The sequence below is a fragment of the Microbacterium ureisolvens genome, assembly GCF_015278315.1.
GTDB classification, from domain to species: Bacteria; Actinomycetota; Actinomycetes; order Actinomycetales; family Microbacteriaceae; genus Microbacterium; species Microbacterium ureisolvens.
Genome location: NZ_JADIJE010000009.1, coordinates 56094 through 169599 on the forward strand (window position 1 = coordinate 56094; position 113506 = coordinate 169599).

The following is a 113506-nucleotide window of genomic DNA, read 5'->3' on the forward strand; positions in this document are numbered from 1 at the left end:
GCACCCACTGCGACGGGCCGAACCGTCCATCGCCCTCGCGCGCGTGCAGCATCGCCTCGGCCGCAGCGTGGCCGGCGGCGACACCCTGCCGCTCGAACGATCCGTCGTCGACGCCGTCGAGAGCGGCCGCGTAGTGGTCATCCAGCGCGGTCAGCAGTCCGTCGCGCCCGGGGAACGGGACGATGGCGGGTGCCGTCGAGACGAGCGATGTGAGCACCTCGTAGGCGGCGGTCGCGACGGCGGCCTCGACGGACGCCTTCGTGCCGAAGCGCTGGCCCAGCAGGTAGGGCTGGTAGCGCTTGGGGCCGATGGCGTTGACCGCGTCGTACACGGCCCCCTGCGTCATCGCCATGTTGATCTGATAGGCCGGGGGTGCGCCGCCGTCAGGTCCGGGGATGACCGACAGTGTGGCGACCGCGACCTGGTTCCAGTGACTGACCGCTGTGGCGTCGGTCTCCGTCGGCGGTGCCGCCGAGGCGCCGGCGCCGCCCACGGTCACCGAAGCGATGAGGGCGACTGCCACGATGCTGAGGGATCGACGAGTGTTCATGACAACCTCACAAGCCGTGATCCGAGGCGATGACCCGGGTGCTCTCACTGTGGCATCGGGGCGACCTCCCGTCGATTGGAGATAGCACCTAGGGAAACCCCGCCACAGTCGGGGGGCGAGTCCCTACAGCGGCCGACGACTGGTGGTGCGCTGACCGGTGCGGCAGGTGTAGCCTGCGGCTGTCCGCGTCCCGACATCGGGGAACGGGATGGCGGGCCGGCGAACTGGGGAGAACGAACATGGCCACCCGACTGCCCTCGTCCGGTGCGCTGCCCGAGGGGCAGCACGCTGGCTGTGATACGTCCGGTCTGATCCTGGTGCACCGGATCTTCCGCTGGCTCTATCGGGAGTTGCCGCTGCTCATCCGCGACGTCCGTCCCGGTGATCTCGAGCGTGCCGCGATCGTCGGTCGCTACGCCCACCTCGACTTCTACGCGCTGCACATGCACCACGAGACGGAGGATGCGGCGCTGTGGGATCGACTCACCGCCCGCGATCCGGCGTGCACGCTGCACGTGGACCAGATGCGCGCACAGCACGCCGAAGTGGCGGCTCAGCTCGGGATCATCGAGCCGCAGCTGGACCCGTGGGTGGCGACGGCCGACCCGATGCTCGGCGACGGCTTCGCGGCCGACATCGAAACGCTCCGCGACACCCTGCGAGCGCACCTCCACCAGGAGGAGGAAGATATCATGCCGGTCGCGGGCGCCGTGCTTTCGCAGCAGGAGTGGGATTGGATGGAGGAGCACACCCGCGCGACGCTGGCGTCGCAGCGCAAGGAGCTCGGAAAGGACATCCTGTCGCTGCAGCTCGGACTGCTGATCGCCAGTGTGCCCGAGGCGGAACGCGACGAGTGGATGCACAGGAACATCCCGGCGCCCATCCGCCTCCTGTACCTCCTGCTGATGAAGCGCCAGTACGACCGGGCGATGCGCGAGCTCTACCCCGACCGCCCGGTGCCGGCGATGGAGTGACACATGTGGCGCCGCGTGAGTCTGGATGTGCATCTGGCGCATCCGCCGGCGCGCGTGTTCCCCTACCTCGCCGACCCCGGCAGGTGGCCGCTGTTCGCTCCCGCGGTGGAGTTCCGTCAGCGGATCGGCGACGGGCCGTCCGAGGTGGGGAGCCGATGGTGGGCCGTCGACCGCATCATCGGGCCGTTCAGAGTGCGGTTCGCCGACGAGCTCGAGAGCATCGAGGCGCCGCGAAGGGTCGTGTGGCACTCCAGCGCGCCATGGAACTCGCGCGTCGAGTACCTCTGCCTCGAGGATGGCGACGGAACACGGGTGCTCGCCGACTATGCCGGCGACGTCGCGGGCTGGCTGCGGATCGTCGCGCTGCTGCCGACGTTCGTCCTGTCGCGCATCCTCGTGCGCGATTTCCGCGGCCTCACGCGAGTGCTCGAGGCCGAGGATCTCCGCGCGTCCCGCGCGCCGCTCGCGCGGTGACGCGAAGGAGCGGGACGGACGGATGCCGCGGCCCGGTGCGGCCGCGGCATCCGTCGAGCTGCGAGGCAGGCGCGGCGTTCAGGCGCCCGAGATCCACACGGTCGCCTCACCCGGCAGCTCGTGCCCCTCGAAGTGGTGACTCGACAGCGAAGCGGCTCCGCGGTCGGGGAGCGCGTACGGCTCCGTCCCGAAGTTGGTGAAGACCGTCCAGCCGTTCGGGCGACGGTAGCCGAGCACGTCCTCGCGGCCCGTGTCGATCCATTTCAGCGACTCGGCGGTCTGCAGCAGCCGCCGCAGCGCCAGCGCCTGGCGGTAGAGGGCGAGCGTCGAGGTGGGGTCGCCGTCCTCGGTCGCCACCGCGCAGTCGGCGAACCACTCCGGCTGCGGCAGGTGGGATCCTCCCTCGCCGAAGCCGAACGACGGCCCCGAAGCCGACCACGGCAGCGGCACGCGGCATCCGTCCCGCCCGATGTCTTCACCGGGACTGCGGAAGAAGGTGGGATCCTGACGCGCGGCATCGGGGATCGATGCGACCTCGTGCAGGCCCAGCTCCTCGCCCTGGTAGATGTACGCCGAGCCGGGCAGGCCCAGGACGAACAGCGACGCCGCGCGGGCGCGCCGAAGCCCGCGGTCCTTGTCGAGCACCGGCGTCGTGCCGCCCGACAGCAGCCACTCGTTGCCGTGCTTGCGCGTCGGGCGTCCCTTCTCGTCGCGGTCCGCATCGGGAAGGCCGTACCGCGTCGCGTGGCGCACCACGTCGTGATTGGACAGCACCCACGTCGTGGACGAGCCCGACTTCTCGGCGAGCGCGAGGTTGTCGCCGACGATGCGGCGGAACTGGGCCGCGTCGAAGTCGGCCTCGAGCAGGTCGAAGTTGAACGCCTGGCCGAGGCTCTCTGCGCGTGCGTACAGCGGGATGCGCGAGGGCTCGACCCACGCCTCGGCGACGGCGGTGCGGGGCGGGTCGTACGAATCGAACACCGCTCGCCATTCGGCGTAGACCTCGTGCACGTCGTCGCGGTCGATCATCGGGTGGTTGCCGTCCCGAGGCATGGCGTCGAGCTCTGCCTGCGAGGGCAGCGGGTCGACGAAGTCCTTCGTGAGCATGTGCGCGACGTCGATGCGGAAGCCGTCGACGCCGCGGTCCGACCAGAAGCGCAGGGTCTTCACGAAGTCGGCGCGCACCTCGGGGTTCGACCAGTCGAGGTCGGGCTGCTCCACTGCGAAGTTGTGGAAGTACCACTGCCCGTCGGCGACGCGCTCCCACGCCGAGCCGCCGAACACCGACACCCAGTCCGCGGGCGGCCGGCTGCCGTCCGGTCCCGAACCGTCCCGGAAGATGTAGCGCGCGCGGGCAGCCGAGCCGGGGCCTGCCGCCAGCGCCTCCTGGAACCACGCGTGCTGGTCCGAGGTGTGGTTCGGCACGATGTCGACGACGACCTTGATGCCCGTCGCGTGCAGTGCGGCCAGCATCTCGTCGAAGTCGTCGAGGGTGCCCAGGCGCGGATCGACGTTGCGGTAGTCGGCGACGTCGTAGCCGCCGTCCGCCAGGGCGGACGGGTAGAACGGGCTCAGCCAGACCGCGTCGACGCCGAGTTCCTTCAGGTATGGCACGCGCGAGGTCACGCCGCGGATGTCGCCGATGCCGTCGCCGTCGGCGTCCGCGAAGCTGCGCGGATACACCTGGTAGACCACGGCCTGCCGCCACCAGGCCGGCAGTTCGAGGTCGTTGAGCTGGGAGGTCAGGGGTGCGGAGTGCACAGTCGTCACGGGGACGCGCTTCCTTTCGAGGTGTGGTGTTCGGTGTGGGAACGGGATGCCGCGGCCTCAGCCCTTGACGGCTCCCTGGGTGACGCCGTCCACGACCCATCGCTGGGTGAAGAGGTAGACGATGATGGCGGGTGCCATCGCCATGAGGTACGAGGCGAACGACACGTTGTAGTTGTTGCTGAACTGCGTCTGGAAGATGTTCTGCACCACCGGCAGCGTCTGCAGTGCGGGGTCGGAGATGATCAGCGACGGCATCATGAAGTCGTTCCACGATGCCAGGAAGGCGAAGATGCCGACAGTGGCGCTCATCGGTGCGAGAAGCGGGAAGATGAGCCGCCAGAACGTCTGATTGGTGCTGGCGCCGTCGATCCGCGCGCTCTCCTCCAGCTCGGCGGGAATCGAGCGCAGGAAAGCCGTGAAGAGCAGGATGCTGAAGCTCAGCTGGAACATGATCTTCAGGATGATCACGCCTGCCGGGTTGTCGAGCCCGGTGAGGCCCGTCAGCTGGATCTGGGGGAGCGCGACCACCGGGAACGGCAGGAACATCGCCGCGAGCAGGTAGTAGAACGAGTAGCGGAAGAGCTTGTGGTCCCAGTTGCGCGAGATCGCGAACGATGCCAGCGCCGCGAGGACGATCGTCCCGGCCACGGTGAAGACGGTGATCAGAAGCGAGATCGTGAACGCCCGCGGGAAGTTGGTCAGCTCCCATGCGGTGACGAATCCCTCGATGCTCCACGGCGCCGGCCACGTGAAGGCGTTGCCGTCGACCGCCTGAGACGTCGTCTTGAACGCCATCATGACGGTGACGTACAGCGGAACCAGCACCGTGATCGTGCAGAGCGCGAGCATGATGGTCCCGGGCCAGTTGACGCGCTCCATCGCGAAGCGGGAGCGGGCGGGCTTTCGGGCCTCGTCGCCGGCGAGCACGCGCTCGGCGGTCATGTCCTCGACAGCGAGGGCGGGCTGCGTGGTCATCAGAACACGTTCCTTCCGCGAGTGAGACGGAGTTGGAGGAGGGCGAGGCTGATCGCGATGAGGAAGAAGATCGTCGCGTTCGCCATCTGGTAGGCGTAGTCGCCGCCCGAGAATCCGGTGAAGATCGTCATGGCGATGCTGCGCGTCGCGGTGCCGGGGCCGCCGTTGGTGAGGCCGACGATGATGTCGTAGGCGTTCAGGAAGTCCTTGAAGCCGATGATGATGTTGATCACCACGTAGCCGGCGACCAGCGGCAGCGTGATCCGCGTCAGCTGCTGGAGCTTGCCGGCGCCGTCGATGTCAGCGGCCTCGTAGACGTCACCGGGGATGGACAGGAGCCCGGCGATGTAGATGAGCAGGGTTCCGGGGATCGCCTGCCATGAGGTGACGATCACGATCGCGATCCACGCGAGGTCGGGGTTGGCCAGGATGCTCTCGCTCATCCACGCGATGCCCCATGACTGCCCGAGCGCCGGCACCGAGTTCGAGAAGAGGAAGTTGAAGACGTAGGCGATGATGATGCCCGAGATCACCATGGGGATCACGAAGATCGTCCGCAGCCCCGTCTTCAGCCGCACCCGCGAGACGAGCCCGACCGCGAGCAGGAACGCGATGAGGTTGACCACGATGACGGTGACGAACGCGAACCAGAACGTGAACAGATAGCTCTGCAGGATCGCCGGGTCGGAGAACAGCGCGATGTAGTTGATGATGCCGACGAATTCCCAGTCGCCGAAGCCGATGGAGTTCGTGAAGCTGAAGAAGATGCCGATGACCGCGGGGATGGTGATCGCCAGCGTGAACAGGATCAGGGCGGGCAGGAGGAAGAGGTAGTAGACCCCTTCGACCTTGCGGCGCGTGCGCGGCATCGTCGCCGCGCCTGTGCGCCGGTCGGTCTTCGGCGCCGTGACGGCTGCCGTGGTGGTTGCCATGTGTGCGTTCCTCTCGTTTCGCGCTATTGGCGCAGCGCCAGGCGGGCCCAGTCGGCATCGAGTCGCGCGAGTGTGCGCTCGGGGTCTTCGCCGGTCACGATGCCCTGCATGTAGTTGTCGGTGGGGATGGTCAGCGGGATCGCCTTCGAGGCGCCCTGGTAGAACTGCGCGGAGTCGTAGTACTCCTTCATGCCCACGATCCGCTCGTCGGTCACCGGTGCCGAGTCCGTCGTGGTGCCGTACCCGAGGAAGGCGGCGTTGTACTCGTCCATCACCTCCTTCTGGAAGAGGTAGCTGAGGAAGTCACGCGCCCCCTCCTTCTGGTCGGAGGCCTCGGGGATCCACGCGGCGAGGTCGATGTTGACCCGGACCTTGTTGTCGCCGGGGTCGTCGGTCATCGGCAGCGGGAACGTGCCGAGATCGAGGTCGGGATTGGTCTTGTCGATCTCGCCGAACGCCCAGGGCCCCTGCACGTACATCGCCGCCTCTTCCTTGGCGAAGGCGAGATTGCCGTCGCCGTAGCCTCGGCTCGCGGCATCCGGATTCGTGTAGTTCTCCGTCAGCTCGACCATGCGGTCGACCGGCTCGGCCATCGTCTTCTGGAACGACACGGGGGAGTTCGGACCCACCTCGGTGCCGAGCTCGTTCATCTGGTCGTAGAAATCGGCGACGTCGACTTCGCCGCCCACGGCGTAGTCGAACCAGCCCTGGCCGACGGTCCACGGGTCTTTGAAGGTCGCGTAGAACGGCGTGATGCCCGCCGCCTTGAGGGCGTCGCAGACGGCGATGAGCTCATCCCACGTCGTGGGCACCTCCAGGCCCTGCTCCTCGAAGATCCGCTTGTTGTAGATGACGGATGCCGCCATCACCGAATACGGCAGCACGCTGGTGCGTCCGGGGTAGGTGGCGTACTGGTCGACGAGGTCCTGCACCTCCGGAAGGATGCGCTCGGCCTCGGGCATGTCGCTCAGGTCGCTGAGGGCGCCACGCTCCATGAAGCGGGCCATCTCCATGTTGTAGTTGAGGAGGCCGAGGTCCGGCGGATTCCCGCGCAGGAAGCCGGCCTGCAGGTTCGACGAGGTGTCGAAGACGACTTCGACCTCGTCCTGGCTCGCGTTGTACTCGGCGATGAGATCGCGGAAGTAGGGGATCGCCTCGGGCTTGCTGAGGTGGAACCTCACCTCCGCGGGCCCGGTTGATGTGCCCGCGCACGCGGCGAGCGAGCTGCCGGCGATCGCGAGGGCGGCCGCGGCTGCGCAGGCGCGGCGGACGGTGACGGATGCTGCAGGCACGACGTTGTCCTTTTCCGTTGGTCGATGAAGACTCATTGCTTCGAAGAGTAGATTTACGCACCGAATCAATGTGTCGTAGACCATAATGCAGGAGTGATCCGCAACAGGCAAGGGGCTTGATGTCGCAACCGCTGCTCACTCCGACAGCGCTCCGTCGCGCCAGCCTCGACGCTGTCCTGGCCTTCGCGTGGGACGCGGAGGCCTTCACCGCTTCCGACGTCATCGAAGAGGTGGGACTGACTCGGTCGACCACCATCGACGTGATCGACGAGCTCGTCGGTCGTGGCCTGCTCGCCGAGCTTCCGAACGCGCGAGCCGCGGGGGACTATCGCAAAGGGCGCCCTGCGCGACGCTTCGCATTCCGCCCCGAGTCGGCGTACGTGGTCGGCGTCGACGCCGGCCGAGCGCATCTGACGGCGACGGTGGCGGATCTGCGGGGCGACGCACGCGCGGTGCGGCACCTGGACGTCGACCCGGAGCAGGATTCGCCCGGCGCGCGGCGGCGTGACGCCGGACGCGTCGTCGACGATGCGCTGGCGGCTGCCGGCGTCGATCGGTCGGGCGTCGCCGCGCTCTGCATCGGGGTACCGGCGCCGGTGGACGGGGACGGGCTCTCGCCGAGCCACCGCGACGACTTCTGGCGCCGCATGAATCCAGGATTCGCCGAGCTGTTCAGCCGGTGGGCGCCCATCGTGCGCGTCGAGAACGATGCGTCTCTGGCTGCGGTCGCAGAGCGGTCGGTCGGCGCGGCCGTCGGCTACGACGATTTCGTCGCGCTGCTGGCGGGTGAGCGACTGGGTGCCGGGGTCTGGGTCGATGGGCGGCTGCTGCGCGGTGCCCACGGCGGAGCCGCCGAGATGGTGGCTTTCGACCACGTGAGCGGCGTGCGGGGTGCGTGGGGGCTCGGGTACCGGGCCGGCGACCTCGCGCGCAAGGCCCTCGAGGAGGAGTCTCTTCCTTCATCGAGCGCGTTGCGCGAGCTCGGGGCAGCCGAGATCGACGGGAGGACGGTCCTGACGCTCGCCTCGCAGGGCGATGCGGGGGCGCTGGCCATCGCGCAGCAGGTGGGGGAGACGCTCGCGGTCGTGGCGGGCGTGCTCGGGAGCCTCTTCGACTCCCGGCGGATCATCGTCTCCGGGGCCGTGGCCGAAGGCGCCGGCCCGGTCATCGATGCCGCGGTCGCGGCGCTGCCGCGGGAGCTCGATCTCCCGGCGCCCGACATCGTCGCATCCACACTGGGCGCCGACATCGTCTCGATCGGAGCGGTGTGCGCCGCGGTCGGGGCCGCGCGCGAAGGCGTGCTCGACCTGCCGGCGTTCGCGACCTCCGCCTGACCCCAGCCGAGGGACCCCCGCGGCGTCTCGATCGGGACTTGACGCTAGGGACGGTCTCCGAGAGTCTCGGTGTACCCCGTCCCCCAGGAGGTTCCGATGGCGAAGGCCGTCTGGTTCGACATTCCCGTCACCGACATGACGCGTGCGATCGCGTTCTACGAAGCGCTGACCGGGGAGGAGCTCACCCGCCTCCCTGTCGGGCCCGGGAAGGAGACCGCGCTGTTCGCCATGGAGAACGGCGGAGCGGGCGGATGCCTCTTCGCGGCGCCCGAGGACGAGCCTTCGCATTTCGGGTCCCGCGTGTACTTCGACGCGAACCCGTCGATCGATGACTGGCTCGCGCGAGTGGAGCCGGCCGGCGGGCGCATCCTGGTTCCGAAGACCGACATCGCCGGTGGTCGTGGGGTCTACGCGTACATCGAGGACTCCGAAGGCAACCGGGTCGGACTCAACGCATCTGCGTGACACACGCGCCGGTGGGCGACCCTTCGAGAGTCACGCGCCGAAGCGGGTCACCAGCCGGATGAGCGTGGGCAATCCGCGCGATGTGGCCCGTTCGCCCGTGAGCCGCTCCAGCACCGGAGTCGCGTGACCCTCGCCGGGGACGTCGTTGCGGACGAGCGCCCAGCCGCGGCCGGCGTCGACGATGGCGCAGCGGTGCTCCGCAGCGACCGCCGTCGCATCGGCGTCGTGGGCATCGATCGCGGCTCCCCGGTGCAGTGTGAACTCGAATCGTCGCGGTTCGGGTGTGGCGCCGTGCTTGTGCACGACCTCGGTGGCGCTGTGCATCGAGGTCCAGAGGATCTCCCGTGCGTGACCGGACCTTGCCGCGATCGCCTCCTCCGCCGTGGCGACCACCTCGGCGGGTCGATCGGAGTCGAAGACGACGGTGCCGTTGCTCTGGAACGTGCGGGCATCGGGGCATCCGGCATCGGCGAAGCCCGCCAGGATGTCGGCGGTCGAGGGATGACCGCGCTGACCCTGGTTGACGTTCCGCATGAAGGCGACGCAGTGCATGCCTTGAGCGTAGAGGCGTGCGCCGACAACTACTCGACCAGCTTGCCGACCACCGACACCTCGTCACGCATGAGCGCCAGGATCTCGTCCGGGATCGGGGGGATCGGCTCGCGCACGACGCCGGTGGACGGCGACCACACCAGATTCGCCTGGAGTTCGGGATCGGTCTCGGGGAAGTCGCTGCGGTTGTGGCATCCCCGCGTCTCCCGGCGCTCCAACGCGGCCTCGAGCGTCGCACGTGCGGCCAGCGCCGCGGACTTGAGGTCGAACGCGTGGGCGAGGTCGTGGTAGCCGGCGATGTCGGGGTGCACGCCGACGTCCGCCATCCGGCGCTCGATCGCTTCGAGCTCCGCCAGCCCGGCCCGCAGACCGTCCTCTGAGCGCACCACGCCCGCGTGCTCGGTCATGGTGTCGCGGATCGCGCGCTGCAGCGCCCTCACGTTCTCCGGACCGTCGGATGCCAGGAGCTCGGCGATCTCGGCGCGCGCCTGGTCGACCGCGGCCGCGGACCGCACCTGCGCCGGCAGCGCCGCGGAGTATCCCGCTGCCGCCTGCCCGACGATCCGCCCGAAGACGAGCAGCTCGATGAGCGAGTTGCCGCCCAGGCGGTTGGCGCCGTGCAGGCCCGAGGAGGCCTCGCCGATCGCGTACAGGCCCGGCACGTCGGTGCCGTGATCCGACGAGCGCACCCAGACGCCGCCCATCGAGTAGTGAGCGGTGGGGGCGATCTCGATCGGGTCCTTCGTGATGTCGAGCATCTGCAGCTCCAGCATCGTCTGGTAGACGCGCGGAAGGCGGGTCATGATCGTTTCCCGAGGCAGGTGCGAGACGTCCAGCCATACTCCGCCGTTGGGCGTGCCTCGCCCCTCCTTGATCTCGGTGTAGCAGGCCAGGGCCACGCGGTCGCGCGTCGAGAGTTCGAGACGCTCGGGGTCGTACTTGTGCATGAAGCGCTCGCCGAGCCCGTTGCGAAGGATCCCGCCCTCGCCGCGCGCGGCCTCGGAGATGAGCGTGCCGGCGGCGCTCTCGGGCTCGATGATGCCGCTCGGGTGGAATTGCACCAGTTCGGGATCCCGCAGTCGTCCACCGGCCTCGACGGCGAGGCGGAAGGAGTCGCCGGTGTTCTCGTCCCGTCGCGACGAGGTGCGTCGCCAGATGCGGTTGTGGCCGCCCGCTGCCAGGATGACGGCGTCGGCGTGGATCAGGTACCGCGTCCCGTCCTCGAGGTCGAAGCCGTATGCACCGAAGACGGCGCCGTCGTCGTTGACGAGGACGCGCGTGATGTAGACGGTGTCGAGGATCGGGACCTTCAGCTGGACCGCGCGGTTGATCAGCGTGCGCTGGATCTCGAGGCCGGTGTAATCGCCGGCGAAGGCCGTTCGACGGTAGGTGTGCGCGCCGAAGAAGCGCTGCGAGATGCGCCCGTCCTCCTCGCGGGCGAACGGCATGCCGTAGCGCTCGAGGTCGTCGATGCCCCGCGCGGCTCCCTTGGTGACGATCTCGACCGTCTCGGGGTTGGCGAGCAGGTAGCTCTCTTTGAGGGTGTCGGCGGCGTGCTGCTGCCAGCTGTCGTCTTCGTCCATCGTGCCCAGCGCGGCGTTGATGCCGCCCGCGGCGAGCGACGTGTGCGCGTCGCTCTTCGGTCGCTTGCCGAGCGCGAGGACGTCGACGCCCGCCTCGGCCAGCTCGATCGCGGCGCGCAGGCCCGATCCTCCGGTGCCGATGACGAGGACGGTGGTGGACAGCTGACGCTCAGAGGTGCTCACGATTCCACCGTACGAACGGGTCATCGATATATCCAATGCATCTTTTTGTGAGCAGCGATAGCCGTACGCTATGACGATGAATCTCGAGCAGCTCCGCAGCTTCGTCGCCGTCGCTCAGCTGGGGAACTTCACGCGGGCGGCCGATCAGCTGCATCTCGCGCAGCCGTCGCTCAGCCGCCAGATCGCGGTGCTCGAGCAGGAGCTGGGCGCAGAGCTGTTCCACCGCTCACGCGCCGGCAGCACGCTGACGGCGGCCGGTGAGTCGCTGCTTCCGCTGGCGCGCCGGATGCTCGCCGATGCCTCGTCCATCCGCCGCGAGATGGACGAGCTCGCGGGGCTCCGCCGCGGACGCGTTCGACTCGGGGCGACCCCCACCCTGTGCGTCAGCCTCGTCGCCGAGGCGCTCGCCGCCTTCCACGCCCGGCACCCCGGCATCGAGCTGCACATCTCCGAGCACGGCTCGCGGCGTCTGCTCAACGAGCTGGCTGCCGGTGAGCTCGATCTCGCGCTGGTGACGACGTCGGATGCGGCATCCGCCGATCGATTCACCTCGACACCGCTCCTCGTCGAAGAGCTCGTGGTCATCTCATCGGGCGGGGAGCCGCCCGTGTCATCGCACGACTCCATCACCCTCGCCGAGGTCGCCGAGCTGCCCCAGGTGGTGTTCGCCTCTTCGTACGACCTGCGCACCACGACGGATGCGGCCTTCCGCGCCGCGGGCCTCGTACCCCGCGCGGCCATCGACGGGGCGGAGATGGACGCCGTGATCCGATTCGTCGAGCGCGGTCTGGGTGTGGCGATCGTCCCGGCGATGGTGCTGGTCGATCGCCCGGGTCTGCGCGCCGTGCGGCTGGCCTCGCCGACGCTCACCCGCACGATCAGCATCGCCCGCGCGGCGGACATGGCACCCGCCGCCGCCGTCGAGGTGATGCGCACGACGATCATCAGCACCGCCGCGGAACTGGCTGCGCAGCAGTCGGCCACGATGCGTGTCGCGACAAGCGCCTGACCCGACGACGCCGGCGAGGCGACCTGCGGTCGGGAACGGCAGGGCGACGTGGCGGGCGGATTTCGCAGAATCCGTCACACCAGCGACCGCCGTCCGGTCAGAGCTGGAAACGCGCGCGTTTCCGCGGGCGCGGGAGCGGAGAGGAACCGTCATGAGGATCGCTGTCATCGGAGGAACGGGACTGATCGGATCGAGGGTCGTGACGACGCTCGAAGCCGCCGGGCACGACGTGGTCGTGGTCGCGCGGGCGGTCGGAGTGAACTCGTTCACCGGCGAAGGGCTCGCGGACGCGCTGGAAGGCGTGGAGACGATCGTCGACGTGTCGAACTCGTCGTACACCGACGAGGCCGGCGCCCGCGAGTTCTTCTCCGGGTCGACGCTGAACCTGCTCACGCACGGCGCTGTGGCCGGGGTGCGCCACCACGTCGCACTGTCGGTGGTCGGCACCGATCGCCTGGCGCGATCGGAGGGCGGCTACTTCCAGGCGAAGGCAGAGCAGGAACGCCTCCTCGCGGCATCCGCGCGGCCGTACTCGATCGTCCACGCGACGCAGTTCTTCGAGTTCATCCGCAGCATCACGGACGCCGCCACCCGCAGCGGGATCGCGCGCGTGGCCGACGCGCTCATCCAGCCGATGGCCGCCGACGACGTGGCGACGGCCGTCGCCCGCTCGGCGCTCGGACGGCCGACGGGCGGGATCGCCGAGCACGCCGGGCCGGAGGTCTTCGAGCTCGGGTATCTGGCCCAGCGCGAACTTCGGTTCCGCCGCGACGACCGCGAGGTCGTCGCCGACCCGCTCGCGACCTACTTCGGCGCGCAGCTCGATCGCTTCGAGCTGCTCCCCGGCGCCGGCGCGGTCATCGCACCGACCAGGTTCCACGATTGGCAGATCGCACCGCGCGATTCGGACGCGGAACTGCTGCCCCCGGTCGCGGGCGTACGCTGAGCGCGACGATGGGAGCGGCAGACTCGATGGGTGACACGTACGCACGCGGTGCCGAGCAGGACGACATCGACCTCGCCGTGAAGGTGTTCGGCGAACATCGGCGGCGCATCTTCGGCATCGCCTATCGGATGCTCGGGACCGTGGCCGATGCCGAGGACATCGTGCAGGAGACCTGGATCCGCTGGCAGAACGCCGACCGCACCGACATCCGGGAGCCCGCGGCGTTCCTCGCGACTGTCGCCACGCGCCTTTCGATCAACGCGACCCAATCCGCGCATGCGCGACGCGAGACCTACATCGGCCCGTGGCTCCCCGAGCCGGTCAACACCGACGCCGACCCCTCCCTCGGAGCCGAGCGCGGCGAGGCCCTCCAGTTCGCCATCCTGCTCATGCTCGAGAAGCTGACGCCGACCGAGCGCGCGGCGTACATCCTGCGTGAGGCGCTCGATTATCCCTACGAGCGCATCGCCGATGTCGTGGGTGCGACGGTGGCGAGCGCACGTCAGCTCGTCAGCCGTGCACGCAAGCATCTCGCATCCGCGCGCAGAGCCGAAGTCGCTGCGGCCGAGCAGCGGCGGCTGCTCGAGGCGTTCCTGGTCGCTGCGCAGAAGGGTGACGTCAGCAGTCTGGAGCGGCTGTTCGCCGAAGATGTCGTCAGCTACACCGACGGCAACGGGGTCAAACTCGCCGCACGCATCCCCGTCGCGGGCAGAAGCCGGGTCGCCAAGTTCGTCGCCGCCTTCTCCGGCCACTTCTGGACCGGGAAGACCATCGACTGGGTCGAGGTCAACGGCCAGCCGGCGGCGACCCTGTCGGAGGGCGGGACGGTCACGACCATCGTGACGGTGACGGCAGCGGAGGACGGCATCCGTCAGCTCCTCTGGGTGATGAGCCCGGACAAGCTCGGGCACGTCGCCCAGGTCGGGGCGTGAGCAGGCCGTCCGGCGGCTCGTGGCTGCACCGCTCCGCTCGAGGAGCGGTCTCAGGGTCGGCCGGGCACGGGCGCGCCGTCGGCGAGCTCGCGGCGGCGGCGCGAGCGGGAGATGCGGCGGGCGTCGCGCAGTTGCTGCGCCCCGGCGTCATGCTCACGGTCGACGGTGGTGGCGTCGTGGCGGCCCCCGATGTCGCGGTGGAGGGCGTGATGCCGGTGGCATCGTTCCTCGTCGACCTTCTCACGCAGCCGCGGGCGGCGGTCCGGGTCGAGTCGGTCAACGGCGTGCCGGGCATCGTCGTGTGCCGCGACGGGCGGGTGGTCGGCGTGCTCAGCGTGCGCGTCCGCGGCCGCCGGATCCTCGAGGCGTGGCTGGTCGCGAACCCCGACAAGCTGACGCGCTGGACGTGCTGACAGCCGTTCTGTCACAGATCAGGTGCGGATCCGGTCATAGCTCGTGAGCGCCGCCCCACGCGCTCCCGAACGAAAGGCACATCATGGCAAGGATCGTCGTCATCGGAGGCTCCGGGCTCATCGGCTCGAAGGTCGTCGCGAAGCTCACCGCACACGGGCACGAGGCTGTTCCGGCATCGCCGAACTCCGGCGTCAACACCATCACCGGCGAAGGTCTGGCCGAGGTGCTGACCGGGGCCGACGTCGTCGTGGACGTGTCGAACTCCCCGTCGTTCGCCCCCGACGACGTGATGGAGTTCTTCACGACGTCGACCCGCAACCTGATCAGCGCGGCGCGCGAGGCGGGCGTCGGTCACTATGTCGCCCTGACGGTGGTCGGCACCGACCGTCCGAACACGATCTCGTACTTCGCGGCGAAGACCGCACAGGAAGACTTGATCCGCGCGTCGGGCATCCCGTACTCGATCGTGCACGCGACGCAGTTCTTCGAGTTCATCACCGGCATCGCCGCGGTCTCGGCGAACGGCGATGCGCTGCACCTGCCGGGGAACCTCGTCCAGCCGATCGCGGCGGAGGACGTCGCCACCGCGGTCGCTCGGACGGCGGCGGGTGAGCCGCTCGGCGCCGACATCGAGATCGCCGGCCCGGAGGTGATGGGGCTCGACGAGATGGTGCGGCGCGGCCTGGTGTTCCGCGGCGACGCGCGCGAGGTCGTCACCGATCCCGACGCTCCGTACTTCGGTGCGCGGATGGAGGAGCGCACGCTCATGCCCGTCGAGGGAGTGCGGCTGTTCGACACGACGCTGGAGGAGTGGCTGCCGGCGAACCCGCCGCGCGCCTGACGCGCGATCACACGGGCCCGGATCGCCGATCGCGCTCCGGGCCCGCGGTGTCTGCGGCGGCCCGCGCTCGTGAGCGTCGGCGAAGCCTGGGGAATGCCGCCTGCGCGGTGCCCGCTATAGGTTCGAGTGGCCGCGCACCCGCGGCCCGCAAGACATCACAAGGAGCACCACCGTGCGCGCACTCATCCACCCCACCTTCGGCGAGGCATCCGAGGTCCTCGAGGTCGCGGAGCGACCGCTGCCCGGGCCGGGAGCCGGCCAGGTGCGGGTGCGGACGGTGCTCTCGCCGATCCACAACCACGATCTCTGGACGATCCGCGGCACCTACGGGTTCAAACCGGAGCTGCCGGCGCCGGCCGGCACCGAGGCGGTCGGGGTCATCGATGCGCTCGGCGAGGGCGTCGACACGCTGCAGATCGGCCAGCGCGTCGTGACCGGCGGCACGTTCGGGGTCTGGAGCGAGTATTTCGTGGCGAAGGCGGCGGGACTCATCCCGGTGCCCGACGGGATGAGCGACGAGACGGCCGCCCAGCTTGTCGCCATGCCGTTCAGCGCGCTCAGCCTCCTGGACTTCCTCGCGGTGCAGCCGGGCGACTGGATCGTCCAGAACACCGCCAACGGCGCCGTCGGCAAGCTCGTCGCGCAGTTCGCCGCGGCCCGCGGCGTGCGCGTGCTCGGCCTGGTGCGCCGCGACGCCGGGGTCGAGGAGCTGGCCGGGCTCGGCATCCGCGATGTCGTCTCGACCGCGTCGGACGGCTGGCGTGCGCGCGCCGCGGCGATCCTCGGCGAGGATGCGCCGCGCGCGGCGGTGGACTCGGTCGGGGGCACGGCGGCGGGCGACCTCCTGTCCCTCCTCGGCGAGGGCGGCACGCTTGTGTCGTTCGGCGCGATGGGCTCCGACACTCTGCAGCTCTCGTCGGGCGACCTCATCTTCAAGCAGGCGACGGTGAAGGGCTTCTGGGGCAGCACGGTGAGCCGGACGATGGATGCCGCGAAGCGAGGTGCCCTGTTCGCCGAGCTGATCCAGCGCATCGGGTCGGGCGAGGTCGCGCTGCCCGTGGACGCGGTCTTCCCCTTCGAGCAGGCGCGCGAGGCCGCAGCCGCGAGTGCGGTGCCCGGACGCGCGGGCAAGGTGCTCCTGCGCTTCTGATCCCGCGAGGGCCGGCCGGCGGGCTACGGGGCCGACGGGCGCCGCGGAGCCCGCGGCGCGGGGGGCGGCGGCACTTCCTTCGCGGCGATGATCGCGCCGCGCGGGATGCGCTCGACGCCGCGCTTGCCGTCGACGACGACGTCTGCGGCATCCGCGCTCAGCAGCTCTCCGAGCGCGTCGGTCGCCTGGCCGGTCGGCAGGATGTAGCGGACCACGACCCGTCGGCCCGGTTCGGGGAGGTTCACCATGCGCCGGGAGAGTAGTCCTTGAGGAAGACGCCGAAGAGGTCCTCGCCGGCCTCGCCGCGGACGATGGGGTCATACACCCGGGCCGCGCCGTCGACGAGGTCCAGCGGGGCGTGGAAGCCCTCCTCGGCGAGGCGCACCTTCGTCGGATGAGGTCGCTCGTCGGTGATCCAGCCGGTGTCGACGCTCGTCATGAGGATGCGGTCGGTCTCGAAGAGCTCGCGTGCGCTCGTGCGCGTCAGCATGTTGACCGCAGCCTTGGCCATGTTGGTGTGCGGGTGCCCCGGCCCCTTGTAGCCGCGGTTGAAGACACCCTCCATCGCGCTCACGTTCACGACGTAGGTGCGCCGCGCTGGGCTCGCCGCGAGGGACGAGCGCAGCTTCGACACCAGCAGGAACGGCGCCGTCGTGTTGGCGAGCTGGACCTCGAGCATTTCGAGCGGATCGACCTCGTCGACGCCCTGCACCCACGAATTGGTGTGATCGAGGTCGGGGATCAAGCCTCCGGCGTCGATCGCCGTGCCGGCGGCGAGACGCTCGAGCGAACTCGAGCCGGCCGCCATCGCCTGCTCGGTCAGCTCCTCGGCGCGAGCGGCGGCCGCGGCGAGGATCGGGTGGGCGGTGACCGAACGCTCCAGTGCCTGCGGGTGGCGGTCGTTCGTGTGGCCGAAGGTGACGAGCTCGGGCAGCGGGCCGTCGGGCAGCGGCGCGAGCTCGGCGTCGACGAGCGGCTGATAGGCGCCCGGCGAGCGCCGCACGGTCTGCGTGGCGTTGTTGATCAGGATGTCGAGCGGCCCGGCGGCCGCGACATCCTCCGCGAGCCCGATCACCTGAGCGGGATCGCGCAGATCGATGCCCACGACCTTGAGCCGGTCGATCCACTCCGGTGCGTCAGGGAGGCTGCTGAACCGTCGCACGGCATCGCGCGGGAACCGCGTCGTGATCGTCGTGTGCGCGCCGTCGCGCAGCAGGCGCAGGGCGATGTACATGCCGATCTTCGCGCGGCCGCCGGTGAGGAGCGCGCGCCTGCCCGTGAGGTCGGTGCGGGCCTCCCGCTTCGCGTGGCTCATCGCCGCGCACGTCGGGCACAGCTGGTGGTAGAACGCGTCCACCACCGTGTAGGGCTGCTTGCAGATGTAGCACGCACGCGGCTTCAAGAGGGTGCCGGCGGTGGGCGCGGTGGTGGAGCTGGAGATCGGGATGCCGCGCGTCTCGTCGTCGATCCGGTCGGGCGCTCCCGTGGCCGTGGCCGCCACGACGGCGCGGTCTGCGGCGGCGATCGCCTCGCGGATCTCGCGGCGGCGTTCCTTCTTCACGGCCTTGAACATCGCCGCCGTCGCGCGGCGCACCGCGATGTAGTCCGGATGCTTCTCATCCACGCCCGCCATGCTCGCGAGTACGCGAAGGGTGGTCGCCAGGTCGTCCGGGTCGATGCCGCTCGGCGGCAGGTCGGAGGGAGCGGGGGAATCGGGAAGCACACGTGATTCTACGCCGGACCGGTTCAGGGTCTGCTGTTAGCGTGCCTTCGTGACCACCTCGAACCCGGCCCCCGCGACAGCCCGCAGCATTCGTGTGTCGGCCGCGGTCATCCTGAACGACCGCGACGAGCTGCTGCTGGTGCGCAAGGCCGGTACGACGGCCTTCATGCAGCCGGGCGGCAAGCCCGAGCCGGGGGAGAGCCCGAGCGAGACGCTGAGCCGCGAGCTTCTGGAAGAGCTGGGTCTCGCGGTCGATCCCGCCGAGCTGCGCCCGCTGGGGCTGTACACCGCCGCGGCGGCGAACGAGCCGGGCTTCTCGGTCGTGGCGGATGTCTTCGAGGTCGCGATCGGCGACCAGGTTCCGGTCATCGCCGCGGAGATCGAGGAGCTGCGCTGGGTCGTGCGGGCCGATGCCGCCGAACTCGAGATCGCGCCCCTGGCCCGCGAGAACTTCCTGCCCGGCTGACCGCGGACGCCGGCTATCCCGCGGATACCTCGTGGATGTCGGACTCGAACGACGAGCCGTTGAGGTCGAGGTACAGGCGGCGCTCGGTGATCGAGACCGTCATGGTGTTGCGGCGCTCGATGGGCGCCGTCGCGGCGTCGAAGAACCCCGGATCGAAGCTGTAGAGCGGGATCTCGTCCGCGCGGTGGATGCGCTTGCCGGCCCACGGCGGGGCGACCTTCGCGGGATCGCGCTGCGTGTACACCGCCACGCGTGAGGCCTGCAGGCTCCCGGTGTGCAGGCGCGCGGCATCCGGTGCGCCCACCTCGATCCATGCCACCAGCGCGCCCGTCAGATCGCGCACCAGCACCGCAGGTTCGTCTGTCGCCGAGATGCCCTCGCTGAAGGCGATGCCCTCCTCGTACTCGAGGCAGTAGGCGAGCACCCGGGTGAGCATGAAGGCGTCGGTCTCGGACGGATGCCGCGCCACTCGCACGGAGAGATCCTCGTAGACACCCCGATCGACGTCGGCCAGCTGGATATCGAAGGTGTGCATCGTCGCGCCGATCGCCATGAGGTCCGAGCCTACGCGGTGCGCAGCCGCGGCAAGGACGCGTCATGCTGGACGCCCGTCGACGCGCTGCAGAATGCCGGTGGGCCGGTGTTACAGTCGGCGGATGCCGGACTGGGTGCTCGTGGTGCTCTCGGTGATCGCCGGACTCGTCCTCGTGTGGCTGGTGCTGTTGCTCGTGCTGTGGGCGCAGGCGCGTCGGACGGGCGGTGCGGTCGACTGGCGGCAGATCGTGCGACTCGTCGCGGACGTAGTGGTGCTGCTCAAGCGGCTCGTCGCCGACCCGGCGGTGCCGCGAGGCACCCGATGGTGGCTCGGCGGGCTCCTGGTGTACCTGCTGCTGCCCATCGACCTCGTGCCGGACTTCATCCCCGTGCTCGGCTACGCCGACGACGCGATCATCGTCGCCGTCGCGTTGCGGTACGCCATGCGCACGGCCGGACGCCCGGCGATCGAGCGGCACTGGCCGGGAACGCCCGAGGGGCTCAGGAGCCTGCTCTCCCTCACCGGCGCGGACTGAGCCCGACGCCCGGCAGGCGTCAGTCTTGAAAGCGCCGCCCGGCGCGAGGACAATGTGGCCTGTCATTGCGGCGGACGCGCGGTCTCACTGGGAGGAGGCCATCGTGGAGCGTTCGGGTGAGGCCGACGAGGGGAAGCTCGAAACCCTCCGACGGGGCTACACCGACGCCACCGAACAGTTCGCGGCGATGAACGAGGTGCTGCTCGCGCTCGGGCGGTCGGCGTCGGACCCCGATGCGGCCCTCGACACCATCGTGGAGAGCGCGCGGCGGCTGTGCCGCTCCGATGCCGCCCACGTGTACCTCATCGAAGGAGACCAGTTCGTGCTCTCCTCGTGGGTGGGCGCGCCGGACGAGATGGTGGCCTACATCGCCGCGCACCCGTTCCGCGTCGATCGGGCGAGCCTGGTCGGACGCGTGGCCGCAGATCGGCAGCTTCAGCAGATCGACGACGTCCTCGACGATGCGGAGTACGGACGCCAGGACATCCAGAAGATGGGGCGCTACCGCAGCGCGATCTCGGCGCCGATGCTGCTGGACAACGAAGTGGTCGGTGTGCTCGCCCTCTCGCGCACCGAGGTGTCGCCTTTCGACGAGCAGGCGCGCGCGGCGCTCGAGGCCTTCGCCACGCAGGCCGCCGTCGTCGTGCGGCAGGTCAACCTCGTGCGCGCGCTCGAAGACCGCAGCGTGGAGCTCGCGCGCAAGGTGAACCAGCTCGAAGCGCTCAGCGAGGTGGGCGAGGCGGTGAGCTCGAGCCTCGTGCTGGACGAGGTGCTGACGACGATCATCATGAACGCCGTGCGCTTCGCCGGTTGCGACGGCGGCTCGATCATGGAGTACATCGAGCGCGAGCGCGCGTTCACGGTGCGCAGCGCCTACGCGAGCGACCGCCTGCTGGATCGGCTGAGGACCATCAAGGTCGGCCTCGACACCACCCTGGTGGGACGCGCCGCCAAGGAGAGGCATCCGATCGCCGTCGCCGACCTGGACGAGGTCGAGCTGGACACCCACCTGCGGCTGCTGCACGAGGACGGCTGGAGGTCGATGGTCGCGGTGCCGGTGCTGCGCGGCGAGCGCATCGTCGGAGCGCTCGTGGTGCGCCGGCGCAGGCCCGGGGAGTTCTCACCCGAGACCATCGAGTTCCTCGAGACCTTCGCGAGCCAGTCGGCCCTGGCCGTCTGGAACGCCCAGTTGTTCCGCGAGCTCGAGACGAAGTCCGCTGAGCTGGAGATCGCGAGCCGCCACAAGTCCGAGTTCCTCGCGAGCATGTCGCACGAGCTGCGCACTCCGCTGAACGCCGTGATCGGCTTCTCGGAAGTGCTGCTGGAGCGCATGTTCGGCGAACTCAACGACCGGCAGGACGAGTACCTGCGTGACATCCTCGGCTCCGGCCGCCATCTGCTGCAGCTGCTCAACGACATCCTCGACCTGTCCAAGGTGGAGGCCGGGCGCATGGAGCTCGAGCCGTCGACGTTCTCGCTGCGCTCCGCCCTCGAGTACGGCGCGTCGATGGTGCGCGAGCGGGCCGCGAGGCACGGCATCCGTCTGACCGTCGATGTCGACGACGATCTCGACGGCGTCGAGTCCGACGAGCTGCGCGTGAAGCAGGTCGTGGTCAACCTGCTGAGCAACGCGGTGAAGTTCACCCCCGACGGCGGCCGTGTCACCGTGAGCGCCCGGGGGAGCGAGCACGAGATCGCGGTGGCGGTGGCCGACAGCGGGATCGGCATCGCGCCCGCCGACCGCGAGCGCATCTTCGAGTCGTTCCAGCAGGGCCGTCGCGGACTGCAGAGCGAGGAAGGCACGGGCCTCGGGCTGACGCTCTGCCGGCGGATCGTGTCGCTGCTCGGCGGCACCATGTGGCTCGAGAGCGAGGTGGGGGTGGGCAGCACCTTCGGGTTCACCATCCCGCGACGCGTGCCGATCGCCCGGCAGGTCTCGGTCGACGAGGGGGAGCGCCCGACGGTCGTGGTGGTGGAGGACGACCGCGCCTCGCTCGACCTCATCTCGGCGTATCTCGACGGGCTCGGGGTCGACGTCGTGATAACGCGAGACGGTGAGGAGGGCCTGGCGGCGATCCGCGAGCACCTTCCCGCGGCGGTGCTCCTCGACATCCGCCTGCCGCGCACGGATGGCTGGCAGGTGCTGGAGCGCATGCGGGCGGATGCTGCGACCGCCGCGGTTCCCGTCATCGTGGTCTCGATCGTCGATGAGCGGGCGCGCGGCCTCGCGTTGGGCGCGTCGGCGTATCTCGTCAAACCCGTCCACCGCGACGCGCTCGTCGGAGCGCTGCGCGACGTCGGTGCCATCCCCGGCGCGGTGGCGACGGGCGCGGCGGGAGGGCAGTTCTCATGAACGGGCGGAACCGGGTGCTCGTGGTCGAGGACAACCCGCTCAACCTGAAGCTCGTCCGCGATGTGCTCACCGCGTCGGGTTATGAGGTGCTGCCGGCGGAGACCGGCGAGGAGGGCGTCACCCTCGCGACGACCTGCGAACCCGACCTCGTGCTGATGGACCTCCAGCTGCCCGACATCGACGGGTTCGAAGCCCTGCGGCGCTTGCGGGAGGATCCTGCGCTGGCGACGGTGCCCGTGGTCGCGGTGACCGCGTTCGCGATGCGGGAGGACCGGGAGCGAGCCAGCAGATCGGGCTTCGACGGCTACCTCGAGAAGCCGATCAGCATCCGCGACCTGCCGGGGCAGGTGGGTGCCTTCATCGGGAGGGGGCGCACCGATGCCTGGTGAACCGATCGTCGTGCTCGCCGTGGACGACCTCGAGCAGAATCTGCGACTGCTCGACGCGGTGCTGAGCCCGAGAGGCTATGCCGTGGTGACCGCGGCCTCCGGGGAGGAGGCCCTCGACCTGCTCGACCGGCACGACGTCGATCTGGTGCTGCTCGACATCATGATGCCGGGCATCGACGGCTACGAAGTGTGTCGCCGCATCCGTGCGGTGCCGCGGTGGAGATTCCTGCCGGTCGTGATGATCACGGCGAGCGGCGACCAGGAGAAGCGCCACGCGCTCGAGGCCGGCGCCGACGACTTCGTGAGCAAGCCGTTCGACCAGGCGGAGCTCATCGCGCGCGTCGCGTCGCTGGCGCGACTCAAGCGCTATCACGACACGATCGAACGTCAGGCGGCCGAGCTCGCCCGCTGGAACGTCGAGCTCGAGGCGCGGGTCGCGAGCCAGGTCGACGAGCTCGACCGCGTGAACCGGCTGCGGCGGTTCCTGTCGCCGCAGGTCGTCGACCTCGTGCTCGACAGCGGAGACGAGAGCGTGCTGTCGAGCCATCGGCGCGACATCGTGGTCGTATTCTGCGACCTGCGCGGCTTCACGCCGTTCGCCGAGTCGAGCGAGCCGGAAGAGGTCATGAGCGTGCTCTCGGAGTACCACGCGGTGCTCGGCGAGCTCATCGACCGCTACCAGGGCACGCTCGAGCGCTTCACGGGCGACGGCGTCATGGTGTTCTTCAACGACCCGATCCCGCTCGACGACCCCGCGCGCCGCGCCGTCGAGATGGCGATCCAGATCCGCGAGCGCGTCGGCGAGCTGACGAGGCAGTGGCATGGTCGTGCGATCGATCTGGACATCGGCATCGGCGTGGCCCAGGGCTACGCGACGCTCGGCCGGATCGGCTTCGAGGGTCGCTTCGACTATGCCGCCATCGGCAGTGTCACCAACCTCGCCGCCCGGCTCTGCGCGGCGGCCGCGGGCGGGCAGATCCTGGTGGCGCAGCGCGCGTACACCGCTGTCGAAGACCACGTCGCCGCGAATCCCGTGGGCGAACTGGATGTGCGCGGATTCAGCAGGGCGGTCCGCGCCTACGCCGTGGACGGCATCCGACAACCCGAGAATCGAGTCGCACCATGACCCTCACAGCCACCGCACCGGTGACGCTCTCGTCGCTCACCGAGGCCGAGCGCGACGAGCGTTTCGACAGATTGCAGGAACGGATGCCGCCGGTCTGGGCGTCGATGCAGCAGAACCTGGAGGACGAGTCGGTCGTCGTCGTCCCGTCGCTCACGGTCGGGAGCCGGGCGACATCGGCGGCGATGGTCCAGGCCTACGAGGAGCGCTTCCTGTTCCTGCTCCTGCTGCTGCGCCAGCCGATGCTGCGCATGACCTACGTCACCTCGCAGCCGATCGATCCGCGCATCATCGAGTACTACCTCGCGCTCCTGCCGGGAGTGATCCCGAGCCACGCGCTCGCCCGCCTCACCCTGATCTCGGTCGGCGACGGCACACACCGCACCCTGAGCGAGAAGATCCTGGAGCGGCCGCATGTGCTGGCCCGCATCGCACGCAGCATCCCGGATCGCGAGCGCTGCCACCTGATCCCGTACAACACCACGCCGAGCGAGCGCGACCTGGCGCTCGAGCTCGGCATCCCCATGTTCGGCGCCGACCATCGCCTTGCGGCGCTGGGCACCAAGACCGGCTGCCGGAGGCTCTTCCGCGACGTGGGGGTGCAGCATCCGCTCGGCATCGAGGACCTGCGCAGTCGCGATGATGCCGTGCGCGCGATCGAGACCGTGCTGGACCAGAAGCCCGGCGTGCAGCAGATGATCTTCAAGCTCGACGAGGGAGTGTCGGGGTCGGGGAACGCGCTTGTCGACCTCGCGGGCGTCGGCGCGCTCTCGGGCGAGGCCCGCCGGGCGGCGATCGCCGACCGGCTCGACCGGATGCAGCCGGAGGTCGAGGCGCTCAGCCCCGCCGACATGCTGGAGGCACTGGCGACCAGGCACGGGATCATCGAAGAGCGCATCGTCGGCGAGGAGATCCTCAGCCCGAGCGTCCAGCTGCGCGTGCTGCCCGATCGGACCATCGAGCTGCTCTCCACCCACGACCAGCTGCTCGGCGGTCGGAGCGGACAGAGTTACCTCGGATGCGTCTTCCCCGCAGATCCCGCGTACTCTCGGCTCATCAGCGAGCCCGCGCTCGCCGTCGCACGGCGTCTTGCGGATCTCGGGGTGCGAGGTCGTTTCGCGCTGGACTTCGTGGTCGTGCGGGATGCCGCGGGCCAGTGGTCGCCGTGGGCGATCGAGCTGAATCTCCGCAAGGGCGGCACAACCCACCCGTTCCTCACGCTGCAGTTCCTCACCGGTGGGCGGTACGACGGCGAGGAGGGTGCGTTCCTCACGCCCGAGGGCGCGCGCAAGCACCTCGTGGCGACGGACCACCTCGAGGACGACGACCTGCGGGCGCTCTCGGTCGGCGACCTGTTCGACGCGGTGGCGCGCCACGACCTGCACTTCGACCGCTCGCGGCAGGAGGGGATCGTGTTCCACATGATCAGCTCGATCACCGAACGCGGCCGCATCGGCATGACAGCGGTCGGCGACACGCCGGAGCGCGCGATGGAGCTCTACGAGCGCGGCGGTCGCATCCTCCTCGAGGAGGCCCGGCGGGCGCGCGCCGAGCATCCGCTGCCGGACTGAGGCTTCGGCCGGATCAGGCCGGAGCCAGCACGGAGTGCTCGGCCTGCGCCGCCCACTCGGTGCGCAGCACGCCCATCACGACCGAGTCGTAACGCCGTCCGCGCACCTCGCGGGCGTCACGGAACCGCGCCTCTTCCAGGAAGCCCAGCTTGCGCCCGACGCCCAGCATCGCGTCGTTGCCCGACCAGGTCGAGTAGTCCAGGCGCACGACCGCGGTGCGGGCGAAGAGGTAGTCCGTCCAGATGCGCATGGCCTCGGTCCCGACGCCTCTGCCGCGTACGGTCGGGTCGTACACGGTGATCCCCATGCGGCGCCAGTCGGACTCCTCCGACTCCCAGTGCCACGAGACGGTGCCGAGCATGCGGTCGGGGGCGTCGGCGGCCGCGATCACGGCCCGGCGCACCGGACTCTCCTCGGCGTACGAGCCGTCGGCGAGGGCGGCGCGCAGTCGCCCCACGGCCTCTTCGACCCCTGCCTCGTCGAGCTTGGGGAAGTACGGGCCGTCCCACAGATGCCAGTCCTGGTGGGGGAGCAGCCACTCCCGGTACGCGGGCAGGTCGGCGATGCCGAACAGGCGCAGAGCGATGCCGCGGCTCTCGCCGATCAGGATCGCGGTGCCGCGTCCGTCACCCACGGTGTCAGCTCTTCGGCCACTCGATCAGCAGAAGGTTCTGCTTCGTGTCGGCCACCTTCACGTCGCCCTCGCCGAACAGGTACGTGATGCCGTATCCCTCGGCATCGGGGGCGATGACGGTCTCGGCGCTCTCGGTGATGTAGACGCCGGCGGCGTCTTCCTCCCGCTGCCAGCCCTGGGCGATCAGCTCGTCCTGGGCGTCGGTCGCCTCGGCCTCGGTGACCGGCGCCCAGCCGTACATCTGGCCGTGGTCGCCGGCTGGGCCCTCGAAGTCCGCCCACATGCACTGCAGGCCATCGGTGATCTCGGTGCTGCCGATGTACAAGGGCGACTCCTGAGCGCTCCAGCCGAGGCTCTCGAAGTCTGCGACGACCGACTCGCTGATGATCGTCTCGCAGGTCGGCTTCTCCGTCGATGCCGGCTCGGGTTCGGGGGTCGTGGTGGGCTCGGGAGCGGCTGCGGTCGGAGTCTGGGCGTTGCCCGTCACCTCCGGTGCGGCTTCTTCCGGCGTGCCGGCGCACGCCGACAGGATCACCGCGGACAGGACGAGGACGGCAGCAGCGCCGAGGATGCGAGGGGCGGGCATCGAGGGTCTCCGTTGGGGGATGGGAGGCGGTCGGGGTGTCAGGCGGAGTGGAGCAGGTCGAGGTAGGCGTCGTGGAGGATGCGGTTGGTGGCGAGCGACGAGCGCTCCGACAGCGAGTCGGCGCCGTCGAACGAGGTGAATCGGCCGCCGGCCTCCAGGACGATCGGCACGTGTGCGGCGATGTCGTACTCCTTGACGTCGAACTCGGCGACGAACTCCAGGCGCCCTTCGGCGAGCAGCATGTAGGGCCACGCGTCGCCGTAGCCGCGGTCACGCCACACCGACGAGGTCAGGCGCTCCAGCGCGTCGAGCTTGCCCGCACTGCGCCACTGGCCGATGCTCTGGAAGCTCACGCTCGAGTCGGCGATCGCGTCGACGTTCGACACTGCGAGGCGCCGGGGTTCGCCGCCGGGAGTGTTCGTCCATGCCCCGTGCCCGCTCGCTGCCCACCAGCGGCGTCCGATCGCGGGCTGGCTCACCACGCCGACGCGCGGAACCCCGTCGATGGCGAGGGCGATGAGGGTCGACCACATCGGGATGCCCTTGAGGTAGTTCGCGGTGCCGTCGATCGGGTCGACGATCCACTGCCGCGCCACGTCGCCGGTGATCCCGAACTCCTCGCCGAAGACGCCGTCACCCGGTCGTTCGGTCTCGAGCACCGCGCGGATCGCGCGTTCGGTGGCCAGATCCGCCTCGGTCACGTGGCTCGCGTCGTCCTTCAGCCGGACGTCGAGGTCGTCGGCGTCGAAGCGGGACATGGATGCCGCATCCGCGGCATCCGCGAGGCGCAGAGCCAGTTCGAGGTCGGCCCCGAGGTCTCCCTCGAACGGCGTGTCGAACGTCGACGAGGGGAGAGGGGCGGTCACAGGATCAAGGATAACCGGGGCGCTCCCGCCTCGATTTCATGAGACGCGATCGTGATGCTAATGTTGATCCTCGTTCGCCTCACCGTGAACAACGCACCTCTAGCTCAATCGGCAGAGCAACTGACTCTTAATCAGTGGGTTCTGGGTTCGAGTCCCAGGGGGTGCACCGCACAGAAGGGCGGCCCGGAACGGGCCGCCCTTCTGCTGTCTGCGGCGTGGCTGCGCAGCGCGGCGCGCACGGAGGTGGCGAGTGGTCTCGATCACCGCTGCGGTCGCCTCAGGATCGCCTGGACGCCCCACGCGATGAGGCCGCCGATGGCGCCCATCATCGCGCCCGTGAACAGGCCGCTGAGGATCGCGGCGAAGCGGGGGATGAGGGTCGCGCCCGGGCCGTCGCCGATGGACGGCGGGCTGCCGGCGAAGGCGACGTCCCACAGCAGCTGATGGGTGATGACGAGCATCGCGCCGAAGATGGCGCCGATCACGAGCACCGTGAGGAAAGGATTCGGCACTCGCTTGACGACGGCGACCGCGATCCACAGCACGACCGGGCCCACCGCGAGCAGCCACGCGACCGCGCTCCCTTCATCGATGAGGTGCAGGTCGTGGAGGAGCACTCGGGGCAAGGCGACGGCGGCGAGGCCGATGAGCGACCACGTCGACAGGCCCAGGGGGCGTCGTCGGGTGGCGGGGCGGACGGAGGTGGGTATCTCGGACATGCGCCAAAGGTAGGCAGGTCGCCCGCGGCATCTCATCCGTCGCGGAGCGACAAAGCGCGTCGCGTGAAGGCGACACCGGCGGTCGCAGGCGAGGGGACACGAGGCGGTGCGCATCGCCCGGAAGCGACGTGAGAAGTCGACCCGCGGCGGCATCGCACAGCGCGCGGACGGAGGAAGGTCTGATCACTCCCGCGTGATGAAAGGACCATCGCGATGAACCGACACGCACCGTACCTCCACATCCGCCCCCTCGAGCCCTCCGAAGCGGGCGCGGCCGCCGCACTGCTCGGACGAGGAATGGCCGACAACCCGATCAACATCGCCGTCTACGGCGGCGAGGAAGCGCATCGCGCGCGGACTCACGAACGACTCATGAGGGTGCTGCTCTCCGGTTCCCCTTCGATGAGGGTCGAGGTCGCGGAGCAGAACGGCCTCCTCGTCGCCGTCGCCGTGTCGACTCCGCCTGGAGGCTGTCAGCCGCGTGACGCCGACCGCATCCGGCTCCTCGGCCGGGCGATGACGTTCGGGCCGCGGGTCGCAACGCGACTCCTGTCGTGGAGCGGGGCCTGGGCCGCCCAGGACATCCCCGAACCTCACGTCCACCTCGGTCCGGTTTCGGTGGACCGGCATCTTCGCGGGCAGGGGATCGGCACGGTGCTCATGCTCCGCCACGTCGCCGGACTCGATTCGGTGGGCGTGGCCGGCTACCTGGAGACCGATCGGCCGGAGGCGGTCGCCTTCTACCGGCGGCACGGATATGCGGTCATCGATCGACGGCAGATCCTGGGCGTGCCCAACTGGTTTCTGCGGCGCCCTCCCGGGTGAGGCTCAGGAGGTGACGAGACCGGACCTGTGGGCGATCACCACGAGCTCCGGGCGATCGCGCGCGCCGACCTTCGCGAGGATCCGGCTGACGTAGGTGCGCGCGGTCGCAGGGCTCAGGTGCAGGACGGCTGCGATCTCGTCGTTCGTGTCGCCGTGGCCGATCCGCGCCAGCACCTCGATCTCCCGCGTGCTGAGGAAGGCGAGCCTCGGATCCGGGGAGGAGGCCGCACGGCCGGAGGCGACCAGTGCCATCAGCCTTTCGGTGATCGCGGGCGACAGGAGCCTCTCGCCTCTGCCGGCTCGCGTCACCGCGTCCCGAAGGCCGTCTCGGGAGGTGTTCTTGAGCAGGTATCCGATGGCTCCGGCTCGGATCGCCTGGACGATGTCCGCGTCGTCGTCGAAGGTCGTCAGCACGACGACATTCGTCCGGCTGGTCGCATCGTCGGCGCAGATGAGCGCGGTCGCCTCGATGCCGTCCATCACCGGCATCCGCAGGTCCATCAGGACGACGTCCGGCCGGTACTTGCGCACGGCTTCGACGCCGCTGCGCCCGTCGGTGGCCTCCGCGACCACCTGGATCGATTCGTCGCGGGTGAGGAGCGTGCGCAGGCCCGCGCGAACGAGGTCCTGGTCGTCCACGAGCACCACGGACGTCATGCCGGCACCTCCAGTGGGAACGAGGCTCGCACCGCGAACCCCGACTCCTGCCGCGCCGCCGAGAATGTGCCGCCCAGCAGCTGGGTTCGCTCCCGCATGCCTGCCAGACCCGAGCCGCCGGGGACGTGGGCGCGATCGGTCTCTCCCGACCTGCCGTCGTCGATGACGCTGACCTCCACGGCGTCCCGTCCCTGGCGGATCGCCACGTCGACGCGATCGGCGTCGGCATGGCGGACGACGTTCGTGATCGACTCCTGCACGATGCGGAAGACCGCAGCCTCGATGGTCGCGGGCAGGGGGGATCCGACCTCCACCTGCAGGTCCACGTCGAGCCCGGCCCTCGTAGCAGGGAGGATCGCCGTCTGGAGGTCGTCGATGCGAAGGGCGGGCCGCGTCGCACCGTCCTCCCGCCGAAGACCGGCGACGGTGCGTCTGAGATCCTCGAACGTCGCCGACGTCGTATTCCCGATCACGGCGAGCGCTTCACGTGCAGCAATGCGGTCCGCAGCGCCGGGGTCCTCGGAGTCCAGCGCTTCCTGGGCGATCTGCGTATGCAGCGCGACGACGGTGAGGGCGTGCCCCACGGAGTCGTGCAGCTCACGGGCGATCGACAGCCGTTCGGACATGGCGCGCTTCTCGGTCTCGCGTGCGTAGCGCTCCACGGTGAGCGCCGCGATCTCGGACGACTTCTCGCGCAGTTCGCGGCGCGAGCGAACGCTGTCGCCGAAGGCGATGGCGCCGGCGAGGAGGAGCGCGTGCCCCGCCAGCTCGTAGCCCAGGACCACCGCCGGATCCTGTCCGATCGCGAGCCGATAGGCGATCGAGATGATCAGGACGACCGACGATGCGACGACGGATGCCGTGACCCGGCCGAATTCGGCAGCGGAGAAGACCGCTGCCGCCAAAGGGACCGCGACGCCGATCGCGGGGTAGCCCGACGCGTAATACGCCACGACCGCGGCCGCGGACAACGCCACCACCAGCACCGGATACCGACGGCGGACCAGCATGAGAGCGCCGAGCCCCACCGCCCACAGATAAGCCCAGCCATCGGGGTCCGTGCCGTCGATATCGGCCGCGATCGACACCGACACGACGAGTGTCACGCCGACGCCCAGCAGCGCGTCGACGAGCCACGGTGCGCGACGGGATGTCGTCTGCCGACGCGGTGAGGTCTCGGTCACGTTGTCATGGTAGGTCGCGACCTCAGCGCGGGGGAGTCGTCCCGGAGCGACATCTCTCAGCCGGTCCGCCCGCCGGTCGTCTGCCGCATCGACGCGTGTCGCCCTGGAGCGACGCGACTGTCGATGCAGAGCGGACGGCTTCTCGCGCGCGGGTTCCTACGGTCCTGGTATGACGCGCACGAACCGTTCGACACCCCAGGACCTACGCGCGCGGCGCAGTACGAGGAGGTTCCTCGGTCCGGTCCTCCTGCTGGGGGCGGTCCTGGTGACAACCGCCGTCACGTTCGCCGCGTGCGCGTTCGACTCGGGGTTCGGCCAGGACGCTTCGCCGTTCGTTCCGCGGCAGCCGGCGGTGTTCGAAACGGCGCTGCCGATCCCTCCGCTGGCCGAGTCGGAGGTCGTCGACGGTGTGCGGGTGTTCTCTCTCACGGCCCAGGAGGGCCGGACGCAGTTCATCGACGGGATGACGACGCCCACCTGGGGCTTCAACGGCGCCTACCTGGGACCGACGCTGCGGGCGCACCGCGATGAGAAGGTCGCCGTCGAGGTGACCAACGCGCTTGCGGAGACGACCACCGTGCACTGGCACGGCATGCATCTGCCCGCGGCGATGGACGGAGGTCCGCATCAGCCGATCGAGCCCGGCGGGCGGTGGCGGCCGGAGTGGAGGGTCGACCAGCCTGCCGCGACGCTGTGGTACCACCCTCACCCGCACGGCGACACCGAGGAGCACGTGATGCGGGGGCTCGCGGGGATGTTCATCCTTGACGACGATCAGAGCCAGACCTACGGGCTTCCGCAGGACTACGGCGTCGACGACATCCCGCTGATCGTTCAGGACAAGAAGTTCCTCGCCGACGGCCGGTTCCAGCTCGATTCCCAGGGCAACGAGGTGGGCCTGCTGGGCGACGTCGTGTTGACGAACGGAGCGTGGGGCGCCGTGTTCGACGTGACGACCGAGCTGGTCAGGCTCAGGATCCTCAACGGTTCCAGTGCGCGGACCTACGACTTCGCGTTCGACGATGGTCGGGATTTCTCACTCGTCGGCACGGACGGCGGGGTGCTGGAGACGCCGCACTCGACGGATCACGTGCGGTTGTCACCCGGCGAGCGAGCCGAGGTCGTCGTCGGACTCGCTCCCGGTTCGCAGGCGATGCTGCGCTCGCTCCCGCCGGATCTCGGCGCCGTCGCGGTGCCCTCCGCATATGGAGGCCTCGATGATTTCGACGTCCTGCTGCTCCGTGCCGCTGATCAGCTGCAGCCGTCCGCTCCTTTTGCGGACCGCTTCGCGGCCATCCCGAGATTCGTCGCGGACGATGCTGACACCTCGCGGACCTTCGAGGTGCAGAACCGCGAGATCAACGGTCGCCGAATGGACATGGACCGCATCGACGAGGTCATGCAGGTGGACAGCACCGAGCTGTGGGAGGTCACCAACCTCGACCTGTTCCCGCACAACTGGCATGTGCACGACGTCCAGTTCCAAGTCGTCGACATCGACGGCTCCACGCCGGGGCCGGAGCTTCGGGGATGGAAGGACACGATCTACCTCGAGCCCCGACGGATCTACCGCATCATGATGCGGTTCGAGGACTACGTCGACGACGAGAAGCCCTACATGATCCATTGCCACCTGCTGCTGCACGAGGACGAGGGGCTGATGTCGCAGTTCGTCGTCAGCCGCGATGATGCCCGCCGCAACGTCGGCGACACCGACGGGAGCGGAGGCCACGGACATTGACCGGGCACGAAAGCCGACACGCCGGCCGGGCCGGCCTGTGATGCTGGACCGATGCAGACCGTGGACGCAGCGCAGTGATCCCCGCCGTCACCCCGGAGGAGAGCGCACTCCTGTCCGAGCTGGGGCGTCGGCACGGTCTGTGGTCGACCGCCGACGTGCCGGGCCTTGTATCGCGGGGGACTGAGAACGTCACGTTCGCCGTGGGCGACTACATGGTGCGGCGCTCAGAGGACCTCGAGGCGGTCGTGCGCGAGGTCGAGGTGCTGGCGGGCCTGGCGACGGCGACGTCGGTCCCGACGCCGACGCCGGCGTTCCACGAGCCTGCGCTCGGGCTCTTCGCCTATCGCCGCCTGGACGGCGCGCCCCTCCTGTCCACCGCGCAGCGCCCGCCGCGCGATCTCGACCGGGCCGTGATCGACGCGCTCGCCGCCTTGCGCAGCCTCGATGCGTCGACGCGGCTGCCGCTGGATCACCATCCGAACGCGAGGTGGCACGACGATGCGGTGCAGGCCTTCCGGGCGGTGCGCGAGCACCTCACCGCGGATCAGCGGCGGCTGGTGCAGGCGTTCCTCGACGAGCCGCCGCCGGCGACAAGGCCCGACGTGGTAGCCCAGCACAACGACCTCGGTGCCGAGCACATCCTCGTCGGTGACGACGGGCAGGTGACCGGCATCATCGACTGGACGGATGCCGCGCTCGCGGATCCGGCGCGCGACATCGGGTCGATCTATCGCGACCTCGGCCCTGACACGGCCTTCCGCATCGGCGCGGCGCTCAACGGACCGGTGGGCGCCGACGAGGCGAGGCGGATCCGCTTCCACGCTCGATGCCGCTGGCTCGAGGACGTCGCGTTCGGCGTTGCGGAGCCGCCCCACGGCGCGGCCTACCTCGCCAACGCGTGGAGCACGTTCGGCCACACCTTCGCCGGGGGATGAGCGTCAGGCCGCGTCCCCCACGAGCACAGCGGCTGCCTCGTCCGCGGCATCCGCCTCGCGCTCGTCGATCCGCGCCAGTGCGCGCCGGCCGAAGAGGACCGTCGCCGTGGCGATGAGGATGGACGCCGCGGCGAACATGTACGGGACGGTGGGGCCGTACGCGTGCCACAGCCACGCGGCGAGCGGCGGCGCGGCGGCGCCGCCGAGGAAGCGGACCGCGGAGTACGACGAGGACGCGACCGAGCGGGGAAGGTCGGTGGCCTCCATGACCGATTCGGTCAGGACGGTGTTCATGATGCCGAGCAGCAGGCCTCCGACGATGATGCAGACGACGAGCGCCGCAGCGTTGTGGACCACGATCCCCGCGACGACGAGGTCGATCGCGAGCAGGGGCAGGGTCAGCAGCATCACGGTGGTGCGCGCCAGGAAGCGCATCAGGAGCGGCGCGACCCAGACGCTCGTGATCGCCAGGGCGACGCCCCACCCGAAGAAGGTGAGCCCGATGCCCATCGCCCCGAAGCCGAGGGGGAACGGCGAGAAGGCGAGCAGCACGAAGAAGCCGATGTTGTAGAACAGCGCCGCGACGGCGAGGACCGCCAGCGCCGGGATGCGCAGCGCCGTGAAGGGCGCGGAGAGCTTGACCGGCACCGGCTTGGGGCCGGCTCCGCGCAGCAGCACGAGCACGGCGACGAAGGCGATCGCCATGAGGGCGACGACGCCGAAGAACGGTCCCCGCCAGCTCACCTCGCCGAGCAGGCCGCCCAGGAGCGGGCCGACGGCGATGCCGAGGCCGAGTGCGGCCTCGTACAGAACGATGGCCGCGCCGCTGCCTCCCGACGCCGCGCCGACGATCGTCGCGAGAGCCGTCGAGATGAAGAGCGCGTTGCCGAGGCCCCAGCCGGCACGGAAGCCGATGATCGCGTCGACACTGCCGCTGAGCGCGCAGAGCAGGGCGAACACCACGATCAGGCCGAGACCGATCAGCAGTGTCGCCTTGGCGCCGATCCGGCTCGAGATCCAGCTCGTGATCAGCATCGCGAGACCGGTCACCAGCAGGTAGCTCGTGAAGAGCAGCTCGGTCTGGACGGGACTGGCCTGGAGCGAATCGGCGATCGCCGGGAGGATCGGGTCGACCAGGCCGATGCCCATGAAGGCCACCACGCAGGCGAAGGCGACCGCCCACACCTGGGCAGGCTGCCGCCACACGGATCCCGTCACGTGCCCGTGCCCCCTCATCGAGCCGCCTCCACGGTCGTCGATGGTGCGGCGGGGCGCGCGTGATCGAGCTTGCGCATGAGGACGGATGCCGTCGTCCGCAGCGCGTCCCACTCCTCCGGCTCCAGGTCGTCGAAGTGGGGCGCGAGAGCCGCGGTGAGCTGGAGGAGCCAGGTGTTGAGCGCTTCGAGGCCGAGCGCGGTGACCTCGACGACCGTCGCGCGAGAGTCCGCGGCATCCGTCGCCCTCTCCACGAGTCCGTGGTCGGCCATCTGCCCGACCAGTCGCGTCATCCCCGGCTGCGTCACGCGGCTCAGGCGCGCCAGCTCGCCGATGCGGAGCGGTCCGTGGTCGCGGAGGATCGTCAGCGTCCGCCACTGGGCCGCAGGGGTCTCGTTCGCTGTCTCGAGCGCCGCGACGCGCGTGAGCGCGTGGGCGGCGACGATGAGGGTCTCGATGTCCTGATCGTGGGTCACGACATAAGCATACCGCCGATATATATCGCCGGTATTGAAACTGCCCGACGTTCCGATTCGGTAACGGCGCACTCGTGCCGCCCCCGCCGACTTGACCCCGACCGCCTCTGTTTCCTAGATTGCAAGAACCTGAATCGGATCTCATGTTTGAGAGCGAAGCGCCGGTTCATGCACCAGATCCTTCCAATGGGGAAAGGCACGCACATGCGGGTTACGAAGAAGTTGCTCCTGGGCTCCGTGGTCGTCACGGCAGCGCTCGCCCTGGCGGCGTGCGCGCCGACAGCCGAGACGCCGTCCGGCGACCCGGCCGACGGCGAAGGCCCCGCCGAGGTCACCGTGGGCATCGTCACGAGCGAGTCCGGTCCGCTCGCCGGCTACGGCAAGCAGTACCTCGACGCGTTCGAGGCAGGACTCGACTACGCCACCGACGGCACCGGCGAGATCGACGGCACGGCCATCACGATCGAGAACCGCGACGACGCCGGCGACCCCGACAAGGCCGTCACCGCCGTCAAAGAGCTCATCGGCGAAGGCGTCAACATCATCGCCGGCACCGCGTCGTCGGGAGTCGCGCTCGCTGTTGCCGAGCAGGCGGCTCAGAACAAGGTCCTCTACATCTCCGGTCCCGCTGCCGCCGACGCCGTCACCGGCATCAACGAGTACACGTTCCGCTCGGGCCGCCAGAGCGCCCAGGACGTCGCCACCGCGGGCACGTTCCTCGACGACATCGAGGGCAAGAAGGTGACCGTGTTCGCGCAGGACAACGCGTTCGGCCAGGGCAACGTGGCGGCCGTCGAGGCGATCCTGGGGGGCAAGGGCGCGACCGTCGAGCCGGTCCTCGTCGCCGAGGACGCGACGGAGTTCACTCCCTTCGCGCAGCAGGTCCTCGCGGGCGCCCCCGACCTCGTGTTCGTCGCATGGGCGGGCGCCACGTCCGGCGCGATGTGGCAGGCGATGAGCCAGCAGGGTGTGCTCGACGAGATCCCCGTCGTCACCGGTCTCGGCGATGCAGCGACGTTCGGCGCCTACGGCGAGGCATCCGAGAAGATCAACTTCCTGAACCACTACTTCCCCGGCGCTCCCGACAACGACGTCAACACCGCGATGGTCGAGGCGATCGAGGAAGCAGGCGGCACCCCCGACCTCTTCAGCCCCGACGGCTTCAACGCGGCGATCATGATCGTGCACGCCATCCAGGAGGGCAAGGGCGACGTCGACGCGATGGTCGCCGCTCTCGAGGGCTTCGAGTTCGAGGGACCCAAGGGCACGATGACGGTGCGCGAGAGCGACCACGCGCTCCTCCAGGAGATGTACCAGGCCAAGCTCGTCGCCAAGGACGGCTCGTTCGTGCCCGAACTGGTCGACACGGTCGCGGCCGACGAGGTCGCGCCGGCCGAGGCCGAGTGATCCGGGGTCTCGCGAGCAGATGAACACCACAGTCCCGTCCGCGCCCGCCGCGGAGACCGCGCGCCGCGGCTCCGCACTAGAGATCGAGGGCCTCGGCCTGCAGATCGGCGGCGCGACGATCCTCAAGGACGTCGAGCTCGACGTCGCCGCCGGCTCCCTCGTGGGTGTCATCGGTCCCAACGGCGCCGGCAAGACCACGCTCTTCAACGTGATCTCGGGGCTTCTGAAGCCCACCGCCGGCCGCGTCGTGCTGGACGACCGCGACATCACGACGGCGTCGGTGCCGGCGCGGGCGCGGGCGGGACTGGGTCGCACCTTCCAGACCTCGAGCCTCTTCCCGAAGCTGTCGGTGCTCGAGAACGTGCGCCTGGCCGCCCAGGTGTCGCTCGGTGGCTCCGGGTCGCTGCTGCGATTCCCGCGCCGGACGGATGCCGCCACCGAGCTGGCGCTGGCCAAGCTCGACGCCGTCGGGCTCACGCACATGCAGGACGCACTCGCGGGCGACATCTCGCACGGCGACAAGCGCAAGCTCGAGATCGCGGTGCTGCTGGCCACGGAGGCGAGCATCGTGCTGCTGGATGAGCCGATGGCAGGCGTCGCCTCCGGCGATGTGCCGGGCCTCGTCGAGAACATCCGCGAGATGCAGCGCGAGAAGGGGTGCACGCTCCTGATGGTCGAGCACCACATCGATGTCCTGATGGGGCTCGTCGAGAAGGTCGCCGTCATGTACTTCGGCACGATCATCGCGTACGACACGCCGCAGCGGATCATGGAGAACCCGCTGGTGCAGAGCGCCTACCTCGGCACCGGGTCGGCGGGGACGGAGGCCGCATGAGCACCGCAGACACCGCGGCCGCGGCATCCGCCATCCTCAGCGTGCGGCATCTCCGCTGCACCATCGCGGGCCAGCAGGTCGTCGAGGACGTCTCGTTCGACGTCCCGGCCACCGGGATCACCGCCGTCCTCGGCCGCAACGGCGTCGGCAAGACGTCGACGCTCCGGGGCATTCTGGGGCTCATCACCCGCCGCGGCGAGGTGCGGCTGGCGGGCGAGCGCATCGACGGACTCGCCACGCATCGCATCGTGCGGCGCGGGGTCGGCTACGTCCCGGAAGACCGCGAGGTCTTCTCGAAGCTCACCGTGGCCGAGAACCTCGCCCTCGCCGAGCGGCAGCGCAACCCGCGGCGCGAGTTCGTCGCCGACCTCTTCCCCGACCTCGTCGCGCGTCGGGATCAGCAGGCCGGCACGCTGTCGGGCGGCCAGCAGCAGATGGTGTCGGTCGCCCGCGCCCTGCTCAACGACAACCAGCTGCTCCTCGTCGACGAGCCGACCAAGGGTCTGGCCCCGAAGATCGTGAGCGAGGTGGCGGACGCGCTGCAGGAGGCGTCGAAGACCGTCCCGATCCTCCTCGTCGAGCAGAACCTCGAGGTCGTCCGGCGCCTCGCCGACGATGCCGTCGTCATCGCCGGTGGCCGCGTCGCGCACGTCGGCAAGGCGCGCGACATCCTCGACGACGAAGACCTCACCCGGCGCCTGTTGGGCGTCCACGTGGAGCATGAGGACGCTGGCGACGCACTGAGCGAGCGGAGCGAGTCGAAGTGAGCACCCTCGTCCTCACCCTCATCACCGGCGTCGGCCTCGGCGCCCTCTACTTCCTCGTGGCGAGCGGCCTCAGCCTCATCTACGGCCTCATGCACGTGCTGAACTTCGCGCACGGCGCGTTCCTGACCCTGAGCGCCTTCATGGGCTTCATGGTGGCGCAGGCGCTCGGCACCGACTCGTGGGGCTCCTTCCTGCTGTCGGTCCTCGTCGGAGCGGCCGTCGGCGCCGTCTTCGCGACCCTCACCGAGCTCGTGCTCATCCGCCCGCTGTACGAGCGGCACATCGAGCAGGTGCTCGTGACGGTGGGTCTCTCGTTCGCCGCGGTCGCACTGTTCGAAGGCATCTGGGGCACCGACCCGATCCACATCTCGGGGCCGTCGTGGCTGAAGCAGACCACCGAGGTGCTCGGCGCCCGCATCCCCAACACGTACTGGGTGCTGATGATCGCCGCCGTGCTCGTGCTCGCGGCGCTCGTCCTCTTCCTGCAGAAGACCCGCTACGGCATGATCATCCGGGCCGGCGTCGAGAACCGCTCGATGGTGACCGCACTCGGCATCGACGTGCGCCGCTCCTTCACGCTCGTCTTCGCGATCGGCGGTGCGGCCGCCGGCATCGGCGGCGTGCTGGCCATGCACTACTCGACGTTCGTCTCGGCCCACCTCGGGCAGACGCTCCTCATCTTCGCGTTCATCGTCACCGTCGTCGGAGGCCTCGGTTCGCTCACGGGCGCGGCGGTCGCGTCGGTCCTCGTCGCGGTGCTCCAGCAGTTCGCGAACTTCTACCTGGGCGGCACCGGCGACTTCATCGTCGTGATCCTGCTGGCGCTCGTGCTGCTGGTGCGGCCGACCGGACTCCTCGGGAGGAAGGCATGACCCTTCGACAGGCTCAGGGACCGGGGGAGCGAGCTCAGGGACCGGGGGAGCAGGCTCAGGGGGCCGGCGCCGCCGCGGGCTCCGGCATCCGTCGATTCGTCCCCGCCGTGATCGGCGTGGTGCTGGTGGCGTTCATGGCGATGCTGCCGCTGCTCAACCTCTCGCTGCCCGGGATCCTCCCCACGCCGACGTACATGCCGGGCACGCTCGCCCTGCTGTCGCTGTGCATGGTGTTCGCCGCGCTCGCGCTGTCGTACAACCTGCTGCTCGGATCGGGCGGGATGCTGTCATTCGGGCACGCGCTGTACTTCGGTGCGGGCGCGTACGGACTCGGCATCGCGCTCGAGCACTTCGGGGTTCCGCTGTGGCCCGGCGTGTTCGTCGCCCTGATCGGCGGCATGATCATCGCGCTGGTCACCGGGGCGGTCTCGATGCGGGTGTCGGGCATCCCGTTCGCGATGGTGACGCTGGCGTTCGCGCAGGCGGGCTCGGTGCTCGTGCGCCGCAACTCGCAGGTCACCGGGGGTGAGGAGGGACTCAGCCTCAACACCGAGCAGGTGCCGGACTTCCTCATCGGCGTCATCAACACGCGCAACCTCTACTGGTTCACGCTCGCCGTGCTCGTGGTCGTCTACCTGGTCACGCTGTGGGTCGACACGTCGCGACTCGGCCACCTGGCCCGGGCGACCCGCGAGAACGAGCAGCGCGTGCGCGTGCTCGGCCTCTCGCCCTACCGGGTGAGACTCATCGTGTTCGTGATCGCCGCAGGGCTCGCGAGCCTCGCCGGCGTGGCCTACATGCTCCTGCAGTCGGGCACGGTGCCGCGCGCCGTCTCGGCCGACCTCACGATCACCGTGCTGGTGATGGTCGTGCTGGGTGGCGTCGGATTCCGCTGGGGTGCGATCGTGGGCGGTGTGCTCTACACGCTGCTGGATCAGCGACTGACGGTGCTCGCAGGTTCCGAGGCCATCGCCGGCCTCCCCGACGTGCTGCGGATCCCGCTGTCGGAGCCGCTGTTCCTCCTGGGCGTGCTGTTCATCATCGTCGTGATGTTCCTCCCGGGCGGCATCGCCGGCACGATCGACGCGGCCGTCCGCCGCCGTCGCGGGGAGAAGGTGCGCGGCTCGCTGCGCGGGTTGGACGACGCCGAGCACACCGCCGAGACCGCTGACGCGCCCGTCGAGGTGCGCGCGTGACCTGGACCGACGACCCCGCCCTCGACGACGGGCCCCACACCATCGGGCGCTGGATCGTCGACCGCGCCGCGCACTCGCCGGAGCGCGTGGCGATCGACGACCGCGGCGTGAGGACCGACTACGCGACGCTCGCGACACGCGCGACGGCGCTCGCCGACGGCCTCCGCCGTGCCGGCTACGGTCCGGGCGACCGGATCGCAACGGTGTCGGGCAATTCGACGGATCACGTCGTCGCGTTCTTCGCCTGCGCCATCGCCGGCGTCGCGTTCGTGCCGCTGTCGTGGCGACTCACGCCGCGGGAGCTGGCCGACGTGCTCGGCCGCTCCGCGCCGGCGCTGTTGCTGATCGAGGATGAGCACGCATCCCTCGCCGGCGAGGCGCTGCGCGTCGCTGACGCGATGCCGCCTGTCGCGGTGCTGGGCACGACCGGGGTCGAGGCATCCGTGCCCCCCGCGGCGCATCCGCGCGCGCGCCGGCCGGTGTACGACGACGACGCGCTCCTGATCATCTTCACCTCGGGCAGCGAGGCGGCGCCGAAGGGCGTCGTGCTGACGCACGCCAACTGCTTCTGGAACAACCTCGCTCTCGCGCGGGCGCTGCCGCTCACGCAGGACGATGTGGTGCTCGCGATGCTGCCGCAGTTCCACGTCGCCGCGTGGAACTGCCAGCCGCTCCTGGCCTGGTGGGTGGGGGCGACGGTGGTGCTCGAGCGCTCGTTCCAGCCCGCGCGCGTGCTCCAGCTGATCGCCGAGCGCGGTGTCACCGCGATGATGGGCGTGCCGACGCAGTACGCGCTCCTCGCTGACGACCGCGACTGGCTGGCGACGGATGCCTCGTCCCTCCGCCTGGCGCTGGTCGGGGGCGCGACGATGCCCGTCTCGCTGCAGGAGCCGTGGACGGCCCGCGGCATCGCGCTGACCCAGGGCTACGGTCTCACCGAGGCGGCGCCGAACGTCCTCCACCTCCCCGCTGCGGAGGCGGCCGCCGCCCCCGGCGCGGTCGGACGGCCCTATCCGCACGTCTCGGTGCGCGTCGTCGATCCGGTGTCGGAGCTGCCCCTGGACGGTGAGGCCACGGGCGAACTGTGGGTGCGCGGGCCCAGCGTGTTCGCCGGGTATCTCGGCGACGACGAGGCCACGGCACGGGCGATGCGCGGCGACTGGCTGCGCACGGGAGATCTCGTCTCGCGTGACGCCGACGGCGTCTTCCGGGTGGTGGACCGGCTCAAAGACATCTTCATCTCCGGCGGCGAGAACGTCGCCCCCGCCGAGGTCGAGTTCGCGCTCTGCCTTCACCCGCTCGTCGAGGCGGCCGCCGTCGTGGGCGTGCCCGACGCCGTCTGGGGGGAGCGCGGCGTCGCGTTCGTCGTACCGGCCGCCGGAGCGGCCCTTTCGGTCGACGAGGTGCTGGCCCACGCACGGCGCAACCTCGCGGCCTTCAAGATCCCGGTGCACGTGGAGTTCGTCGACGCGCTGCCGCGTTCGACGATCGAGAAGCTGGCCCGGTCTCGACTGCGCGCGCAGGCGCGGATGCTGATGGATCGCTCGGGGGAGAGCGACGATGCGGACGGCGCACCCGTCGACGGCGACGTGCGCACGAAGGGGGAGTCCCGATGAGCATGTCCGACGAACTGGTCGAGCACGAGGAGGAGCTGGTCTCCTCCGCGACCGGGAGGCCGCTCACCAAGCGCGGCGAGGCGACGCGACGCCGGCTGCTGGAGGCGGCGGAGCAGGTGTTCGCCGACCAGGGGTATCACGAGGCATCCATCGTCAAGATCACCGAGCGGGCCGGCATCGGCCTCGGCACCTTCTACCTCTACTTCGACAGCAAGCAGTCGATCTTCGAGGCGCTCGTGCTCGACCTCAACCGCCGCGTGCGCCACTCCATGTCGGAGGCGATGGAGGGCGCGTCCGGCCGCCTCGAAGCCGAGCGCGCGGGGTTCGCGGGCTTCTTCCGCTTCACCGCCGAGCATCCGGCGCTGTACCGCGTGGTGCGCGAGGCCGAGTTCGTCTCGCCCGAAGTGCTGCGCACGCACTACACCCGCATCGTCGAGGGCTACGAGGCCGGCCTGCGCGCCGCGCAGACCACGGGCGACGTCGATCCGCATCTCGACCCGGCGGTCGCTGCCTGGGCGCTGATGGGCATGGGCGAGCTGATCGGCATGCGCTTCCTGCTGTGGGAGCGCGACGCCGACGGCAAGCCCCCGGCGCAGCTCGATCCCGACGTCTTCGCCGGCATGACCCGGTTCATCGACAACGCCCTCGCACCGCGAGCCGGCGGAAAGGACGCCTGATGACGGAGCACGATCTGACGGGCAGGCGCGCGCTGGTCACCGGCGGCGCGAGCGGCATCGGCCTGGCCTGCGCGCACGAGTTCGCCGCCCGCGGCGCGCATGTGATCATCGCGGATCTGAACGTCGATGCCGCGACGGATGCCGCAGCCTCGGTGGGCGGCGAGGCCTGGGCTGTCGATCTCAGTGACACCGCCGCCCTGGACGACCTGACGCTCGATGTCGACATCCTGGTGAACAACGCGGGGATCCAGCGGGTCTCACCGATCCCGGAGTTCGATCCCGATGCGTTCCGGCTCATCCTGCGGCTCATGCTGGAGTCGCCGTTCCTCCTGATCCGTGCCGCGCTGCCGGCGATGTACGAGCGGGGCTGGGGGCGTGTGGTCAACATCTCGAGCGCCCATGGCCTGCGCGCCAGCGCCTTCAAATCCGCCTACGTCGCGGCCAAGCACGGCCTGGAAGGGCTCTCGAAGGTGACGGCGCTCGAGGGGGCCGCGCACGGCGTCACGAGCAACTGCATCAACCCCGCCTATGTGAGGACGCCTCTCGTCGAGAAGCAGATCGCCGATCAGGCGAAGGTGCACGGCATCCCCGAGAGCGAGGTCGTGGAGAAGATCATGCTCACCGAGAGCGCGGTCAAGCGTCTCGTCGAGGCTGACGAGGTCGCCTCCCTTGCGGGCTGGCTCGTGTCGGACAAGGCGGGCATGGTCACCGGCGCCTCGTACACGATGGACGGCGGGTGGACGGCTCGATGAGCGGCACCGAGGAGAGGGCGGCGACGGCCGGCCACGAGTATCGCGCGATCGACGTCCCCGTGGATGGCGGGTCGCTGCACGCGGGCGTGTGGGAGCCGACGGATGCCGCACCCGACGCGCCGACCGTGCTGGCGGTGCACGGCGTGACGGCGTCGCACCTCGCCTGGCCCTTCGTCGTCGAGCGGCTGCCCGGCGTGCGAGTGGTCGCGCCCGACCTCCGGGGTCGTGGCCGCAGCAACGGCATCACGGGATCGGCGGGCATGGCCGCGCACGCGGCGGATCTCGCGGCCTTGCTGGATGCTCTCGACATCTCACGCGTCGTCGTGGTGGGGCACTCGATGGGCGGGTTCGTCTCCGTCGTGTTCGCGCACCAGCACCCCGACCGCGTGGCGCGGCTGCTGCTCGTCGACGGCGGGCTTCCGCTCGACGTTCCGGCGGGGCTGACGACGGACCAGCTGGTGGTGGGCATCCTCGGGCCGACCGCCGCGCGACTGTCGATGCGGTTCCCGGATGCGGGGGAGTACCTCGACTTCTGGCGGAAGCATCCCGCATTCGCGTCGGACTGGACGCCCGAGCTCGAGCGCTACCTCTCGTACGACCTCGTCGACGACGGCGAGGGGGCGTTCCGGCCGGCCACGAGCTACGCCACGACCGCCGACGACACGGTCGACATGAACACGGGCACGGCGCTGCCGGCGGCGCTGGCCGGGCTGCGGCATCCGTCCCGGCTCCTCACGGTGCCGCGCGGACTGCAGGACGAGCCGCCCGGCCTGTACGCGCCGGACCACCTCGAGAGACTGCTGGCGGCCTACCCCGGTGTGGAGCACGAGCGGGTGGACGGCTTCAACCACTACACGATCGTCATGTCGCCCGCCGGCGCCGATGTCGTCGCGGCGGCGGTCCGCGAGGAGCTCGCCGTCGCGGCCGTCTGAGGCCCCGGCGCGGTCGGACCCGCTCCCTCAGCGAGAGGCCGCAATGCGCGTCGTGAGCTGGTGCGCGTGGGCCAGAAGTGTGCGGCCGAGCTCGGGGAGCCGGTCGGGGCCGAAGCGGAACTCGACGCCGGTGAGGCTGAGCGCCCACTGCGGATGCCCCTCGCGCGTGAAGACGGCGGCGCCGATGCCGTACGAGCCCTCGACGATCAGGCCGGGGTTGACCGCGTAGCCGCGCTCCTGGGTCTCGCGCAGGCGTGCGCGCATCCGAGGCTCCCCGTGGGCGGCTCCCCACTCGCGGGGCAGCTCCGGATGCCGCTCGAAGTAGGCGTCCACATCGTGGGGCGGCAGGAAGGCGAGGATGGCCAGGCCTGCCGACGCGACGCCGAGGGGGAATCGCACTCCCTCCGACAGCACGAACGACCGGATCGGGAAGCTGCCTTCCTCCCGCAGCAGGCACACCGTCTCGTCGCCCCGGCGGACCGAGAGGAACGCGCTCTCCTCGGTGCGCACGGCCAGCGAGCGCACGATGTCGCGTGCGACGGCGGTGATGTCGTAGCGGGATGCCGCGACCGTGCCCATCAGGAAGAGCTCGGGTCCGGGCATCCAGCGTCCGGTGCGCTCGTCCTGGTCGACCAGGCCCTCCTGGCGCAGGGCGGTCAGCAGGCGGTGCGTCGTCGGGCGGGTGAGCTCCGCACGGCGGGCCAGCTCGGCCACCGGCATCCCGTCGTCTCCACCGGAGGTGACCAGTCGCAGAAGGTGCGCCGCCCGCGCGATCGACTGGGCGCCCGGAACGCTGCGCTTCGCGGTGTTGTCCACGATATGGACGCTACGACGCGGGGACTCCACATCGCAAGCGCCGCCTGGCGTACGCGTGGGTCGGCGGTGGAGCATGGTGTGCAGAACTCCTTCGATTCGTCAGAAACAGCGCGCGAAACCGGCATCCGCCCCTGTGCGCGGCGCGGAGAAGAGGAGTTCTGCAGACGTGGTCGATGCAAAGGAGCAGAATGATCGACAAGACGTGGGGCTCGGCGGCGGAGGCCGTCGCCGACATCCCCGACGGCGCTTCGCTCGCGGTGGGAGGGTTCGGCCTGTCGGGCAATCCGATCGCGCTGATCGAGGCTCTCCTCGCGCAGGGGACCGGCGATCTCAGCATCGTCAGCAACAACTGCGGAGTCGACGACTGGGGCCTCGGCATCCTGCTGAATGCCAAGCGCATCCGCAAGATGACGTCGTCGTACGTGGGCGAGAACAAGGAGTTCGAGCGGCAGTTCCTCTCGGGCGAGCTCGAGCTCGAGCTGACGCCGCAGGGAACACTCGCCGAGAAGCTGCGCGCCGGCGGCTCGGGCATCGCCGCGTTCTACACGCAGACCGGCGTCGGCACGCAGGTCGCCGAAGGCGGGCTGCCGCGCCGCTACGCCGCGGACGGCAGCATCGCGGTGGCGTCGCCGGTCAAGGATGTGCGCAGCTTCGACGTGTCGGGCATCGCGCGCGACTACGTGCTCGAGGAGGCGATCGTCACCGATTTCGCGCTCGTGCACGCACTCAAGGGCGATCGGCACGGCAACCTGGTGTTCAACAAGGCTGCGCGCAACTTCAACCCGCTCGCGGCGATGGCCGGTCGCGTGTGCATCGCCCAGGTGGAGGAGCTGGTCGAGCCGGGCGAGCTCGACCCCGACACCATCCATCTTCCCGGCATCTACGTGCACCGCATCGTGGAGGTCGGATCCGACATCGAGAAGCGCATCGAACGTCGCACGGTCTCGGTCGCACAGGCCGCGTCGCGCGAGATGCCCGAAGGAGCCTGACATGCCGCTCACCCGCAACGAGATGGCCGCGCGCGCGGCCCAGGAGCTCGCCGATGGCGCCTACGTCAATCTCGGCATCGGGCTGCCGACGCTCGTGCCGAACTTCGTGCCCGACGGCGTCACCGTGGTGCTGCAGTCCGAGAACGGCATCCTCGGGGTCGGGCCTTATCCGACCGAGGACCGCGTCGACCCCGACCTGATCAACGCCGGCAAGGAGACCGTGACGACGCTGCCCGGTGCGGCGTTCTTCGATTCCGCGACGAGCTTCGGCATGATCCGCGGTGGCAAGATCGACGCCGCGATCCTCGGCGCCATGCAGGTGTCGGCCGCGGGTGACCTCGCGAACTGGATGATCCCCGGCAAGATGGTCAAGGGCCCGGGCGGCGCGATGGACCTGGTGCACGGAGCCGCGAAGGTGATCGTGCTCATGGAGCACGTCGCCAAGGATGGGTCGGCCAAGATCGTGAACGACTGCTCGCTGCCGCTCACCGGCAAAGGCGTGGTGGACCGGATCATCACGGACCTCGCGGTCATCGATGTGACGGATGCCGGACTCGTGCTCGTCGAGGTGGCTCCCGGCGTCACGGCCGACGAGGTGATCGCGGCGACCGAACCGGAGCTCCAGCTCAGTCCCGCCCAGCGAGCAGCGCGGGACGAGCGCGTCGAGATGAAGGTGGAGGCATGAACAACATCAACGACGACGTCGTCATCGTCGCGGCGGCGCGGACGCCGCAGGGTCGATTGAAGGGCCAGCTGGCTCCGCTGACGGCGGTGCAGCTGGGCAGCGCCGCGATCAAGGGCGCACTGGCGCAGGGCGGCATCCCCGCGGATGCGGTCGACGCGGTGCTCGTGGGTCAGGTGCTTCCCGCCGGCAGCGGGCAGAACCCCGCGCGTCAGGCGGCCGTGGGTGCCGGCATCCCTTGGGATGTCCACTCCAGCTCCGTCAACAAGGTGTGCCTGTCGGGCCTCACGGCGATCATCGACGGCGCGCGCATGATCAAGGTCGGCGACGCGACCGTCGTGGTCGCCGCCGGCATGGAGTCGATGACGCGGTCTCCGCACCTGATGATGGGGTCGCGGGACGGCTGGGCGTACGGCTCGATCGAGGTGCTCGACCACATGGCGTTCGACGGCCTCACCGACGCGTACGACCGAGAGAGCATGGGCGCCTCGACCGAGCGGCACAACGGCCGGCTCGAGATCACGCGCGAAGCGCAGGACGCCGTCGCGGCGCGCTCGCACCAGCGGGCCGCGGCCGCGCAGTCGGGCGGCGTCTTCGACGCAGAGATCGTGCCGGTCGAGATCCCGCAGCGCAAGGGCGATCCCGTGGTCGTGACCAAGGACGAGGGCGTGCGGCCCGACACCACCGTCGAGACGCTGGCGGGGCTCCGCCCCGCGTTCGCCGAAGGCGGGTCGATCACCGCCGGCAACTCGTCGCAGATCTCAGACGGCGCTTCCGCGGTCGTGCTCACGACCCGCTCCCACGCCGACGAGAGCGGCTGGCCCGTGCTCGCAGTGGTCGGCGCGTCCGGGCAGGTCGCCGGCCCCGACAACTCCCTGCACTCGCAGCCCGCGCGCGCGATCGACCAGGCGCTCGCCAAGCAGGGGATCGCGGCATCCGATCTCGACATCGTCGAGATCAACGAGGCGTTCGGCGCCGTCGTCGCCCGCTGCCAGGCCGAGCTCGGACTGTCGGACGACGTCGTCAACCCGCACGGCGGCGGCATCGCGATCGGGCACCCGATCGGGGCCTCCGGCAACAGGCTGGTCGTCCACGCGGTGCATGAACTCGTGCGCCGGGGAGGCGGAACGGCCGCGGTCGCCCTCTGCGGCGGCGGCGGTCAGGGCGACGCGCTCATCCTCACGCGCTGAGGTGAGATCGAGAGGGTACGTCTTCGCACGCTGCTCGTGCGGAGACGTACCCTTTCGCGGTCCCGGCGGCGCCGAGCGGTTCCGGCGGCGCCGGTCGCGGCGGTGGCGCGGGGCTCAGTCTGCTTGGAGGCGGCGCGCGAGGCGCTGCCGGCGCAGCTTCGACTCGCTGCCGTGAATGGGCGAGTCGTCGGCGATGGACTCACCGCGCGACGCGCGCCGGATGTCGACGATCGCCCCGATGGCGAGCGCGAGCGAGATGCCCCAGCTGATCCACGCGAGAGCCTGCCGCCACGTGAACGGCTCGTGCTCGCGGAGTGCCCTCAGGAGCGTCGCGCCTCCCGTGATGGCGGTGAGCAGCCCGGTGCCGAAGAGGTACTTGCGCATGGGGCCACGTTAGCGCGGCAGGTGCGACGCATGCGCCCCTTGACATGGGGTCGCGTGCTCGTCAAGGCCGGACGGGCGGTTGGCCGCGCTGTTAGCCTGAGCCTGCCGAGTCCACGAACCGTCTGGAGCCCGCGTGACAGAGCCCGCCCCCACCGCAGATCTCGTCGTCGTCGCCAACCGGCTGCCCGTTGATCGGGTCGTCGACGACGACGGCGAGCCGGGGTGGCGTCGCTCGCCGGGCGGGCTGGTCACCGCACTCGAGCCGGTGATGCGGCGCGCCGACGGCGCCTGGGTCGGCTGGCCCGGTCAGCCCGACATCGACGTCGATCCCTTCGAATTCGAGGGGACGCACCTGGTGCCCGTCTCGCTGAGCGCGGACGAGGTCGAGAAGTACTACGAGGGCATGTCGAACGACACGTTCTGGCCGCTGTATCACGACGTGATCGCCGAGCCGCGGTACCGCCGCGTCTGGTGGGACACCTACGTGCGGGTCAACCGACGATTCGCCGAGGCGGCCGCGGCCGTCGCCGCCGAGGGCGGCACCGTCTGGGTGCAGGACTACCAGCTGCAGCTCGTGCCGCAGATGCTCCGCGACGCCCGGCCCGACCTCACGATCGGATACTTCCACCACATTCCCTTCCCGGCATACGGTCTCTACTCCCAGCTGCCCTGGCGGCGCCAGGTGCTCGAGGGGCTGCTCGGCGCGGACGTCATCGGATTCCAGCGGGTGGCGGATGCCGGCAACTTCGCCCGCGCGGTCCGGCGCCAGTTCCGCTACCAGACGAAGGCCACCGGCATCACGGTGCCGAACCCCGACGGAACGACGCGGCGGGCTCTCGCCAAGGCGTTCCCGATCTCGATCGACGCGACGTCGTACATCGAGCTCGCCCGCCGGGACGACGTCCGGGCCCGCGCCCGCGAGATCCGCGAGAGCCTCGGCAACCCCAAGAAGATCCTCCTCGGCGTCGACCGCCTCGACTACACCAAAGGCATCCGCCATCGGATGAAGGCGTTCGGCGAGCTCCTCCAGGACGGCCGCATCTCGGTCGAGGACGTGACCCTCGTGCAGGTCGCCAGTCCCAGCCGCGAGCGTGTCGAGGCGTATATGCAGCTGCGTGACGAGATCGAGCTCACCGTCGGCCGCATCAACGGCGACTTCGACACCATGGACCACACCGCCATCCGGTATCTGCATCAGGCGTACCCGCGCGAGGAGATGGTGGCACTTTTCCTCGCCGCCGACGTCATGCTCGTGACGGCGCTGCGCGACGGCATGAACCTCGTCGCCAAGGAGTACGTGGCGTCACGGATCGACAACAAGGGCGTGCTGGTGCTCAGCGAGTTCGCCGGCGCGGCCGACGAGCTGCCCAGCGCCATCCGTATCAACCCGCACGACATCGACGGCATGAAGGACTCGATCATGCGCGCCATCGAGATGCCCACGGCCGAGCAGGGGCGCCGCATGCGGGCCCTGCGCAAGAAGGTGATCGAGAGCGACGTCGCACGGTGGTCGCGCTCGTTCCTCGACGCCCTCGAAGAGGCACGACAGCTGCGCCGCAGCGGCGAGAAGGTGGACGCGTGACCTCGACGCTCACTCATCAAGCACGCGAGGGCGTCGCCCGGGTCGCGGCATCCGATCTCCTCCTCGTCGCCCTGGATTTCGACGGCACGCTGTCGCCGCTCGCGGACGACCCGATGAGCGCACGGATGCTGCCTGCCGCACGGGATGCCGTCGACGCGCTCGTCGCCGCGCCCGACACGGTCGTGGCGTTCGTGTCGGGCCGCAGCCTTGTCGATCTGCGCGTGATCGCGGACCACGACGACAGCTCGCGGGTGCTGCTCGCGGGTTCGCACGGCGCGGAGTTCTGGTCGCCCGGAGAAGGGATCCTGAGCCACGGCGAGGACGACGCCGACGTCGCCCTGCGCGACGCCCTGCGCACGCACGCCGAGCGGGACACCGCCGGCCTCGAAGGCGTGTGGATCGAACCCAAGACCTTCGGGTTCGGCGTCCACACGCGCCGGGCGACGCCCGAGGCGGCGGCAGAGGCGAACCGCATCGTCGACGCGATCGTCGCCGCTGAGGCGCCCCAGTGGCGCCGGCGGACAGGCCACAACATCGTGGAGTTCGCATTCCGCCACGAGGGCAAGGACTCCGCCATCGCCGAGCTGCGAGAGCGCCTGGGCGCCGACGCGGTGCTCTTCGCAGGCGACGACATCACGGACGAAGACGCGCTGGCCAGCCTCGGCGACGACGATCTGGGCGTCCGCGTGGGCGACGGCGAAACGGCCGCGGCGGTGCGTGTGCCCGACATCGCGGCGCTCGCGGAGCTGCTGCAGCAGCTCGCCGCCGAGCGCACCCGGCTGCGCAGCTGAGACCCTCGCGCGGCACCGTCACACGGACCAGGAGCCCGTTGTCACGGGAATCCGCCACCTCGCGGGAGCGGTCCGCCGCGCGGCAATAGAATCAGACAATGGCCCAGCCCGATTCGCTCGCTGACAACTCCATCGACATCAAGCCCCGCAGTCGCGTCGTCACCGACGGCATCGAGGCCACGACCTCGCGGGGGATGCTCCGCGCCGTCGGCATGGGCGACGCGGACTGGGACAAGCCGCAGATCGGCATCGCGTCGAGCTGGAACGAGATCACACCCTGCAACCTGAGCCTCGACCGGCTCGCGCAGGGCGCCAAGGAGGGCGTGCACGCCGGCGGCGGGTACCCGCTGCAGTTCGGCACGATCTCGGTCTCGGACGGCATCTCGATGGGCCACGAGGGGATGCACTTCTCGCTCGTGTCGCGCGAGGTCATCGCGGACTCGGTCGAGACGGTGATCATGGCCGAGCGGCTCGACGGCTCGGTGCTCCTCGCCGGCTGCGACAAGTCGATCCCCGGCATGCTGATGGCCTCGGCGCGCCTCGATCTCTCCAGCGTCTTCCTCTACGCCGGCTCGATCGCCCCCGGCTGGGTCAAGCTGTCGGACGGCACCGAGAAGGACGTCACGATCATCGACTCGTTCGAGGCCGTGGGCGCGTGCCTCGCGGGCAAGATGAGCGAGGCCGACCTCAAGCGCATCGAGTGCGCGATCGCCCCGGGCGAGGGCGCGTGCGGCGGCATGTACACCGCCAACACGATGGCCTCGGTCGCCGAGGCGCTCGGCCTCTCCCTTCCCGGATCGGCCGCGCCGCCCTCGGCCGACCGTCGCCGCGACTACTTCGCCCACCGTTCGGGCGAGGCCGTGGTCAACCTGCTCCGCCAGGGCATCACCACGCGCGACATCCTCACCAAGGAGGCGTTCGAGAACGCGATCGCCCTCGCGATGGCGCTCGGCGGCTCGACGAACGTGGTGCTCCACCTCCTCGCCATCGCACGCGAGGCCGAGGTCGACCTGAGCCTGCACGACTTCAACCGCATCGGCGACAAGGTGCCGCACGTGGCCGACATGAAGCCGTTCGGCAAGTACGTCATGAACGACGTCGACCGTCACGGCGGCATCCCCGTCATCATGAAGGCGATGCTCGACGAGGGGCTGCTCCACGGCGACGCTCTCACGGTGACCGGCAAGACGCTCGCCGAGAACCTCTCCGAGCTCGACCCCGACCCGATCGACGGCACGGTCATCCACACGTTCGACAACCCGATCCACGCGACCGGCGGCATCACCATCCTCCACGGCTCGATGGCGCCCGAGGGCGCCGTCGTGAAGACGGCCGGCTTCGACGCCGCCGTGTTCGAAGGACCTGCCCGCGTGTTCGAGCGCGAGCGCGCCGCCATGGATGCGCTGGAGGCCGGCCGGATCGACAAGGGCGACGTCGTCGTGATCCGCTACGAGGGTCCCAAGGGCGGTCCGGGCATGCGCGAGATGCTCGCGATCACCGCCGCCATCAAGGGCGCGGGGCTCGGAAAAGATGTACTACTCTTGACGGACGGACGATTCTCAGGCGGCACAACCGGCCTGTGCATCGGCCACATAGCACCCGAGGCGGTGGACGCAGGTCCCATCGCGTTCGTGCGCGATGGTGATCTGATACGGGTCGATATCGCGGCTCGCACTCTCGACCTACTCGTCGACGAGGCTGAGCTTGATTCCCGCCGCTCTGGCTGGGAGCCGCTTCCCCCGCGCTATACCCGTGGCGTCCTTGCCAAGTACTCCCGACTCGTGCGCTCCGCTGCGGAGGGCGCGACCACCGGTTGAGCCTGGCTTCCGACATCCCCTCCGACCCACTTCAGAGGAACATCACCATGTCAGCCGACACCGCCGCGGCCGTTCCCCGGCCGCCAGCCCGCACCGCCTCGACGCCCGTGCTCACGGGCGCGGAAGCGGTCGTCCGCTCGCTCGACCTGCTGGGCGTGACCGACGTGTTCGGTCTTCCCGGCGGCGCGATCATGCCCGTCTACGACCCGCTCATGGACGACGAGTCGGTGCGCCACATCCTCGTCCGCCACGAGCAGGGCGCCGGCCACGCGGCCGAGGGCTACGCCGCGGCGTCCGGCCGCGTGGGCGTCGCCATCGCCACCTCGGGCCCGGGCGCGACGAACCTCGTCACCGCGATCGCCGACGCCTATATGGATTCGGTGCCGATCGTGTGCATCACCGGTCAGGTCTTCTCCACCCTCATGGGGACGGATGCCTTCCAGGAGGCCGACATCGTGGGCATCACGATGCCGATCACCAAGCACTCGTTCCTGGTCAAGCGCGCCGAAGACATCCCCGGCGCCATCGCGGCCGCGTTCGAGATCGCCTCGACCGGCCGCCCCGGGCCCGTGCTCGTCGACATCACCAAGGACGCGCAGCAGGCCGAGGCGCCGTTCGTGTGGCCGCCGAAGATCGACCTCCCCGGCTACCGCCCGGTGACCAAGGCGCACGGCAAGCAGATCCAGGCCGCGGCGCACCTCATCGCCGAGGCCAAGAAGCCGGTGCTCTACGTCGGCGGCGGGGTGGTGCGCGCGCAGGCCTCCGAAGAGCTGCGCACCCTGGCGGAGTCCACCGGCGCACCGGTTGTCACGACGCTCATGGCCCGCGGCGCGTTCCCCGACTCGCACGAGCAGCACCTGGGCATGCCCGGCATGCACGGCACGGTGCCCGCCGTGCTCGCGCTGCAGGAGTCCGACCTGATCGTGGCGCTCGGCGCGCGGTTCGACGACCGCGTCACCGGCAAGGCGGCGCAGTTCGCGCCGTACGCCAAAGTCGTGCACGTCGACATCGACCCGGCCGAGATCTCGAAGATCCGCACGGCCGACGTGCCGATCGTCGGCGACCTCAAGGATGTGCTGGTCGACCTCGACGCGGCCTACCGCGCGACCAGTCCGGGCGGCAAGCTCGACATCGCCGAGTGGTGGTCGTTCCTGGACGGGCTGCGCGACGAGTTCCCCCTCGGCTACACGCAGCCGACCGACGGACTCATGTCGCCGCAGTACGTGATCCAGCGCATCGGCGAGCTCACCGGGCCGGAGGGCGTCTACGCCGCGGGTGTCGGTCAGCACCAGATGTGGGCCGCGCAGTTCATCAAGTACGAGCGCCCGAACGCGTGGCTCAACTCCGGCGGCGCCGGCACGATGGGCTATTCGGTGCCCGCGGCCATGGGCGCCAAGGTCGCCGAGCCCGAGCGTGTGGTGTGGGCGATCGACGGCGACGGCTGCTTCCAGATGACCAATCAGGAACTCGCCACCTGCGCGATCAACAACATCCCGATCAAGGTCGCGATCATCAACAACTCTTCGCTGGGCATGGTGCGCCAGTGGCAGACGCTGTTCTACGACGGCCGCCACTCCAACACCGACCTCAACACCGGTCACGGCACCGTCCGCATCCCCGACTTCGTGAAGCTGTCGGAGGCGTACGGGTGCCTCGCGATCCGCGTCGAGAAGGAGGAGGACGTGGATGCCGCGATCAAGACGGCGCTGGAGACCAACGACCGTCCGGTGGTCATCGACTTCGTCGTGAGCGCCGACGCGATGGTGTGGCCGATGGTGCCGCAGGGCGTCAGCAACAGCTATGTCCAGTACGCGCGCGATCACTCGCCCGCCTTCGCCGAGCAGGAGGACTGACCCCATGTCGAGTCACGTGCTGAGCCTCCTGGTGGAGGACAAGCCTGGTCTGCTCACCCGCGTCGCCGGGCTGTTCGCGCGCCGCGGCTTCAACATCGAGTCGCTCGCGGTGGGTGTCACCGAGGTCCCCGGCCTCTCCCGCATCACCGTGGTCGTGGATGTGGACGAGCTGCCCCTCGAGCAGGTCACCAAGCAGCTGAACAAGCTCATCAACGTCATCAAGATCGTCGAGCTCGACCCCGCGGCATCCGTGCAGCGCGAGCACATGCTCATCAAGGTGCGCGCCGACAATCAGAACCGCTCGAACGTGCTGGAGGTCGTCAGCCTCTTCCGCGCGCAGATCGTCGACTACGCGCCGGACGCGCTCGTGGTCGAGGTGACCGGCGACAAGGGCAAGGTCGAGGCCTTCCTGCGCGCGCTGGAGCCGTTCGGCATCAAGGAGCTGGCGCAGTCCGGCCTCGTCGCCATCGGCCGCGGCGGCAAGAGCATCACCGAGCGCGTGCTGCGCGGCTGACAACAATTCCGGTCCCTGAGCTTGTCGAAGGGCCGGTGCACGACCCCGATCAGGTCCCTTCGACAAGCTCAGGGACCGACATCTATCAAGGAGAAACACGAAGATGGCTGAGATCTTCTACGACGCCGACGCCGACCTGAGCATCATCCAGGGCAAGAAGGTGGCGATCGTGGGCTACGGCTCGCAGGGCCACGCCCACGCCCAGAACCTTCGCGACTCGGGCGTCGAGGTCGTCATCGCGCTCAAGGAGGGCTCCAAGTCGACCGAGAAGGCGCAGGACGAGGGGTTCGAGGTCAAGACGGTCGCCGACGCCGCCGCGTGGGCCGACCTCATCATGATCCTCGCGCCCGACCAGCACCAGCGCTCGATCTACAACGAGAGCATCAAGGACAACCTGACCCCGGGCAAGACGCTCGCGTTCGCGCACGGCTTCAACATCCGCTTCGGCTACATCGAGGCGCCCGAGGGCGTCGATGTGATCCTCGTCGCGCCGAAGGCTCCCGGCCACACCGTGCGCCGCGAGTACGTCGCCGGTCGCGGCATCCCCGACATCATCGCCGTGGAGCGTGACGCCTCGGGTGGCGCGTGGGCGACCGCGCTGTCGTACGCGAAGGCCATCGGCGGCACGCGCGCCGGCGTCATCAAGACGACCTTCACGGAAGAGACCGAGACCGACCTGTTCGGTGAGCAGGCGGTCCTCTGCGGCGGCGTCTCGCAGCTCGTCCAGTACGGCTTCGAGACCCTGACCGAGGCCGGCTACCAGCCGCAGATCGCGTACTTCGAGGTGCTGCACGAGCTCAAGCTCATCGTCGACCTCATGTGGGAGGGCGGCATCGCCAAGCAGCGCTGGTCGGTCTCCGACACCGCCGAGTACGGCGACTACGTGTCGGGGCCGCGCGTCATCGACCCGCACGTCAAGGAGAACATGCAGGCCGTGCTCGCCGACATCCAGTCGGGTGCGTTCGCCAAGCGGTTCATCGACGACCAGGACAACGGCGCGAAGGAGTTCCTCGAGCTGCGCGAGAAGGCCGCCGCCCACCCGATCGAGTCGGTCGGCAAGGACCTGCGCTCGCTCTTCGCGTGGAAGCAGCAGGATGCGGACTACGTTGAGGGTTCGGCCGCGCGCTGACCCCGCCCCGCTGACGCGCGCCGACGCGCTGCAGACGCCGAGAGCCCGGCCCCACGAGGGCCGGGCTCTCGGCGTCTTCTTGCTGAGAACTTCCTCATCGAACGGCTCTTGTCGGTGATGATGCGCGCGTGATGTGATCCTCGCCATGGGAGAACACATGCCTGACAACGCATCCGATCACGAGCTCGAGGCGCCGGCGGACACCCCGCCTCGGTCCGGTCTCAGCCGACGCAATTTCCTGGTCGGCGTCTCCGCGGCCAGTGTGCTCGCCGCGGCCGGATGGTCGCAGACGCCGAAGGCGGTGGCGGCACCCGGCGGACGCTCGGTCACGATCACGGTCATGGGCACGTCCGACATCCACGCCAACGCGCTGAACTGGGACTACTACAAGGACGCCGCCTACAGCGACAGCGCCGGCAACACCATCGGCCTCGCCCGGGTCTCGAGCGTCGTGAACCAGATCCGCGCCGATCGCGGCCGGGGACGCACGCTGCTCTTCGATGCCGGCGACACCATCCAGGGCTCTCCGCTCGGCTTCTACTACGCGACGGTCGACCCGGTCGACGAGTCGGGCGCGACGCACCCGATCGCGGCGCAGTTCAATGCGATCGGCTACGACGCCGTCGCCCTCGGCAACCACGAGTTCAACTACGGGCTCGACTTCCTCGACAACTGGATCTCGCAGCTGGATGCCCCGGCCCTGGCCGCGAACGCCGTGCACGCGGGCACGACGGAGCCGGCGTACCGGCCCTACATCGTCAAGAAGATGCACGTGCCCGGCTACAAGCCCATCCGCGTGGGAGTCCTCGGCCTCACCAACCCCGGCGTCGTGATCTGGGACAAGGCGAACGTGAGCGGCCGGCTGGACGTGCTCGACGTCGTCGAGTCCGCGGCGCACTGGGTTCCCGTCATGCGCTCCGAGGGCGTCGACGTGGTCGTCGTCAGCGTGCACGCCGGCGACAGCGGGCTCTCGTCCTACGGCAGCGACATCCCCGTCGAGAATGCTTCGGCCATGCTGGCGGAGCAGGTGCCAGGCATCGACGCCATCCTCTTCGGCCACGCGCACAACGATGTGCCGCAGCGCTTCGTGACCAACGTCGTGACGGGTGAGCAGGTCATCATGAGCGAGCCCGGGCGCTGGGGCCAGCGCGTGAGCGTGTTCGACCTGACGCTCACGATGGAGCGGGGCCGCTGGCACGTGGCCGGCGCCGAGTCCTACACGGTGAACACCAACACGGTTCAGGAGGATCCCGCCCTCGTGCAGGTGGTGCAGGCGCAGCACGATGCGGTGGTCGCCTACGTGAACACGCCGGTCGCGACCTCCACCGAAGAGCTCTCGGCGGCCGAGTCCTGCTGGAAGGACACGGCGATCCTCGACTACATCCATCACGTCCAGATCGACACGGTGTCGCAGGCGATCGCGGGCACGCCCGAGGCATCCCTCCCGATCATCTCGCTCGCCGCCCCGTTCAACCGTGCGGCGACCTTCCCCGCAGGCGAGGTGACGATCAAGGATGTGGCCGGACTCTACATCTACGACAACACGCTGCTCGGGTCGGTGCTGACGGGCGCGCAGATCAAGGACTACCTCGAGTACTCGGCCAAGTACTTCCTGACCGTCGCGCCTGGAGCGCCCGTCGCGCCCGCGACATGGACCAACGCCGCCGGCATCCCCGACTACAACTTCGACCAGTTCTCGGGCGTCACCTACGACATCGACATCTCGCAGGTCGCGGGCTCTCGCATCGCGAACCTCGCCTTCGAGGGCGTCCCCGTCGCGGCCGACCAGCGGTTCGTCGTCGCGGTGAATAACTACCGGCAGTCGGGCGGCGGCGGGTTCCCGCACATCGCCGGGGCACCCGTGGTCTACAACGCCCAGGTCGCGATCCGCGAGGCGATCGTCGCCTTCGCGTCGGCGACCGGGGTGATCGATCCGGCCGACTTCCACGTCGTGAACTGGAGGCTGGTCCGCGCCGGCGTGCCCGTCTTCTGATCGGGGCGGAACCGCCCTTCGTGGGCGATGAGCGATTGTGATCCGGGTTCCGGCGTATCACCGGCACCCCACCGCGACTCACACCACTCATACCTCGCCAACCCGGGCGAGCACCACGAAAGGAAACGGCCATGGACGGGAGCACCCTGACCTTCACGGCCGACCGGCTCGATCGCGAGCGGGCGGCCGCCCTGGATCGCGAGAACGAGATTCTCCGCAGCGTCGCCGATCGCGGCGTCACCATCAGCCCCGAGAGCCCCACGGCGCACGTCGCCGCGGGCGTGGGCGTGTGGTTCCGCCACCTCTTCACGAGGCCGCGTCAGGCGCGATTCGCGTGAATCCGCAGAGACCCGCCGCCCGGAGCGCGGCGGGTCTCACCCTGTCTGCGCGTCCTCTTCGGCCCGGATATGCTCGCGGCATGTCAGCTGCGCGTCCTGTCGAGATCGCCGTCCAAGACCCCGCGGGCGCGCAGGCGGCCATGCGGGCGGGAGCCGACCGCCTCGAGCTGTGCCAGGCTCTCGACCTCGGCGGCATCACGCCCTCCCTCGGCGTCCTCGAGGCCGTCCTCGGCGCGGTCGATCCGGCGGCGGTGAACGTGCTGGTCCGCCCGCGGGGGGGCGGCTTCGTGTACAGCGAGGAGGAGGTCGCCCTCGTGACGGCCGACATCCGGACGTGCGTCGAACGCGGAGCGGGCGGCGTGGTCGTCGGCGCACTGACCGCGTCGGGCGGGCTCGACATCCAGGCGCTGCGGAGATGGCGGGATGCCGCCAGCTCGGCGACCCTCGTGTTCCACCGCGCCGTCGATGCCGCCGCCGATCCGTCCGCGGTGTTCGACGCGCTCGTTGCCGAAGGCGTGGACCGAGTCCTGACATCCGGCGGTGCTCCTCGGTCCATCGAGGGGCTCGCCGCACTGTCGGCGTTCGCCGCGCGGTCGGGGTCGGTCGAGGTGATGGCCGGCGGCGGCGTACAGCCCGGCGACATCCCCGCACTCTTCGCCGCCGGCGTGGACGCGGTGCACCTGTCGGCGCGAGGCAGAGGCGGGTTGGATGCGCCGTCCGGACCGGGCGGAGGATCCGCCGGACACGATGTGACCGACGCCCGCATCGTCGCGGAGGCGGTCGCCGCCGCTGCCCGCTGAACCGATCGTCTCGACGACGTACACCGACTGATCGCCCGTCCGCCCGCGCGGGTTCACCTCCGCGCGCCACGGTCGAGGCGTGCGCGACACGAACCGTGTGACCACATTCCTCGCGGCATCCGTCGTCCTCATCGGGGTTGCGGCCGCCCTCGGCGGCCCGTCAGGCGCTGCTGCCGCGCCGGGCCCTGGCTCGCCGGAAACGACGGCGTCGGCCGCGACGGCGCCGGACGCGGAGCGACGGATGGCCATCGACCCGGCCGTCGCAGGCGGCGTCGTGCTGTCGGAGGTGACGCCCGCCGGCGCAGCGGGATCGGGTGACGGATTCTTCGAGCTCGTGAACCCCACTGAGCATCCCGTGGACCTGAGCGCCTACGCGGTGTACCGGTGCGACGGCGACGGGCTGCGGGCGCGCCCGACCGACCCCGAGGCCGAGCTGAGCGGCGTCACGCTCGCGCCGGGGGAGCGGCGAGCGTTCCGCACGGCGCGGCTCTCCGAGCGGGGATACGGCCTCGTCGTCATCGACCCGTCCGGCGCGACCGTGGACGCGATCGCGGTGTACCCAGACGATCCCGCACCGATGATGTCGGAGTGCGGCGGGCGTACCGAGCTGCCGGTCACGACGGCCGCGGCGCTGGACGAGAGCTGGCAGCGCGTGGAGGGCGCGCCGCGGAGCGAGGAGCGGTGGCTGCGGGCGCCCGCGACGCCAGGGGCCGTGAACGCGCTGCCGCAGCAGGCGACCTCCAGCGTGAGGATCGATGAGATCGCGGCGGCGGGTCCGGGCGGTCACGGCGACGACTTCGTCGAACTGACGAACACCGGCTCGACGGAGGTCGAGCTGGCGGGCTGGCGGCTGTACCGCTGCACAGCGACCGGCGCAGCCCCGACGGAGGCGCTGCAGCATCGGTTCGGCGACGGCGACGCGCTCGCACCGGGAGAGCGTCTCGTCGTCGGCGGCCCGGCATTCGCCGAGTCCGCCGACGTGCGGACGACCACCTCGCTCGCCGACACTGTGTCGGGGGTGCTCCTCGTCACCGCGGACGGGCGGCGCGTCGACGGCGTGGGTGTGTCCTCCCACGAAGACACGGCGTGCCAGACCGGTCGCGGCAAGCTCCCGTCGACCCTGGACTACCGCACCGGTCAGAGCTGGCAGCGCCAGCTTGCCGGCGGCTTCGCGATCGCTGCTCGAACCCCCGGCACCCCGAACGTGACGCCGGCGCCGGTCGCGGCATCCGTCTCCGCCTTCTCCTATCCGCAGCGACCGGGCGTGGTCGTGAGCGAGATCGCGAACGATCCGGTCATCGACGGGATGCCGCGCCGCAACTTCGTGGAGCTCGCGAACGTCGGCGACGCCGACGTCGACATCTCGGGCTGGCGGCTGATCGCCTGCGGCGTCGACGGCTTCCGCCGCTTCGACGACCTCGCCGTCGCGGCGCCGGGCACGGTGCTCGCCCCGGACGAGACATGGACGGCCGCGCTCAGGGGCACACCTCTGGCCGGCGAGGCCGACGCCCGGTTCGACGAGCCGCTGGAGCTCGCCGGCGCCGGCGTCTGGCTCGAAGATGCCGAGGGGCGCCGCGTCGACAGCGTGGGCATCTACCACCGCAACGAGATGGACCGCAGCGTCGACCGCGAGAGCCCCTGCACGAAGGGAATGGCGCTGTCGACCTTCGCGGTGGACCGGCTGCGGGGCGAGACCCTGCAGCGCGTCGGCTTCACGGGCGACGACGCGACCGACTTCGCGCCTGCGCCGGCGACCGCCGGCGTGCGCGCCTGGCCGGGATCCCCCTCGACCGATGACATGGTCGCACGCGCACTCGACCTCGCTCGCGCGGACGCCGTCGGAGATGCGGCCGGCTCCGCAGCGGCATCCCGCGCAGGACGCCTGGAAGCGGCGCAGGGCGCGCCCGTGGAGGTGGTCGCAGCGTCCGCCGGATCATCCCCGGCACCTCTCGCGCGCCTCGATGCGCCGGGGGAGCAGCCCGTCGCCGCCGATGCGCTCGCCTCCCGGGACGACGCGTACGGCCTCCCGTACGTGCGGATGCGTGTGGCGCTCCCGCCCGCGGGCGGGACCCTCACCTGGCACGGGCGCACCGTCGGCCGCGCGCAGCTGAGGCTCTCGGTGTGGGAGCCGTCGTCTGCAACCGCGCCGTCGGGCGCCTGGCGGACCATCGATGAGGCCGCCGGCGAAGCGACGGCGACGGATGCCGCAGCCGACGCGGCGGTGACGCTCGAGGGCTCCGTGCGACGTGCCGAGGTCGTCGACGGCGTCGCCGACCTGCTGGTGCAGGTCGTGCCCCGCGAGGAAACGGCGGTCGCGCGAGCCGATGGCATCGCAGCCCCGGCCGACTACGACCTGGCCGTCGGCCACCTCACCGACACGCAGTACTACTCGGAGGCGTACCCCGAGGTGTACGCGGCGCAGGTGGCCTGGCTGGCCGAGAACGCCGACGCACGAAAGATCGCGTTCGTGACCCATACCGGCGACCTGATCCAGAACTGGGTCGACCCGGCGCAGCCGGAGGACCGCGCGCGCCGCGAATACGAGCTCGCGTCACGGATGCAGGCCGTGCTCGACGTGCGCGGCATCGCCAACAGCGTGCTGCCCGGAAACCACGACAACAAGCGAGGCGTCAGCAACGCCCTGTTCAACGACTACTTCGGTCCGGCGCGGTACCGCGACCAGCCGTGGTACGGCGGCTCCCTCTCGGCCTCCGACAACAGCGCGAACTGGTCGGGCTTCCAGGCCGGCGGAGCGAGGTTCGTCATGATCTCGCTGCCGTACGCCTACGGAGAGCGTGAGGTGGCCTGGGCCCAGGAGGTCGTCGCCGACCATCCCGAAGCGAACATCGTGGTCTCCACGCACGAGCATCTGACGCCCGCGACGGGCGAGCGGGACGCCGAGCGGTCCACCACGTCGCGCTGGGTGTCGCACGGCGATCTGCTGTGGGACCGGGTCGTCGCTCCGAACCGGAACGTCGTGCTGGTGCTCTCGGGGCACTTCCACGGGGTCGGTGCGATCGTCACCGAGAGCGCCGGCGGCATCCCCGGTCACACCGTGCTGGAGGCACTCGGCGACTACCAGGAGTTCCGCACCCCGACCGGCGAGCGGGCGACGGGCTTCCAGCGCCTGCTGCAGATCGACCTCGCCGCCGGTGTCCTGGCAGTCGACACCTTCTCGGTGCCGCTCGCCGCCACCGCGAGCCACCCCTACGACTACGTGCAGTTCCTGCCCGACGACGGCGATGCCGCGACACCGTCGAACGAGCGCCCCTGGCGCATCCTCGCCGAAGGGCTGCAGCAGCGTTACACCGCGGCAGATGACGCCTTCTCGGTGCCGCTCGCGCTCCAGCACGCGAAGGCGATCCAGACGGATGCCGTGACCGCGGTGCGCCGGTGAGGTATCAGGCCCCGCCGGAGCGCCTCCGTAGCGAGAGGGGGATCACCCCGCCCATCGCCATCGCCAAAGCAGAGGAGTCGCCATGAACGTCGAACCGTGGAGCACGGTCGGACAGGGAACGCCCACCCAGCTGGTCTGGAGCATCCAGTTCCTGCTGAACGCCCGCGGGCATGCCGTCGTCGTGGACGGGCTGTACGGTCCGGCCACCGCCGTGGCCGTCAGCGCCTTCCAGACCGCGCAGGGCGTACCGGCCGACGGCATCGTGGGCCCGGTGACGTGGCCGCGGCTCATCATCGCCGTGCAGCAGGGATCGACCGGTGACGCCGTGAAGGCGGTCCAGACGCTGGGCCTGCAGCGGTCGCCCGGCGAGGACCCGCTCGTCGTCGACGGTGACTTCGGCCCGCAGACCAAGGAGCGCGTCGAGTTCTTCCAGGAGTCGTGGGGGCTGACGCTCGACGGCATTGCCGGCCGTGAGACCTGGTCGTTCCTCAGCACCTTCGTCCCCGGTCCGCGGCCGTGGGCACTGGTCAAGCAGGGCTCGTCGCAGTCCACCAACTGGCGCGTGCTCGCGGCGCAGCATCTGCTGCGCGCCCGCGGCGCGACGATCGCTGCCGACGGCGTGTTCGGTCCGCAGAGCGGGCAGGCTGTTCGCGACTTCCAGCAGACGCTGCGCGCGGTGGAGATCTCGACGACCCTCGGCCAGCTCGACTGGCCGAGCCTCATCATGACCGTGCGCAAAGGCGACGGACCCGAGGCGCCGAAGGGTGAGGCCGTGCGCGCCCTGCAGACGCTCCTGGCGGATCTCGACGTCGACGGAGACTTCGGCCCCGCGACCGACGCCGCGGTGCGAGAGTTCCAGGGCATGTTCGCGCCGCCCGCGGACGGCATCGTCGGCCCGGACACCTGGCACGCCCTGATGATGCGCCTCTTCGACTGACCGGTCGCGGGCCGTGGAGCCGCCGCCTCGCCGGTGTGCTCGCGGCCCCGCCGGGTCGCCCCGCACTACGCTGGGACCGTGACTGCCGGACGCGACGACGACGCCCTGACCTGGGACGGCGACGACGATCCCACCCTCGATCTCGGCGCATCCGCCGGAGCCGACGCGCGCGCCGACGCCGACGCGCCTGACGCGCCGTCCGGGGCTGACGCGGTGGATGAGCCGCGATCGCCGGGCCAGGCATCCGCCGTCGCGAACCCGGGCGCCACGCTTCCGGAGGGGTACACGGCTGTCGGCAAGGGCAGCGAGGCGGTGGCTTCCGCCGGCGCCGGGGGTGCGGCATCCGTCGACGCCGATGTCACCCCGGACGACGACGGCGACGCATCGGACGAGCGGCCGCATCTCGGCAACGGCGCGCTCGTCGGCCTCGGCGTGCTGGGCGGCGTGTACCTGCTGTTCACCGTCGGGTGGATCATCGGCGGCTTGCGGCTGAACGATCTCTCCGTCTTTCTCGTGTCTCCGGCCGCATCGGTGCCGGCACTGTGGCTAGCGGTTCTCGCGCCGGCGCTCTGGTTCGGGACCGTTTTGCTTCTCACCCGACGCTCCGCACTCTGGCTGCGTTTCATTCTCTTGGTGGCGGGAGCTGTCTTGATGGTGCCCTGGCCGTTCATCATGCTCGGGGCGGTGGGATCGTGACCTCCGATGTGACACAGACGCCACGCACGCCGACATGGCTGGTGGCGACGATCGCCGCCGCATTCGGTCTCTTCTACGCCTACGCGGTATGGAACGCGGTCGCCTTCCTTATCCAGCAGGCGACGGGAATGCTGGGGCTCAACGCTCTCGGATGGGGCGTACTGCTCTTTGCCGTCGCGTTCCCGATCATCGTGTTCGCCGTGGCGCTTGGTGTGGGCATGAGACGGCCTCCAGGTCACCTAGCAGTCATTCTCCTTACCGGTCTCGGGCTTGTGGCGATCTTCTGGCTGAATGTCGTCGCGTATGCGCTCGCGTACGGCTCGTCGCTGGTCGGCGGATGATCTCGGCGGCGTCGTTCCTGGCCTGACCGTCGTCACACGGTCGGGCGGGCGCTCGCGCGGGAGGTAGGCTGGCACAGGCCTCGCCCCCGACGGCGTGCGGCGCGGCATCCGGTCTGCCCTGCTCCGCGCGTTCGCGCATGCCCCACGAAGGAACACCCGTGCCGAAGCCTGTCGTCCTCATCGCCGAAGAGCTGTCTCCCGCCACGATCGACGCCCTGGGTCCGGACTTCGACGTCCGCACCGTGGACGGCACCGACCGGCCCGCGCTGCTGTCGGCGCTGGCCGACGCGAACGCCGTGCTGATCCGCTCGGCGACGAAGATCGACTCCGAGGCCATCGCGGCAGCGCCGGTGCTCAAGGTCGTCGCGCGCGCCGGCGTCGGACTCGACAACGTCGACATCAAGACGGCGACGACCGCCGGCGTCATGGTCGTGAACGCGCCGACCTCCAACATCATCTCGGCCGCCGAGCTCACCGTCGGCCACATCCTGAGCCTTGCCCGCCGCATTCCCGCCGCGCACGCGTCGCTCGCCGGCGGTGCCTGGAAGCGCAGCTCGTACACGGGCACGGAGCTCTTCGAGAAGACCGTCGGCATCATCGGCCTCGGCCGCATCGGCGCCCTGATCACGGCGCGTCTGCAGGCCTTCGGCGTGTCGGTCATCGCCTACGACCCTTATGTCACCCCCACCCGGGCGCAGCAGCTCGGCGTGCAGCTGGTCGAGCTCGACGAGCTGCTCGCTCAGAGCGACTTCGTCACCATCCACATGCCGAAGACCCCCGAGACCACGGGCATGATCGGCACGGAGCAGTTCCGCCTGATGAAGCCGACGGCCTATGTCGTGAACGTCGCGCGCGGCGGCCTCATCGACGAGGAGGCCCTCTACACGGCGCTCACCACGGGTGAGATCGCCGGCGCCGGCCTCGACGTCTTCACCAGCGAGCCGCCCGCGCAGGACGGCACCGCCTTCCCGCTGCTGAACCTGCCGAACGTCGTCGTGACGCCGCACCTCGGCGCGTCCACCGATGAGGCGCAGGAGAAGGCCGGCATCTCGGTCGCCAAGTCGGTCAAGCTCGCGCTCGAGGGCGACCTCGTCCCCGACGCGGTCAACGTCGCCGGCGGCATCATCGACCCCTTCGTGCGTCCGGGCATCTCGCTCGTCGAGCAGCTGGGCCAGTTCTTCACCGGGCTCGCGCACAGCGCGCTCACCAGCCTCGACATCGAGGTGCGCGGCGAGCTCGCTGCCTACGACGTCAGCGTCTACCGCCTCGCCGCGCTCAAGGGCATCCTCGCCAACGTGGTCAGCGAGAACGTCTCGTACGTGAACGCCCCGCTGTTCGCCGAGCAGCGCGGCATCGAGACGCGACTGATCGTCGAGGCCGAGAGCCCGCTGTACCGCAACATCACGATCCTGCGCGGCACCCTGGCCGACGGGTCGGTGCTCACGGTCGCCGGCACGCTGGCCGGCACCCGCATGGTGCCCAAGGTCGTCGGGATCAACGGCTACGAGATCGAGGTGCCGATCGAGCGCCACCACCTGGTGATGCGCTACGCGGACCGCCCCGGCATCGTCGCCATCTACGGCCAGAAGCTCGGCGACGCCGGCATCAACATCGCCGGCCTCCAGGTCGCCCAGGCCGATGCGAGCGGCCGTGCGCTCTCGGTCCTCACGGTCGACTCGCCCGTGCCCGAGGCCGTGCTCGACGAGATGCGCGAGGCGGTGGGCGCCGACCTCTTCCGCCTCATCGAGGTCACCGAGGCCTGAGCGCGAGGCCGGTCCCGCGATGAGCTCCCTCACCGAGCCCGACGGGGGACCGGCATTCCGCAGCCTCGCCTTCGACGGCTGGCAGCGGTTCGACTACGGCGACGTGCTGCTCGCGGCGCTTCCGCCCGCCGCGACGCGGGATCCGCGCGTGTGGGCCGAGACCCTCTTCTCACCGGCCGGCGCCCCCGTCTGGGTGAAGGCGGCGATGGGACTGCGCATGGCCCTTGCTCCGCTGCTCGGTCTCGAGGCGGCGCCGCGAGGCGTGTTCGACGTGCGCCGGGTGGAGGGCGACGAGGCGTTGATCGAATACGTCGACGCGCACCTCACGTTCCGATGCGGAGTGGGAGTGGATGCCGCCTCCGCCGTCGTGCGGGTCACCACGGTGGTGCGCTTCAACGACTGGCGCGGACGCGTCTACTTCACGCCGGTCTCACTCGTGCACCCGCTGGTCGTGGGATCGATGCTGCGCCGCACCCGGCGCGCGCTCGCGCGCGTGCGCTGACGCGCGGCCCGCGCCCCAGCGTCGATCGCGCGCCCGGCAGCGATCACGCGGCCGGCGTCAATCGCGCGCTGCGCGCTCGACCAGTGCGACCAGGGCGTTCAGCTCGTCGCCGCGGGGGACCGGCCCCGGGATCGACCCCCCTGACAGGGCGTTGTTGAAATAGAGGCCGTCGCTGACGAGCATCACGAGGTCGAGGGCTGTCGCGTCGCGCGTGTGCGGCTCGAGGACGGCGGCCCACTGCTCGCGGATGCCGCGGAGGGCATCGCTCGCGGCGGCATTCCCGCCCTGCGCGAGCCGCGACGTGGCGAGGATCGCCCGATCGATCGGATCGTTGGCCATGACCGAGGTGTGCAGGAAGTATGCGATCGGCCCCTCCGGCGCGGCCGCCATGAGGTCGACGTCCGCCTGCACCAGCGTCTCCAGCCGTTCCAGCAGCGCCGCCTCGAGGGCTTCCTTCGTTCCGAAGTGGTAGAGCAGACCGCCCTTCGAGACGCCGGCCGCCCGCGCCGTCGCGTCCATGGTGGCCGCGCGCTCGCCCTCCTCGATGAGGATCCGCTCGAACGCGTCGAGCACCTTCTCGCGGGCGAGAGGAGGACGGCTCATGTGCTCGATGGTATCGACGGCGGCCGCGGCATCCTGTTACTATACCGGCTGGACGGTATAGAAATGATGACTCTCACACAAGAACTCTCGCTCGCCGACGCCCAGGGGAGGAAGGTCGGCTGGCGAGGCTGGGCCGCGCTCGTCGTGCTCATGCTGCCGGTGCTGCTCGTCTCGGTCGACAACACCGTGCTGAGCTTCGCGCTGCCTTCGATCGCCCTCGAGCTGGGCCCGTCGAGCGCGCAGCAGCTGTGGATCATCGACGCGTACCCGCTGGTGCTGGCGGGTCTCCTCGTGACGATGGGCACGCTCGGCGACCGGTTCGGACGTCGACGGATGCTGCTCATCGGTGCGACCGGCTTCGCCGCGGTGTCGGTGCTCGCGGCCTTCGCTCCGAGTGCCGCGTGGCTGATCGCCGCGCGCGCGGCGATGGGCGTCTTCGGCGCCATGCTGATGCCGTCGACGCTGTCACTGCTGCGCAGCATCTTCACCGACCGCGATCAGCGGCGTCTGGCGATCGCCGTGTGGGCGGCGATGTTCTCCGCCGGTGCCGCGCTGGGTCCGATCGTCGGCGGCCTGCTGCTCGAGCACTTCTCGTGGGGCTCGGTGTTCCTGCTGTCGGTGCCGGTGCTCATCCCGCTGCTCGTGCTCGCACCGCTCCTGGTGCCCGAGAGCCGCGACCCGCGTCCGGGCCGGATCGATCCGCTCAGCATCGCGCTGTCGATGGCGACGATGATCCCGGTCGTGTACGGCATCAAGGAACTCGCCGTCCACGGCTTCGTCGTGGCTGCCTGGCTGCCGATGCTGGTGGGCCTCGGCTTCGGCGTGCTCTTCGTGCGGCGGCAGCTGCGCGCGGCCTCGCCGATGCTCGACATGCGGCTCTTCGGCCTCGGCACGTTCAGCGGTGCGCTGCTGGTGAACCTCCTCAGCGTGATCGCGCTGGTGGGCTTCCTGTTCTTCGTCGCGCAGCACCTGCAGCTGATCGTCGGCCTGTCCCCGATGGAAGCCGGCCTCGCGCTCGTGCCCGGACTCGCGATGATGATCGCGGCGGGCCTGGCGGTCGTGCCGATCTCGAAGAAGTGGCCTGCTCGCCTCGTGGTGCCGGTCGCCCTCGTGTTCTCGGTCGCCGGGTACATCACCGTCGCGTTCGCCACCGGACCGGAGAGCATCGGTGTGCTCGTCGTCGCCTTCGTATCGCTCGGCATCGGCATCGGCGCGGCCGAGACCGTGTCGAACGAGCTCGTGCTCGCCAGCGCCCCTCCCGCGAAGGCCGGCGCCGCGAGCGCCGTGTCGGAGACGGCGTACGAGCTGGGCGCGGTGCTGGGCACCACGGTGCTGGGCGGCATCCTCACCGCGCTCTACCGGACGAATCTCGTGATCCCGGACGGAATTCCGGATGCCTCGGCAGCGGCCGCGTCCGAGACCCTGGCCGGTGCGGTGCACGAGGCCGACGCGATCGGCGGCAGCACCGGTGCGGCGCTCTTCGAGGCGGCCGCCACCGCGTTCGATGCGGGCGTGACCGTCACGGCCCTCATCGGCGCCGGTCTGGTCGTCGTCGCGGGCGTGATCGCCGCCACGATGCTGCGCGGCGGTCGGGCCGAGCCCTGATCGGACGCCCTGCCTCCTGGCGCCTCGGGACCGGCGTAAGCAAGGACGGGCGGTCGCATCCCTCCCACTACCCTGGAAAGGATCCGCCCGAAGCTGTAGGAGCCCCATGACGTCTGTGCAGGAAACCAAGACCGTGAAGCTGGCCGTCATCCCGGGTGACGGCATCGGTCCGGAAGTCATCGCCGAGGCGGAGAAGGTGCTGGACGCCGCGGCAGCGGGCAGCGGCATCCGTTTCGACAAGACGCGCTTCTCGCTGGGGGCCGCCCGCTTCCTCGACACCGGCGACACGCTGACCTCCGACGACCTCGAGGCGATCAAGGGGCACGACGCGATCCTCCTCGGCGCGGTCGGGGGAGTGCCCGGCGACCCGCGGCTGAAGAACGCCAACATCGAGCGAGGCCTGCTGCTGAAGCTGCGGTTCGAGCTCGACCATTACGTCAACCTCCGCCCGTCGAAGCTCTATCCGGGCGTCCCCGGTCCGCTCGCCGAACCGGGCGACGTCGACTTCGTCGTCGTGCGCGAGGGCACCGAGGGCCCGTACGTGGGCAACGGCGGATCGATCCGCACCGGCACCCCGCACGAGGTCGCCAACGAGACGTCGGTGAACACCGCCTTCGGCGTCGAGCGCGTGGTGCGCTACGCGTTCGACCTCGCCGAGCGCCGCCGCAAGAAGCTGACGCTGGTGCACAAGACCAACGTGCTCGTCCACGCAGGCGGCATCTGGAAGCGGCTGGTCGACGAGGTGGCGCTCGAGCACCCCGACGTGACCGTAGACTATGTCCACGTCGACGCGGCCACCATCTATCTGGTCACGAACCCGGGCCGATTCGACGTCATCGTCACCGACAACCTCTTCGGCGACATCCTGACCGACCTGGCCGGCGCCGTCACCGGTGGCATCGGCCTCGCCGCCTCGGGCAACATCAACCCGGACGGCGCGTTCCCCTCGATGTTCGAGCCCGTGCACGGATCGGCGCCCGACATCGCAGGACAGCAGAAGGCCGATCCCACGGCCGCCATCCTCTCCGTCTCACTGCTGCTCGACCACCTCGGGCTCCACGACGAGGCACAGCGCGTCACGACCGCCGTCGAGGAGGATCTCGCCGCGCGCGGCTCTGCTGCCCGTACCACCGCGCAGATCGGCGACGCCATCGCCGGCCGGCTCCCGGCGTAACCTGGAACCGGCAAGCGCCTCTCCACCCAGCGGGATCCACCCCGCACGAAAGCCCAAAGCAGGAGAAAGCACGGTCCCGTCATGACCCTCATCGACTCAGATCCCGACACCGGACTCGCGCCGCTCGAGTTCACCGTCAACCGCAACCTCCAGGCGAAGAGCGCCGAGGAGCGGGACCAGATCCTCGCGAACCCCGGCTTCGGCACCCGCTTCACCGACCACATGGTCGACATCTGCTGGTCGGTCGGCGGCGGCTGGCACCGTCCCCGCGTGCAGCCGTACGGCCCGCTGTCGCTCGATCCCGCCGCGGCCGTGCTCCACTACGGCCAGGAGATCTTCGAGGGCATCAAGGCCTACCGCCACGCCGACGGGTCGATCCACACCTTCCGCCCCGATCAGAACGGCCGGCGTCTGCAGCGCTCCGCGCGGCGCCTCGCCCTTCCCGAGCTGCCGGTGAGCTACTTCATCCAGTCGCTGCGTGAGCTCATCGCGATCGACGGAGCATGGGTTCCCTCCGGCGAGGACCAGAGCCTGTACCTGCGTCCGTTCATGTTCGCCAAGGAGGCGTTCCTCGGCGTGCGCCCCGCGAACAAGGTCGGGTACTACGTGATCGCCTCACCCGCCGGCGCCTACTTCAAGGGCGGCGTGCAGCCGGTGTCGATCTGGCTCAGCGAGGACTACGCGCGCGCCGGCAAGGGCGGCACGGGGGCCGCGAAGACCGGCGGCAATTACGCCGCGAGCCTGCTGCCGCAGTCCGAGGCGTACGAGAACGAGTGCGACCAGGTCGTGTTCCTCGACCAGGACCGCAACGTGGAGGAGCTCGGCGGCATGAACGTCGTGTTCGTCTACAAGGACGGCACGCTGGTCACGCCGCAGTCCGACTCGATCCTCGAGGGCATCACGCGCGACTCGATCCTGCAGCTCGCGCAGGACCGCGGCCACAAGATCGAGGGCCGTGCGGTGTCGTTCGACGAGTGGCGCCAGGGCGTGGCCTCCGGCGACATCGTCGAGGTGTTCGCGTGCGGCACCGCCGCGGTGGTGACCCCCATCGGGGTGCTCAAGGGCAAGGACTTCCTCGACGAGCAGCCGACCGGCGAGCTGGCACTGTCGCTGCGCGAAGAGCTCACCGACATCCAGTACGGGCGCCGCGAGGACAAGCACGGCTGGCTCGTGCGTCTCGACGGCTGACGTCGATCCCGGATGCCCCGGCCCGTCGCCCGTGCGACGGCCGGGGCTTTCGGCGTCCGGGGTGGTGGCTAGGCTGAGCGGGTGAGGATCGCGCGCTTCAGCCACAACGACGCCATCAGATTCGGAATCGTCGACGAGGGGGAGCTGGTCGTCCTCGCGGGCGACCCGATGTTCGCCGGGTACGACACGACCGGCGAGCGGGTGCCCCTCTCGGATGTCGCGCTGCTCGCGCCGGTGATCCCGCGCTCGAAGATCGTGGCAGTGGGGCGCAATTACCGCGACCACGCGGCCGAGCTCGGCAACGACGTGCCGACTGCGCCGATGCTGTTCTTCAAACCGAATACCTCGGTGATCGGCCCGGGCGACGCGGTCGTGCTGCCGAAGGGGTCGGAGTTCATCAGCTTCGAGGGCGAGCTGGCGGCGGTCATCGGCCGGATCGCCAAGAACGTCCCCGCCGAGAACGCGCTCGACTACGTCTTCGGCTACACGATCGCGAACGACCTCACGGCGCGCGACTGGCAGAAGTCCGACGGCCAGTGGGCGCGTGCCAAGGGCTTCGACACGTCGTGCCCCCTCGGCCCCGCGATCGAGACCGACTTCGACGTGAACGGTCCGGCGCTCATCACCACCAGGCTCAACGGCGAGGTGCGTCAGCAGGGTCCGATCAGCGACATGATCTTCTCCCTCGCGGACGTCATCGCCTTCGCGTCGGCGGCCTTCACGCTGCTCCCGGGCGACGTGATCCTGACGGGGACCCCCGCCGGCGTGGGGCAGATCAGCGCGGGCGACACGGTCGAGGTCGAGATCACCGGGCTCGGGACGCTTCGCAACCCGGCCCGAGATGCCTGACACCGGATCCGCGGCAGCCGACGTCGCGCCGTCCGCGGCGGAGGTCGCGGGCGTTCAGCGGCGCACCGTGTGGGTGCTCTCGCTCGGGCAGGTGCTGGGCGGACTCGCGTTCGGGGCGACCCTGTCACTGGGCGCGGTGCTCGCCGCCGAGCTCTCGGGCGATGAGTCGTTCTCGGGACTCGCGGCGGCGGCCGTCACCTTGGGCACCGCCCTGACGGCCGTGCCGCTCGCCGCCATCGCCCGCCGTCGCGGCCGGCGACTCTCGCTCACGACCGGTATGGCGGTGGCCCTCATCGGCGTGGGGCTGGTCATCCTCGCGGTCGGACTCGGAGCCTTCCCGCTGCTCCTGGTCGGCTTCCTGATCATCGGCTCCGGCCAGGCCGCCAACCTGCAGTCGCGGTTCGCGGCCACGGATCTGGCGACGGATGCCTCGCGCGGCCGCGATCTGTCCATCGTGGTCTGGGCGACCACGGTGGGGGCCGTCCTCGGCCCCAACCTCACCGGTCCCGGAGAGGTCCTCGGCGGAGCGATCGGGATGCCGCCTTTGACCGGCGCCTATCTCTTCACCCTCGTTGCGCAGGGGCTCGCCATCGTGGTGTACCTCGTCGCGATGCGCCCGGATCCGCTGCTGCTCGCGCAGCGCGTGGTCGCGACTGCGCCGGCCGGCAGCAGGCCGATAGCCCGCGCCGACCGCCCCGTCGCGGCGCGCTACGCGATCTTCGCTGTGGCCGCCGCGCACGGCACCATGGTCTCGGTGATGGCGATGACGCCGGTGCACCTGGCGCATCTCACCCACGGCGCGACCGAGGCGGCGACGCTGTCGGTCATCGGCCTGACCATCAGCCTGCATATCGCCGGCATGTACGTGCTCTCCCCGGTGTTCGGCATCCTCGCCGACCGCCTCGGGCGCGTCCCCACGATCCTGATCGGCCAGGCGCTGCTGGCCGCCGCCCTGCTGACGGCCTCCTTCGGCCAGGCGTCCACGACGGCCGTGACCGTCGCGCTGGTGCTGCTCGGACTCGGGTGGAGCGCCACGACGGTCGCGGGCTCCACGCTTCTCACCGAGTCCTCCTCCGAGGCACTCCGCACGCGCCGGCAGGGCATCAGCGACTTCACGATGAGCATCGTGGGCGGCATCGGCGCGATCATCGCCGGAGGGGTGCTCGGCTGGCTCGGCTACGGGGGGCTCGCCCTCGTCGTCATGGTGCTCGTGGCGGCTTCGGTGCTCCTCGCACCGCTGGGCTGGCGCGCGTCAGTCGCCCCGGCCGCGGACGCTGGAGCGGCCGACGCCTGAGCAGGTTCCCCCGGCCGTCAGAACCGGGTCTCGACGAGGTCGGTCACTTCGGCCGAAGCGGGGTCGAACGTCGTGTCGTCGAGCGAATCCACCACGGGGACCAGCCGCCACTTGTCGAACATCGTGCAGGGGTGCGAGAGTCCGAACACGATCAGGTCGCCGGTGCCGAGAGCAGACGACGCGGGAACGCGGACGAACCCGTGCTGATCGCTGAGCTTGGTCATCTCGGCGTCGGGCAGCGGAAGGCGCGCGCCTGCGCCGTCGATCGCGTACAGCGGCACCGGCAGCCCCTCGTCGTAGGAGAAGTCCCGCTTGCCCGCGTCGACGATCGCCGTCTCGGCGTCCAGCCGCGACACCACGCGAGCCAGGCCCCGGGCGGCCGGGCGCAGCCCCGACCCCTCGAACGGCGAGTTGCGCCGGTAGTAGCCGTGATCGTGGACGACGTACGCCCCGGACCTCAGCACGAACCTGGCGCGGTCGCCGGCGACGGATGCCGCGGCGAAAGCCGCTCCGACGACGTCGGGGTATGCGCTGCCGCCGGCCGACACGAGGACGTCGCCCTCGTCGTACAGCGGCGCGAGGGCGTCGTGCACGGCGAGAAGCTCGTCGACGTACGCGCGCGCCGAAGCCAGCGCGTCGTCACCGCGGCCGTGCGCCACCGAGCCCTCATACCCCGTGACGCCGGCGAGTCGCACCGCCGGCGATGCCGCCGCCCGTTCGGCCACCGCGACCGCAGCGTCGAACGAACGCGCGCCGGTGCGCCCGCCGGGCCGGCCGACATCGACGAGCACCTCCAGCGGCGCGTCGACGGCATCCGGGAGGGCCTGCTCGATGAGGTCGATGCCACGCTGGTCGTCCACCCAGCTCCACACGCGGGTGCCGGCGGCGACGAGCCCGGCCGTCCAGCGGATGGCCTCCGGCTGCACGAGCTGGTTGGCCAGCATGATCGCCGGGATGCCGGCATCGGCCGCCACGCGCAGCTGCGAGGGGTTGGCGACGGTGATGCCGGTCGCGCCCACGTCGAGCTGACGCCGCCACAGCTGCGGGGCCATCGTCGTCTTGCCGTGGGGCATGAGCTCGAGCCCGCGCTCGGCGACCCACCCCGCGAGGAAGGCGATGTTGTCCGCGAGCGCGCCGTCATCGAGCACGACGAGGGGCGTCCACAGCTCCGAGAGCAGAGGGCGCGCCGCCAAGAACTCGGCGACCGTCTGCCCGGCCGCGCCCGCGGGGAGACCCTTGTCGCCCGCGTCCAGGACGCGCGCGGCGGCGTCGCCGGCCATCACTCGCCCGGCAGCACCGCGACGACGTCGATCTCGACGAGGATGTCGAACAGGTCGGAGCCCACGGTGGTGCGCACCGGGTAGGGCTCGGTGAAGAACTCGCCGTAGGCGCGGTTGTACTCGGCGAAGTCGCGCTTGAGGTGCTGCAGGTGAGCGGTCACCTTGACGACGTCGTCGAACGACGCGCCCTTCGCGGCCAGCACGCTTCCGACGTTGCGCAGCACCTGCTGCGTCTGCTCGTAGACGCCGCCGGCGACGACCTCGCCGGTGGCCGGATCCTGCGGCCCGAAGCCGGCGGTGAAGAGCAGGCCGGCGGCGGCGACACCGTGGCTGTAGGGGCCCGCGGGCTTCGGGGCGTTCTCGATGAGGACGGCGTGCTTGGTCATGGATTTCCTTTCGAGGGGGAGGGGGAGGGGGAGGGGGAGCGGCGCAGTCCGCGCCCGGAGCGGATTCCGGTGAGCGACCCGCCGCGGAGCACATGCCCGCCGCCGACGAACAGGTCATCGACGCCGCTCGCCGGGCGGCGCGGGAAGTCGTAGGTCGCGGCATCCGTCACCGCCGCGGGATCGACGATCGCGAGATCTGCCGCGGCGCCGGCGCGCACGGTGCCGCGATCGGCGAGGCCGAACCGCTCGGCCGTTCTCGACGACAGGTGAACGGCGGCCTCCTCCCACGAGAAGGACCGGCCGACATAGGTGCCGAGGAAGCGGGCGAACGCGCCCCACGCGCGCGGATGCGGCACGGCTCCGACGAAGATGCCGTCGGATCCGCCGGTGTGCGCCGGATGGGCGAACAGGCGCGCGAGATTCTCGACGGGGCGTTCGTCGCGGACGGCCATGACGGCGTTCACCTCGAGGCGGCCCGCGACCAGCAGGTCGAGCGTCGCATCCTCGACGGAGGTGCCTCGGCGCACGGCGACCTCGGCGAGGGTGAGTCCGGGCGCCCACGCCCATTCCGCGGCCGGCGTGTGACCGACCCGGATCATCGACGGCCACTGGGGCCCGAGGCTCGGCTTGTCCGCCAGGGCCGGGAACCAGTCCGCGCGCAGCCGGGCGCGCTCGGCGGGATCGGAGAGTCGCGTGATCGCCGTGTCGACATCGAGCGCGCTGTACTCGGGCGGCAGCACCGCCATCGACACCAGCGTGCAGCCGCGCGTATACGGGTACATGTCGAAGGTGAGGTCGGCGCCGGAGGCAGCGGCCTCCCCGAGCAGGCGCTCCGCGTCGGCCGCATCGACGTGCAGATGCGAGATATGCCCGCGGACGCCCTCGTGCGCAGCGCCGGGAGCGCAGATCTCGACGACTTCGCGAAGGCCTGCAGCCGTGTTCTTCTCGTAGCCGCCGCGCATGTGCGTGACGTAGAGGGCCCCGGCCGCGGCGACGGGAACGCAGAGCTGCGCGAGCTCCTCGGTGTCGGCGAAGATCCCCGGAACGTAGTCGAGGCCCGTCGACAGCCCGAGCGCACCGGCGTCGAGCCCCTCGGCCACGAGCTGCTGCATGCGCGCGAGCTGTGCGGCATCCGCTCGTCCCGCGGTCATCCCCATCACCTCGTGGCGCACGGTGCCGGCGGGCACGAGATAGCCGACGTTGAGGGAGGTGGTGCCGTCGTAGCTGCGCAGCAGCTCTGCGACACCGCCGCCGCTGTAGGTGGGATGCGCGCCGTTGATCGCGGCGAAGTAGCGGCTCGCCCATGAGCCGTCGCCCGGCGCGTACGATACGCCGTCCTGACCGCCGATCACCGCGGTGATGCCCTGTCGCAGCAGCGCGTGCTGCACGTCCGCATCGAACACGGCGCCGTCGGCATGCGCGTGGGCGTCGATGAACCCGGGCATCACCAGGCGTCCGGTGCAATCGACGACGGCATCGCCGTCCTGGGCATCCACGTCGCCGACCCGGCCGATCCGGTCGCCGACGATCGCGACGTCCGCCACCCGACCGCTGGCGCCCGTGCCATCGATCACCGTGCCGCCTCGCAGCACGGTGCGGTCGGAGTGGGGGGTCATGCGGCCTCCGTCGATGCGCGGCCCGGTGACCCGCGTTCGAAGTCTACGCAGTCGGCCCGGACGCGGCGGCGCGGGTCAGTGACCTAGCGCCGCCAACGCCAGGTCGACGTCGTCCTCGTCGTTGAAGATGTGGAATGCGACGCGCGCGCGCCCCGACCGCCCGGATGCCGTGATGCCGGCAGCCGTCAGTCGCGCGAGCTCGCAGCCCTCCGGGTCGTCCCACGTGACGATCGCCGACGCGCGCTCGGGCTCGGCGAGGCCGAGCCCGAGGCGGAACGCGGAAGCCAGCCCGGTCGCGTGGGCGTGGAGCTCCGACGGCTCGAGGCCGGCGAAGAGCTCGAGCGCCGGCGCCGCGCCGACGAACGCCTGCCACGCGGGTGAGACGTCGAACCGGCGTGCATCGGGCGCGAGCCGGACTTCGCCGCCGTAGCACGACGTCCACGGGTCGTCGCCGGCGTACCATCCGGCGTGGATGGGCGGCATCTGCGCCTCCAGACGCTCCGAGACGGTGAGGAACGACACCCCGCGGGGAGCGCAGAGCCACTTGTACGCGTGGCACACGACCGCGTCGAAGACGGATGCCTCGACCGGCAGCCAGCCGACCGCCTGGGTCGCGTCGCACAGAGTGAGCGTGTCGCAGGCGGCCGCGGCGGCGACGACCGCTGCGGCATCGGCGACCTCGCCGGTCGCCGACTGCACCAGTGAGAACGCCACGAGCGCGGTCCCCGGGCGCACGCTCTCGGCCAGGTCGCGAAGAGGAGCGGTGCGGACACGGATGCCGCGCCCGGCGTGCACGAACGGCAGCACCACGGAGGAGAACTCGCCCTCCGGGACCAGGACGTCTGCGCCGTCCGGCAGCGCGGAGGCCACCGTCGCCGCCGCCACCGACGTCTGGGAGCCGATCGCGACGCGCTCGGCGCCGATGCCGACGAGGGAGCCGAACAGCCCGCGCGAGCGTTCGACGGCAGCGCCGTACGCGGCGAGGTCCGGTCTTCCTGATGCGGAGGCGTCGAGGTCGGCCAGCACGGCATCGCGCGTGGCGCGAGGGGGAAGGCCCACGGTGCACGCGGCCAGGTAGTCGCGGCCGCCGGCGAACTCGCGCCGGGCGGCGTCGATGGAGGGCGAGTGAGCGAGGGCGGGCACGAGACAAGGATCCCGCCGGAAACAGTTCACGTCTACGGCAGGTGTTCCATGAGTTCCATCACGCGCAGTTATGATTTCGCCATGACCGATCCCGCCGATGACGACCCCGGCTTCGGTGCCCGTGAACTGCGCGTCGTGAAGGCCGTGGCCGACGCCGGATCGATCACCGGCGCCGCGGCTGTGCTGGGGTACAGCCAGCCCGCGGTCAGTCAGCAGCTGAAGCGCCTCGAACAGCGCCTCGGCGTGGCGATCGTGGAGCGCGTCGGCCGCAGCGTGCGCCTGACCGACGCCGGCCGCATCCTCGCGCGGCACGCACCTGCCGTGACCACCGCACTGGACGCCGCCGCCGGCGAGCTCGCCGAGCTCCGGGGCCTGCGCGTCGCTCGCGTGCGGCTGATGGGGTTCCCCTCGGCCTCGCCCACGATCGTGCCCCGGCTTCTCGCAGACCTCGCGCAGCGGCATCCCGGCATCTCCCTCACGTACGTCGAGGCCGAACCGCCCGAGGCTGTCGACGCGGTGCGCGAGGACCGCACCGACATCGCCCTGACCTTCAGCTACCCGGGCGACCGCGAGGATCCGCACGGCAGCAGCGCGCGCGGGCTCTCGGTCCACACGATCGGCACGGACGAGCTCCTCGCCGTCCTTCCCGTCGGCCACCCCGCAGCGCAGAGCACGTCGCTCGAGGTCGGTGCCCTCGCGGACGACGACTGGATCGCCGGCTGCCCGCGCTGCCGAGGGCACCTCCTCGAACTGTGCGGACGCGCCGGGTTCGCTCCGCGGATCGCGTTCGAGACCGACAACTTCGTCGCCGTCGAGGGCCTCGTCGCGCAGGGCATCGGAGTGGCGACACTTCCTCGCATGGCCGTCGAGTCGTTTCCGCAGCTGCCGGGGGTGGCGGTCGTGCCGCTGCCCGCGCGCGAGCAGCGGACGATCCACACCGTCACCGCCCGCGGCGCCGACCGGGTGCCCGCGGTGCGGGCGACGCTCAACGCCCTCGCCCGCCTCATCGCCGAGCCCGCGCGCCCGGCCGCGGGTGCGGCATCCGCTCCGCAGGCGTCATCGATGGGCGCGATGGCGGCTGACTAAACTCGGAGGCGATGTCTTCTTCGCCTGATCCTCGCACCACGACCGCCACCGGCGCGGATGTCCGCGTCCGCTTCTGCCCGTCGCCGACCGGTCTGCCGCACGTCGGCCTCATCCGCACCGTGCTGTTCAACTGGGCATACGCGCGTCACAACGGCGGCAAGCTCGTGTTCCGCATCGAAGACACCGACGCCGCACGCGACAGCGAGGAGAGCTACCGTCAGCTGCTCGACGCGCTCACCTGGCTCAAGATCGACTGGGACGAGGGCGTCGAGGTCGGCGGTCCGCACGCCCCTTACCGGCAGTCCGAGCGCCACGGCATCTACCGCGAGGTGCTCGACAAGCTCATCGCGTCGGGCGCTGTCTACGAGAGCTACTCCACCGCGGAGGAGATCGACGCCCGCAACGAAGCCAACGGCCGTGCCAAGCAGCTGGGCTACGACAACTTCGACCGCGACCTGACCGACGAGCAGAAGGCCGCGTTCCGCGCCGAGGGCCGGGAGCCCGCATGGCGGCTGCGTGTGCCCGACGAGGACCTGACCTACGTCGACCTGATTCGCGGCGAGGTGACCTTCCCCGCCGGGTCCTTCCCCGATTTCGTTCTCGTGCGCGCCGGGGGAGTTCCGCTCTATCCCTTCGTGAACCCTGTCGACGACGCCCTCATGGGCATCACCCACGTGATCCGCGGCGAGGATCTCATGCCCTCGACGGCTCGTCAGCTCGCGCTCTACGGCGCGCTGGTGGATGCCGGCGTCACGACCTTCATCCCGCGCTTCGCGCACATGCCGCTCGTGCTGGGCGAGGAGGGCAACAAGAAGCTTTCCAAGCGCGACCCGAAGGCGGATCTCTTCCTTCAGCGCGACAAGGGCTTCATCCACGAGGGCCTGCTCAACTACCTCGCCCTGCTGGGCTGGTCGATCGGCCCCGACCGGGACGTCTTCTCGCTCGAGGAGCTCGTCGCGGCCTTCGACATCGTCGACGTGAACCCCAACCCGGCCCGCTTCGATCAGAAGAAGGCGGAGTCGATCAACGGCGACCACATCCGGATGCTCGAGCCCTCCGACTTCGCCGCACGACTGGTGCCGTACCTCGCGGCCGCCGGGGTGGTCGACGAGACGCCCACGCCCCCGCAGCAGGCCATGCTCGTGGCGGCCGCTCCGCTGGTGCAGGAGCGGATGCAGCTCCTCGGCGACGCGCCGGGACTCCTCGGCTTCCTCTTCACCGACTCCGTCACCTACCAGGAGGACGCGCTGGCGTCGCTCCCCGCGAACGCGAACGAGGTGCTGGTCGCCTCCGTCGGCGCTCTCGAGGTCGTGCCCGAGACGGAGTTCACCGCGGCCGCCGTGCAGGATGCGCTCGCTGGTGCGCTCGTGTCGCCCGTCGAAGACGGCGGGCTGGGTCTCAAGCCCCGCGTCGCCTATGGTCCGCTGCGCGTCGCCCTGAGCGGCCGCCGCGTGTCGCCCCCGCTCTTCGAGTCGATGGAGCTGCTCGGCAAGACCGCGTCGATCCGCCGGCTCGCGGCGCTCGTCGACGCGCGCGGGTGACGGCTCGGTTTGGAGCACGTGCCGGCGTCGCGTAGACTCATTCCTCGGCACCGCTTCGGCTGACAGCCTTGGGGTATGGTGTAATTGGCAACACGGCTGATTCTGGTTCAGTTGTTCTTGGTTCGAGTCCAGGTACCCCAGCAAGACAGATAGCCCCGGAATTCCGCTTCACCGCGGAGACCGGGGCTCTTGCGTTTCCGGGTGCGATCTCCGCCGCTTCCACACCGTCTCCGCGGATGCAACCCCCTCGGCTCCCGCTGCAGCGAGCGTAGCGTTCACGCCAGGGTTCGAGGGGTGGGGCACGATGAGTACACCGTCCGCCCTCGTCGCCGATCGCTACCGGCTCGTGAAGCTGCTGGGGGCCGGCGGGATGGGCGTCGTGTGGCAGGCGTGGGATACGCGGCTGCGACGGCCGGTGGCGCTCAAGATGCTGCGCACGCAGCCCGAGCTCACCGACCGGGAGCGGCAGGTCGCCACCGACCGTGCGATGCGCGAGGCCAGGAACACCGCCGGCCTTCACCACCCACACGCGGTGACCGTGTTCGACGTCGTCGAGCACGAGGGCCAGCCCTGCATCGTGATGCAGCTGATCGAATCCACCCCGCTGTCGGATCTCCTCCGCGAGAACGGCACCATGACAACCGTCGAGACCGCCCGTGTCGGCGCCGAGGTCGCCTCCGCCCTCGCCGCCGCGCATGACTTGAAGATCGTCCACCGAGACGTCAAGCCCGGCAACATCCTGATCGCGGCCGACGGCTCGGCGATGATCAGCGATTTCGGCATCTCGCACGCGCTGGGCGACGCGACGATCACCGCGACCGGCATGATTCACGGCACGCCCGCCTACCTCGCGCCGGAAGTCGCGCGCGGACTGCCGACGAGTTTCGCCTCCGACGTCTTCTCGCTGGGCTCGACGCTGTACGCGATGCTCGAGGGCGACCCGCCGTTCGGGACCGAGCGGAACCCCATCACCCTCCTGCACAAGGTCGCCCGAGGCGGATACCCCGCCCCGAAGCACGCCGGGCCGCTGGCGGCGCCGCTGCGCAAGATGCTCTCCAGCCAGCCGAAGCGCCGACCGACGATGCAGTCCGTCGCGGAGATGCTGGCGGCGCTGCAGCAGGGGAACAGCCTTCCCGATCTGGCCGGCGACCTGCGCACGCTGGGATTCGGCGCCGCCGGGGTCGTGGCTGCGAGTTCCGCGGATGCCGATCGCGCCGGCGACGACGCGGAGACGCCGCAGACGGTCGCGTTCGACGAGGCGACGGCGGCGACCGAAGCGCTCGAAGACACTCCCCTCGAAGAGTCAGCGGCGACGGCGCCGACCGAAGCACTCCACGACGCCGCGGTCGAGGAGGTCGCGACACCGGCTGCGACTGCGGCGTCCGACGAGCCGTCGGCGACGGCTCCGACGGTCGCGCTCGAGGACGAGCCGGACGCTCCCGCCACGGTCGGGCCCGCCCGGCCCGATCGCGACGGCGCCGACATCCCGAACGCCATCTTCGTGCCGCCCCGTCCGCCCGACCCGATGCCCGTGCCTGCGCCCATCGGGCGCACCCTGCCGATGGACCAGCCCACTCGCTATCAGCCGCCGACGGCCGAGACCGAGCCGCTCGGTCGCGCGGCACGTGGCGACGTCGGCGTGCCGTCCCCGGGGCGGGAGCGCCCCGCGGAGGCGGCAACGGCAACGGCTCCCCGCGGGCGCCGCCGCCGGGTGGGGATCGTTGCGGGCGTGATCGCGGTCGTCGTCGCCGCGGTGATCGCCATCGTGCTGTCGCTCGACCTGCAGCCGGACGTCGCACCGCGCGCCGAACCGACTCCTGAACCCACGGCCGTCACGACTCCTGACGAGGAGTCAGCCCGTCCCACGCAGACCGCAGCGCCCGCACCCACGCCGAGTCCCTCGGCTCCGCCCGCCGTCGAACCGGCTCCGGCGCCGGCGCCGCAGGTCGCCCCCGAGCAGCGCGTGGTCGACACGATCACGGGCTACTACGCCATGCTCCCGGGTGACCGCGACGCAGCGTGGCCTCTCATGACCGCCGACTACCAGGTGAACCACGCCGGAGGTCGCGGCGGCTACGAGGCCTTCTGGTCGCAGGTGTCGGAGGTGTCGGTGTCAGAGGTGAGCGCCTCCAGCCCAGAGCAGGGGCAGGCGACGGTGACCTACCGCTTCCAGGACGGCCGTGTCGTCGAGGAGGTGACGGCGTACCGGTTCATCGACGAGGGCGGCGTGCTCAAGATCGCGGCCACAGAGGTGCTGAGCAGCCGAGGACTCTGAGTCCGGGCGCGCACCGGGATCCCGTCGACGGTCTCCTCGTCGAGAACCGCCGCCGCACGCGCTCGTCCGCGCCGCGTGGGACTCGGCTCACTCGTGCGCGGCGAGGACCTCGGCTGCGGCATCACGTCCCAGTGCGAAGTAGTCGGGGTTGTCGTCGCTGTGCGCCAGGAGAATGAGGGCGACGGCCACGGCCCAGGCGTGCGCCCGCACCCACGCTGCGTCGTCATACCGCGAACCCGCCGCAGCGATGAATCGGTCGCGGCCCTCGCGGTCGAAGGCGAGCCACGCGACGGAGAGGTCGTAGGCCGGGTCGCCGGCGGTCACGTCGCCGAAGTCGATGATCCCGGCCAGGACTCCGTCGTGGGCGACGAGGTTGCCCGGGTGGAGGTCGCCGTGGATCCACACCGGCGGTCGGTCCCACGGCGCGGCCTCGACGCCGGTGCGCCAGATCCGCAGCAGCGCGGAGGCGGATGCCGCGTCCAGCGTGCCGTGTCGCAGGAGGCCGTCGAGCCGGCCCTCGACCGCGTGTGCGCGCGCGGCCAGCGGGACGCCGCGGAACGGGTTGACCGGGTGGTCGTCGGGGGCGTCGACGTGGAGTAGGACGAGCGCGCGGGCGAGCGTCGACGCCCACGGCGTGCGGCGGGGGGTGTCGACATCCAGCACCCGCTCGCCGTCGATCCACGGCACGACGGACCACGCCCACGGGTACCCCTCGCCGGCGACGCCGTGCACGAGCGGCGCCGGCACGCGGACGCCGACCGAAGTCAGCCGTGCGGCGATCGCGGGGAGGGCGGCCTGCTCGTGCAGCACGAGCGGGGCCGACGCGGATCGCCGGGGGAGGCGGACTGCGTAGTCGTCGCCGAGCCGCCACACTTCGCTGTCCCAGCCCTCCGCCACTTTGCGCAGGCCTAATGAGTCGACCCCCGGGATGGTCTCCCGCGCCTGCCCGACCAGCAGCCGACGGATGAGTGATTCGTCGATGTCGACGTCGGCTGAGGGTTTGTCTTGCACCGTCCGAAGATACCCTGTTGTGTTTGTGTGGGACTGTGTTGTATTGTGTGGGAATCCAAAGGAGGGTGTGCACCATGTACGCGACGGAGCGCCACGAGCAGATCGAGCTTCTGCTGGCTGGGCAGGGCCGGGTCAGCGTCGTCGAGCTCGCCGACCGCTTCGACGTCACAACCGAGACGATCCGGCGCGACCTGGACCACCTGGAGACGCGCGGCGCATTGCGACGGGTGCACGGGGGAGCGGTCGCCCGAGAGCGCGCCAGCACCCGCGAGCCCTCGCTGGCTGAGCGCCTCGAGCACCACGGCAGCGCGAAGACCGCGATCGGCCGCCGCGCGCTCGACGCACTCGGCGCCGACTTCAGCGGCTCGCTGTTCCTCGACGCGGGAACGACCACGGGCGCCGTGGCCGCGGCTCTGGTTCCGCGGCTCGCCGACGCCCGCATCGAAGTCGTCACCCACTCGCTCACCCTGGGCCACTCGCTCGCGGGCGTGCCGGGAGCGTCGCTGTCGCTGGTCGGCGGCCGGGTGCGAGGGCTCACCGCCGCGGCCGTGGGGGCCGACACCGTCCGCACGATCGGCGCGCTCCGTCCCGATGTCGCCTTCGTCGGCACCAACGGCGTGTCGGCCGGGTTCGGCCTCAGCACCCCGGATCCCGATGAGGCCGCGGTCAAGCGCGCGATCGTGGAGTCCGCGCGGCGCGTGGTCGTCGTCGCCGACGCGGAGAAGCTGGGCGCCGAGCTGCTCGTCGGCTTCGCGGCGCTGTCCGACATCGACGTGCTGGTGACGGATGCCGCGCCCGACGAAGATCTCGCGGACGCGCTCGCGGACGCCGACGTGGAGGTCTGGCTCGCATGATCGTCACCCTCACCGCCAACCCGTCCCTCGACCGCACGGTGACGCTTCCGGCACCGCTTCAGGTCGGCGACGTGCAGTCCGCCGCCTCCACGCGGGAGGACGCCGGGGGCAAGGGCATCAACGTCGCCCGCGCCATCCGGGCGGCAGGCGAGGACTGCACCGCCGTGCTGCCGCTGGCCATCGGCGACCCGTTCGCGGCCGCGCTGCGCGAGGCCGGTCTTCACACCCATCGGGTCGCGGTCAGCGGCCACGTCCGCGCCAACCTCGCGATCACGGACCCCGCCGGCGTGACGACGAAGCTGAACCTCCCCGGCGCCGAGCTGTCGGCCGACGAGGTCGGTGCGGTCGTCGACGCGGTGGTGGCGGCATCCGCCGGCGCACGCTGGCTCGTCCTGGCAGGCTCGCTGCCTCCGGGCGCGGGAGAGGACTTCTACGTGCGAGTCATCCGGGCGGTCCGAGAAGCACACGGCTCCGACTCGCCGCTCGTGGCGGTCGACACCTCGGGGGCAGCCCTGGCGGCCGTCGTCGCCGACGGTGAGCCCGACCTCATCAAGCCGAACGACGAAGAGCTCTCCGAGCTCGCCGGCGCGGCCCTCGAGGATGCCGACCCGACGGCGATCGTGGGCATCGCGCGGTCGCTGGTCCCCACCCGCGCCCGCGCCGCCCTCATCACGCTCGGCGCACGCGGTGCGCTCCTCGTCGACGCCGACGGCGCCTGGGTGGCCACCCCGCCGCCGATCCGGGTCGTCAGCACGGTCGGCGCGGGTGACAGCTCCCTCGCGGGATACGTGCTGGCCGCGACGCGCGGCGCCGGCCCCGAGGAGCGGCTCCGCCTGGCCGTCCGCTACGGCGCGGCTGCGGCATCCCTTCCCGGCACGCAAGCCCCCGCCCCCGAAGACCTGCCGGCCGGCGACGTGCCCGTCGTCCGGCTCGCCTGACTCGACTCGCCCAGCACCCACCCACCCACGACCGCAGGAGGTCACCGTGTCCGACACCATCACCACAGGCCTGGTGAGCCTCGACGCGCCACTGGGCGCCGACAAGGCCGCCGTCATCCGGTCGCTCGCCGCACGCGTCGTCGCGCAGGGCCGCGCGACCGACGCCGATGCGCTCTTCGACGACGCATGGGCGCGCGAGCAGAAGGACGAGACCGGGCTCCCCGGCGGGATCGCGATCCCGCACGCCAAGAGCGCCGCGGTCACGACGCCGTCACTCGCGTTCGCGCGGCTGACTCCGGGCGTCGACTTCGGTGCGCCGGACGGCGCCGCCGACCTCGTCTTCCTCATCGCCGCTCCGGCCGACGCGGCCGAAGCGCACCTCGCGGTCCTGTCCAAGCTCGCCCGCAGCCTGATGCAGGAGGACTTCACCTCTGGGCTGCGCGCCGCGACCACCGACGAGGACGTGGTCGCGATCGTGCAGACGGCGATCGGCGAAAGGGATGCCGCACCCGCCGCCGCACCGGCCGCCGCCGCAGCCGCCGCACCGGCCGCCGACGCAGCCGCCGCACCGGACGCCGCCGCACCCGCGGGCGACGGGCTCACGGTCGACGGACGGCCCGCGCGGATCATCGCCGTCACCGCGTGCGCCACCGGCATCGCCCACACCTTCATGGCAGCCGATGCGCTCACCGCAGCCGGCAAGAAGGCGGGCGTCAACCTCGTCGTCGAGCCGCAGGGCTCGAGCGGCTACCAGGCGCTGCCCGCAGACGTGATCCGGGGTGCCGACGCCGTCATCTTCGCCACCGACGTCGACGTGCGCGACCAGCAGCGGTTCGCTGGCAAGCCCGTGGTGCGCTCCGGGGTCAAGCGCGGCATCGAGCAGCCGGGCCAGCTCATCTCCGAGGCCGTCGCCGCGGTGAGCGACCCGTCGGCCACCCGGGTCGGCGGCGAGGCCTCCGCCGCTTCCGCGGCCCCGGCCGAGACGCTGTCCTGGGGCGCCCGCATCCAGCGGATCCTCCTCACCGGCGTGAGCTACATGATCCCGTTCGTCGCGGGCGGCGGTCTGCTGATCGCGCTCGGCTTCCTCCTGGGCGGCTACAACGTCACCGACAACGCCGCCAACGTGATCATCCAGAACTCTCTGTGGGATCTTCCCACTGAAGACATCACGTCGAACTACGGACCGCTGGGCCAGTACCTCGGCTCGGTCTTCTTCATGATCGGCGCCACGTCCATGGGATTCCTGGTGTCGGCGCTGTCCGGCTACATCGCGTTCGCGATCGCCGACCGGCCGGGCATCGCACCCGGCTTCGTCGCCGGCGCTGTCGCGGTGCTCATGAACGCGGGCTTCATCGGCGGCATCGTCGGCGGCCTGCTCGCCGGTGTCACCGCCTGGTGGATCGGCTCGTGGAGCGTGCCCCGCTGGCTGCGCGGCCTGATGCCGGTCGTGATCATCCCGCTGCTCGCCTCGATCGTGGCCTCGGGGCTGATGATCCTCTTCCTCGGTCGGCCCATCGCGACGCTGATGGAATGGCTGAATGTCTGGCTGACCGACCTCGCCGGCACCGCGGGCATCATCGTGGTCGGCGTCATCCTCGGCCTCATGATGTGCTTCGACCTGGGCGGACCGATCAACAAGGTCGCGTACGCGTTCGCCGTGGCCGGCCTCGCCGCCGGCTCGGCCGACAATCCCACGCCGTACTACATCATGGCGGCGGTCATGGCGGCGGGGATGGTGCCGCCGCTCGCGATGGCGCTGGCCTCCACCGTCCTGGCACGCAACCTGTTCCCGCCGGTCGAGCGCGAGAACGGCAAGGCCGCGTGGCTGCTCGGCGCCGCGTTCATCAGCGAGGGGGCGATCCCGTTCGCTGCCGCCGACCCGCTGCGGGTCATCCCCGCATCCATGGTCGGTGGCGCGGTGACCGGTGCGCTGAGCATGGCGTTCGCCGTCGAGTCGCTGGCTCCGCACGGCGGCGTGTTCGTCCTCTTCGCGATCAACCCGATCTGGGGCTTCCTGGTAGCGATCGCGGCCGGCACGGTCGTCACGGCGCTCGTCGTCATCGCCCTGAAGAAGTGGGTGGGCCGCAAAGAGCTCGAGCAGGCCGAAGCCACCGAGATGGCCGTACCCGTGGCGGCCTGAGGCCGTCGTCCGACAGAATCGGAAGCGTCGACCGCCGAGGTCCGACGCAGACAGGAGAGAACAATGGCAGAACGTCAGGCCACCATCGCCAGCAGCTCAGGACTCCACGCCCGCCCCGCGAAGCTCTTCGTGCAGGCCGTGCAGGCGCAGCCCGTCCCGGTCACCATCGCCGTCGAGGGCGGCCCCGACCTCAACGCGGGCAGCATCCTGTCGCTGATGGGCCTCGGCGCCTCGCAGGGCACCGTCGTCACCCTCAAGGCCGACGGCGACGGCGCGGACGATGCGCTCGACGCGCTGGTGAGCCTCCTGGAGACCGACCTCGACGCACAGTAGACGCTGATCCACCGTCCGGCTCGAGCGCCGCACGGGAAGACGAGACGACGGATGCCGCAGATCGAAGCTGCCGCGGCATCCGTCGTCCGCGTCTGGGGACCGATAGCGTCAGATGTCGGTGCCCTCGCCGGGGTTCAGCGCCACCAGCTCGCCGCCGCCTTGCTCGGCAGCCCATGCGAGCCGCGCCCGGCCCATGTCGCGGCCGGCGACCGACAGCGTCATGTCGTGCGTGCCGAACACGCGTCGCGGCGCGACGGCGAGCACGAAGTCCATCGCCTCGCCGATCTTGAGCCAGGGTGCGCCGACGGGGGAGGCCAGGAGCTTCACCGAACGCCCCTCGGGCACCGCGTACGAGTCGCCCGGGTAGTAGAACTCGTCGTTCACGAGGACGCCGACGTTGTCGACGACCGGGATCGACTCGTGGATCACCGCGTGCTTGCCCCCGAAGAATTCGAGCCGGAAGGGATCGAGCTCGATGATGTCGCCGGGGTGCACCAGCGTGATGTCGTAGTCCACGGCCACCTTGGCGACTCCCTCCGGCGCGAAGATCGGGATGCCGGGGAACGTTCCGAGGATGCGGTCGAGGTGGTCCGCCGTCCAGTGGTCGGGGTGCTCGTGGGTGATCACGATGCCGACGACCCCCTCGAGCTCGCCCAGTGGGGCGGTGAAGGATCCCGGGTCGATGACCAGCGTCTTGCCGGTGTCGACGATGGTGAGAGTGGCGTGCTCGAACTTCGTGACTCGCATGCCTCGAGTCAAGCGCCCGGCCGTCGCACGGGCAAGCGGAACCGCGATGCCCGCGCCGATTTGGAGCGGGCATGAGCGCCGTGGCATAATCGAACGGTTGCCTGAACGGCCCCATCGTATAGCGGCCTAGTACGCCGCCCTCTCACGGCGGTAACGCGGGTTCGAATCCCGCTGGGGTCACCAGTCAGGCAACAACGTCGCAATCCCGGTTGCGGCGCGCTGTACGGCCCCATCGTATAGCGGCCTAGTACGCCGCCCTCTCACGGCGGTAACGCGGGTTCGAATCCCGCTGGGGTCACCGACAAGAAGCCCCGGGCCTGCCAAGGCTCGGGGCTTCTTCGCATCTCGGGCCCATCCTGCGGGACGTCCGCGCATGTCCTCGCCACGACCGGCGCGCCGCGCTCAGCGAGCGGTGCCGATGTAGTGGTCGTCGATCCCACCCGTGGGGGTGTACGTCCCGACCAGTGATCCGGACGCCTTCACGCCCTCGTAAAGCCCCCACGCGTCGACGAGTGTCCATGTGCCCGTCGAGCCCGGCTCACCGAACCGTGCCTTGAGCCGCACGGTGAAGCCGCCGTTCCCGCTGTCGCAGGTGAACTCCTTGTCGCCGATGAACACGCCGCCCCACGGCGTGAAGTTCGCCTTGGCGTTCACGTCGACGACGGTCCCCGTCTCGCATCCCTCGATGTTCCCCTCGAAGTCGTTGGGTCCTTCGAGACTCTCCGTGTGCACGACGACGTCGACGGGGTACGCCACCGGTGCTGCGCCGGCGGAACTCGCGCCCGCGATGCCCAGGACGAGTCCGAAGACCACGCCGGCAGCTGCTCGCGATCTGATGCTCATCTGAATTGCCCTCCCCAGTCCGGACACGGCGCCCGGCGTGGAGGACGCTACGCCCGCGGATCCGCGCTGTCGAGGGGAATGGGGGTTCTCCCTAGGGGAGGGGTGGCCGACTCCCTAGGCCGTGGCGCGCGGCTCCGGCCGCCCGGATCATCCCGCGTCCGTCGAGCGGTTTCGCGGGCCGAGGCGCGGCATCCGTCAGCCCCGTTCGTCGGAGACGGATGCCGCGGCCCGCGCCGCCTCGTCGGCGCGCCGTTGCCGGCGCCGGCGCACGAGGCGGACGATGCCCCATACGACGAACCCGACCACGGCGGCGACGGCGAGCCAGGGGATCAGGAATCCGAGGGCGACGACGATGCCGTTGAGGGTGGCCACGAGTCCGTTCCAGCCGGCCGCCAGGCCGTCGCCGAAGCCGGCGGGGTCGGCAGCGACGGGTTCGACGTCGGGGACGATGGTGACCGAGAGCGTCGACATCGCTACCTGGTCATCGAGCATGTCGAGCTGCTGCTGGTAGGACTCGAGCAGGGCCTGGCGCTCGGCCAGGGCCGACTCCGCCGCGATGAGGTCGGCGACGCTCTCCGCCTGGGCCATCAGTGCGGTGAGACGGTCCACCGACGCCTCCGCCGCCTCGATCCGCGCCTCGAGGTCGAGCGTCTGATCGGTGACGTCCTGTCGGGAGACGTTCGTGGCGGTGACCTCGCCGACATCGTCGAGCTCCTCGACCACGCCGGTCAGCTGGTCGGAGGGCACCCGGACGGTGATCCAGGCTCCGTCGGTGGGCTCGGGGGCGGGGTAGGTGTCGTAGACCATGCCGCCCTCCGGCGTCATGGGATACACGGTGCCGTCGCCGCCGACGCTCATCGACTCGACGTAGCCGCCGTGGGCGACCGCCGAGTTGCCGATCGCGCGCACCGCCGCGTCGACCTCGTCGACCCTGACCGTCGCCGAGGCCGTGGTGATGATGTCGCGGTCGGTCTGCGCCGCTCCGGAGACGCCGCCCGCGGCGCCCTGGCCCGAGGACTCGGGGCCGATCGTCAGGGGCGCGGCGTCGCGGGAGTCGGTCACGGCCGCGTCGGACCCGCTCTCGGAGCCCGCACCGTCGGCGGGTGCCACCGGCGCGACGGCGGACTCATCCGAGGAGGAACCGCCCGATCCGTTCACGAGCGACCCGACAGACGGTGCGATGACGGCCGCGACCGCGATGACGGCCGCGGCCGCGCCGCCTGCAAGCCACAGCCGGCCGCGTCGCGTGCGCCGGTCTGTCTGGCGCGCGCGCTCGCGGGCGATGTCGGCGAACAGTGCGCCCTCGATCTCGTCGATGCGCTCGGGGGTGAGTTGGGGCAGGGACGCCGGGGTTCCCGAAGGCTGGGTGTTCATGTGCTCTCCTTCACGACGGTCCGCAGACGGGTGCGGATGCGGGAGAGACGATTGCGGACGACGCCGTGGGCCACACCGAGCTCATCGGCGGCGGCCTGGTAGGCGTACCCCTCGGTGGTGCAGAGCCGGAAGATCGCCCGATCGAGGTCGCCGAGCCCGGCGACCTCTTGGAGGATCGCCTCTGCCAGGCGCTCGTCGATCACCTGCTGCTCGACGTCGACCGTCGCCGGGATGGTCTCGTCGACGCCTGCCGTGGTGTACTCGCGATCGCGGCGCTGGCGGCGGATGCGGTTGGCGCTCTGGTACCGGCAGATCGTCGCCAGCCAGGGCAGCAGCGAATCGCCGGCGAGGTCGAGGCCGGGAAGCTTGCGCCAGGCGACGAGGAACGTCTCCTGCGTGACCTCCTCCGCATCGGCGGGATTGCTGACCAGCCCGTGCGCCATCCAGTACACCGGCCGCACGTACGCGCGGTAGAGCGTGCGGAAGGCGTGCTCGCTCCCGCCCGCGGCCAGTTCCACGAGCTCGGCGTCGCCGGTGGCGCCCGGCGGGTCGTCGTCGGCCATCCCCATCCTCCGAATCATCTCTCACCCTGTCAGTGTCCGCATCGCCCGCATCGTCTCACGGCGCACGGAGCCCGCATCCCGCCTGTATCCTGATCCGAGCGAGAGGGAGTATCCCGTCACCGCGCATCCGTCATCACGGGTCCCGACACCGCGACCCCGGGTACGCGCCGCAGGCCGATCGGCCCGCGGGGGAGAGACTTTCGGCGTCGACCGACCCCTCATACTTTCCCCACTTCGAAAGGCCCTGAATGGACCTCGAACTCCCGCTGTGGTTCGAAATCGGATCCCTCGTGATCCTCTCCCTGATCCTGCTCGCGGACCTGCTGCTGATCCTGAAGCGCCCGCACATCCCGTCCACGCGCGAGTCGACGCTGTGGGTCGTGTTCTACGTGACCCTGGCCCTCATCTTCGCGGGCATCATGTGGATCGTCGCCGGACCCGAGTACGCGGGGCAGTTCGTCGCCGGCTGGCTCACCGAGTACAGCCTGTCGATCGACAACCTCTTCGTCTTCGTCCTCATCATGAGCCAGTTCGCGGTGCCGCGCCGCTACCAGCAGGAAGTCCTGATGGTCGGCATCATCATCGCGCTGGTGCTCCGCGGCATCTTCATCCTCGTCGGCGCGGCCGTCATCGAGCAGTTCAGCTGGGTGTTCTACATCTTCGGCGCGTTCCTGGTGTGGACGGCATGGCGGCAGGCCTTCCCCGGCGGCGCCCACGACGACGAGGTGAAGCAGGAGGCCTTCGTCGTCCGCCTGCTCCGCCGCACCATCGACATCAGCGACCACTACGACGGCGCGAAGATCCGCACCGTCGTGGACGGCAAGAAGATGTGGACGCCGATGATCATCGTCTTCGCGGCGATCGGTGTCACCGACCTGCTGTTCGCGATCGACTCCATCCCCGCGATCTTCGGCATCACCCAGAGCGCGTTCATCGTGTTCACGGCGAACATCTTCGCCCTCATGGGTCTGCGCCAGCTCTACTTCCTGCTCGGCGACCTGCTCGACCGCCTGCGCTACCTCCACTACGGCATCGCGTTCATCCTCGCCTTCATCGGACTCAAGCTCGTCTTCCACGCCATGCACGTGAACGAGCTGCCGTTCATCAACAACGGCGAGCACATCGAGTGGGCACCCGAGATCTCCACCTGGATGTCGCTGGGTGTGATCATCCTCTCGATGGCCGTCGCGACGATCGCGAGCCTCATCGCGTCGGCGCGCGAGCGGCGGGCGGGGACGCCGGATGCCGCGGCCGCCGTCGTGGCCGACGAGAAGGGCACCCCGCCCACCGTCGAACAGCCGCACTCCGACGACAGCCGCTGACCTCTGCGCTGGGCCGTTGTCGACGGCCCGGCGCGGTGCCATACTTCCGCCATGCGGAGCGGGGGAGTCCCCGCGGACGGCGCTCTCGACGCCGAGCTGACCGCCCTGAGGGAACGCGCGTACGGAGTGGACGCCGACATCGACGCCGACCCCGTCGCCGTCGCGCGGCTCGCCGAGCTCGAGACGCGCCGTGCGGCCGCAGTCCGGTCGGAAGGCCAGCGGCGGCCGTCCGCTGCGGCCCAGGCGCCGCGGGGGACCGGCGGCGATGCCGAACCGGTGCGGCCGGGGTGGTGGCGCCGCTCCCGGGCGGGATCATTCGTCGCGGGGGCGGCCGTCGCCACGCTCATCGCCGCGGCTGGCGCGGGCTGGCTCGCGTGGGCGGCACCTCGCCCCGACGCGACGCTGCGCCCGACAGGCGCCGCCCCGAGCGAACAGGTGCTCCGGCTCGCCGACTACGCGCGGCGGCAGATGGTCGGCAAGGCCTCTCTCCGCGGATTCGAGTCGATCCTCGGGCTCGAGGTGTGGTCGGCGCGCAGCGGGCTCGGCAACGAGTGCCTGCTCGTCTTCGAGCCGGTCACCGATGACCTCCTGGGGGTGGGGTGCGTGCCGCCTCCGGCGCAGCCCGTCGTCGAGATCGTCGACGTGCCGGTGGCCTGGCGTCAGCAGTGGACGGAGCACTTCCCGTCGGGAACAGTGGTGCGGTTCGTGCTCGACGAGGATGCCGTCGAGGTCTGGATCTACGAGGGAGCCCCCTGGCCGCAGGCGCCGCCGTGAGGGGACGCCGTGTGACAGGGGCGACCGGGGCCGCGCGACGGCGGTGGTAGCCTGGGCACGTGCGGATCGCTCGCCTCCTCCTTAGCGGCCGCGACGAGTCCTAGTTCCCAGGCCTCTCTCGTCGCGGAGTTTCGTCGCGGGCTTGATCCCTTCTGAGGAGAACTGAGCAATGAGCATTCCCGACGCACCGAGCATTCCCGATCGCCCGCGGACCCTCGCCGAGAAGGTCTGGGACGACCATCTCGTCGTCAAGGGCGAGGACGGTCAGCCCGACCTGATCTACATCGACCTCCACCTGGTCCACGAGGTCACGAGCCCGCAGGCGTTCGACGGCCTCCGTGCGGAGGGGCGCCCGGTGCGGCGTCTCGACCTCACGATCGCGACCGAGGACCACAACACCCCGACGCTCGACATCGACAAGCCGATCGCCGACCTGACCAGCCGCACGCAGATCGAGACGCTGCGCCGCAACGCCGCGGAGTTCGGCGTCCGCCTTCACTCGCTGGGCGACGCGGAGCAGGGGATCGTGCATGTCGTGGGTCCCCAGCTGGGGCTGACAATGCCCGGGATCACCGTCGTCTGCGGCGACTCGCACACCTCGACGCACGGAGCCTTCGGTGCGATGGCCTTCGGCATCGGCACGAGCGAGGTCGAGCACGTGCTGGCGACCCAGACGCTGCCGCTCAAGCCCTTCAAGACGATGGCGATCACCGTCGAGGGCGAGTTGAAGCCCGGCGTCACGGCCAAGGACATCATCCTGGCCGTCATCGCCAAGATCGGCACCAACGGCGGCCAGGGCTACGTGCTGGAATACCGCGGCAGTGCCATCCGGTCGCTCTCGATGGAGGGCCGCATGACGATCTGCAACATGTCGATCGAGGCAGGTGCCCGAGCCGGCATGGTGGCACCCGACGAGACGACGTTCGCCTACCTCGAGGGCCGGCCGCACGCGCCGAAGGGGCAGGACTGGGACGACGCGGTCGCCTACTGGCAGACGCTCCCCAGCGACGAGGGCGCCGTCTACGACGCGGAGGTCTTCCTCGACGCGAATGAGCTGGAGCCCTTCGTCACCTGGGGCACGAACCCCGGCCAGGGCGTCTCGCTGAGTGACAGCGTGCCCTCGCCGGACGACTTCGCCGATCCCAACGAGCGTGCCGCCGCCGAGCGCGCGCTGGAGTACATGGACCTGGTCCCCGGCACTCCGCTCAAGCAGGTGCCCGTCGACGCCGTGTTCATGGGATCGTGCACCAACAGCCGGATCGAGGATCTGCGCGCGTTCGCGTCGGTCATCGAGGGCCGCAAGAAGGCCGACGGCGTGCGCGTGATGGTCGTTCCCGGCTCCGCCCGCGTCCGCCTCGAGGCGGAGGCCGAGGGCCTCGACAAGGTCTTCCAGGAGTTCGGGGCGGAGTGGCGATTCGCCGGCTGCTCGATGTGCCTGGGCATGAACCCCGATCAGCTCGCGCCGGGGGAGCGCTGCGCCTCGACGAGCAACCGCAACTTCGAGGGCCGGCAGGGCAAGGGCGGACGCACGCATCTCGTCTCGCCGCTCGTCGCCGCCGCCACCGCCGTTCTGGGGCGGCTGGCGAGCCCGAGCGATCTTCCGGCGCCGGTCGCAGCCGCAGCCGCAGCCGAGGGCACGGAGGTCTGACATGGACAAGTTCACCACTCACAACGGCGTCGCCGCCCCGCTCAAGCGCTCCGCGGTCGACACGGACCAGATCATCCCCGCCGTATACCTCAAGCGCGTGACCAAGACGGGTTTCGAGGACGCCCTCTTCGCGAGCTGGCGGCAGGACCCCGACTTCGTCCTCAATCAGCCGGTGTATTCGCAGGCCAGCATCCTCGTCGCCGGCCCCGACTTCGGCACCGGCTCGAGCCGCGAGCACGCCGTGTGGGCGCTGCGCGACTACGGCTTCAAGGTCGTGCTGAGCCCGCGGTTCGCCGACATCTTCCGCGGCAACGCCGGCAAGCAGGGCCTGGTGGCCGGTGTGATCTCGGAGAGCGATCTCGAGGCGGCGTGGGCGGCGCTCGAAGCGAACCCGGGAGCCACCATGACGGTGGACCTCGAGGCCCGGACGGCGACGATCGGCGAGCTGAGGCTCGCTTTCGAGATCGATGATTACACTAGGTGGCGGCTTCTCGAAGGGCTCGACGACATCGGGCTCACGCTGCGCGACGAAGACAAGATCGCGCAGTTCGAGGCTCGCCGAGAGGCGTGGCGGCCGCGGACGCTTCCCGTTCCGTAAGCCGGGCCGGGCGCCCGAACCCGGGCGCCCGACCGCCGCAAAGCACCCTCGTGCACACCAAGTGAGGACCACCGGATGAAGCCACTTCTGAATGTCGCCGCAGGCGAGAGCACGACTGCGAAGGCGGGGGAGCAGGAAGTGACCGGTGAAGTACTGGCGATCCGAGGCGGACGCCCGCTGACGGGGCGCGTCGAGGTCAAGGGCGCCAAGAACCTCGTCACGAAGGCGATGGTCGCGGCCCTGCTCGGAGAGACCGCGAGCACGCTGCGCGACGTTCCCGACATCAGCGACGTCCAGGTGGTCCGGTCCCTCCTCGAGGTCCACGGCGTCCGCGTCGTCGACGGCGAGGAGGAGGGCACGATCCACCTCGACCCGAGCGGCGCCGTCGCCGCGCACTTCGAGGAGATCGACGCGCACGCCGGGGCATCGCGCATCCCGATCCTCTTCTGCGGGCCGCTCCTGCACCTCCTCGGCGAGGCGCTCATCCCCGACCTCGGCGGCTGCCGCATCGGCGACCGCCCGATCAACTTCCACATGGACGCGCTGCGCGCGTTCGGCGCCGTCGTCGACAAGAGCTACGAGGGCATCCGCATCACGGCGCCGAACGGACTCCACGGCGCGAACATCGAGCTGCCCTACCCCAGCGTGGGTGCGACCGAGCAGGTGCTGCTGACGGCTGTGCGTGCCAAGGGCGTCACCGAGCTGCGCAACGCGGCGATCGAGCCCGAGATCATGGACCTGATCGCCGTGCTGCAGAAGATGGGGGCGATCATCTCGTACGAGCCGAACCGCGTCATCTTCATCGAGGGCGTCGACTCGCTGCGCGGCTATGACCACCGGGCGATCTTCGACCGCAACGAGGCCGCCTCGTGGGCGTGCGCGGCCCTCGCCACAGACGGCGACATCTTCGTCGGCGGCGCGCGTCAGCAGGAGATGCTGACGTTCCTCAACGTCTTCCGCAAGGCCGGCGGCTGGTTCGACGTCCGCGAGGACGGGATCCAGTTCCGGCGCGACGGCGCACTGAAGCCCGTCGTGGTCGAGACCGACGTCCACCCCGGCTTCATGACCGACTGGCAGCAGCCGCTGATCGTGGCCCTCACGCAGGCCCAGGGCGAGTCGACCGTGCACGAGACGGTGTACGAGAACCGGCTCGGGTTCACCGAGGCGCTGAACCTGATGGGTGCCGACATCGTCGTGCACAGCGACGGCATCGACGCACCCGGCCGTCGTGTTCCGCGCCGCGCCCTCGAGCAGGCCGCCGTCATCAACGGCCCGACACCCCTGCACGGCGCGGATGTCGTCGTCCCCGACCTCCGTGGCGGCTACAGCTACGTGATCGCCGCACTGGCTGCCGAGGGCGAGTCGATCGTGCGCAACGTCGGGATCATCCGGCGCGGCTACGAGAAGTTCTTCGCCAAGCTCGACCAGCTCGGCGCCGACTTCGACGTCATCGGATAGTCCGGTGGCGAGCGATCGACCGCGGGCTTCGGCGGAGAAGACCCGTCCGAGTGTCTTCTGGCCGCTGGCGGCCATCGTGGTGCCGCTGCTCGGCCTGATCTTCAAGGTCGAGGTCGAGGGCGGGGAGAAGCTGCCCCGCGAGGGCGCCTACGTCCTGGCCCCGAACCACGTCAGCGAGATCGACCCGCTGGTGGTCGCACTGGCCGTCTGGCGGCTGGGGCGCGCACCGCGGTTCATGGCGAAGGAGAGCCTCTTCCGCGTGCCGGTGCTGGGCTGGGCGCTGCGTGCCACCGGCATGGTTCCGGTCGCGCGGGCGACCTCCGCCGCAGCGGCGCGGGCCACGCTCGAGGCGTCCGAGACCCTCGTGCGCCACGGTCGCGGCGTCATCGTCTACCCGGAGGGCTCGCTCACCCGCGAGCCCGACCTCTGGCCCATGCGCGGCAAGACCGGCGCGGTCCGGCTGGCGCTGGCCGGCGGCATCCCGGTCATCCCGATGGCGCACTGGGGCGCTCAGCAGGTGCTGCCTCGCTACGGCAAGCTGAAGCTGTGGCCGCTGCGCCGCCGTGTGCGCGTGCTGGTGGGCGACCCGGTCGACCTGTCGGCGTACGCCGACGCCGCGTCGTCGCAGACCGCGCTCGTCGAGGCGACGGACGTCGTGATGGCCGACATCGCGGGACTGCTGGCGCAGCTGCGCGGCGAGCCCGCCCCTGCCGAGCGGTGGAATCCGGCCGATCACGGCCAGAAGGAGACGGGACGCCTTGAGCCGTAGGGATGCCGGGCGCCCGCGCGTCGCCGTCATCGGCGCGGGCAGCTGGGGCACGACGTTCGGGAAGATCCTGGCGGACGGCGGCGCACACGTGACCATGTGGGCCCGCCGCCCCGAGCTCGCGACCGAGATCCAGGAGGGTAAGCGCAACAGCGAGTACCTTCCGGGGATCAACCTGCCCCGCGACATGCACGCCACGCACCATCTGTCGGAGGCGCTGGACGGCGCCGACCAGATCTACCTTTCGATCCCCAGCCAGGCGGTCCGCCAGAACCTCAAGGCCGTGCGCCCGCTGATCTCGAAGACCGAGGCGCCCATCGTGTCGCTCATGAAGGGTGTGGAGCGCCGCACCGGCCTGCGCATGAGCCAGGTCATCGAGCAGGAGCTGCACTGCGATCCGGCGCGGGTCGCCGTCGCCTCCGGCCCGAACCTCGCACTCGAGATCGCGCGCGAGCAGCCCACGGCCGCGGTGATCTCGTCGACCAGCCAGGAGACCGCCGAAGCGGTGGCCCGACTGGCCCGGAACCGCTACTTCCGCAGCTTCGTCAACACCGACGTCATCGGCACCGAGTTCGGCGGCGTGCTCAAGAACCTCATCGCGGTCGCGATCGGCATCGTCGACGGCGTGGGCTACGGCGAGAACACCAAGGCGTCGATCATCACGCGCGGCCTGGTCGAGATGACCGACTTCGCGGTGGCGTTCGGCGCGCAGCCCGAGACCCTGCAGGGGCTCGCCGGGCTCGGCGACCTCATCGCGACGTGCCAGTCGCCGCTCAGCCGCAACAACACCGCCGGGCGCCTGCTCGGCCAGGGCTACCGCTTCGACGACGTCGTCAAGCAGATGAACCAGACGGCGGAGGGCCTGGCGTCCGTCGCGCCGATCCTGCAGCTGGCGCGAGAGGTGGGCGTGCAGATGCCCATCGTCGAGCAGGTGAAGATGGTCCTCGACGGAACCATGAACCCGCGCGACATCGCGCCGCATCTCACGACGGATGACGACACCCCCCAGGGCGAGAGGACGACGAATGGACAAGCCGGCGGTGGCGGTGCTCTTTGGCGGTCGATCCAGCGAGCACTCGATCAGTTCCGCAACGGCGGGCGGGGTGCTGCGAGCGATCGACCGTGACCGCTATCGGGTGATCCCCGTCGGGATCACCCGGGACGGCGTGTTCGTCCTCGAGGACGACGACCCCGACAAGTTCGCGCTCGACGCCGAGCGGCTCCCCGAGGTCGTCGACAACGGCACCCGCGTCGTGTGGCCCGAGGGGGGCGCCGACCGCACCCTCCGGGTGCGTCGTGCCGACGGCGCGCTCGACGAGCTCGGGCGTCTGGACGTCGTGCTGCCGATCCTCCACGGCCTCCACGGCGAGGACGGCACGGTCCAGGGCTTCTTCGACACCCTCGGCATCCCGTACGCGGGCGGAGGCGTGCTCGACTCGGCGCTGTGCATGGACAAGCACTTCATGAAGATCGTGCTCGCCGCCGCCGGTGTGCCGGTCTCGCCGTGGGTCACCGTCACGCGCGCGCGCTGGGAGAGCGACCCCGAGGGGGTGCGAGCGGATGCCGCGGCCCTGGGTGAGCCGTCATTCGTCAAGCCCGCGCGCGCGGGGTCGAGCGTCGGCGTCTCGAAGGTCCACGACGGATCCGAGCTCGAGGCGGCCCTCGCCCTCGCCTTCGCCGAGGACGACAAGGTCCTGATCGAGTCGGCGATCGCCGGCCGCGAGGTCGAGGTGGCGATCCTCGAGGGGCGCGGCGGAGCAGCGCCTCGTGCGTCGCTCCCCGGTGAGATCGTGCTCACCACTCGCGAGTTCTACGACTTCGAGGGCAAATACCTCGGCGGCGACGGGGCCGATGTGGTGTGCCCCGCCGATCTGACCGACGCCGAGATCGCGGCGATCCAGGAGCTCGGCATCCGCTCGTTCCTCGCCGTGGACGGCAAGGGACTCGCCCGTGTCGACTTCTTCCTCACCGCCGACGGCCTCTACGTCAACGAGCTCAACACCATGCCGGGCTTCACACCGATCTCGATGTTCCCGAAGTGCTGGATCGCCTCGGGGATGTCGTACGGCGAGCTGATCACCGAGCTCGTCGACACCGCACTCGAGCGCGCCGGTGCAGTGACCGCGGCGGCATCCGTCCGCTGACGAGAGCGGCGCCCGGGATCAGGGCGCGGTGGTCGCTTCGTCGCGGTCGAGGCACTGACCGTCGACGGGGAGCACGCTCACGATCGGCGACAGGGCATCGAGCACATCGCGGCTCGAGACGCCGTTCCCCGCGTCGTCGGCCGTCGTGTCGAGGTAGATCTCGACCGCAGGGGTGCGTCCGAAGGTCGTGACGCGGAAGCGCGGCGCGTCGCTGTCGTCGATGATCCAGTCGACGCCCGCGACCTCCTCGCAGCGGAGCGTGGTCGGCCCGGGAGGCTCCACCCCGCACGTGAGCAGCACCGTGGACGGCTCTCCCCACGCGCCGGTCGCCTGTGCGTCCGTCCACCGGCGCGGCTCTCCGCCGACAGTGCCGGGCAGATTCGACGTCACCTCCGCGCACAGCGGGTCGTTCGCCGCGGGTGCCGGGTCGAGGTCGACCGTCGTGCTGCAGCCCGTCAGGCCGACCGCCGCGACCGCAGCGAGACCGATGGCGACGAAGGTGGGGAGAACACGCACCTTTCCAGGCTAACCCGGCCGCGCGACCCGACCTGTCGGCGACGGTAGCGTGGTCGGGTGGTCGAAGAGCGCGAGGATCCGACGGTGGGCGAGCTCAGCGAGGGGCGCATCCTGCGAGGGATCCTCGAGCGATTGGGCGGGTCGAACGCCCTGGTCGGTCCGGGCGACGACGCCGCCGTCATCGCCGCGGCCGACGGGCGGGTCGTCGCGACCGTCGACACGCTGGTGCACGGTCCGGACTTCCGCCTCGCCTGGTCGAGCGCCTTCGACCTCGGCTACAAGGCCGCCGCCGTGAACCTCGCCGACATCGCCGCCATGGGCGCCACCCCCACGGCGCTGCTCGTCGCACTCGCGATGCCGGACGCGACGCGGCTGTCGTTCGTGACGGGTCTGGCGGACGGCCTGCGCGCGGCGTGCCGCGATCTGGCGCCCGGCTGTCGCGTCGAGGGCGGCGACCTCACGGTCTCCGACACGCTCACCGTCGCCGTGACGGCGCTGGGAGCGCTGGCGGGCCGCCGGCCGGTGCTGCGTTCGGGGGCCGCCCCCGGCGATGTCGTCGCGGTGGCGGGCGAACTCGGGCGCGCCGCGCGGGGCCTGCGGACCCTGTTCGAGCGGTTCACGGATGCCGAGGGCCGGCCGATCCCCGTCGACGAGAGCCTCCTGGCCGCTGAGGACCTCGCCGACCTGAACGCGCAGCTGCGGCCGTCGCCGCCGGTGTGGCTCGGCCCGGACGCGGCGGATGCCGGCGCGACAGCGATGATGGACGTCTCCGACGGACTCGTGCTGGACGCCTCCCGCATGGCTGCGGCATCCGGCGTCACCATCGCCCTCGAGTCCCCGCTCCTCGGTCGCGACCCCGCCTCGGCGCTCGCGGGTGGCGAAGATCACGCGCTGCTGGCCGCGTTCCCACCCGACCGGCCGCTGCCGCACGGCTTCGTGCGCGTGGGCCTGGTGCGTGCGCGCGGTGACGAGCCCGTGCTGGTCGACGGTCGAGCGTACGAGGGTCGCGGCGGCTGGGATCCGTATCGGGATTGGGACTCGGGTACGGGCTGACGCGCGATGTCGGCCCGGACCGCTACGGTGACACGGTGACGCACCTCCTCCCGCGCTCGACGCCCGAGCTCCGATCCGTGCCGTCCGCGGCGATCGCGCGCCTGATCTCCGCCCTCGACGGGGTCGACCAGATCCATACCTTGACGGTCGTCAGACACGGCCACGTGATCGCCGAGGCGACGTGGGCGCCGTACGACCGCGAGCTGCCGACCGCGATGTACTCGGTCAGCAAGAGCTTCACCTCGATCGCCGTGGGCCTCGCGGTCTCGGAGGGTCTGTTCGGGATCGACGACCGCGTGCTCGACCTCCTTCCCGACTTCGCACCGGATGACCCGTCCGAGCATCTGCGCGCGCTCCGGGTGCGCCACCTGCTCACGATGACGACCGGGCACGCGCAGGAGAGCCCGCTCTGGGAGGACGACTGGGTGCGCGCCGCGCTGGCGGCCGAGCTGCGGTACGCACCGGGGACGCACTGGCTGTACAACACCCCTGCGACCCATGTGCTGTCGCAGATCGTGCAGCTGCGGAGCGGGCAACGGCTGCTGGACTACCTGCGCCCGCGCCTGTTCGATCCGCTGGGGTTCCGCGAGCCGGTCTGGGAGCAGAGCCCCGCCGGCGTCGACGCCGGCGGGTTCGGCCTGTCGATCCGTCCCGAGGAGCTGGCCGTCTTCGGCCAGCTGCTCCTGCAGGGCGGTGTCTGGGAAGGGCGCCGCCTGGTGCCCGCCGAGTGGATCGAGCAGGCCACCAGCAAGCAGGTCGACAACGAGCCGGGCGACCGCGATTGGAATCAGGGCTACGGTTTCCAGTTCTGGCGGTGCCGCCACGATGCCTACCGCGGTGACGGCGCCTTCGGCCAGTACGTCGTCGTCCTGCCGGGCCACGACGCCGTGGTGGCGATCACGGGAGGGCTCCCCGACATGCAGCAGCCGCTGGACGCCCTGTGGGAGTTCCTGCTCCCGGCGTTCGACACGACGGAGCCGGCGGGCGAGCCCGCCGTGCCCACACCTGTGCCCGCCGTCGGCGGCGAGGTGCGCGCGGGCGAGGTCGCCTACGAGTACGAGGGGCCGGTGCGCTCGCTGCGCGTGTCGGAGGGGGTGCTCGAGATCGACGGCCGGGAGCTGGTGTGTCGTCCGGACGCGTGGTCGGACGGCATCCTCGCGGCTGATCCTTCCGCCGACCGCTTCTGGTACGGCGACCGGGTCGCGGTCTCGGGCGGGTGGACGGGGGAGACCTTCACCGCCGACCTGCGGCTGCTGCAGGACGCGACCACGTTCCACCTCGTCCTCGACGGCAGCGGATACCTGCGCATCACACGCGACGTCGGCTTCGACGGCACCGAGGTGTGGGAGGGACGACCCGTTCAGTCCGACGTCGTCGCCCACCACAGCGCCGTGTCGCCGTAGCGCTTGCTGCGCGTCGCGATCATCCCGTCGGGCAGCGCCGGCTCCGGGGATCGCGCGGCGCGTTCGATGACGACATCCGCACCCGTGATGAGCAGCGGTGCCAGCAGCGCCAGCGTCGACGCGAGTTCGGTCTCGCCGACGTCGTAGGGCGGATCCAGGAACACGAGGTCGAACGGCCCTCGCGCGGCGCGCAGGAAGGCGTCGGCGGACGAGCGATGCACGCGGATCGCGGCATCCCTTCCGACCGCCTTGGCGACCCGTCCGGCGTTGCGCTGAGCCACCGCCGCGGCCTTGGCGGACTTCTCGACGAGGTCGGCGGACGCCGCGCCGCGGCTGACGGCCTCCAGGGCGAGGGCGCCCGAGCCGGCGTAGAGATCCAGCACGGCGGCGCCCCGCAGCGCATCTGCGGACTCGAGCGCTCCGAACAGCGACTCTCGGACGCGATCGCTGGTCGGGCGGGTGCCGGCGTCGGGAACGTCGAGAGAGAGCGAGCCCGCACGGCCGGCGATGATGCGCGTCACCCCCTCACGATAACGGCCTGCGCGCCCGTCATTCGAGCGAGCGAGCGCAGATCGCACCCCGGGTGCGCCCTCGGGCTCCTGCCCCTCTCGCGCGCGGGACGTCGCCGGTCGAACCTAGACTCGTCGCGTGGCCTCCTTCACGCTCGAATCGAGCCTCGGCGGCGCGATCGGCGGGAAGACGGCGGCCGCGCTCGAACGCGCCTTCGGCATGTCGACCGTCGGCGATCTGCTCGTGCACTACCCGCGGCGGTACGCCCGGAGAGGCGAGCTGACGCTCATCTCCTCGCTCCCCGTCGGTGAACCGGTGACGATCGTCGCCGAAGTGCGTCGGGTGAACGAGCGCCGGATGAAGAACCGCAACGGCTCGCTGCTCGAGGTCGTGATCAGCGACGGCAACGGCGAGCTCTCGCTGACCTTCTTCAACCAGTCCTGGCGCGTCAAAGACCTTCGGCCCGGTCGTCGGGGGATCTTCGCCGGCAAGGTGGGCGAGTATCGCGGCGCCAAGCAGCTCGCCCACCCCGACTACGAGCTGTTCGAGGACGAGGAACAGGCGCGTCTCACCGCCCAGGCCAACGCGAACCTGCCGATCCCCATCTACCCCGCGACGAGCACCGTCGCGAGCTGGCAGCTGCAGAAGATCGTCGAGCTCGTGCTCGACGGGCTGGGGGAGGTGCCGGAGCCGCTGACCGACGAGCTGCGCGCTCGGCACGGTCTGCTCCACGCGCGCACCGCCATCGAGCGGATCCATCGGCCGAAGGCCTTCGGAGAGATCGAGCTCGCCCGCGAGACGCTGCGCATGCAGGAGGCGTTCGTGCTCCAGGTCGCGCTGCTGCAGCAGCGTCAGTTCGTGCGAGCGCTGTCGGCGACGAAGCGAGCGCCGGGCGCGCTCCTCGAGCGATTCGACGCCGCCCTGCCGTTCCCGCGGACGCCCGACCAGGTGACGGTCGGCGAGGACGTCGCGCGCGATCTCCAGGGCGACTGGCCGATGAACCGGCTCGTGCAGGGCGAGGTCGGATCCGGCAAGACGCTGGTCGCGCTGCGCGCCATGCTCCAGGTCGCGCAGGACGGCGGCCAGTCCGCGCTGATCGCCCCGACCGAGGTTCTCGCCGCACAGCACGTGCGCTCGATCGCCCGGATGCTGGGGCCGCAGCTGGCGCCGGAGCTCATGCCGACGCTCCTCACCGGCCAGCTCCCCGCCGCCGAGCGCCGCAAGGCGGCGCTGCGGGCCGCCTCCGGCCAGGCGCGCATCGTGGTGGGCACGCACGCGCTGCTGAGCGAGAGCACCACCTTCGCCGACCTGGGGCTCGTCGTCGTCGACGAGCAGCACCGGTTCGGCGTCGAGCAGCGCGAGTCGCTGCGCGCGAAGGGCTCGTCCCCGCACGCCCTCGTGCTCACGGCCACGCCCATCCCGCGCACCGTCGCGATGACGGTCTTCGGTGACCTCGACGTGTCGACGATACGCACCATGCCCGCCGGTCGCGCGGGCATCGAGACCTTCGTCGCGCCGCTCGACGTGCGCCCGGCCTGGTTCGGGCGGGTGTGGGAGCGGATCGCGGAGGAGGTGCGGCAGGGACGCCAGGCGTTCGTGGTGTGTGCCGCGATCGACGCGGAGGCTCTCACGAAGGACGACACGGCCGATGAGCCGGCCGGCGACACGGGCGGCGAGGCGAGCCGTACCCGCTGGGGGGTCGTGCAGGTCGCGGAGCTGCTGTCGCGGCATCCGTCGTTCTCCGACATCCGGGTCGAGATCCTGCACGGCAAGATGCCCTCGGATGAGAAGGATGCCGTGATGCAGGCCTTCGCCCGCGGCGACGTCGACGTGCTCGTGGCGACCACGGTCGTCGAGGTGGGCGTCGACGTGCCGAACGCCTCGACGATGGCGATCCTCGAGGCCGACCGATTCGGCGTGTCGCAGCTGCACCAGCTGCGCGGGCGGGTCGGCCGCGGCGGGGTGCCCGGCCTGTGCCTGCTCGTGACGGAGGCGGCGCTCGGAACACCCGCGAGGGATCGGGTGGATGCCGTGGCATCGACCCTGGACGGGTTCGCCCTGGCCGAGATCGACCTCGAGCTGCGCGGGGAAGGCGACGTGCTCGGCGACGCGCAGTCCGGCGCGCGGTCGTCGCTGCGGCTGCTGCGGGTCGTGAAGGACGCCGACATCATCTCCGAAGCGCGCGTCGCGGCGGAGCAGGTGCTCGCCGACGACCCGGCCCTGCTGCGTCACCCCGGCCTGGCCGCCGCCCTCGAGCGCAACGTCGGCATGGCCGAGCGCGCCGCGCTCGCGAAGAACTGAGGCGCGACGGGCGGTGCCCCGCGGGCCAGTAGGCTGGTCGGCATGAGCAGCCGGATCGCCGTCGTCCCGGGATCGTTCGATCCGCCGACCCTCGGTCATCTCGATGTCATCCGGCGTGCGGCGTCGCTGTACGACCAGCTGCACGTGCTCGTGGTGCACAACCCCGGCAAGGAGGCGATGCTGCCGATCGCGCAGCGTCAGGCGCTCCTGGAGCAGTCGATCGCCGAGACCGACATCGACGGCGAGGTCGTCGTCGCCTCGTGGAGCATGGGACTGCTGGTGGACTACGCGACGGATGTCGGAGCCGGCGTGCTCGTGAAGGGGATCCGCTCGCAGGTGGACGTCGCCTACGAGACGCCCATGGCGATCGTCAACCGTCATCTCGCCCACGTCGAGACGGTGTTCCTCCTGCCCGACCCGGCGCACGCACTCGTGTCGAGCTCGCTCGTTCGGCAGGTGGCATCGCTGGGTGGCGACGTGTCCCCGTTCGTGCCGCCCGCCGTCGCGCGCTTCCTCGACACCGGCGCCCGCGGCATCTGAGCCGCTTCGCGGCTGGGGGTGTCCACCCGCGGCTAGGCTGGACCCGTGGCCAGAAAGAATGTGACGGGTCCCTTCGTCCTCCCGGTCCGCGACATCGTCCATCGTCCGGGCGAGATGCGCGAGCACACCTTCGACGTCCCGGCGCCCGACAAATGGGGCGAGGGTCTCGTCGCCGTCGCTGCGGGCGAGCCGCTCGTCGTCGACGTGCGGCTCGAGTCGGTCCACGAGGGGATCCTGGCCTCCGGCGAGGTCGAGACGGAGTACACCGGCATCTGCGGCAGGTGCCTCACGGACATCGCCGAGGGGGTCAAAGTCGAGTTTCAGGAGCTTTTCGCGTATCCTGGGGAGGACGAAGCTGACTTCGAGGTTCAAGACGACCACGTGGATCTTGAAACTCTGGTCAGGGAAGCGGTCGTCCTGTCGCTTCCATTTCAGCCGGTGTGTCAGCCGGATTGCCCCGGCCTCGATCCGGTCACGGGTGAGCGGCTGACCGAGAGCACCGGATCGCAGCAGAGCGAGCCTCTCGATCCACGATGGGCTGCGCTCCAGGACTTCACCATGACCAACGACGACGAATCACCGCGCTCCCGCGGCTGACCGCGTCGAGAACACAGAGAAGAGCAAGCCATGGCAGGCAACCCCCCGAAGCGGAAGGTCTCCCGTTCCAACACGCGCTCGCGTCGCGCGCAGTGGAAGGCCGAGGCGCCCGCCCTCGTCAAGACCGTCGAGAACGGCAAGGTCGTCTACAGCCGTCCGCACCAGGCGAAGGTCGTCACCGACTCGCAGGGCACCGAGCTGTTCCTCGAGTACAAGGGCCGCAAGGTCGCCGACGTCTGATCGTCGCGCACCTGACGTGACCGACGTCGCTGCCGAGCGCACCGCGCTCGCAGACCTCACGCAGAAGCTCGGAGTCGATATCGACCCCGAGCTTCTGTCGCTGGCGCTCACGCACCGGTCCTGGGCCTACGAGAACGGCCAGGTCCCGCATAACGAGCGCCTGGAGTTCCTCGGTGACTCCGTCCTCGGTCTGGCCGTGACGGTACGCCTGTTCACGGGCCACCCCGAGCTCGAAGAGGGCGCGCTCGCGAAGCGGCGCGCCAGCGTCGTCTCGACGGTCGCCCTGGCCGAGATCGCCCGCGGCATCGGCCTCGGGGATCACCTGCTCCTCGGCCGCGGCGAGATCCTGACGGGCGGGCGCGACAAGGACTCGATCCTCGCAGACACGATGGAGGCGATCTTCGGGGCGACCTACCTCGCCTGCGGACCGGACGCCGCCACGGGCCTGGTGCTGCGGCTCGTCGAGCCGCTCCTCGCGGACCCCGAGCGGTACGGCGCGGCGATGGACCCGAAGACGGCGCTGCAAGAGCTCGCTGCGCGCGGGGCGCTGCTTCCTCCGGTCTACTCGGTGACCTCCACCGGGCCCGACCACGACCGGCGTTTCACCGCGACCGTGACCGTCGGCGACCTCACCGCCGAGGGCGCGGGCACCAGCAAGAAGCACGCCGAGATGGCCGCGGCGCTCACCGCCTGGCGCGAGCTCAGCGGACGTGCCTGAGCTTCCCGAAGTCGAGGTCGTCCGCGCCGGCCTCGCTCCCGCCGTCACCGGCGCCCTGGTGCTCGGTGTCAGCGCGACCGATGAGCGCGCGCTGACCCGCCACCTCGGCGACGCCGGTGATTTCGAGACGCGGCTCACGGGGCGCGTCGTCAGCGCGGCGGCACGGCGCGGCAAGTTCCTGTGGCTTCCGCTGCAGCCGCGCGTCGGCGCGGGCGCCGCTGAGGAGGCGGTGGTCGGTCACCTCGGAATGAGCGGGCAGATGCTGCTGCGGCTGCCGGGTGCCGCTGCGGAGCGCCACGAGCGCGTCCGCATCGACCTCGCACATCCTGTGCACGGGGAGCTCTCGGTCGTGTTCGCCGACCAGCGCACGTTCGGCTCCCTCGCGATCGATTCGCTCGTCGCCACGCCCGACGGCGCGCCCGGCGGATACGGATGGGGCGAGGCATCCGTCCCCTCGCAGGTGGCGCACATCGCGCGCGATCCGCTGGATCCCGCCTTCTCCGACGGGGGATTCCGGCGCGCGCTCGCCCGGAAGGACTCGGCGATCAAGCGCGTGCTGCTCGATCAGACCGTCATCAGCGGCGTGGGCAACATCTACGCCGACGAGTCGCTGTGGGCCGCGCGCATCCACCCCGAGACGCCTGCTCGCCAGCTGTCGACGCGTGCCATGAACCGGCTGCTGGGCGAGGTGCGGCACGTGCTCCACAAGGCACTCGCCGAGGGCGGCACGAGCTTCGACGCGCAGTACGTCAACGTGAACGGCCAGGCCGGCTACTTCGCGCATTCGCTCAACGCGTACGGCCGCACCGGGGAGCCGTGTCCCCGATGCGGCCGTCCGATCATGCGCGTGTCGTTCACCAACCGCTCGAGCCATTTCTGCGCGCACTGTCAGCGCGCGCCGCGGCAGGCGTCGGCCTGATCACAGGTCGAGCACCTTCTTCCACGCGCCCGCGTACGAGGCCGGCACGAAGCCGATCGCCTCGTTGATGTCGAGCATGTGGCGGTTCTCCTCGGCGTTGAACGTCGACACCCGCGGCGACTCGGGCGCGATCTCGCGCCAGCGCAGCAGGTTCGCGCACTTGACGATCGTGCCCAGGCGGTGCCCCCGGTGCTCCTTGAGCACCAGCGTGCCGAACTGCTGCGTCGGACCGCTGTGGTCCTCGGCGATGGCGAGCTCGTTGTACGCGGCGATCCGACCCGTCGGCACGTGGATGACGGCGGCAACCGAGACGGTGAGTCCCTGTGCCTGCAGTCGTGCATCGCGTCGCTCGACGCGCGCGGCGTCCCAGTGCTGCTCGTCGATGACCATGCCGCCGGCGGGGACGTCGGTCGACATGCGGGAGATGGCGTAGGCGAACCCGTCGACGTACTCCGGCGGGGTCGGCGACGTCCATGTGACCGCCCGATAGTCCTCTCCGGCGCGGTCCAGCGCGTCGGCGTGCATGCGCTCCACGAGCCGGAAGTCGCCCGTCAGATCGAACACGCTGTTGCGCTCCACCTGCTCGAGGGAGAACCCGTTCGCCACCTGGAACCGCGTCTGCGCATCCTCGGCCGGCACCGAGCCCCAGCCCGTCGACGGCTCCAGCCGCGCGCCCGGCGCATCGGGCCGGTGGAGCGTCCAGGTCTGGATGGTCGCCAGACCGCGCTCGCGCGCCTCGCGCTCGACCTCGGCGAGGAGGAGCTCCTCGACGCCGCGGCCGCGGTGCGGGGGGTCGACCATGAGGTCGAACTCCACCGTGCTCGCCTCTGCCTCGTTCGAGATCATCAGCTTGACGGCGCCCAGCACGTCGTCACCTCGCACTGCGGCGAAGCCCAGCTGCGTCCAGTCCGTCTGGTCCTGCCAGAACCCGAGCATCTCCTCGGGCTCCTCGCGGAGGTAGTCGTGCCCGGCGTCATGGAGGCACACCGCGTTGGCGATGCGCACCATCTCCAGGAAAAGGCGTGCACCGGGCGCTTCGGCCGTCTCGGGGACGGCGATGCGCGCGATCGTCACCACGCCGGCTTCTGCCAGATCAGTCATCGAGCACCTTCTTCCATGCGCCCTCATACGCGATCGGCGCGAAGCCGATCGCCTCGTTGATGTCCAGCATGGGCCGGTTCTCCTCTGCGTTGTAGGTGATGACGCGCGCCGAGTCGGGCGCGACCTCGCGCCAGGACAGCAGTCCGGCGCACTTGACGAGCGTCCCGAGCTTGTGACCGCGGTGCTCTTTGAGGACGAGGGTGTCCTCCTGGTGGGATGCCTCGGTGCGGTCCTTGCCGATCACAAGCTCGTTGAACGCGCACAGCTCGCCGGATTCGATGTGCTGCGCGGCCGTCACCTGGATGGTGCGCCCGGAGTCGGTGTAGCGGGCGTCGTGCTCGGCGATGCGTGCGGCATCCCAGGTCTCCTCGTCGAACTCGAGCGCTGCGGCCGGCGCATCGGTCGACATGCGCGACTTCATCCACGCGTAGCCGGCGACATATTCTTCCGGGGTCGGCGCGAACCACTGCACCACCCGGTAGGCGCTGGAGGCCGCGCGGGCTTCGGCAAGCAGGCGCTCGACCTCGTCGAACGAGCCGGTGAGGTCGAAGGCGCTGTTGCGCTCGACCTGCTCGAGCTTGTAGCCGTGACGGAGGAAGAACCGGGCGATGTGATCCTCGGGGATCTCGCCGAACCCCGTCGGCGGGGCGAGCCGCGCTCCCTCGGCCTCGGGGTGCTCGGCCCAGGACTGCAGCACGGTGCGGCCGTGCTCGCGGGCGGTCTTCTCGACCAGTTCGTAGGCGGCCGAGCCGATGCCTCGGCCCCACTTCGCACGCAGCAGCTCGATCAGCCAGAACGCGGCCTTCGAGCCCTCCTCGTGCGGGATGTCGACGCCGACGCGGCCGATGATCGCGCCGTCGTCGACGATGACCCACGACAGTCTGGTCTCGTACTCGGAGGGGCGGTAGTGGGGAAGCAGCTCGTCCGCCGAGATCCGGTGGTCGTCATGACCGGAGATCTCGCGGTAGATGAGGTTTCGGACCCGCACCATCTCGACGAAGTCGGTGGCGTCGGCGGCGTCGATGGCGGCGGGGATGACGAGGGGTCGGAACTCGACCTCGGTGAGGGTGGTCATGTCGGTGCGTCCTTGCGTTGCGGATGGAACTGGCGGGAGGGGGGGAGCAGAGGGATGCGATGGGGCCGGGAGGTCCGCCGCCCGCGAACGGGCGGCGGACCCGGTGGCCGTCACAGCGGGTGCGCGAGGAGAACCCCGCGGAGGTAGGCCTGCCTGCGGGCCTCCTCCTCCTGCTGCAGCTGGAACGCCGAAGCGTGCCGGCGGCGGTCGTCGGTGAGCCGTGTCTTCTGTGCGCTCCACAGGAGCAGCCGGAGCCCGACGTGCAGGGCCAGGCGGTCCAGGAGCGAGATGCGGTCGTCGCGGCTCGGAAGCCGCAGCGTATCGGGAAGGCCCGAAGGGCGCTGCGGCGCGTGCAGAGTGTTCATGATTGCTCTTTCGTGTGGGAAGGATGCCTCTGGCGGGCGCCGGAGGCGGAGATGCCGTGCCGCAGCACGACGGGTCGGAGATGCAGGGGGAGCGCGCTCAGCACCACGAAGCGGGTGCGGCGCAGCAGACAGGTCGCGCCCGGAAACGGGCAGACTCGTCCCCTGCGGGGATCAGATGGCGGCGGGGAAGCGGCCGCTCAGCACAGCGCCGAAGGAGACGGTCCCCGACGCGACGGCACGAATCGCTCCGCCATCACGGGCGGCGATTCCGGTTGGATTCATCAGCATCATCGGGGGACCTCCTTTCTCGACTTCAGACGCAGAGAGTGACGCTAGCGTGTCAGCGATACCCGCGTCAAGCTTTCTCGCAGATTCGGTGATCCCATGGCGTGTCGCGATCCCGCCGCGCCCGGCTCGTCGGCCCGGCGGCCGGGCTGCGCTCCGGTAGCGTAGGCGGGTAATCGAGCTGGGGTGGGGGGCGTGCCATGCACCTGAAGAGCCTGACGCTCAAAGGGTTCAAGTCGTTCGCCCAGCCGACGACCTTCGCCCTCGAGCCCGGCGTCACCTGCATCGTCGGGCCCAACGGCTCGGGCAAGTCCAATGTCGTCGACGCTCTCGCGTGGGTCATGGGGGAGCAGGGGGCGAAGACCCTGCGCGGCGGCAAGATGGAGGACGTCATCTTCGCCGGCACCGCCACGCGTGGTCCGCTGGGCCGCGCGGAGGTGCAGCTCACGATCGACAACAGCGACGGCGCTCTTCCGATCGAGTACTCCGAGGTGACGATCTCGCGGACCCTGTTCCGCAACGGCACGAGCGAATACGCCATCAACGGCGAGCCCTGCCGCCTGCTGGACGTGCAGGAGCTCCTGAGCGATTCGGGACTCGGTCGGGAGATGCACGTGATCGTCGGTCAGGGCCGTCTCGACAGCGTGCTGCAGGCGACCCCGGAGGACCGCCGCGGCTTCATCGAGGAGGCCGCGGGCATCCTCAAGCATCGCCGGCGCAAGGAGAAGACCCTGCGCAAGCTCGACGCGATGGAGGCCAACCTCACCCGCCTGAGCGACCTGGCAGGGGAGCTGCGGCGACAGCTCAAACCTCTCGGAAGGCAGGCTGAGATCGCTCGCGAGGCGGCGACGATCGCGGCCGTCGTGCGCGACGCCAAGTCACGCCTGTTCGCCGACGAGCTCGTCGGGCTCCGGGCCGAGCTCGCCTCGCACGCCCAGAGCGAGCAGGAGCGACATGCGGAGCGGATGGTGCTCCAGGAGCGGCTCGACAACGCCCGCGTGCGGATCGAGCAGCTCGAGGGCGACCAGCGGTCGGAGAGCGTGGACCGCGCACGACGTGTCGCCCACGGGCTCGAACGGGTGCAGGAGCGGCTGCGCGGACTCTACGCGCTGGCCGGCCAGCGGCTGGCACTTCTCGGTGACGCCGAGGACGAGGAGCGCATCGAGCTGACCACGGTCTCGCAGGCGATGATCGACGAGGCTCGCACCGAGATCGACGAGGTCTCGGACGGACTGGGGGCCGCGGAGGATGCCGCGGCCGAGGCGGCGCGCGAGGTGATGCGCGCCCGCGCAGAACTCGATGCGCTCGACACCGACATCGCCGCGCAGAGCGCGCTCGTCTCCGAGCACGACATGCGCATCACCGCGCTGCGCGGCACCGCGGAGGCCGCGGCATCCGCTCTCGCCGCGGTGCAGGGCGCTGTCGAGCGGCAGCAGAAAGCCCTCGACGCGGCGCTCGCGCGTCGTGCCGAGACGGAGGAGATCCTCGCCGGGGTCGACCCCGACCTCGTTCCGGAGGGGTCGTCGGCCGATCATGCCGCGACCTACGAGCGCGCGCAGCGCGACGCGACCGAGGCCGAGGCCGAGACGGCGTCGCTGCGCGAGCGCCTTCATGCCGCAGAGCGCGAGCGCGAGGCGCTCACGGCCCAGACCGCCGCGCTCAGTCGCGCACTCGATGTGAAGAACGGCGCCTCTGCGCTGATCGCCGAGGGCCGGCCGGGCGTTCGCGGTCTCGTGGGCGACGCGGTGCAGGTGGAGCCGGGGTTCGAGGCGGCCGTCGCCGCCGTGCTCGGGCCGATCGCAGAGGGCGTGCTCGTGGACGACCGCGAGAGCGCGTTCGCGGTGGCGGATGCC

110 protein-coding genes and 4 tRNA genes (2 of these 114 only partly in view) are annotated in these 113506 nt (G+C 70.6%); 79 read left to right on the forward strand and 35 right to left on the reverse strand.

From position 1 onward, the window contains the following. Window positions 1-550, reverse strand: the start of a protein-coding gene (locus tag IM767_RS14125; RefSeq protein WP_109210722.1) for a vanadium-dependent haloperoxidase. 797 nt of this gene lie to the left of the window's left edge; the window shows 550 of its 1347 coding nt (coding positions 1-550); it begins with the start codon at window positions 548-550; the stop codon falls past the left edge of the window. A 239-nt stretch (window positions 551-789) separates the two neighbouring features. Here IM767_RS14125 and IM767_RS14130 point away from each other — a divergent pair, with 239 nt between their 5' ends. Both IM767_RS14130 and IM767_RS14135 read left to right on the forward strand, forming a co-directional pair. Next, a complete protein-coding gene (locus tag IM767_RS14130; protein WP_109210721.1) occupies window positions 790-1524 on the forward strand; it encodes a hemerythrin domain-containing protein in 735 nt (244 codons plus the stop codon). A 3-nt stretch (window positions 1525-1527) separates the two neighbouring features. Then, window positions 1528-1998, forward strand: coding sequence for an SRPBCC family protein (locus tag IM767_RS14135; RefSeq protein WP_109210720.1), 471 nt, complete (start codon window positions 1528-1530; stop codon window positions 1996-1998). A 78-nt stretch (window positions 1999-2076) separates the two neighbouring features. Here the strand turns inward: IM767_RS14135 and IM767_RS14140 are convergent, their stop codons facing one another. The 4 genes from IM767_RS14140 to IM767_RS14155 all read right to left on the reverse strand — a co-directional run bounded on the left by IM767_RS14140 (window position 2077) and on the right by IM767_RS14155 (window position 7003). Further along, window positions 2077-3768: a glycoside hydrolase family 13 protein gene (locus IM767_RS14140; protein ID WP_239453314.1), complete on the reverse strand. Its 1692-nt coding sequence runs from the start codon at window positions 3766-3768 to the stop codon at window positions 2077-2079. A gap of 57 nt (window positions 3769-3825) precedes the next feature. Then, a complete protein-coding gene (locus IM767_RS14145; protein ID WP_239453338.1) occupies window positions 3826-4647 on the reverse strand; it encodes a carbohydrate ABC transporter permease in 822 nt (273 codons plus the stop codon). Window positions 4648-4742: 95 nt separating this feature from the next. Further along, a complete protein-coding gene (locus IM767_RS14150) occupies window positions 4743-5675 on the reverse strand; it encodes a carbohydrate ABC transporter permease (protein ID WP_109210719.1) in 933 nt (310 codons plus the stop codon). A gap of 23 nt (window positions 5676-5698) precedes the next feature. Beyond that, a complete protein-coding gene (locus IM767_RS14155) occupies window positions 5699-7003 on the reverse strand; it encodes an ABC transporter substrate-binding protein (RefSeq protein WP_109210718.1) in 1305 nt (434 codons plus the stop codon). 83 nt (window positions 7004-7086) lie between these two features. On the opposite strand from IM767_RS14155, the gene IM767_RS14160 reads away from it, so the two are divergent. Together IM767_RS14160 and IM767_RS14165 are read left to right on the forward strand one after the other, a co-directional pair. After that, window positions 7087-8301 (forward strand): ROK family protein, encoded by a 1215-nt coding sequence (locus tag IM767_RS14160; RefSeq protein ID WP_109210717.1) that lies wholly within the window; start codon window positions 7087-7089, stop codon window positions 8299-8301. A 96-nt stretch (window positions 8302-8397) separates the two neighbouring features. Next, entirely contained in the window at window positions 8398-8766 is a 369-nt protein-coding gene (locus IM767_RS14165; RefSeq protein WP_109210716.1) for a VOC family protein, read from the forward strand. Window positions 8767-8796: 30 nt separating this feature from the next. Here the strand turns inward: IM767_RS14165 and IM767_RS14170 are convergent, their stop codons facing one another. Both IM767_RS14170 and IM767_RS14175 read right to left on the reverse strand, forming a co-directional pair. Beyond that, a complete protein-coding gene (locus IM767_RS14170; protein WP_109210715.1) occupies window positions 8797-9318 on the reverse strand; it encodes a DUF1697 domain-containing protein in 522 nt (173 codons plus the stop codon). 29 nt (window positions 9319-9347) lie between these two features. Then, window positions 9348-11084, reverse strand: a complete 1737-nt coding sequence (locus tag IM767_RS14175; RefSeq protein WP_109210773.1) for an L-aspartate oxidase — start codon at window positions 11082-11084, stop codon at window positions 9348-9350. A gap of 76 nt (window positions 11085-11160) precedes the next feature. Between IM767_RS14175 and IM767_RS14180 the strand changes: the two genes are divergently transcribed. The 6 genes from IM767_RS14180 (at window position 11161) to IM767_RS14205 (ending at window position 16376) form a co-directional block, all read left to right on the forward strand. Further along, a complete protein-coding gene (locus tag IM767_RS14180) occupies window positions 11161-12093 on the forward strand; it encodes a LysR family transcriptional regulator (protein WP_109210714.1) in 933 nt (310 codons plus the stop codon). Window positions 12094-12244: 151 nt separating this feature from the next. After that, window positions 12245-13039, forward strand: coding sequence for an SDR family oxidoreductase (locus tag IM767_RS14185; protein ID WP_109210713.1), 795 nt, complete (start codon window positions 12245-12247; stop codon window positions 13037-13039). 8 nt (window positions 13040-13047) lie between these two features. After that, window positions 13048-13971: an RNA polymerase sigma-70 factor gene (locus tag IM767_RS14190; protein ID WP_239453312.1), complete on the forward strand. Its 924-nt coding sequence runs from the start codon at window positions 13048-13050 to the stop codon at window positions 13969-13971. Beyond that, on the forward strand, window positions 13968-14384 hold the full coding sequence (locus IM767_RS14195; RefSeq protein WP_109210711.1) for a sigma-70 family RNA polymerase sigma factor family protein: 417 nt from the start codon (window positions 13968-13970) through the stop codon (window positions 14382-14384). The genes IM767_RS14190 and IM767_RS14195 overlap by 4 nt, the downstream gene beginning before the upstream one ends. A gap of 83 nt (window positions 14385-14467) precedes the next feature. Continuing rightward, window positions 14468-15226: an SDR family oxidoreductase gene (locus IM767_RS14200; protein WP_109210710.1), complete on the forward strand. Its 759-nt coding sequence runs from the start codon at window positions 14468-14470 to the stop codon at window positions 15224-15226. A 172-nt stretch (window positions 15227-15398) separates the two neighbouring features. Further along, window positions 15399-16376: a zinc-binding dehydrogenase gene (locus IM767_RS14205; protein WP_194398895.1), complete on the forward strand. Its 978-nt coding sequence runs from the start codon at window positions 15399-15401 to the stop codon at window positions 16374-16376. A gap of 23 nt (window positions 16377-16399) precedes the next feature. On the opposite strand, the gene IM767_RS14210 is transcribed toward IM767_RS14205, so the two are convergent. Next, window positions 16400-16624, reverse strand: coding sequence for a putative acetyltransferase (locus IM767_RS14210; protein ID WP_109210708.1), 225 nt, complete (start codon window positions 16622-16624; stop codon window positions 16400-16402). Beyond that, entirely contained in the window at window positions 16618-18099 is a 1482-nt protein-coding gene (locus IM767_RS14215) for an SDR family NAD(P)-dependent oxidoreductase (RefSeq protein WP_109210707.1), read from the reverse strand. The genes IM767_RS14210 and IM767_RS14215 overlap by 7 nt, the downstream gene beginning before the upstream one ends. A gap of 49 nt (window positions 18100-18148) precedes the next feature. Between IM767_RS14215 and IM767_RS14220 the strand changes: the two genes are divergently transcribed. Next, a complete protein-coding gene (locus tag IM767_RS14220) occupies window positions 18149-18565 on the forward strand; it encodes an NUDIX hydrolase (protein WP_239453311.1) in 417 nt (138 codons plus the stop codon). Between the two features lie 13 nt (window positions 18566-18578). Here the strand turns inward: IM767_RS14220 and IM767_RS14225 are convergent, their stop codons facing one another. Continuing rightward, on the reverse strand, window positions 18579-19118 hold the full coding sequence (locus IM767_RS14225; protein WP_109210706.1) for a YaeQ family protein: 540 nt from the start codon (window positions 19116-19118) through the stop codon (window positions 18579-18581). A gap of 103 nt (window positions 19119-19221) precedes the next feature. Here IM767_RS14225 and IM767_RS14230 point away from each other — a divergent pair, with 103 nt between their 5' ends. The 5 genes from IM767_RS14230 to IM767_RS14250 all read left to right on the forward strand — a co-directional run bounded on the left by IM767_RS14230 (window position 19222) and on the right by IM767_RS14250 (window position 25071). Beyond that, window positions 19222-19635, forward strand: a complete 414-nt coding sequence (locus tag IM767_RS14230) for a YkvA family protein (RefSeq protein ID WP_109210705.1) — start codon at window positions 19222-19224, stop codon at window positions 19633-19635. A gap of 103 nt (window positions 19636-19738) precedes the next feature. Then, complete coding sequence (locus IM767_RS14235) at window positions 19739-21988, forward strand: hybrid sensor histidine kinase/response regulator (protein WP_162564298.1); 2250 nt, start codon at window positions 19739-19741, stop codon at window positions 21986-21988. Next, window positions 21985-22377 carry a response regulator gene (locus tag IM767_RS14240; RefSeq protein ID WP_109210703.1) on the forward strand — a complete coding sequence of 131 codons (393 nt, stop codon included), beginning with the start codon at window positions 21985-21987 and terminating at the stop codon, window positions 22375-22377. The genes IM767_RS14235 and IM767_RS14240 overlap by 4 nt, the downstream gene beginning before the upstream one ends. Continuing rightward, complete coding sequence (locus IM767_RS14245; protein ID WP_109210702.1) at window positions 22367-23503, forward strand: adenylate/guanylate cyclase domain-containing protein; 1137 nt, start codon at window positions 22367-22369, stop codon at window positions 23501-23503. The genes IM767_RS14240 and IM767_RS14245 overlap by 11 nt, the downstream gene beginning before the upstream one ends. After that, on the forward strand, window positions 23500-25071 hold the full coding sequence (locus IM767_RS14250; RefSeq protein ID WP_109210701.1) for a peptide ligase PGM1-related protein: 1572 nt from the start codon (window positions 23500-23502) through the stop codon (window positions 25069-25071). The genes IM767_RS14245 and IM767_RS14250 overlap by 4 nt, the downstream gene beginning before the upstream one ends. Window positions 25072-25084: 13 nt before the next feature. Here the strand turns inward: IM767_RS14250 and IM767_RS14255 are convergent, their stop codons facing one another. Genes IM767_RS14255 through IM767_RS14265 form a run of 3 tightly spaced genes read right to left on the reverse strand, consistent with a single transcriptional unit; the run spans window position 25085 to window position 27157 of the window. After that, complete coding sequence (locus IM767_RS14255) at window positions 25085-25705, reverse strand: GNAT family N-acetyltransferase (protein WP_239453310.1); 621 nt, start codon at window positions 25703-25705, stop codon at window positions 25085-25087. A gap of 4 nt (window positions 25706-25709) precedes the next feature. Continuing rightward, a complete protein-coding gene (locus IM767_RS14260; protein WP_109210700.1) occupies window positions 25710-26291 on the reverse strand; it encodes a hypothetical protein in 582 nt (193 codons plus the stop codon). 38 nt (window positions 26292-26329) lie between these two features. Then, the gene (locus IM767_RS14265; RefSeq protein WP_109210699.1) at window positions 26330-27157 is read right to left on the reverse strand and encodes an inositol monophosphatase family protein; all 828 of its coding nucleotides are present in this window, start codon (window positions 27155-27157) and stop codon (window positions 26330-26332) included. 93 nt (window positions 27158-27250) lie between these two features. On the opposite strand from IM767_RS14265, the gene IM767_RS14270 reads away from it, so the two are divergent. Continuing rightward, window positions 27251-27323: transfer RNA gene (locus IM767_RS14270), tRNA-Lys, on the forward strand. Window positions 27324-27417: 94 nt separating this feature from the next. Here IM767_RS14270 and IM767_RS14275 read toward each other — a convergent pair. Next, complete coding sequence (locus tag IM767_RS14275; protein WP_109210698.1) at window positions 27418-27876, reverse strand: hypothetical protein; 459 nt, start codon at window positions 27874-27876, stop codon at window positions 27418-27420. A 213-nt stretch (window positions 27877-28089) separates the two neighbouring features. Here IM767_RS14275 and IM767_RS14280 point away from each other — a divergent pair, with 213 nt between their 5' ends. Next, window positions 28090-28701, forward strand: a complete 612-nt coding sequence (locus IM767_RS14280; protein WP_109210697.1) for a GNAT family N-acetyltransferase — start codon at window positions 28090-28092, stop codon at window positions 28699-28701. 3 nt (window positions 28702-28704) lie between these two features. Here IM767_RS14280 and IM767_RS14285 read toward each other — a convergent pair whose 3' ends face one another. Further along, entirely contained in the window at window positions 28705-29358 is a 654-nt protein-coding gene (locus IM767_RS14285; RefSeq protein ID WP_109210696.1) for a response regulator transcription factor, read from the reverse strand. Next, window positions 29355-30542 (reverse strand): sensor histidine kinase, encoded by a 1188-nt coding sequence (locus tag IM767_RS21185; protein WP_109210695.1) that lies wholly within the window; start codon window positions 30540-30542, stop codon window positions 29355-29357. The genes IM767_RS14285 and IM767_RS21185 overlap by 4 nt, the downstream gene beginning before the upstream one ends. A 169-nt stretch (window positions 30543-30711) precedes the next feature. Here IM767_RS21185 and IM767_RS14295 point away from each other — a divergent pair, with 169 nt between their 5' ends. Together IM767_RS14295 and IM767_RS14300 are read left to right on the forward strand one after the other, a co-directional pair. Beyond that, window positions 30712-32283, forward strand: a complete 1572-nt coding sequence (locus tag IM767_RS14295) for a multicopper oxidase family protein (RefSeq protein WP_109210694.1) — start codon at window positions 30712-30714, stop codon at window positions 32281-32283. Window positions 32284-32357: 74 nt separating this feature from the next. Continuing rightward, window positions 32358-33218 carry a phosphotransferase family protein gene (locus tag IM767_RS14300; RefSeq protein WP_109210693.1) on the forward strand — a complete coding sequence of 287 codons (861 nt, stop codon included), beginning with the start codon at window positions 32358-32360 and terminating at the stop codon, window positions 33216-33218. Between the two features lie 3 nt (window positions 33219-33221). Here the strand turns inward: IM767_RS14300 and IM767_RS14305 are convergent, their stop codons facing one another. Further along, window positions 33222-34454 (reverse strand): MFS transporter, encoded by a 1233-nt coding sequence (locus IM767_RS14305; protein ID WP_109210692.1) that lies wholly within the window; start codon window positions 34452-34454, stop codon window positions 33222-33224. Continuing rightward, on the reverse strand, window positions 34451-34909 hold the full coding sequence (locus IM767_RS14310) for a MarR family winged helix-turn-helix transcriptional regulator (RefSeq protein ID WP_109210691.1): 459 nt from the start codon (window positions 34907-34909) through the stop codon (window positions 34451-34453). Before IM767_RS14310 ends, IM767_RS14305 begins: the two co-directional genes overlap by 4 nt. A gap of 204 nt (window positions 34910-35113) precedes the next feature. Between IM767_RS14310 and IM767_RS14315 the strand changes: the two genes are divergently transcribed. The 9 genes from IM767_RS14315 to IM767_RS14355 all read left to right on the forward strand — a co-directional run bounded on the left by IM767_RS14315 (window position 35114) and on the right by IM767_RS14355 (window position 43963). Then, on the forward strand, window positions 35114-36316 hold the full coding sequence (locus IM767_RS14315; protein WP_109210690.1) for a substrate-binding domain-containing protein: 1203 nt from the start codon (window positions 35114-35116) through the stop codon (window positions 36314-36316). Window positions 36317-36335: 19 nt separating this feature from the next. Further along, window positions 36336-37151, forward strand: a complete 816-nt coding sequence (locus IM767_RS14320; RefSeq protein WP_109210689.1) for an ABC transporter ATP-binding protein — start codon at window positions 36336-36338, stop codon at window positions 37149-37151. Then, window positions 37148-37918 carry an ABC transporter ATP-binding protein gene (locus tag IM767_RS14325; protein WP_109210688.1) on the forward strand — a complete coding sequence of 257 codons (771 nt, stop codon included), beginning with the start codon at window positions 37148-37150 and terminating at the stop codon, window positions 37916-37918. The genes IM767_RS14320 and IM767_RS14325 overlap by 4 nt, the downstream gene beginning before the upstream one ends. Next, window positions 37915-38790, forward strand: coding sequence for a branched-chain amino acid ABC transporter permease (locus tag IM767_RS14330; RefSeq protein WP_109210687.1), 876 nt, complete (start codon window positions 37915-37917; stop codon window positions 38788-38790). The genes IM767_RS14325 and IM767_RS14330 overlap by 4 nt, the downstream gene beginning before the upstream one ends. A 134-nt stretch (window positions 38791-38924) precedes the next feature. Next, window positions 38925-39986 carry a branched-chain amino acid ABC transporter permease gene (locus tag IM767_RS14335; RefSeq protein ID WP_109210770.1) on the forward strand — a complete coding sequence of 354 codons (1062 nt, stop codon included), beginning with the start codon at window positions 38925-38927 and terminating at the stop codon, window positions 39984-39986. Next, window positions 39983-41602, forward strand: coding sequence for a class I adenylate-forming enzyme family protein (locus IM767_RS14340; RefSeq protein ID WP_109210686.1), 1620 nt, complete (start codon window positions 39983-39985; stop codon window positions 41600-41602). Before IM767_RS14335 ends, IM767_RS14340 begins: the two co-directional genes overlap by 4 nt. Next, window positions 41599-42279 (forward strand): TetR/AcrR family transcriptional regulator, encoded by a 681-nt coding sequence (locus IM767_RS14345; RefSeq protein ID WP_109210685.1) that lies wholly within the window; start codon window positions 41599-41601, stop codon window positions 42277-42279. Before IM767_RS14340 ends, IM767_RS14345 begins: the two co-directional genes overlap by 4 nt. After that, entirely contained in the window at window positions 42279-43031 is a 753-nt protein-coding gene (locus IM767_RS14350) for a 3-hydroxybutyrate dehydrogenase (protein WP_109210684.1), read from the forward strand. The genes IM767_RS14345 and IM767_RS14350 overlap by 1 nt, the downstream gene beginning before the upstream one ends. Next, window positions 43028-43963, forward strand: coding sequence for an alpha/beta hydrolase (locus IM767_RS14355; RefSeq protein ID WP_109210769.1), 936 nt, complete (start codon window positions 43028-43030; stop codon window positions 43961-43963). The genes IM767_RS14350 and IM767_RS14355 overlap by 4 nt, the downstream gene beginning before the upstream one ends. Window positions 43964-43990: 27 nt before the next feature. Here the strand turns inward: IM767_RS14355 and IM767_RS14360 are convergent, their stop codons facing one another. Continuing rightward, on the reverse strand, window positions 43991-44779 hold the full coding sequence (locus tag IM767_RS14360) for an IclR family transcriptional regulator (RefSeq protein WP_109210683.1): 789 nt from the start codon (window positions 44777-44779) through the stop codon (window positions 43991-43993). A 188-nt stretch (window positions 44780-44967) separates the two neighbouring features. On the opposite strand from IM767_RS14360, the gene IM767_RS14365 reads away from it, so the two are divergent. The 3 genes from IM767_RS14365 to IM767_RS14375 are packed head-to-tail and all read left to right on the forward strand — an operon-like array spanning window position 44968 to window position 47640. After that, window positions 44968-45768: a CoA transferase subunit A gene (locus IM767_RS14365; protein WP_109210682.1), complete on the forward strand. Its 801-nt coding sequence runs from the start codon at window positions 44968-44970 to the stop codon at window positions 45766-45768. A gap of 1 nt (window position 45769) precedes the next feature. Then, window positions 45770-46453: a CoA transferase subunit B gene (locus IM767_RS14370; protein WP_109210681.1), complete on the forward strand. Its 684-nt coding sequence runs from the start codon at window positions 45770-45772 to the stop codon at window positions 46451-46453. Further along, window positions 46450-47640, forward strand: a complete 1191-nt coding sequence (locus IM767_RS14375; RefSeq protein ID WP_109210680.1) for an acetyl-CoA C-acetyltransferase — start codon at window positions 46450-46452, stop codon at window positions 47638-47640. The genes IM767_RS14370 and IM767_RS14375 overlap by 4 nt, the downstream gene beginning before the upstream one ends. Before the next feature lie 114 nt (window positions 47641-47754). Here the strand turns inward: IM767_RS14375 and IM767_RS14380 are convergent, their stop codons facing one another. Further along, on the reverse strand, window positions 47755-48024 hold the full coding sequence (locus IM767_RS14380; RefSeq protein ID WP_109210679.1) for a hypothetical protein: 270 nt from the start codon (window positions 48022-48024) through the stop codon (window positions 47755-47757). 133 nt (window positions 48025-48157) lie between these two features. Between IM767_RS14380 and IM767_RS14385 the strand changes: the two genes are divergently transcribed. The 15 genes from IM767_RS14385 (at window position 48158) to IM767_RS14455 (ending at window position 66477) form a co-directional block, all read left to right on the forward strand. Beyond that, window positions 48158-49606 (forward strand): alpha,alpha-trehalose-phosphate synthase (UDP-forming), encoded by a 1449-nt coding sequence (locus IM767_RS14385; RefSeq protein WP_109210678.1) that lies wholly within the window; start codon window positions 48158-48160, stop codon window positions 49604-49606. Next, complete coding sequence (gene otsB / locus IM767_RS14390; RefSeq protein ID WP_109210677.1) at window positions 49603-50397, forward strand: trehalose-phosphatase; 795 nt, start codon at window positions 49603-49605, stop codon at window positions 50395-50397. Before IM767_RS14385 ends, otsB begins: the two co-directional genes overlap by 4 nt. Before the next feature lie 98 nt (window positions 50398-50495). Continuing rightward, a complete protein-coding gene (gene ilvD, locus IM767_RS14395) occupies window positions 50496-52214 on the forward strand; it encodes a dihydroxy-acid dehydratase (protein WP_109210676.1) in 1719 nt (572 codons plus the stop codon). Between the two features lie 47 nt (window positions 52215-52261). Next, window positions 52262-54067: an acetolactate synthase large subunit gene (locus IM767_RS14400; protein ID WP_109210675.1), complete on the forward strand. Its 1806-nt coding sequence runs from the start codon at window positions 52262-52264 to the stop codon at window positions 54065-54067. 4 nt (window positions 54068-54071) lie between these two features. After that, window positions 54072-54581, forward strand: a complete 510-nt coding sequence (ilvN, locus tag IM767_RS14405; RefSeq protein WP_109210674.1) for an acetolactate synthase small subunit — start codon at window positions 54072-54074, stop codon at window positions 54579-54581. A gap of 103 nt (window positions 54582-54684) precedes the next feature. After that, entirely contained in the window at window positions 54685-55710 is a 1026-nt protein-coding gene (ilvC, locus tag IM767_RS14410; protein ID WP_109210673.1) for a ketol-acid reductoisomerase, read from the forward strand. Window positions 55711-55867: 157 nt separating this feature from the next. Further along, on the forward strand, window positions 55868-57703 hold the full coding sequence (locus IM767_RS14415; protein ID WP_109210768.1) for a 5'-nucleotidase C-terminal domain-containing protein: 1836 nt from the start codon (window positions 55868-55870) through the stop codon (window positions 57701-57703). A 131-nt stretch (window positions 57704-57834) separates the two neighbouring features. Next, window positions 57835-58041 (forward strand): hypothetical protein, encoded by a 207-nt coding sequence (locus IM767_RS14420; protein ID WP_109210672.1) that lies wholly within the window; start codon window positions 57835-57837, stop codon window positions 58039-58041. Between the two features lie 80 nt (window positions 58042-58121). Next, window positions 58122-58841, forward strand: a complete 720-nt coding sequence (locus tag IM767_RS14425; protein WP_109210671.1) for a copper homeostasis protein CutC — start codon at window positions 58122-58124, stop codon at window positions 58839-58841. 79 nt (window positions 58842-58920) lie between these two features. Continuing rightward, on the forward strand, window positions 58921-62238 hold the full coding sequence (locus tag IM767_RS14430) for a lamin tail domain-containing protein (RefSeq protein WP_162564297.1): 3318 nt from the start codon (window positions 58921-58923) through the stop codon (window positions 62236-62238). A gap of 82 nt (window positions 62239-62320) precedes the next feature. Next, window positions 62321-63175, forward strand: a complete 855-nt coding sequence (locus IM767_RS14435) for a peptidoglycan-binding domain-containing protein (protein WP_109210669.1) — start codon at window positions 62321-62323, stop codon at window positions 63173-63175. A 78-nt stretch (window positions 63176-63253) separates the two neighbouring features. After that, a complete protein-coding gene (locus tag IM767_RS14440; RefSeq protein WP_109210668.1) occupies window positions 63254-63871 on the forward strand; it encodes a DNA polymerase III subunit gamma/tau in 618 nt (205 codons plus the stop codon). After that, on the forward strand, window positions 63868-64212 hold the full coding sequence (locus tag IM767_RS14445; RefSeq protein WP_109210667.1) for a hypothetical protein: 345 nt from the start codon (window positions 63868-63870) through the stop codon (window positions 64210-64212). The genes IM767_RS14440 and IM767_RS14445 overlap by 4 nt, the downstream gene beginning before the upstream one ends. A gap of 158 nt (window positions 64213-64370) precedes the next feature. After that, a complete protein-coding gene (gene serA / locus IM767_RS14450; protein WP_109210666.1) occupies window positions 64371-65975 on the forward strand; it encodes a phosphoglycerate dehydrogenase in 1605 nt (534 codons plus the stop codon). 19 nt (window positions 65976-65994) lie between these two features. Further along, window positions 65995-66477 carry a DUF2867 domain-containing protein gene (locus IM767_RS14455; RefSeq protein WP_109210665.1) on the forward strand — a complete coding sequence of 161 codons (483 nt, stop codon included), beginning with the start codon at window positions 65995-65997 and terminating at the stop codon, window positions 66475-66477. A gap of 57 nt (window positions 66478-66534) precedes the next feature. Here IM767_RS14455 and IM767_RS14460 read toward each other — a convergent pair whose 3' ends face one another. Further along, window positions 66535-67080, reverse strand: a complete 546-nt coding sequence (locus IM767_RS14460; RefSeq protein WP_109210664.1) for a TetR/AcrR family transcriptional regulator — start codon at window positions 67078-67080, stop codon at window positions 66535-66537. Window positions 67081-67143: 63 nt separating this feature from the next. Between IM767_RS14460 and IM767_RS14465 the strand changes: the two genes are divergently transcribed. From IM767_RS14465 to IM767_RS14485, 5 genes are all read left to right on the forward strand, one after another. Beyond that, window positions 67144-68685, forward strand: a complete 1542-nt coding sequence (locus tag IM767_RS14465) for an MFS transporter (protein ID WP_109210663.1) — start codon at window positions 67144-67146, stop codon at window positions 68683-68685. 106 nt (window positions 68686-68791) lie between these two features. Continuing rightward, window positions 68792-69859: a 3-isopropylmalate dehydrogenase gene (locus IM767_RS14470; protein ID WP_109210662.1), complete on the forward strand. Its 1068-nt coding sequence runs from the start codon at window positions 68792-68794 to the stop codon at window positions 69857-69859. An 81-nt stretch (window positions 69860-69940) separates the two neighbouring features. Continuing rightward, entirely contained in the window at window positions 69941-71047 is a 1107-nt protein-coding gene (locus tag IM767_RS14475) for a branched-chain amino acid aminotransferase (protein ID WP_109210661.1), read from the forward strand. A gap of 81 nt (window positions 71048-71128) precedes the next feature. After that, the gene (locus IM767_RS14480; protein WP_109210660.1) at window positions 71129-71896 is read left to right on the forward strand and encodes a fumarylacetoacetate hydrolase family protein; all 768 of its coding nucleotides are present in this window, start codon (window positions 71129-71131) and stop codon (window positions 71894-71896) included. Further along, window positions 71889-73190 (forward strand): MFS transporter, encoded by a 1302-nt coding sequence (locus IM767_RS14485; protein WP_109210659.1) that lies wholly within the window; start codon window positions 71889-71891, stop codon window positions 73188-73190. Before IM767_RS14480 ends, IM767_RS14485 begins: the two co-directional genes overlap by 8 nt. 17 nt (window positions 73191-73207) lie before the next feature. Here IM767_RS14485 and IM767_RS14490 read toward each other — a convergent pair whose 3' ends face one another. The 4 genes from IM767_RS14490 to IM767_RS14505 form a co-directional block, all read right to left on the reverse strand. Further along, the gene (locus tag IM767_RS14490; RefSeq protein ID WP_109210658.1) at window positions 73208-74470 is read right to left on the reverse strand and encodes an alanine racemase; all 1263 of its coding nucleotides are present in this window, start codon (window positions 74468-74470) and stop codon (window positions 73208-73210) included. Continuing rightward, window positions 74470-74856, reverse strand: coding sequence for a RidA family protein (locus IM767_RS14495; protein WP_109210657.1), 387 nt, complete (start codon window positions 74854-74856; stop codon window positions 74470-74472). Before IM767_RS14495 ends, IM767_RS14490 begins: the two co-directional genes overlap by 1 nt. Continuing rightward, window positions 74853-76472: an N-acyl-D-amino-acid deacylase family protein gene (locus IM767_RS14500; protein WP_109210656.1), complete on the reverse strand. Its 1620-nt coding sequence runs from the start codon at window positions 76470-76472 to the stop codon at window positions 74853-74855. Before IM767_RS14500 ends, IM767_RS14495 begins: the two co-directional genes overlap by 4 nt. Before the next feature lie 75 nt (window positions 76473-76547). Further along, entirely contained in the window at window positions 76548-77615 is a 1068-nt protein-coding gene (locus IM767_RS14505) for an aminotransferase class V-fold PLP-dependent enzyme (protein WP_109210655.1), read from the reverse strand. An 81-nt stretch (window positions 77616-77696) separates the two neighbouring features. On the opposite strand from IM767_RS14505, the gene IM767_RS14510 reads away from it, so the two are divergent. The 4 genes from IM767_RS14510 (at window position 77697) to IM767_RS14525 (ending at window position 82517) form a co-directional block, all read left to right on the forward strand. After that, window positions 77697-78701, forward strand: coding sequence for a LysR family transcriptional regulator (locus tag IM767_RS14510; protein WP_239453308.1), 1005 nt, complete (start codon window positions 77697-77699; stop codon window positions 78699-78701). A gap of 11 nt (window positions 78702-78712) precedes the next feature. Beyond that, window positions 78713-80242, forward strand: coding sequence for a glutamate--tRNA ligase (gltX, locus tag IM767_RS14515; RefSeq protein ID WP_109210654.1), 1530 nt, complete (start codon window positions 78713-78715; stop codon window positions 80240-80242). A gap of 69 nt (window positions 80243-80311) precedes the next feature. Beyond that, a tRNA-Gln gene (locus IM767_RS14520) sits at window positions 80312-80383 on the forward strand. A gap of 163 nt (window positions 80384-80546) precedes the next feature. Next, on the forward strand, window positions 80547-82517 hold the full coding sequence (locus tag IM767_RS14525) for a serine/threonine-protein kinase (protein ID WP_109210653.1): 1971 nt from the start codon (window positions 80547-80549) through the stop codon (window positions 82515-82517). 87 nt (window positions 82518-82604) lie between these two features. On the opposite strand, the gene IM767_RS14530 is transcribed toward IM767_RS14525, so the two are convergent. Further along, complete coding sequence (locus IM767_RS14530) at window positions 82605-83528, reverse strand: aminoglycoside phosphotransferase family protein (protein WP_109210652.1); 924 nt, start codon at window positions 83526-83528, stop codon at window positions 82605-82607. Window positions 83529-83602: 74 nt separating this feature from the next. On the opposite strand from IM767_RS14530, the gene IM767_RS14535 reads away from it, so the two are divergent. The 4 genes from IM767_RS14535 to IM767_RS14550 all read left to right on the forward strand — a co-directional run bounded on the left by IM767_RS14535 (window position 83603) and on the right by IM767_RS14550 (window position 87793). Next, window positions 83603-84382 (forward strand): DeoR/GlpR family DNA-binding transcription regulator, encoded by a 780-nt coding sequence (locus tag IM767_RS14535; protein WP_109210651.1) that lies wholly within the window; start codon window positions 83603-83605, stop codon window positions 84380-84382. Then, window positions 84379-85320 (forward strand): 1-phosphofructokinase, encoded by a 942-nt coding sequence (gene pfkB, locus IM767_RS14540; RefSeq protein ID WP_109210650.1) that lies wholly within the window; start codon window positions 84379-84381, stop codon window positions 85318-85320. The genes IM767_RS14535 and pfkB overlap by 4 nt, the downstream gene beginning before the upstream one ends. Before the next feature lie 46 nt (window positions 85321-85366). Beyond that, window positions 85367-87460: a PTS fructose transporter subunit IIABC gene (locus IM767_RS14545; RefSeq protein ID WP_109210649.1), complete on the forward strand. Its 2094-nt coding sequence runs from the start codon at window positions 85367-85369 to the stop codon at window positions 87458-87460. 63 nt (window positions 87461-87523) lie between these two features. Further along, window positions 87524-87793 carry an HPr family phosphocarrier protein gene (locus IM767_RS14550; RefSeq protein WP_109210648.1) on the forward strand — a complete coding sequence of 90 codons (270 nt, stop codon included), beginning with the start codon at window positions 87524-87526 and terminating at the stop codon, window positions 87791-87793. 108 nt (window positions 87794-87901) lie between these two features. On the opposite strand, the gene IM767_RS14555 is transcribed toward IM767_RS14550, so the two are convergent. Next, on the reverse strand, window positions 87902-88540 hold the full coding sequence (locus IM767_RS14555; RefSeq protein ID WP_109210647.1) for an MBL fold metallo-hydrolase: 639 nt from the start codon (window positions 88538-88540) through the stop codon (window positions 87902-87904). 107 nt (window positions 88541-88647) lie between these two features. On the opposite strand from IM767_RS14555, the gene IM767_RS14560 reads away from it, so the two are divergent. Beyond that, window positions 88648-88723: transfer RNA gene (locus tag IM767_RS14560), tRNA-Glu, on the forward strand. Between the two features lie 42 nt (window positions 88724-88765). Continuing rightward, window positions 88766-88838, forward strand: a tRNA-Glu gene (locus IM767_RS14565). A 104-nt stretch (window positions 88839-88942) separates the two neighbouring features. On the opposite strand, the gene IM767_RS14570 is transcribed toward IM767_RS14565, so the two are convergent. From IM767_RS14570 to IM767_RS14580, 3 genes are all read right to left on the reverse strand, one after another. Next, complete coding sequence (locus tag IM767_RS14570) at window positions 88943-89383, reverse strand: hypothetical protein (RefSeq protein WP_162564296.1); 441 nt, start codon at window positions 89381-89383, stop codon at window positions 88943-88945. 195 nt (window positions 89384-89578) lie between these two features. Further along, on the reverse strand, window positions 89579-90757 hold the full coding sequence (locus IM767_RS14575) for a DUF4349 domain-containing protein (RefSeq protein ID WP_109210645.1): 1179 nt from the start codon (window positions 90755-90757) through the stop codon (window positions 89579-89581). After that, window positions 90754-91320: an RNA polymerase sigma factor gene (locus IM767_RS14580; protein WP_109210644.1), complete on the reverse strand. Its 567-nt coding sequence runs from the start codon at window positions 91318-91320 to the stop codon at window positions 90754-90756. The genes IM767_RS14575 and IM767_RS14580 overlap by 4 nt, the downstream gene beginning before the upstream one ends. Window positions 91321-91568: 248 nt before the next feature. Between IM767_RS14580 and IM767_RS14585 the strand changes: the two genes are divergently transcribed. From IM767_RS14585 to IM767_RS14620, 8 genes are all read left to right on the forward strand, one after another. Next, window positions 91569-92642 (forward strand): TerC family protein, encoded by a 1074-nt coding sequence (locus IM767_RS14585; RefSeq protein ID WP_109210643.1) that lies wholly within the window; start codon window positions 91569-91571, stop codon window positions 92640-92642. A 51-nt stretch (window positions 92643-92693) separates the two neighbouring features. Next, window positions 92694-93416, forward strand: coding sequence for a hypothetical protein (locus IM767_RS14590; protein ID WP_109210642.1), 723 nt, complete (start codon window positions 92694-92696; stop codon window positions 93414-93416). Window positions 93417-93585: 169 nt separating this feature from the next. Then, window positions 93586-95064, forward strand: coding sequence for a 3-isopropylmalate dehydratase large subunit (leuC, locus tag IM767_RS14595; protein ID WP_109210641.1), 1479 nt, complete (start codon window positions 93586-93588; stop codon window positions 95062-95064). 1 nt (window position 95065) lies between these two features. Next, complete coding sequence (leuD, locus tag IM767_RS14600; protein WP_109210640.1) at window positions 95066-95662, forward strand: 3-isopropylmalate dehydratase small subunit; 597 nt, start codon at window positions 95066-95068, stop codon at window positions 95660-95662. 75 nt (window positions 95663-95737) lie between these two features. After that, window positions 95738-97120 carry a UDP-N-acetylglucosamine 1-carboxyvinyltransferase gene (murA, locus tag IM767_RS14605; RefSeq protein WP_239453307.1) on the forward strand — a complete coding sequence of 461 codons (1383 nt, stop codon included), beginning with the start codon at window positions 95738-95740 and terminating at the stop codon, window positions 97118-97120. A 4-nt stretch (window positions 97121-97124) separates the two neighbouring features. Continuing rightward, window positions 97125-97889 (forward strand): lysophospholipid acyltransferase family protein, encoded by a 765-nt coding sequence (locus tag IM767_RS14610; protein ID WP_109210639.1) that lies wholly within the window; start codon window positions 97125-97127, stop codon window positions 97887-97889. Next, window positions 97879-99012 carry an NAD(P)H-dependent glycerol-3-phosphate dehydrogenase gene (locus IM767_RS14615; RefSeq protein WP_109210638.1) on the forward strand — a complete coding sequence of 378 codons (1134 nt, stop codon included), beginning with the start codon at window positions 97879-97881 and terminating at the stop codon, window positions 99010-99012. The genes IM767_RS14610 and IM767_RS14615 overlap by 11 nt, the downstream gene beginning before the upstream one ends. Next, window positions 98912-100030: a D-alanine--D-alanine ligase family protein gene (locus IM767_RS14620; protein WP_109210637.1), complete on the forward strand. Its 1119-nt coding sequence runs from the start codon at window positions 98912-98914 to the stop codon at window positions 100028-100030. Before IM767_RS14615 ends, IM767_RS14620 begins: the two co-directional genes overlap by 101 nt. Window positions 100031-100048: 18 nt before the next feature. On the opposite strand, the gene IM767_RS14625 is transcribed toward IM767_RS14620, so the two are convergent. After that, on the reverse strand, window positions 100049-100546 hold the full coding sequence (locus tag IM767_RS14625; protein WP_109210636.1) for a DUF3515 family protein: 498 nt from the start codon (window positions 100544-100546) through the stop codon (window positions 100049-100051). A 57-nt stretch (window positions 100547-100603) separates the two neighbouring features. Here IM767_RS14625 and thiL point away from each other — a divergent pair, with 57 nt between their 5' ends. Further along, the gene (gene thiL / locus IM767_RS14630) at window positions 100604-101599 is read left to right on the forward strand and encodes a thiamine-phosphate kinase (RefSeq protein ID WP_109210635.1); all 996 of its coding nucleotides are present in this window, start codon (window positions 100604-100606) and stop codon (window positions 101597-101599) included. Window positions 101600-101634: 35 nt separating this feature from the next. Continuing rightward, a complete protein-coding gene (locus IM767_RS14635) occupies window positions 101635-103002 on the forward strand; it encodes a serine hydrolase domain-containing protein (protein WP_162564295.1) in 1368 nt (455 codons plus the stop codon). Here IM767_RS14635 and rsmD read toward each other — a convergent pair. After that, window positions 102960-103523: a 16S rRNA (guanine(966)-N(2))-methyltransferase RsmD gene (gene rsmD, locus IM767_RS14640; RefSeq protein WP_109210633.1), complete on the reverse strand. Its 564-nt coding sequence runs from the start codon at window positions 103521-103523 to the stop codon at window positions 102960-102962. The genes IM767_RS14635 and rsmD overlap by 43 nt on opposite strands. 127 nt (window positions 103524-103650) lie before the next feature. On the opposite strand from rsmD, the gene IM767_RS14645 reads away from it, so the two are divergent. From IM767_RS14645 to mutM, 6 genes are all read left to right on the forward strand, one after another. Continuing rightward, window positions 103651-105813: an ATP-dependent DNA helicase RecG gene (locus IM767_RS14645; RefSeq protein WP_109210632.1), complete on the forward strand. Its 2163-nt coding sequence runs from the start codon at window positions 103651-103653 to the stop codon at window positions 105811-105813. A gap of 42 nt (window positions 105814-105855) precedes the next feature. Beyond that, complete coding sequence (gene coaD, locus IM767_RS14650; RefSeq protein ID WP_109210631.1) at window positions 105856-106353, forward strand: pantetheine-phosphate adenylyltransferase; 498 nt, start codon at window positions 105856-105858, stop codon at window positions 106351-106353. Between the two features lie 114 nt (window positions 106354-106467). Further along, window positions 106468-106950, forward strand: a complete 483-nt coding sequence (locus IM767_RS14655; RefSeq protein ID WP_198425968.1) for a YceD family protein — start codon at window positions 106468-106470, stop codon at window positions 106948-106950. Window positions 106951-106980: 30 nt separating this feature from the next. After that, on the forward strand, window positions 106981-107190 hold the full coding sequence (gene rpmF / locus IM767_RS14660) for a 50S ribosomal protein L32 (RefSeq protein ID WP_050721097.1): 210 nt from the start codon (window positions 106981-106983) through the stop codon (window positions 107188-107190). A gap of 16 nt (window positions 107191-107206) precedes the next feature. After that, window positions 107207-107908, forward strand: a complete 702-nt coding sequence (rnc, locus tag IM767_RS14665; RefSeq protein ID WP_109210629.1) for a ribonuclease III — start codon at window positions 107207-107209, stop codon at window positions 107906-107908. Continuing rightward, window positions 107901-108827: a bifunctional DNA-formamidopyrimidine glycosylase/DNA-(apurinic or apyrimidinic site) lyase gene (mutM, locus tag IM767_RS14670; protein ID WP_109210628.1), complete on the forward strand. Its 927-nt coding sequence runs from the start codon at window positions 107901-107903 to the stop codon at window positions 108825-108827. Before rnc ends, mutM begins: the two co-directional genes overlap by 8 nt. Here the strand turns inward: mutM and IM767_RS14675 are convergent, their stop codons facing one another. The 3 genes from IM767_RS14675 to IM767_RS14685 all read right to left on the reverse strand — a co-directional run bounded on the left by IM767_RS14675 (window position 108828) and on the right by IM767_RS14685 (window position 111368). Then, entirely contained in the window at window positions 108828-109928 is a 1101-nt protein-coding gene (locus tag IM767_RS14675; RefSeq protein WP_109210627.1) for a GNAT family N-acetyltransferase, read from the reverse strand. After that, on the reverse strand, window positions 109921-111003 hold the full coding sequence (locus IM767_RS14680; RefSeq protein WP_109210626.1) for a GNAT family N-acetyltransferase: 1083 nt from the start codon (window positions 111001-111003) through the stop codon (window positions 109921-109923). Before IM767_RS14680 ends, IM767_RS14675 begins: the two co-directional genes overlap by 8 nt. Before the next feature lie 110 nt (window positions 111004-111113). Beyond that, window positions 111114-111368 (reverse strand): hypothetical protein, encoded by a 255-nt coding sequence (locus tag IM767_RS14685; protein WP_109210625.1) that lies wholly within the window; start codon window positions 111366-111368, stop codon window positions 111114-111116. Between the two features lie 485 nt (window positions 111369-111853). Here IM767_RS14685 and smc point away from each other — a divergent pair, with 485 nt between their 5' ends. Further along, window positions 111854-113506 carry the 5' portion of a chromosome segregation protein SMC gene (smc, locus tag IM767_RS14690; protein WP_109210624.1) on the forward strand. Its footprint extends 1896 nt past the window's final position, so only the first 1653 of its 3549 coding nucleotides appear in the window; it begins with the start codon at window positions 111854-111856; the stop codon falls past the right edge of the window.

Excerpts from the sequence above, each read along its gene's own strand:
- IM767_RS14275 (WP_109210698.1), bottom strand. The coding sequence starts at position 27,876 with ATGTCCGAGATACCCACCTCCGTCCGCCCCGCCACCCGACGACGCCCC.
- IM767_RS14490 (WP_109210658.1), bottom strand. The coding sequence starts at position 74,470 with ATGGCCGGCGACGCCGCCGCGCGCGTCCTGGACGCGGGCGACAAGGGT.
- IM767_RS14165 (WP_109210716.1), top strand. The coding sequence starts at position 8,398 with ATGGCGAAGGCCGTCTGGTTCGACATTCCCGTCACCGACATGACGCGT.
- IM767_RS14500 (WP_109210656.1), bottom strand. The coding sequence starts at position 76,472 with ATGACCCCCCACTCCGACCGCACCGTGCTGCGAGGCGGCACGGTGATC.
- IM767_RS14345 (WP_109210685.1), top strand. The coding sequence starts at position 41,599 with ATGAGCATGTCCGACGAACTGGTCGAGCACGAGGAGGAGCTGGTCTCC.
- IM767_RS14130 (WP_109210721.1), top strand. The coding sequence starts at position 790 with ATGGCCACCCGACTGCCCTCGTCCGGTGCGCTGCCCGAGGGGCAGCAC.
- IM767_RS14350 (WP_109210684.1), top strand. The coding sequence starts at position 42,279 with ATGACGGAGCACGATCTGACGGGCAGGCGCGCGCTGGTCACCGGCGGC.
- IM767_RS14555 (WP_109210647.1), bottom strand. The coding sequence starts at position 88,540 with ATGCGAGTCACGAAGTTCGAGCACGCCACTCTCACCATCGTCGACACC.
- gltX (WP_109210654.1), top strand. The coding sequence starts at position 78,713 with ATGTCTTCTTCGCCTGATCCTCGCACCACGACCGCCACCGGCGCGGAT.
- rpmF (WP_050721097.1), top strand. The coding sequence starts at position 106,981 with ATGGCAGGCAACCCCCCGAAGCGGAAGGTCTCCCGTTCCAACACGCGC.
- IM767_RS14680 (WP_109210626.1), bottom strand. The coding sequence starts at position 111,003 with ATGACCACCCTCACCGAGGTCGAGTTCCGACCCCTCGTCATCCCCGCC.
- IM767_RS14190 (WP_239453312.1), top strand. The coding sequence starts at position 13,048 with ATGGGAGCGGCAGACTCGATGGGTGACACGTACGCACGCGGTGCCGAG.
- IM767_RS14380 (WP_109210679.1), bottom strand. The coding sequence starts at position 48,024 with ATGCGCAAGTACCTCTTCGGCACCGGGCTGCTCACCGCCATCACGGGA.
- IM767_RS14400 (WP_109210675.1), top strand. The coding sequence starts at position 52,262 with ATGTCAGCCGACACCGCCGCGGCCGTTCCCCGGCCGCCAGCCCGCACC.
- IM767_RS14365 (WP_109210682.1), top strand. The coding sequence starts at position 44,968 with ATGATCGACAAGACGTGGGGCTCGGCGGCGGAGGCCGTCGCCGACATC.
- IM767_RS14590 (WP_109210642.1), top strand. The coding sequence starts at position 92,694 with ATGCGGAGCGGGGGAGTCCCCGCGGACGGCGCTCTCGACGCCGAGCTG.
- ilvN (WP_109210674.1), top strand. The coding sequence starts at position 54,072 with ATGTCGAGTCACGTGCTGAGCCTCCTGGTGGAGGACAAGCCTGGTCTG.
- IM767_RS14145 (WP_239453338.1), bottom strand. The coding sequence starts at position 4,647 with ATGGAGCGCGTCAACTGGCCCGGGACCATCATGCTCGCGCTCTGCACG.
- IM767_RS14585 (WP_109210643.1), top strand. The coding sequence starts at position 91,569 with ATGGACCTCGAACTCCCGCTGTGGTTCGAAATCGGATCCCTCGTGATC.
- IM767_RS14335 (WP_109210770.1), top strand. The coding sequence starts at position 38,925 with ATGGCGATGCTGCCGCTGCTCAACCTCTCGCTGCCCGGGATCCTCCCC.
- IM767_RS14495 (WP_109210657.1), bottom strand. The coding sequence starts at position 74,856 with ATGACCAAGCACGCCGTCCTCATCGAGAACGCCCCGAAGCCCGCGGGC.
- IM767_RS14230 (WP_109210705.1), top strand. The coding sequence starts at position 19,222 with ATGCCGGACTGGGTGCTCGTGGTGCTCTCGGTGATCGCCGGACTCGTC.
- IM767_RS14155 (WP_109210718.1), bottom strand. The coding sequence starts at position 7,003 with ATGAGTCTTCATCGACCAACGGAAAAGGACAACGTCGTGCCTGCAGCA.
- ilvC (WP_109210673.1), top strand. The coding sequence starts at position 54,685 with ATGGCTGAGATCTTCTACGACGCCGACGCCGACCTGAGCATCATCCAG.
- IM767_RS14370 (WP_109210681.1), top strand. The coding sequence starts at position 45,770 with ATGCCGCTCACCCGCAACGAGATGGCCGCGCGCGCGGCCCAGGAGCTC.
- IM767_RS14475 (WP_109210661.1), top strand. The coding sequence starts at position 69,941 with ATGACCCTCATCGACTCAGATCCCGACACCGGACTCGCGCCGCTCGAG.
- IM767_RS14325 (WP_109210688.1), top strand. The coding sequence starts at position 37,148 with ATGAGCACCGCAGACACCGCGGCCGCGGCATCCGCCATCCTCAGCGTG.
- IM767_RS14420 (WP_109210672.1), top strand. The coding sequence starts at position 57,835 with ATGGACGGGAGCACCCTGACCTTCACGGCCGACCGGCTCGATCGCGAG.
- IM767_RS14180 (WP_109210714.1), top strand. The coding sequence starts at position 11,161 with ATGAATCTCGAGCAGCTCCGCAGCTTCGTCGCCGTCGCTCAGCTGGGG.
- IM767_RS14655 (WP_198425968.1), top strand. The coding sequence starts at position 106,468 with ATGCGCGAGCACACCTTCGACGTCCCGGCGCCCGACAAATGGGGCGAG.
- IM767_RS14375 (WP_109210680.1), top strand. The coding sequence starts at position 46,450 with ATGAACAACATCAACGACGACGTCGTCATCGTCGCGGCGGCGCGGACG.
- coaD (WP_109210631.1), top strand. The coding sequence starts at position 105,856 with ATGAGCAGCCGGATCGCCGTCGTCCCGGGATCGTTCGATCCGCCGACC.
- leuD (WP_109210640.1), top strand. The coding sequence starts at position 95,066 with ATGGACAAGTTCACCACTCACAACGGCGTCGCCGCCCCGCTCAAGCGC.
- IM767_RS14150 (WP_109210719.1), bottom strand. The coding sequence starts at position 5,675 with ATGGCAACCACCACGGCAGCCGTCACGGCGCCGAAGACCGACCGGCGC.
- IM767_RS14415 (WP_109210768.1), top strand. The coding sequence starts at position 55,868 with ATGCCTGACAACGCATCCGATCACGAGCTCGAGGCGCCGGCGGACACC.
- IM767_RS14455 (WP_109210665.1), top strand. The coding sequence starts at position 65,995 with ATGAGCTCCCTCACCGAGCCCGACGGGGGACCGGCATTCCGCAGCCTC.
- IM767_RS14570 (WP_162564296.1), bottom strand. The coding sequence starts at position 89,383 with ATGAGCATCAGATCGCGAGCAGCTGCCGGCGTGGTCTTCGGACTCGTC.
- IM767_RS14550 (WP_109210648.1), top strand. The coding sequence starts at position 87,524 with ATGGCAGAACGTCAGGCCACCATCGCCAGCAGCTCAGGACTCCACGCC.
- IM767_RS14225 (WP_109210706.1), bottom strand. The coding sequence starts at position 19,118 with ATGGCGATCGGCGCGACGATGCACACCTTCGATATCCAGCTGGCCGAC.
- IM767_RS14295 (WP_109210694.1), top strand. The coding sequence starts at position 30,712 with ATGACGCGCACGAACCGTTCGACACCCCAGGACCTACGCGCGCGGCGC.
- IM767_RS14485 (WP_109210659.1), top strand. The coding sequence starts at position 71,889 with ATGCCTGACACCGGATCCGCGGCAGCCGACGTCGCGCCGTCCGCGGCG.
- leuC (WP_109210641.1), top strand. The coding sequence starts at position 93,586 with ATGAGCATTCCCGACGCACCGAGCATTCCCGATCGCCCGCGGACCCTC.
- IM767_RS14580 (WP_109210644.1), bottom strand. The coding sequence starts at position 91,320 with ATGGCCGACGACGACCCGCCGGGCGCCACCGGCGACGCCGAGCTCGTG.
- IM767_RS14185 (WP_109210713.1), top strand. The coding sequence starts at position 12,245 with ATGAGGATCGCTGTCATCGGAGGAACGGGACTGATCGGATCGAGGGTC.
- IM767_RS14320 (WP_109210689.1), top strand. The coding sequence starts at position 36,336 with ATGAACACCACAGTCCCGTCCGCGCCCGCCGCGGAGACCGCGCGCCGC.
- IM767_RS14460 (WP_109210664.1), bottom strand. The coding sequence starts at position 67,080 with ATGAGCCGTCCTCCTCTCGCCCGCGAGAAGGTGCTCGACGCGTTCGAG.
- pfkB (WP_109210650.1), top strand. The coding sequence starts at position 84,379 with ATGATCGTCACCCTCACCGCCAACCCGTCCCTCGACCGCACGGTGACG.
- IM767_RS14280 (WP_109210697.1), top strand. The coding sequence starts at position 28,090 with ATGAACCGACACGCACCGTACCTCCACATCCGCCCCCTCGAGCCCTCC.
- IM767_RS14435 (WP_109210669.1), top strand. The coding sequence starts at position 62,321 with ATGAACGTCGAACCGTGGAGCACGGTCGGACAGGGAACGCCCACCCAG.
- IM767_RS14160 (WP_109210717.1), top strand. The coding sequence starts at position 7,087 with ATGTCGCAACCGCTGCTCACTCCGACAGCGCTCCGTCGCGCCAGCCTC.
- IM767_RS14200 (WP_109210710.1), top strand. The coding sequence starts at position 14,468 with ATGGCAAGGATCGTCGTCATCGGAGGCTCCGGGCTCATCGGCTCGAAG.
- IM767_RS14470 (WP_109210662.1), top strand. The coding sequence starts at position 68,792 with ATGACGTCTGTGCAGGAAACCAAGACCGTGAAGCTGGCCGTCATCCCG.
- IM767_RS14425 (WP_109210671.1), top strand. The coding sequence starts at position 58,122 with ATGTCAGCTGCGCGTCCTGTCGAGATCGCCGTCCAAGACCCCGCGGGC.
- IM767_RS14675 (WP_109210627.1), bottom strand. The coding sequence starts at position 109,928 with ATGACTGATCTGGCAGAAGCCGGCGTGGTGACGATCGCGCGCATCGCC.
- IM767_RS14245 (WP_109210702.1), top strand. The coding sequence starts at position 22,367 with ATGCCTGGTGAACCGATCGTCGTGCTCGCCGTGGACGACCTCGAGCAG.
- IM767_RS14535 (WP_109210651.1), top strand. The coding sequence starts at position 83,603 with ATGTACGCGACGGAGCGCCACGAGCAGATCGAGCTTCTGCTGGCTGGG.
- IM767_RS14575 (WP_109210645.1), bottom strand. The coding sequence starts at position 90,757 with ATGAACACCCAGCCTTCGGGAACCCCGGCGTCCCTGCCCCAACTCACC.
- IM767_RS14135 (WP_109210720.1), top strand. The coding sequence starts at position 1,528 with ATGTGGCGCCGCGTGAGTCTGGATGTGCATCTGGCGCATCCGCCGGCG.
- IM767_RS14260 (WP_109210700.1), bottom strand. The coding sequence starts at position 26,291 with ATGCCCGCCCCTCGCATCCTCGGCGCTGCTGCCGTCCTCGTCCTGTCC.
- IM767_RS14250 (WP_109210701.1), top strand. The coding sequence starts at position 23,500 with ATGACCCTCACAGCCACCGCACCGGTGACGCTCTCGTCGCTCACCGAG.
- IM767_RS14315 (WP_109210690.1), top strand. The coding sequence starts at position 35,114 with ATGCGGGTTACGAAGAAGTTGCTCCTGGGCTCCGTGGTCGTCACGGCA.
- IM767_RS14305 (WP_109210692.1), bottom strand. The coding sequence starts at position 34,454 with ATGAGGGGGCACGGGCACGTGACGGGATCCGTGTGGCGGCAGCCTGCC.
- IM767_RS14170 (WP_109210715.1), bottom strand. The coding sequence starts at position 9,318 with ATGCACTGCGTCGCCTTCATGCGGAACGTCAACCAGGGTCAGCGCGGT.
- IM767_RS14465 (WP_109210663.1), top strand. The coding sequence starts at position 67,144 with ATGATGACTCTCACACAAGAACTCTCGCTCGCCGACGCCCAGGGGAGG.
- IM767_RS14240 (WP_109210703.1), top strand. The coding sequence starts at position 21,985 with ATGAACGGGCGGAACCGGGTGCTCGTGGTCGAGGACAACCCGCTCAAC.
- IM767_RS14355 (WP_109210769.1), top strand. The coding sequence starts at position 43,028 with ATGAGCGGCACCGAGGAGAGGGCGGCGACGGCCGGCCACGAGTATCGC.
- IM767_RS14210 (WP_109210708.1), bottom strand. The coding sequence starts at position 16,624 with ATGGTGAACCTCCCCGAACCGGGCCGACGGGTCGTGGTCCGCTACATC.
- ilvD (WP_109210676.1), top strand. The coding sequence starts at position 50,496 with ATGGCCCAGCCCGATTCGCTCGCTGACAACTCCATCGACATCAAGCCC.
- IM767_RS14685 (WP_109210625.1), bottom strand. The coding sequence starts at position 111,368 with ATGAACACTCTGCACGCGCCGCAGCGCCCTTCGGGCCTTCCCGATACG.
- IM767_RS14510 (WP_239453308.1), top strand. The coding sequence starts at position 77,697 with ATGACCGATCCCGCCGATGACGACCCCGGCTTCGGTGCCCGTGAACTG.
- murA (WP_239453307.1), top strand. The coding sequence starts at position 95,738 with ATGAAGCCACTTCTGAATGTCGCCGCAGGCGAGAGCACGACTGCGAAG.
- IM767_RS14620 (WP_109210637.1), top strand. The coding sequence starts at position 98,912 with ATGGACAAGCCGGCGGTGGCGGTGCTCTTTGGCGGTCGATCCAGCGAG.
- IM767_RS14285 (WP_109210696.1), bottom strand. The coding sequence starts at position 29,358 with ATGACGTCCGTGGTGCTCGTGGACGACCAGGACCTCGTTCGCGCGGGC.
- IM767_RS14525 (WP_109210653.1), top strand. The coding sequence starts at position 80,547 with ATGAGTACACCGTCCGCCCTCGTCGCCGATCGCTACCGGCTCGTGAAG.